Origin of the sequence: uncultured Draconibacterium sp. (assembly GCF_913063105.1) — a bacterium.
Classification (GTDB): domain Bacteria; phylum Bacteroidota; class Bacteroidia; order Bacteroidales; family Prolixibacteraceae; genus Draconibacterium.
The window spans coordinates 230,686-314,583 of the sequence record NZ_CAJXYQ010000006.1 but is presented as its reverse complement, the minus strand read 5'-3'; the positions used below and the strand labels follow the sequence as shown (position 1 = coordinate 314,583).

At 37.5% G+C, this 83,898-nt stretch carries 58 protein-coding genes and 1 pseudogene (1 of these 59 only partly in view); 46 read left to right on the top strand and 13 right to left on the bottom strand.

The window, feature by feature from the left end:
* The 4 genes and pseudogenes from QZ574_RS08615 to QZ574_RS08600 all read left to right on the top strand — a co-directional run.
* A pseudogene (locus QZ574_RS08615) lies at positions 1-665 on the top strand (peptidase S41); the annotation flags it as partial.
* A 170-nt stretch (positions 666-835) separates the two neighbouring features.
* Entirely contained in the window at positions 836-1,249 is a 414-nt protein-coding gene (locus QZ574_RS08610) for a nucleoside 2-deoxyribosyltransferase (RefSeq protein WP_297088844.1), read from the top strand.
* 95 nt (positions 1,250-1,344) lie between these two features.
* Positions 1,345-5,814, top strand: a complete 4,470-nt coding sequence (locus QZ574_RS08605; protein WP_297088843.1) for a lamin tail domain-containing protein — start codon at positions 1,345-1,347, stop codon at positions 5,812-5,814.
* A 45-nt stretch (positions 5,815-5,859) separates the two neighbouring features.
* Entirely contained in the window at positions 5,860-8,583 is a 2,724-nt protein-coding gene (locus QZ574_RS08600; RefSeq protein WP_297088841.1) for an endo-1,4-beta-xylanase, read from the top strand.
* Positions 8,584-8,643: 60 nt separating this feature from the next.
* On the opposite strand, the gene QZ574_RS08595 is transcribed toward QZ574_RS08600, so the two are convergent.
* From QZ574_RS08595 to QZ574_RS08585, 3 genes are all read right to left on the bottom strand, one after another.
* Positions 8,644-8,892 carry a hypothetical protein gene (locus QZ574_RS08595; RefSeq protein ID WP_297088839.1) on the bottom strand — a complete coding sequence of 83 codons (249 nt, stop codon included), beginning with the start codon at positions 8,890-8,892 and terminating at the stop codon, positions 8,644-8,646.
* 60 nt (positions 8,893-8,952) lie between these two features.
* Positions 8,953-10,122 carry an FAD-dependent oxidoreductase gene (locus tag QZ574_RS08590; RefSeq protein WP_297088837.1) on the bottom strand — a complete coding sequence of 390 codons (1,170 nt, stop codon included), beginning with the start codon at positions 10,120-10,122 and terminating at the stop codon, positions 8,953-8,955.
* Between the two features lie 98 nt (positions 10,123-10,220).
* Positions 10,221-12,224 carry an FAD-dependent oxidoreductase gene (locus QZ574_RS08585; RefSeq protein ID WP_297088835.1) on the bottom strand — a complete coding sequence of 668 codons (2,004 nt, stop codon included), beginning with the start codon at positions 12,222-12,224 and terminating at the stop codon, positions 10,221-10,223.
* Positions 12,225-12,556: 332 nt separating this feature from the next.
* Here QZ574_RS08585 and QZ574_RS08580 point away from each other — a divergent pair, with 332 nt between their 5' ends.
* From QZ574_RS08580 to QZ574_RS08570, 3 genes are read left to right on the top strand one after another with little or no spacing between them, the layout of a single operon-like run.
* Complete coding sequence (locus QZ574_RS08580; RefSeq protein WP_297088846.1) at positions 12,557-13,183, top strand: protein-L-isoaspartate(D-aspartate) O-methyltransferase; 627 nt, start codon at positions 12,557-12,559, stop codon at positions 13,181-13,183.
* A 55-nt stretch (positions 13,184-13,238) separates the two neighbouring features.
* The gene (locus tag QZ574_RS08575; RefSeq protein WP_297088834.1) at positions 13,239-14,240 is read left to right on the top strand and encodes a hypothetical protein; all 1,002 of its coding nucleotides are present in this window, start codon (positions 13,239-13,241) and stop codon (positions 14,238-14,240) included.
* 1 nt (position 14,241) lies between these two features.
* Positions 14,242-15,171 carry a HEAT repeat domain-containing protein gene (locus tag QZ574_RS08570; RefSeq protein ID WP_297088831.1) on the top strand — a complete coding sequence of 310 codons (930 nt, stop codon included), beginning with the start codon at positions 14,242-14,244 and terminating at the stop codon, positions 15,169-15,171.
* Between the two features lie 14 nt (positions 15,172-15,185).
* Here QZ574_RS08570 and QZ574_RS08565 read toward each other — a convergent pair whose 3' ends face one another.
* Positions 15,186-16,502: an AmpG family muropeptide MFS transporter gene (locus tag QZ574_RS08565; protein WP_297088829.1), complete on the bottom strand. Its 1,317-nt coding sequence runs from the start codon at positions 16,500-16,502 to the stop codon at positions 15,186-15,188.
* A 127-nt stretch (positions 16,503-16,629) separates the two neighbouring features.
* On the opposite strand from QZ574_RS08565, the gene QZ574_RS08560 reads away from it, so the two are divergent.
* The 7 genes from QZ574_RS08560 to QZ574_RS08530 all read left to right on the top strand — a co-directional run bounded on the left by QZ574_RS08560 (position 16,630) and on the right by QZ574_RS08530 (position 25,219).
* Positions 16,630-17,982, top strand: coding sequence for a PQQ-binding-like beta-propeller repeat protein (locus QZ574_RS08560; protein ID WP_297088827.1), 1,353 nt, complete (start codon positions 16,630-16,632; stop codon positions 17,980-17,982).
* A gap of 256 nt (positions 17,983-18,238) precedes the next feature.
* The gene (locus QZ574_RS08555) at positions 18,239-20,533 is read left to right on the top strand and encodes an efflux RND transporter permease subunit (RefSeq protein WP_297088825.1); all 2,295 of its coding nucleotides are present in this window, start codon (positions 18,239-18,241) and stop codon (positions 20,531-20,533) included.
* Between the two features lie 2 nt (positions 20,534-20,535).
* On the top strand, positions 20,536-21,519 hold the full coding sequence (locus tag QZ574_RS08550) for a polyprenyl synthetase family protein (protein ID WP_297088824.1): 984 nt from the start codon (positions 20,536-20,538) through the stop codon (positions 21,517-21,519).
* A gap of 111 nt (positions 21,520-21,630) precedes the next feature.
* A complete protein-coding gene (gene atpD, locus QZ574_RS08545) occupies positions 21,631-23,136 on the top strand; it encodes a F0F1 ATP synthase subunit beta (RefSeq protein ID WP_297088823.1) in 1,506 nt (501 codons plus the stop codon).
* Positions 23,137-23,151: 15 nt separating this feature from the next.
* Positions 23,152-23,394, top strand: a complete 243-nt coding sequence (atpC, locus tag QZ574_RS08540) for an ATP synthase F1 subunit epsilon (RefSeq protein WP_297088822.1) — start codon at positions 23,152-23,154, stop codon at positions 23,392-23,394.
* 191 nt (positions 23,395-23,585) lie between these two features.
* Entirely contained in the window at positions 23,586-24,446 is an 861-nt protein-coding gene (locus QZ574_RS08535) for a glycosyltransferase family 9 protein (RefSeq protein WP_297088820.1), read from the top strand.
* A 131-nt stretch (positions 24,447-24,577) separates the two neighbouring features.
* A complete protein-coding gene (locus QZ574_RS08530; RefSeq protein WP_297088818.1) occupies positions 24,578-25,219 on the top strand; it encodes a hypothetical protein in 642 nt (213 codons plus the stop codon).
* 6 nt (positions 25,220-25,225) lie between these two features.
* On the opposite strand, the gene QZ574_RS08525 is transcribed toward QZ574_RS08530, so the two are convergent.
* Positions 25,226-26,395 carry a PatB family C-S lyase gene (locus tag QZ574_RS08525; RefSeq protein ID WP_297088816.1) on the bottom strand — a complete coding sequence of 390 codons (1,170 nt, stop codon included), beginning with the start codon at positions 26,393-26,395 and terminating at the stop codon, positions 25,226-25,228.
* Positions 26,396-26,402: 7 nt separating this feature from the next.
* Positions 26,403-27,092: a 2-phosphosulfolactate phosphatase gene (locus tag QZ574_RS08520; RefSeq protein ID WP_297088814.1), complete on the bottom strand. Its 690-nt coding sequence runs from the start codon at positions 27,090-27,092 to the stop codon at positions 26,403-26,405.
* A gap of 317 nt (positions 27,093-27,409) precedes the next feature.
* On the opposite strand from QZ574_RS08520, the gene QZ574_RS08515 reads away from it, so the two are divergent.
* The 17 genes from QZ574_RS08515 (at position 27,410) to QZ574_RS08435 (ending at position 57,571) form a co-directional block, all read left to right on the top strand.
* Positions 27,410-27,994 (top strand): hypothetical protein, encoded by a 585-nt coding sequence (locus QZ574_RS08515; protein WP_297088812.1) that lies wholly within the window; start codon positions 27,410-27,412, stop codon positions 27,992-27,994.
* Positions 27,995-28,268: 274 nt separating this feature from the next.
* Positions 28,269-29,162: an ABC transporter ATP-binding protein gene (locus QZ574_RS08510; RefSeq protein WP_297088811.1), complete on the top strand. Its 894-nt coding sequence runs from the start codon at positions 28,269-28,271 to the stop codon at positions 29,160-29,162.
* A 17-nt stretch (positions 29,163-29,179) separates the two neighbouring features.
* Complete coding sequence (locus QZ574_RS08505; protein WP_297088809.1) at positions 29,180-32,521, top strand: hypothetical protein; 3,342 nt, start codon at positions 29,180-29,182, stop codon at positions 32,519-32,521.
* 35 nt (positions 32,522-32,556) lie between these two features.
* Complete coding sequence (locus tag QZ574_RS08500; protein WP_297088807.1) at positions 32,557-34,047, top strand: TolC family protein; 1,491 nt, start codon at positions 32,557-32,559, stop codon at positions 34,045-34,047.
* Between the two features lie 5 nt (positions 34,048-34,052).
* Positions 34,053-35,114: an efflux RND transporter periplasmic adaptor subunit gene (locus QZ574_RS08495; protein ID WP_297088805.1), complete on the top strand. Its 1,062-nt coding sequence runs from the start codon at positions 34,053-34,055 to the stop codon at positions 35,112-35,114.
* A 70-nt stretch (positions 35,115-35,184) separates the two neighbouring features.
* Positions 35,185-38,274: an efflux RND transporter permease subunit gene (locus QZ574_RS08490; RefSeq protein ID WP_297088804.1), complete on the top strand. Its 3,090-nt coding sequence runs from the start codon at positions 35,185-35,187 to the stop codon at positions 38,272-38,274.
* Positions 38,275-38,366: 92 nt separating this feature from the next.
* Positions 38,367-43,097, top strand: coding sequence for an efflux RND transporter permease subunit (locus tag QZ574_RS08485; RefSeq protein WP_297088802.1), 4,731 nt, complete (start codon positions 38,367-38,369; stop codon positions 43,095-43,097).
* The gene (locus tag QZ574_RS08480) at positions 43,090-43,809 is read left to right on the top strand and encodes a hypothetical protein (protein WP_297088800.1); all 720 of its coding nucleotides are present in this window, start codon (positions 43,090-43,092) and stop codon (positions 43,807-43,809) included. Before QZ574_RS08485 ends, QZ574_RS08480 begins: the two co-directional genes overlap by 8 nt.
* A 267-nt stretch (positions 43,810-44,076) precedes the next feature.
* Positions 44,077-45,336 carry a U32 family peptidase gene (locus tag QZ574_RS08475; RefSeq protein ID WP_297088798.1) on the top strand — a complete coding sequence of 420 codons (1,260 nt, stop codon included), beginning with the start codon at positions 44,077-44,079 and terminating at the stop codon, positions 45,334-45,336.
* An 89-nt stretch (positions 45,337-45,425) separates the two neighbouring features.
* The gene (locus QZ574_RS08470) at positions 45,426-46,154 is read left to right on the top strand and encodes a GntR family transcriptional regulator (RefSeq protein ID WP_297088796.1); all 729 of its coding nucleotides are present in this window, start codon (positions 45,426-45,428) and stop codon (positions 46,152-46,154) included.
* Position 46,155: 1 nt separating this feature from the next.
* On the top strand, positions 46,156-47,094 hold the full coding sequence (locus QZ574_RS08465; RefSeq protein ID WP_297088793.1) for an ROK family protein: 939 nt from the start codon (positions 46,156-46,158) through the stop codon (positions 47,092-47,094).
* A gap of 19 nt (positions 47,095-47,113) precedes the next feature.
* Positions 47,114-49,543 (top strand): GH92 family glycosyl hydrolase, encoded by a 2,430-nt coding sequence (locus QZ574_RS08460; RefSeq protein WP_297088791.1) that lies wholly within the window; start codon positions 47,114-47,116, stop codon positions 49,541-49,543.
* Between the two features lie 61 nt (positions 49,544-49,604).
* Entirely contained in the window at positions 49,605-49,907 is a 303-nt protein-coding gene (locus tag QZ574_RS08455; RefSeq protein WP_297088789.1) for a GIY-YIG nuclease family protein, read from the top strand.
* Between the two features lie 68 nt (positions 49,908-49,975).
* Positions 49,976-51,283 (top strand): hypothetical protein, encoded by a 1,308-nt coding sequence (locus QZ574_RS08450; protein ID WP_297088787.1) that lies wholly within the window; start codon positions 49,976-49,978, stop codon positions 51,281-51,283.
* A complete protein-coding gene (locus QZ574_RS08445; RefSeq protein ID WP_297088786.1) occupies positions 51,280-53,049 on the top strand; it encodes a class I mannose-6-phosphate isomerase in 1,770 nt (589 codons plus the stop codon). The genes QZ574_RS08450 and QZ574_RS08445 overlap by 4 nt, the downstream gene beginning before the upstream one ends.
* A gap of 78 nt (positions 53,050-53,127) precedes the next feature.
* Positions 53,128-54,435 carry a hypothetical protein gene (locus QZ574_RS08440; RefSeq protein WP_297088783.1) on the top strand — a complete coding sequence of 436 codons (1,308 nt, stop codon included), beginning with the start codon at positions 53,128-53,130 and terminating at the stop codon, positions 54,433-54,435.
* A 1-nt stretch (position 54,436) separates the two neighbouring features.
* Positions 54,437-57,571 (top strand): GH92 family glycosyl hydrolase, encoded by a 3,135-nt coding sequence (locus tag QZ574_RS08435; protein ID WP_297088780.1) that lies wholly within the window; start codon positions 54,437-54,439, stop codon positions 57,569-57,571.
* A 75-nt stretch (positions 57,572-57,646) separates the two neighbouring features.
* Here the strand turns inward: QZ574_RS08435 and QZ574_RS08430 are convergent, their stop codons facing one another.
* A complete protein-coding gene (locus tag QZ574_RS08430) occupies positions 57,647-57,790 on the bottom strand; it encodes a hypothetical protein (RefSeq protein WP_297088778.1) in 144 nt (47 codons plus the stop codon).
* A gap of 192 nt (positions 57,791-57,982) precedes the next feature.
* Here QZ574_RS08430 and QZ574_RS08425 point away from each other — a divergent pair, with 192 nt between their 5' ends.
* Together QZ574_RS08425 and QZ574_RS08420 are read left to right on the top strand one after the other, a co-directional pair.
* Entirely contained in the window at positions 57,983-61,018 is a 3,036-nt protein-coding gene (locus tag QZ574_RS08425) for a GEVED domain-containing protein (protein WP_297088776.1), read from the top strand.
* A 10-nt stretch (positions 61,019-61,028) separates the two neighbouring features.
* Positions 61,029-61,211: a hypothetical protein gene (locus QZ574_RS08420; RefSeq protein ID WP_297088775.1), complete on the top strand. Its 183-nt coding sequence runs from the start codon at positions 61,029-61,031 to the stop codon at positions 61,209-61,211.
* A 652-nt stretch (positions 61,212-61,863) separates the two neighbouring features.
* Here the strand turns inward: QZ574_RS08420 and QZ574_RS08415 are convergent.
* Positions 61,864-62,988, bottom strand: a complete 1,125-nt coding sequence (locus QZ574_RS08415) for a DUF5009 domain-containing protein (RefSeq protein WP_297088773.1) — start codon at positions 62,986-62,988, stop codon at positions 61,864-61,866.
* A 133-nt stretch (positions 62,989-63,121) separates the two neighbouring features.
* On the opposite strand from QZ574_RS08415, the gene QZ574_RS08410 reads away from it, so the two are divergent.
* A complete protein-coding gene (locus tag QZ574_RS08410) occupies positions 63,122-63,937 on the top strand; it encodes a mechanosensitive ion channel domain-containing protein (RefSeq protein WP_297088771.1) in 816 nt (271 codons plus the stop codon).
* 113 nt (positions 63,938-64,050) lie between these two features.
* On the opposite strand, the gene QZ574_RS08405 is transcribed toward QZ574_RS08410, so the two are convergent.
* Positions 64,051-65,691: an AMP-binding protein gene (locus QZ574_RS08405; protein WP_297088769.1), complete on the bottom strand. Its 1,641-nt coding sequence runs from the start codon at positions 65,689-65,691 to the stop codon at positions 64,051-64,053.
* A gap of 212 nt (positions 65,692-65,903) precedes the next feature.
* Here QZ574_RS08405 and QZ574_RS08400 point away from each other — a divergent pair, with 212 nt between their 5' ends.
* Positions 65,904-66,452 (top strand): peroxiredoxin family protein, encoded by a 549-nt coding sequence (locus QZ574_RS08400; RefSeq protein ID WP_297088767.1) that lies wholly within the window; start codon positions 65,904-65,906, stop codon positions 66,450-66,452.
* A 359-nt stretch (positions 66,453-66,811) separates the two neighbouring features.
* Entirely contained in the window at positions 66,812-67,402 is a 591-nt protein-coding gene (locus tag QZ574_RS08395) for a hypothetical protein (RefSeq protein WP_297088765.1), read from the top strand.
* Positions 67,403-67,846: 444 nt separating this feature from the next.
* Here QZ574_RS08395 and scpA read toward each other — a convergent pair whose 3' ends face one another.
* Complete coding sequence (gene scpA / locus QZ574_RS08390) at positions 67,847-70,003, bottom strand: methylmalonyl-CoA mutase (RefSeq protein ID WP_297088763.1); 2,157 nt, start codon at positions 70,001-70,003, stop codon at positions 67,847-67,849.
* Positions 70,004-70,071: 68 nt separating this feature from the next.
* On the bottom strand, positions 70,072-71,934 hold the full coding sequence (locus QZ574_RS08385) for a methylmalonyl-CoA mutase family protein (RefSeq protein WP_297088761.1): 1,863 nt from the start codon (positions 71,932-71,934) through the stop codon (positions 70,072-70,074).
* Positions 71,935-72,418: 484 nt separating this feature from the next.
* Here QZ574_RS08385 and QZ574_RS08380 point away from each other — a divergent pair, with 484 nt between their 5' ends.
* The 3 genes from QZ574_RS08380 to QZ574_RS08370 all read left to right on the top strand — a co-directional run bounded on the left by QZ574_RS08380 (position 72,419) and on the right by QZ574_RS08370 (position 75,499).
* Positions 72,419-74,209 (top strand): fasciclin domain-containing protein, encoded by a 1,791-nt coding sequence (locus QZ574_RS08380; RefSeq protein WP_297088759.1) that lies wholly within the window; start codon positions 72,419-72,421, stop codon positions 74,207-74,209.
* Between the two features lie 88 nt (positions 74,210-74,297).
* On the top strand, positions 74,298-74,822 hold the full coding sequence (locus QZ574_RS08375) for a fasciclin domain-containing protein (RefSeq protein ID WP_297088758.1): 525 nt from the start codon (positions 74,298-74,300) through the stop codon (positions 74,820-74,822).
* 176 nt (positions 74,823-74,998) lie between these two features.
* Positions 74,999-75,499, top strand: a complete 501-nt coding sequence (locus QZ574_RS08370; RefSeq protein WP_297088756.1) for a hypothetical protein — start codon at positions 74,999-75,001, stop codon at positions 75,497-75,499.
* Between the two features lie 138 nt (positions 75,500-75,637).
* Here QZ574_RS08370 and metG read toward each other — a convergent pair whose 3' ends face one another.
* Positions 75,638-77,671: a methionine--tRNA ligase gene (gene metG, locus QZ574_RS08365; protein ID WP_297088754.1), complete on the bottom strand. Its 2,034-nt coding sequence runs from the start codon at positions 77,669-77,671 to the stop codon at positions 75,638-75,640.
* A gap of 92 nt (positions 77,672-77,763) precedes the next feature.
* Between metG and QZ574_RS08360 the strand changes: the two genes are divergently transcribed.
* The 7 genes from QZ574_RS08360 (at position 77,764) to QZ574_RS08330 (ending at position 82,943) form a co-directional block, all read left to right on the top strand.
* Positions 77,764-78,417 carry an HAD hydrolase-like protein gene (locus QZ574_RS08360; RefSeq protein ID WP_297088752.1) on the top strand — a complete coding sequence of 218 codons (654 nt, stop codon included), beginning with the start codon at positions 77,764-77,766 and terminating at the stop codon, positions 78,415-78,417.
* Between the two features lie 36 nt (positions 78,418-78,453).
* Positions 78,454-79,665 (top strand): hypothetical protein, encoded by a 1,212-nt coding sequence (locus QZ574_RS08355; protein WP_297088750.1) that lies wholly within the window; start codon positions 78,454-78,456, stop codon positions 79,663-79,665.
* A gap of 10 nt (positions 79,666-79,675) precedes the next feature.
* Entirely contained in the window at positions 79,676-80,581 is a 906-nt protein-coding gene (locus QZ574_RS08350) for an LD-carboxypeptidase (RefSeq protein ID WP_297088748.1), read from the top strand.
* Positions 80,582-80,756: 175 nt separating this feature from the next.
* A complete protein-coding gene (locus QZ574_RS08345; RefSeq protein WP_297088746.1) occupies positions 80,757-81,119 on the top strand; it encodes a YraN family protein in 363 nt (120 codons plus the stop codon).
* 183 nt (positions 81,120-81,302) lie between these two features.
* Complete coding sequence (locus QZ574_RS08340) at positions 81,303-81,653, top strand: MmcQ/YjbR family DNA-binding protein (RefSeq protein ID WP_297088744.1); 351 nt, start codon at positions 81,303-81,305, stop codon at positions 81,651-81,653.
* Positions 81,654-81,657: 4 nt separating this feature from the next.
* Positions 81,658-82,737, top strand: coding sequence for a C1 family peptidase (locus QZ574_RS08335; protein ID WP_297088742.1), 1,080 nt, complete (start codon positions 81,658-81,660; stop codon positions 82,735-82,737).
* Positions 82,737-82,943 carry an RNA-binding S4 domain-containing protein gene (locus tag QZ574_RS08330; protein ID WP_297088740.1) on the top strand — a complete coding sequence of 69 codons (207 nt, stop codon included), beginning with the start codon at positions 82,737-82,739 and terminating at the stop codon, positions 82,941-82,943. Before QZ574_RS08335 ends, QZ574_RS08330 begins: the two co-directional genes overlap by 1 nt.
* 2 nt (positions 82,944-82,945) lie before the next feature.
* Here the strand turns inward: QZ574_RS08330 and QZ574_RS08325 are convergent, their stop codons facing one another.
* Positions 82,946-83,898, bottom strand: the 3' portion of a protein-coding gene (locus QZ574_RS08325; RefSeq protein WP_297088738.1) for a hypothetical protein. 1,240 nt of this gene lie beyond the right edge of the window; 953 of the gene's 2,193 nt are visible here — the last part of the coding sequence; the start codon falls outside the window, past its right edge — the gene reads right to left on this strand; the stop codon is at positions 82,946-82,948.

Here is an 83,898-nt window from a genome sequence, read left to right as displayed (position 1 = left end):
CAGCAAAATATTATATTCCAAGTGGAAGATGTATACAGGCGCTGGATTATTCTCATCGTAATGAAGATGGTAGTGTCGGAGCGATTCCGGATTCATTAATTTCTGAGTTTACGACAAAAAAAGGCCGTAAGGTTTATGATGGAGGAGGGGTTTCACCGGATGTGCAAATCGATCAGGAAACGCTGAGTAGTCTGAGTATCGGTTTGGTAACAAAATTTTTGATCTTTGATTTTGCTACAAAATTTCATTCTGAAAATGAGTCGATTGCCTCACCTGAAGATTTTGAAATAACAGATGAAATGTACAATCAATTCATAGCATATGTAAAAGAAAATGATTTTGACTATGAATCTGAATCTGAAAAAGAGTTGGATGATTTGATTAATCATGCCAAAAAAGATAAATATTACGGTTTGGCAGAAAAAGAGTTTGAAGCTTTAAAGGCAAAACTTGCTCCTGATTTCGACAAGGATTCAAAAGAATTTAGTGGAGAAATAAAAGAGTTGCTGCAAGATGAAATTGTTTCAAGATATTATTATCAGAAAGGCTCAATTCGTGCTGCTATTAACGACGATAAAGGAATTAAAAAAGCTATTAGAGAATTAAATTCGGAAACAGCTTATGCGGCCTATTTTAAAGGCGGGATTGTGATAAATGCAAATTAGAGTATAATAGTCTAATCAATTTCTCGGAAAACTTTGTATAATTTTTGATTCTTAAGCTGCACGAAGTAACTCAGAGATATACAAAGGTGATATTTAGTTAATAGCCAAAACTATTATAAAAAATATTAATAGATTTCTGTTAGCATTTTGTTAAATAAAAAAACCATTCCATGAAAATTTATTTTGCCGGTTCAATTCGTGGAGGAAGGAAAGATGCTGAATTGTATCTTCAGATAATTGAATATTTGAAAAAATTTGGTGAGGTCCTGACAGAGCATGTGGGTGATCAGGAGTTAACCGAAGCAGGAGATGATGGCCCCACAGATGAATATATTCATGACCGTGATTTGGATTGGTTAAAATCTTCGGAAATATTAGTAGCAGAAGTTACACAGGTTTCCATGGGTGTGGGTTACGAAATAGGACGGGCAGTTGAAATGGGTAAAAGGATTTTATGTCTCTATCGTCCCGGAATTGGTAAAAATATTTCTGCGATGATTTCCGGTTGTCCTGATTTGAATCTTGTAGAGTATAATTCTTTAAAAGAAGTAAAAGTGAGCATCGATAATTTCCTGAATTATTGAATCTAATTTTTGATTTTTACGTTTTCAAAATCGTATAATTTATTTTTTGCATTTAACAGAATATTGATTTCTTTGTTCCATGATTGAAGATGGTGATGAAAAGAAATTTATCAATAGTATTTGTTATAAGTATACTTTTGTTTTTCCCGGTACAGGGGAAAGCTCAGATTTATATTAACGAATTTTTAGCTTCTAATTCTGACGTAATTACCGATCCGGATTTTAACGAAAGTGCCGATTGGCTTGAGTTATATAATGCTGAAAACGTTCCTGTAAATGTAGGCGGCTATTTTATAAGCGACAACTTCGATAACAAAGACAAATGGCAAATACCGGAAAATACGTGGATTGGAGCCGGAAGTTTTCTGATTATCTGGGCAGACAGTCGCGATCAAGGGCTACATGCAAGTTTTAATATTTCTGCATCTGGCGAAGAATTGGCGATTTTTTCGAAAGATGGAAGTTTGGTCGACTCGGTATCTTTTGGGATTCAGAATTCGGATATTTCGATGGGACGTATCCCCGATGGTGGAAAAAGTTGGGGTTATTTTGCAGAACCTACTCCGGAGGCTGAAAATAATACAGAAGTTTTTGAAGGAACTACCAACAATACCCCGCATTTTACTCCGCTTGGCGGGATCTATCAAAACGCAGTAACGGTTAATATTTCAAACACATTTGGGGGTGAAATTCGATATACCCTTGATGGCTCGGAGCCTTTAAAAACTTCGGCACTTTATAATTCGTCAATTCAAATCGATAGCACGACCCTTTTACGAGCCCGTATTTTTCAGCCCGGAAATATTCCCGGAAGGATAATTACACATTCCTATTTTATTGATTCTGAAAATGAAATTGGCTCTTTACCGGTAGTTTCCATTGCCACAAATCCTGAAAATTTTTGGGATAGTATTCAGGGAATTTATGTACAGGATTTTAAACCGGACTGGGAAGTTCCAATCAACATAGAACTTTTCGAAAATGATGGTAGCGACCGGGCGGCTTTTAACCTGCAGGCAGGAACAAAAATTAACGGTCTTTATTCATGGCAACTGCCACAAAAAATGCTGGGGGTATATTTCAGAAAAAAATATGGTGAGGGGAAACTTGATTATCCTATACTATTTGACAAAGAAAGGAACTCGTATCAATCTTTTGCGTTGCGGGCTTCAGGAAGTGATTGGGCCTACTCTCTTTTCCGCGATGGAATGACACAATCCCTGACTGCCGAAAACATGGATGTTGATTACCAGAGTTACCGTCCTGCCGTACTCTTTGTTAATGGAAAGTATATGGGTATCAATAACATCAGGGCTAAGGTTGATGACGATTTAATTATTCAGTCGCATAATTTATTGGAGAATGAGTTTGATATGGTTGAAAACGAGAATTATGCAGAGGCTGGCTCGCTTGACCAGTATGTAGGATTTGACTCTTTATATCACCGTGATTTGTCCGTTCAGGCAAATTTTGATACGGTTGCTACATTAATGGATATTGAGAATTTTACTGATTTTGTAATTACTGAAATTTATTCCCAAAACACCTCAGTCGACCATAATATTATGGCATGGAAGCCCAAAATTGGAGGGAAATGGAAATGGATTCTGAATGATTTAGACAGAGGATTTTTTAATCCAGATGAGAACCTTATCGATTTTTATGCTGGTAAAGATGTAATCCCTTTGAATCATTTGTTAAATAATGAAGGCTACAAGAAATATTTTGGGAAACGACTTGCAGATCATTTATTTACTACTTTCGATCCATTGCATGTCAAAAAAACGATTGAGCTTTACAAAAACAGGATTGAAAATGAAGTGCCAAAACACATTATCCGGTGGCAGGGAACATCGTCAAAATATGGTGATCCGATTTATTCGTATGATTATTGGGAATCTCAAATTAACAGGTTAAAAAGATTTGCAGATGAACGGCCAAATTATTTGTTAAACGATTTGATAAATTACGGTTTCGAACAAAGTACCCCACTTACTTTAAACATATATCCTGCAAATTCAGGAATTGTAGATTTTAACAGTATTAAAATTACTCAGAAAACCAGTAATGGAGCATATCCCGAAAAAGAAGAAATTGTGCTTTATGCACAAGCAAAATCAGGGTACGAATTTAAAGGATGGAAACTTGCTAAAGGTGAGGCCCTTATTTCAAAAGAGGAAAACTGGAAATTCTTTGATAAGGGATTTGAACCGGATTCAAACTGGCAAAAACCTGATTTTGATGATTCTTCATGGATTGAAGGCAAAGCAGCACTGGGGGATGGTGATGACGATGAAAATACTGTTGTAAGTTTTGGTGAAGACAGAAGAAACAAACATATAACAACTTATTTCAGAAAATCAGTTTCTGTTGAAAACATTGAAAACATAACTGAACTTTTAATCAATTTGAAATGTGATGACGGAGCCGTGGTTTATATAAACGGATTAGAGGTATTCAGACTGAATATGCCCGATGGTGAGATCAATTTTGAAACTACTTCAAACAGAAGTATTGCAGGATCAGATGAAGATAAATTCACCTTATTTGAATTAAGCAGGAATATATTGTTGCCGGGGAATAATGTTGTTGCCGTTGAAGTTCATCAGGACGACCCAAGAAGTAGTGATATAAGTTTTGATTTGGAGATGGTAGTCAAAAACGATAATGAAATTGAATTTTATTCCAAAGCTTCGTTGTTAAATTATATTCATTCGGGAAATGTAAGCATTACTGCTGTTTTCGAAAGTGATGGATCCTGTATTCTTCCGGAATTGATAAGCGAGGATATTACATTATCAAAAGATTGTTCACCTTATCGTGTTCCAAACAACGTTTTGGTTGCCGATTCCGTGAGTTTAACTATTAAGCCGGGAGTAGAGTTGTGGTTTTCCGATGATGTTACGATGACAGTTAACGGGAAATTAAATGTAAAAGGAACATATTCAGAACCGGTTGTATTTACAGGTAATCCCGAGAGTGAAATTCAGAAATGGGGTATTTTGAATTTTGTAAATGCTGATACTTCAATTTTAAAAAACATGATTATTGAAGGGGCGTCTAAAGGCAAGCATCCTTTGAGGGAAAATGCAGCGGTTTCGGTTTTTAATTCTGTACTGAAAATCGACAGTCTTGTGATCGATAATGTTCATGAAAATCCGGTTTTAGGAAGATATGCTGATATTTCAATGACAAATACAAAACTGCATTCAAAAGTAACGGGCGATTTGATTAATGTAAAATATGGAAAAGCATTTATCGACAATTGTACTTTTAGAGGAAACACGATGCCAGATACTGATGCAATAGATTACGACGATGTAAAAGATGGCATCATCAAAAATAGTGTGATTTACGATTTTTACGGATTTAATAGTGATGGAATCGATATTGGCGAAAAAGCAAAAAATGTTTCTGTCGAAAATGTTCTGGTTTATAATATAAGCGACAAAGGTATTTCTGTAGGGCAGCAATCAACAGTAAAAATATCAAATTCGATATTTGTTAACTGTAATTTGGGCGCCGGGATTAAAGATTCAAGTCGTGTTTATATTGACCATTGCACCTACTATGGAAATGGTACTCCGATTGCAGTATATGAAAAAAATATTGGCGATGCCGGAGGAAATGTTGTCGTTTCCAATTCAATTTTGTCCAATGCTTATGATGCCACAGTATCTGCCGATGATAAATCAACATTAGAAGTTTCTTATTCTGCATCGGATAACGATATCTTATCTTCCGGAAATAATCTTTTTACAGATCCGGAGTTTAAGAATCCAAACCTGTTTGATTTTGAACTTGAGGCGACATCGGCATGTTTGGGAACGGCGTCTGATGGAAATATGGGGGCTGGATTAAACCCAACCATAAAATTCAGCCAACTGTTTATAAGTGCAGTAGCGTATAGCTCTGATGCAAATTCAGAAGTAAACGAGTTTATTGAATTAACAAACCCGGGGAGTATAGAATTAGATATTGCAGGGTATGAGTTTACCAAAGGTATAAGCTATAAATTCCCTGAAAAAACTATAATCGAAGCCGGAGAAAAAATTTATGTAACATATAATGCCGGTGCCGGATTCTGGTTAAAATCCGAAGAAAGGGTTTTTCAGTGGGAAAGCGGAAGATTGGCCGATGAAGGGGAAACTGTTCAACTTCAATCTCCATATGGAATCGTTATCGATAAAATACATTATAAAGCAGATGATTCATGGCCGGAAGTATCTGATAATGAAGGCATAAAACTGGCAGCAAATAATCTTGACAATCATTTTGGTAAAAACTGGATAAGCACTTCTTTAAATACAATTGTCAACGTAAATGAAGATTTATTGACAGACAAAATCACGGGTATTTATCCAAATCCGACAACAGGGATATTGTACATTTCAAATTTGAAAAATAAAGACACTTTGGTGGAAGTATTCAATTTACATGGTGTTCTGATAAAATCTGAAATGTTAAATGCCAGCCATTCACAAATCAATATTTCAGAACAGGAAGCCGGAATTTATATTGTTCGTGCATTCAATTCGACTCGTCGCATAGTATTGTTGAAATAGAATTTCTATTTTAGCGGAAATTAAACTAACTATTTATTCCGTAACATGGACAATTCTTCTAAAATCAATCCAGGGAAATTATATTTTGTATTTGTATTCGCTGTCTTAAGTTTTACTTCATTTTCACAGGATAACCTGCTTACCAATGGTGATTTTGAAAATGGAACTGTTGGATGGCAGGTGTGGGGAGCTAAAATGGAAATTACTTCCGATGCGCATCAGGGTAATAATGCGGTTTTAATTTCTAACCGTAAAAATCCCTGGGATGCGCTGACCAGGGATGTTAAAAGTTTGTTAGAAAATGGAGAAACTTATACCATCAGCGCCTGGGTGAAAATTCCGGATGCAGCAAAAAACTTCAGAATTACGCTGGGATTAAAAGTGGATGGGGTAAATTCTTATACTTCCCTGTGTCGAACTGATTCTCCCAAAATTGGTGATTATGAATTTTATACCCAGAATTTTACGGTCGAATGGCAAGGCAATCTTCAAAGCGCAAATATTTATATCGAAACCGAAAGTGTTAACGGAGTTTATTCCGATTATCTGGCCGACGATATTATGCTGTCGAAATTTGTTCCTGAACCGGAAGCCGAAATCACCGCTCCGGGATTTAAGGATATGACAGGCTTATTGCTGTTTGGTGGTGTTATCGGTGGAGAAAAAAATTATTTTAATAATGAAACTGCCAAGGCTCAGGTGCTTAATGATTGTAATACAATTCAGATTACCTGTTACCCTGCCTGGGGCCGCTGGGACGAAAGTAAAAAACATGTTTATTATGTCGATGAGTTTTCAACCAGGATAAAAGAAATGAAAAGCCAGAATCTCACAACAACAGCTCATATGTTGATGGGCTGGGACAAATATTATCCTGAGTGGTTCCGCAAAGGTGATTTCCCGGCTGATACCCTGGATGCCATAATGAAAAGCTGGCTGGAAGCAATCATTTCTTCGAATGGTAATGATACCTTAGTTGATAACTGGAATGTAGTAAACGAAGCGATTAGTTGGGATGGACATGGTGGTTACTGGCCACTTTTTAATGCCAATTATGAAGGTGCCTGCGAATTCCAGAGAATGGGATTCGAAGCCGATGCATCAGGTTTAACAGGGGAGCAGTTTGTAAATGCAGAACATCCGGTTTACATCCGTAAAGCATTTGAATATGCCAGAACCTTAACCGACAAAAAACTGGAACTTCGTGATTCGGGATTTGAATTTCCGGGAAGCCATAAATACAATGCATTTTATCAATTGGCAAAACATTTAAAAGAGGTAGGTGCTCCGGTTGATGTTATTGGATTTCAAACGCATTTGGATATTGATAAAACTTACGATTGGGAAGGTTATGCTAACAACATTAAACGTTATATCGAATTAGGTTACGAAGTAATTGTTGCGGAAGTTGATATAGGCGATACTGAAAAAGACTGGAATGAAGAAAAAGCTGAGTTGCAAAAGAAACAGTATTATAATTTGATAAATGCAGCGATTAAAGGCGGTGCTACCGAATTTCACACCTGGGGATTTATCGATAACAACGAAACCGGATGGAGATATGGAGAAAGTGCATTTCCGTATGCCAATAACTTTGAAAAAAAGCCTGCCTGGTTTGGAATAAAAAAGGCATTAATTGATATGAGTTCTGTTCTTTACTGGGAAATGGAAGAAAATATAAAGGACACCATGCCCGATGTAATGAAGTATAACAATTTTGGAGTGATAAAAAATAATATTCAACCCGAATTTGTTAAAGGATATTTAACAAATGCAATGCAGTTTGACGGTGTTGATGATTTTATTATTACCGAAAACCTGTCTCACGTAATAAGAGAAGATTTAACCTTTTCATGTTTCGTAAAAACAACTTCCCAAAATACGTCTGTGCTGACATCATTTTTATCCGGTGATGAAGATGATTTAAAAATTGGTATTGGTCCTGAAGGAAAAGTATACGTAGAAGGCATGGGAATTGGAAGCGGGGAGTTGGTAAGTCAGGATTTAATCAATGATGGAATCTGGCATTTTATTGCTGTTCAACGCGACAGCAATATTTATCGATTGTATGTGGATAATAAAGAACCGGTTGCCATTACACAGGGGCAAATTCAGGAAATTAAAAAACTGACTGTTGCTGCAAATTTAAATGGAAATGAAAATTTTAAGGGAGTGATCGATGAGGTTAAACTCTTTGATTCTGCAATAGAAGAAGCCAGTTTTGAAAGAAATTATCTGATTGAAAATGAAATCACTCTTGAATTCAAGTTTAGCCGAATGAGAGTAAAACTAACCTGGAATGACAATGGTAATGAGGAGATTGGATATGTAATTGACAGAAAAACAGGGGAAGGCGATTGGGAAGTAGCCGGGGAAGTAAATGCGGGAGTTGATTATTTTATTGAAACCGTTGATTTATACGATACAGTTTACACTTACCGTGTACGTTCTGCAGAAAGATTTGCCAATGCCGGTGCTTCAAACGAAGTTGAGGTTCAAACACCAAACGATCCCAATACATCAGCACTTAATTATAAGGAAGATTTTGAATTTAGTGTTTATCCCAATCCGGCAGAAAATAAATTTACCTTTAAATCTTTGGGATATGCCGATGTTAAGATTTTTAATGTTCAGGGAAAATTAATGTTGGAAAAAGTAAATATTCCGGGTTCTTTTGATTTTAATATTTCCGATTTCCAAAGTGGTATATATTTTATTCAGGCGATAAAAAAGGGGAGAACGGAAGTATTAAAATTGGTAAAAAAGTAGTAAAAAAATGAAGGCTTCATTTTGAGTGAAACCCTCATTGACTATATCTTAATCTATGTTTTAACACTGGTTCCTGGCACAGGGACTGTTGGTAATAAAAAATCCAAAAAAGGCACCCACCAAAGCACTTTGAACCAATTCGCCTGTTCCGAATTCAGCAAGGGTTTTGTCGGCTGTAAAAACCGTAAATAATACTCCGGCCACAGCTCCCAGTAAAATGTAGATCAATGTTTTTCTTAAATGGGGAGATTTCAAATTTCGCGTTAACCAGTTGCCTTCGGGTGTAACATCCAAAGTTTTGAATTCCATTTTAAAGTCCTGTTTTTTATCGGTTTCGGTGCTCATATTTAATTTTCTAAAATCTTGAAATTACATTCCCGGAATACGGGGTATATTTTTCAGTTTGGAGTTTTTATAGTAAAATCCCCATCCTTTTTTCAGCCAGTGCCCCACAATCGGCAGCATCATCATGGTTTCCTTTTTTGCTGTTCTTTCTACCCATGCAGCACCATCCCCTGAATCCATCACACAAATGATGCTTACTTTATCTACGTAACTTTTTGTTTTTCCCGTGCCTTTAATTTGCTGGTCTGCATTATAAGCGGCAACGTCCGCCATAATTTCAGCCATATGGCCTTGTTTTGCACCCCAGGCCGGACCCAGTAGTTCTGCAGAGTCGCCAATTGCATAAACCTCAGGAAATCCTTCCACCTGGCAGGTAGGTAATGTTTTTACAAAACCGGCTTCTGAAAGTGGCAATCCTGAATCTTTTAAAACAGAATGACCACTGCCACCTGCGATAAAAACAATCAGGTCACTTTCCAGTTTTTTACCACCTTCAAACTCTATTTCATTTTTTGTAAAACCTGTGATTTTGGTTCCCACATGTTCTTTTATTCCATAATGTTTATAGAATTTTTTCATGTTTTGAACTGCTTTCGCGCCCATTCTTTTGCCTGGTTCAGGCATGGGTGCAAAAAAGTTGAGTTCAAAATTATTCAGCAAGTCTTTTTTCTTTAAATAGGTGCTGATGTTGAACAACAATTCAAATGCAGGCCCACCTCTTACAGCAGAACCTTTGCTGTCTTTTGGATTGCCGCCAAAACCCACAGCAATTTTTCCTTTTCCGGCCTGAACAAGTTTTTCCAGCTCGTTGCCAATACTTACCGCCTGTTCCGGTTGGCCACAAATCGACAAGGTATTTTCAGCACCTTTTGCATTTACTTTGTGCATTCCCAAAGCAATAAAAAGGTAGTCGTAACTTAGCTCACCACCAGCAAGTTTAACTGTTTTACTGTTAACATCAATGCTTTTTACACTGTCAATGACCAATCCGAAACCATGTTTTTTCTGAAGCCGGGCCAGTGGCATTTTACTGTCTTCAAAACTGATTCCCTTAACAGGAATCCAGATTGAGATGGGGTATATAAACAAGTAATCCCGGTCGGAGACCAGGGTTACTTTATATCCTTTTTTTTGCAGTTTGATTGCGGCTTCAACACCGGCAAATCCACCGCCCAAAACTAAAAAATGTTTCATGTGTTTAAAATTGTTTATTTATTAAGGTAACACATGGAATTCGCATGATTTTTAATTATTTTCGATTGGTGTGAATCAATAATCATGCTCATTTCATTTTAATATCTTGACATCATTGCTGAAATACCACCACCATTAGTTACATTGGTGTATCCACGTTGTTTTAACACCTGTTGTGCATAAGCAGAACGGGCACCAGAAGCACAGTAAACAATAATTTCCCGGTCTTTATTTTCTCCGATATCCATATTTCCCGACATCATATCATCAAGCGGAATATTTAACGCATTTGGAAAAGCGCCGCTCATAAATTCACCTTTTGTACGAACATCAATAACCAATCTTTCCAGTTCTTCAGTACTTACATTTTGATTGGTTTCAGTTTCTTCAACCGTATTTTCCTGTAAGCTTTTTTTCTCAACAGGAAGTGGAATCATGCTAAAATTCTTAAATCCAACAGCCGCAGCATGATGTTGCAAGGAAGTATGACCTCCGGAGATGTTTATAACTTCATTACATCCGGCGCCAATTAAGGTGCGCAATGCCTGATGTCCTTTTTTTCCTGTTTCATCATAAATCAGGATAGGAACATCTTTTGGTATTCTTTGCAGGTTTTCCTGCAGCATTTCAAGAGGTAAATGGTAAGCCCCGTTCAAGTTGCTTTTTTGGTGAGCAAAAACATCTCGCACGTCTAACACAATTACCTGTTCTTTGGTTTCCAGATAATCATCCAACTCGGAAACCATTAAACTCGGACTATAACCCGACATTTTGTTTTCAGCGGCGTAGGCGGCCATATTCATTGCATCGTTGGCTGTACCAATCGGTGGCGAATAAGCAAAATCAATGTCTGCAATTTCGCTGACAGGAAGTTTAGCTGCTGTTGCTGTTGCAATAACATCCAAACGTTTGTCAGCGCCTTTGTACCCGGCAGTTTGTCCACCAAGTACTACTCCTGTTTTTTTATCGAAAACAAGAAGAACACTTACAGTTTCAGCACCCGGGTAATATGATGTATGATGCTCTTTGTGAACCACAACTGCATCAGCATCAATTCCTAAAGCACGGGCTTGTTTTAACGACAAACCGGTTGTTCCGGCCACAGCATCAAAAACCCTTACTACCGAAGTTCCGATTGCACCTTTGTAACTATGGTTTCCCCCAAGTGCATTTTCTGCAGCTATTCTACCCTGACGGTTTGCTGGTCCTGCTAAAGGTATACGTACTTTTTTGCCGTTTACACGATGTTCAATTTCCACCATGTCGCCTGCAGCATAAATATCTTCATCTGAAGTCTGTAGTTTATCGTCTACCAACAAACCTCCGGCTTCACCAATTTCAAGTCCGGCTTCTTTTGCAAGTTGCAATGTCGGGCGAACACCAATTGACAGCAGAACCATATCTGCATTCAAAACTTTTCCATTATCCAATTCTACCGAGTTCCTGTTGATTCTTGAAACAGCTGTTTCGGTATGTATTCCTACATTAAAAGCACGAAGCTCCCGGGTTATAAAACCTGCAGTTTCTGCTTCCAAAATCGACATTACATGAGGCATTTTTTCAACCACATGAACTTTTAAACCTCTTTTAACAAGCGCTTCAACCATTTCAAGTCCAATAAAACCTCCTCCAACTACAACAGCTGTTTCAGGATCTTTGGTCTTTAAATGATTGTCGATTTTATCCATGTCATCCAATGTCCATAAACTAAAAACATGGTCATCTTCGGCACCCGGTAAATCGGGTTGTATTGGTCGTCCTCCCTGGGCTAAGATCAGTTTTGTATATTCAAATGATTTTTTCTCATTATTCTTACTGTTTAAAGTCGATACAGTATGTGCTTCTTTATCAATGGCTGTTACAGCTGTATTGGTGTAAACAGTAACGTTGTATTGCTCTTTAAAACTTTCAGGACTTTGTAAAATCAATTTCGATCTGCTATCGATATCTCCTGCAATATAATAAGGTAATCCACAGTTTGCGAAAGAAACGTCAGGTCCCGCTTCGAGCATGGTAATCTGGGCATCCGGAGATAAACGTCTCGCTTTTGCCGCTGCAGTAGCTCCTGCTGCTACTCCTCCTATGATTAATATTTTCTCCATTGTGTAATTATTTTTCTGCTTTCAAATATTTAATTATCTAAATATGTCGATACAAAAATAGATATTTTTTCCAATACTGATATAAAATGGGCTTTTATGTTAACTTATTATTTACTGATTGGATAAAATTTTTTAAAAAATTTTAAAACATATCAAAATTCGACTTTCCCAGAAACCTTATCAATTTGAGATTCGTTGAAAACTAAAAACGAGGAAGTGTGTATTTTAAAACAAGAATAAAAATATTTCAGCAAGTAAGAGCTATTTATTTGTCATGTATAATTCTTATTAGCAGTTTATTGTCATGTGCTCAAAATTTCAATTTTGAAAAAATGCGTCAAAATATGGTAGAAACGCAAATTGAGGCCCGTGGAATTTCCAGTCCAAAAATATTAAAAGCATTTATGAATGTTGAAAGACATCGTTTTGTTTTACCCCGTTATATTTCCAAAGCATATGATGATAATCCATTGCCTATAGATGAGGGGCAGACCATTTCGCAGCCATATATTGTGGCCTTTATGACTCAGTCGTTAAATTTAAAGCAAAAAGACAAGGTACTTGAAATAGGTACAGGTTCCGGATACCAGGCAGCCATTTTAGGACAACTTTGTGATTCGGTTTATACCGTTGAAATCTTTCCTAAACTTGGCAAAAAAGCAAATGATTTATTTATTGAACTGGGATATAGTAATATCTACAGTAAAGTTGGCGATGGTTATGAGGGTTGGTCTGAACATGCTCCTTTTGATGCAATTATTGTAACCTGCTCACCTACCCATATCCCACAGCCTTTAAAAGATCAATTGGCAGAAGGCGGAAGAATGGTTATTCCTGTTGGTTCCTATCCTTTTCAAAACCTGGTATTGCTTGAAAAAAGAAAAGGCATTATCAGGGAAAAGAAAATATTACCGGTCAGGTTTGTACCAATGCTTGATAAAGAAGGGGACAGGTATTGAATTAATTAATTGTATCTCAACGGCTTTATTTGTAAATTTAATAAAGCCAATTATCATGTATAAACTGTACTTTATTCTGATATTCGTTTTGTTGTGCGCCTGTGTCAACAACAGATACAAAAATACACTTCCGAAAGTTAAAACAGAAAAACTTAAATTATTGCCTGAGTTTTATTTTGAAAAACCCACTTTAAACTCACCATCTGTTAATGAAAATAGTCGCGAATTGATTTTGCTGAAGTCAAAGGATGGAAAGTTTTTTTGGATGGATGGGACAGTTGAGAACGGAGAACCTTTTAATCTGAAAAAACAGTTATTTGGAAAAGGAAATCAGTTTACTGCCGATGATAAAGATTTTCCGACTTTTGCAAAAACAGGAATCCATTCTACCAAAGAATTAATAAATACGAAAATAATTACAGGGAAATCGGTTTCTCAAATTACCGTCGATGGCAGGCCATGGGCTTCTTCAGGAGTTGGATTTCTGGCTGAGGACGAAACCATAATGTCCGTTATTTATGCCGATAATATTACGGTTGATAAAATTAATCTTACTCATGCAGACATTGCCAGGCCACTTTTTCACTTTTGGAATGTAGCGCGTAATTTTGACAATTTAAATCCGGATTTAAATGCCAACAAAACACCAGAAATAGAAGCATTGATTTATAACGGGAACGAAGTGAAATTTAAAATTCAGGGTAGCAGGGGATGGCAGGAGTCAATTTTTAATGACGAAATATTAGGTACCGGACATTTGGAATTTTGGAGAGAACTTAATCCGGATGAGTTAGACTTTCTCCAGAGCAAGTATTCAAATCTTTCTCCACAACAGTTTCAGTTTTTGACAAACAAATTATCACACATTCATACCGGTGAAATGGTTTTTTTCTACATCAACCGTTATGGGTTTTACGAGGGTCATAATGAGTACCGACCCGATCCAATTTCGGTTGTAATAATATTTGGTTTAACCACAATTGAAAAAGTACATAAGGCGGTAGGAGGAGATCTATACAGCTACTTTAACAAGCATTTTACTCAAAATCCAAACTGATATGAATAATAAGGCAGGCATATTTCTTCTTCTTACTTTGATTTTCTATGGTAGTACGATTGCAGCTCAGAATTTGAGTAAAGACATTGATTCTTTGGTAAATGAATTGAAAACCGCAGGACGCAACTGGAACGATTTTTCAGTTCCGTTAATAAAAATTGGGGAGCCTGCAGTTCCTGCTTTAATTAAAAATGCTGAAGATAAAAATCTTCCGGTCTGGAACAGGAGGATTTCGATAATAACATTAAATAATATTCATTCTCCAAAATGGAAAAAACCGGCGTTAAGAATTTTATTTGATGAGGAAGAGGACCCCGGAATCAGAAATCATGCTACTGCGGGTTTAACAGGATTTGATCTCAGCAGTGAAAAAGAAAAGTTGTGGGATTTGTATCAAAAAACAGAAAATCAGTTTTATAAATCAAATCTTGCAGGATTATTGGTTAATGCCGATACCGTTTATGCTTATCAGGCATATCACGAACTTTATACGACTCAGGATGGTCATATACAGAGAAATGCTTTGTTGAACCTGGCAAAATTAAAACCCGGTGAGGCAATATACTGGTATTTAAATGCCATTCAAAATGGAAGCTGGATGACAGCAAATCTTGCAAGCGATAGCCTGATTTCATCCAATAATTTTAATGCACGTGAATTAATCAATGTATACAGTCAGGCTGAAAATAATGAAAAAATACAATGGCGAATCGTCTATATTTTAGGGCAAAGGAAAGAGCCTGATTTGTTGCCCTTTTTATTGGAAGCGTTAAAAAACAAAAGCTGGTTAGTTCATAATGAAGCAGCTGTTGCAATTAGCAGATATGAATCCGGCCTTGTTTTACCCATGTTGCAAGAACTTAAAAAAGATTCGCTGGATTTTGTACGACAAAATGCAAAATGGTTGATGAGTAATATAAAATTGGATTAATACCGGTTTTGATTTTACGACTTTTTCAAACCAAAATCCCTATCCACTTTAATTAATGCAGCCATAATAAATCCGGGGATAGTGCAAATCATTACCCAGATAAAAAAGTGTTGATAACCCAGAAATTCCTGTAACCACCCTGAAATCATTCCGGGTAACATCATTCCCAAAGCCATTATTCCTGTACTAAAGGCATAATGAGCAGTTTTGTATTTTCCGGCTGAAACATATAGCATATATAAAGTGTATGCTGTAAATCCAAAACCGTAACCCAATTGCTCAACAGCAACTGCACTTACAACTATCCAGTATTGCCCGGGCTGTACATAGGAAAGAAATACATATACCAGATTGGGCAGATTGATAGAAAAAACAAAAGCCCATAGCAATCTTTTAAATCCATATTTTGAGGCGAGCCAACCCCCTGCTATTCCACCAATTGTTAATGCAATAATTCCAATTGTTCCGTAAGCAATTCCTACTTCCTGGGTTGTTAATGCCAAACCACCGGTATCAGTTGAATCCAGCAAAAAAGGAGATGCCATCTTTACCAGTTGTGATTCTCCCAGTCTGTACAAAAGCAAAAAACCAAGAATAGTCCAGATTTCTTTTTTCCGGAAGTAGGCGTTAATTGTTTCTCCGAAACCTTCAAATACCTGCTTTATATTTTTTGTGGCTTTTTCCAAATCATCTTTCGGGAAAGGCAAAAATATTTTGTGATACACGCTAAACAGTAAAAATGCAATGGCCATAACAATAAAGGTAATTGCCCATGCAATTGGAATATTATTTCCGTTTTCAGGATTTCCCAGTATCGTAGAATTCTCAAGAAATCCTGCCAAAACCACTAAAAGTCCTTGTCCGGTTACCATTGCTATTCGGTAAAACGTATTTCTGATCCCAACAAAAAATGCCTGTTGGTTTTCATTTAACCCCATCATATAAAAACCATCGGCAGCAATATCGTGCGTTGCAGAGCTAAATGCCAGCAGCCATAAAAAGGCCAGTGAAGCTTTGAAAAAAAATGATGTTGGTAAAGTTAACGCCACTCCTGCCAATCCGGCACCAATAAACAATTGCATTATTACAATCCACCAGCGTTTTGTTTTAAATAATTCAACCAAAGGGCTCCAAAACGGTTTTATTACCCATGGCAGGTAAAGCCAGCTGGTGTAAAAAGCAATCTCAGTATTCGATATATCCAGCCTTTTGTACATGATTACCGAAACTGTCATAACTATAATATAAGGCAGTCCTTCAGCAAAATACAGTGAAGGAATCCAATACCACGGATTCCGGTTTTTGTTTCGATTTGGTTTTTTAACGTTCATATAACGCACTTGTTAAAACTTGGGTAAAAATTGGAAAAATTATTCAAAATCATGTATTTTCAGATTTTTATCTTTTATGTCAATCAATAAAATAATTAATTTGGCATCAAACCAAAAATCTTCTGTCATGTCTCGAATCAATCTTTCTCTTTTATTGGTAGTTTTAATTTTACACAATATATCATTTGCACAAACCAATGCACACTGTCAATGGCCAATGTATCGTGGTTTTTATGCAAGTGGTGTGCTGGATGATGCCAATCTACCAGAGTCCTGGAATGTTGAAGAAGATATAAATATTGCATGGAAAACCCCAATGCCCGGTCTGGGGCATTCCTGTCCGATAGTTTGGAATGAAAAAGTTTTTGTTACTACTGCTGTGAGTGATGAAGATAAAGGCGAGGTAAAAGCGGGAGTTTATGGCTCGATTCAACCCGTGCCGGATTCATCAATGCACAGGTGGATTTTATATTGTATCGATAAAAATACAGGTAAGATTAAATGGGAGCAAACGGCATACGAAGGGATTCCAAAACAAAAAAGACACCCCATGTCGTCACATGCCAATTGTACTCCGGCAACCAACGGGAAATATGTAGTAGCATTTTTTGGCTCAGAAGGATTGTATTGTTATGACATGAATGGCAATTTACAGTGGTCGAAAGATTTTGGTGTATTAATTTCAAATTTCTTTTTGGTTGAGGATGCCGAGTGGGAATTTGCAAGTTCACCCTTGATTCACGAAAATGTGGTAATTATCCAGGCAGATGTTTATAAAAATTCTTTTTTAGCCGCTTATGATTTGGCAACAGGGAAAGAACTCTGGAAACAGGAAAGAGATGAGTATCCGGGATGGTGTACTCCAAATATTTACAAAGATGGTGATAAAACAAGAGTTGTTGTAAACGGTTACAAACACCGGGGGGGATACGATTTTTTTACGGGAGAAGAAATCTGGCGGATGTCGGGAGGTGGTGATATTCAGGTGCCAACCCCAATTGTAGCAAATAACCTGGTTTATTTTAACAGTGCACACGGGAAATTCTCTCCGGTAATGGCAGTAAAAACTGATGCCACAGGAGACATTACTTTAGAGGAAAAAGAAACTTCCAATAAAGGGATTCAATGGTATCATCCACGTGGTGGATCATACATGGGAACCATGCTGGTTTACGGAGATTATTTATACAATGCAGCATGGAACGGCAAACTAACCTGCTACAATGCTTTGACGGGAGAGGTGATTTATTCCGAAAAAGCAGGCAAAGGGAATAGTTATACTGCATCACCTGTTGCGGCTGATGGAGTAATATATATTGGTGATAATGACGGGAATATTTATTCAATTCAGGCCGGACCGAAATATAAATTATTACAAACCAACAAACTGGGAGAAACCTTAATGTCAACTCCGGCAATTGCTGAAGATTATTTGTTTTTTAAAACTATAGGGCATCTGGTGGCGGTTTCCGGGAAATGAAGAATCAAGGTTTTTTAAGTCCCGGCAAAAATGCGGTTTGAATCCTTAGATAACAGGTATGGCATAGTTAAAATTATTTTATTCGAACTATTGGTCTTTTCTAAATTCGCATATTTGTCTTATTTTCGCACACTAATTAATAATCAGGTTTATGTGGATTAGGGTTTCCGGATTTGTCCTTAGGAACAGAATCCTTTTACTCATCATTTTAGCATTAATAACGGTATTTTTTGCTTTTCAGGCCAGAAAAGTGGAAATGTCGTATGAGTATGCTGCAATGCTTCCGCAAAAAGACAAAGCCTACCAGGATAATCTGAAGTTTAAGGAGATATTTGGCGAAGAAGGAAATATCATTACCATAGGAATTCAGGATTCAACATTCTTTGAGTTAAAGAAATTTCAACAATGGCGAAAACTTTGCACCGATATTTCCGCAGTGGAAGGAGTCGAAAACCTGCTGTCAGTATCAAACTCCTACAATCTGATTAAAAACAAAGAAAAAAAACAATTCGAAATACAGATGGTATTTCCCGATACCATTTCAAATCAAGCAGAACTCGACCGGTCTGAGGAAATCTTCAGAAAATTACCATTTTACAGAAAGCTGCTTTACAACGACGACAACAACGTTTTTTTGTTGGTAGTAACTGTAAACAAAGATAAAATGCTCTCGGTTGAACGCGAGAAAATGATTAAAGCGATTCAGGATTTGGGGGCAGAGTTTGAGAAAGATCAAAATGTAAAACTCCGCTATTCAGGATTGCCATATATCAGGGTGGTAACTTCGATTATTATAAAGCGCGAAACCTATTTGTTTAGTGCGCTGGCACTGGCCATTTGTATTATTGTTTTGTTTCTTTTTTTCCGGTCATTTAAAGCTGTCTTTTTCCCGGTTTTGGTGGTTCTTACAGGCGTGGTTTGGTCATTGGGTACGCTTAGTCTTATGGGCTATAAAATTACAGTTCTTACCGGAATGGTGCCATCACTTTTAATTGTAATAGGCATACCTAACAGTATCTATATGATGAATAAATTTCATCATGAGTTTGTATCACATGGAAACAAAATAAAGGCACTGCAAAGGGTTATTGTAAAAATCGGAAATGCCACATTCTTAACCAACTTAACTACAGCATTGGGATTTGCAACTTTCACGATTGTTGAAAGTGATATTCTCAGGCAGTTTGGGATTGTTACTTCATTAAATATTCTTGGACTGTTTATACTTTCATTAATTCTGATTCCTGTAATTTTTAGTTTTATCAGTCCGCCAAAACCAAGACATGTTAAACATCTTGAATACAAGTTTGTTTCCCGCATAATCGACAGGTTTATTGTAATTACTCAAAAACATCGTGCCTGGGTTTACACATTTACCGCAATCATTTTGGCAATGGGATTTTACGGCATCTCGATCATGAAAACTTCGGGTTATGTGGTAGATGATATTCCGAAAGACAATCCGATATATCTGGATTTGAAATTTTTTGAAGAGAATTTCGACGGAATTATGCCTCTTGAAATAATGATCGATACAAAAAAGCCCGGGGGGGCAATGCAGCTTTCCACTTTTAAAAAAATCGATCAACTTGAAAAAGAATTAGAAAAATACAATGAACTTTCATCCGCAACCTCTGTTTTGAATCTCTTAAAGTTTTCAAAACAAGCATTCTATAATGGGAGAGAGAAATATTACAGTCTTCCTAATAACCGGGAGAAAAACTTTGTACTTCAATATGCATCTGCAGGAGAGAGCAGATCCGAATTGCTTTATTCTTTTATGGATAGCACACGACAGTTTACCAGGGTAAGTGTTCGTGTAAAAGATGTGGGTGTAAAAAGAATGGAAGAACTTTACAATGGCTTTTACAACGATGTCGATTCCATATTTAATCCTGAAGATTACGATGTAACTCTTACCGGCACAAGTATTACTGTTTTTAAGGGAACAAATTATCTGTTGAAAAATTTATTTACAAGTCTGGCACTGGCAATCGGGTTAATTTCAATTATAATGGCATTGATGTTTTCATCATGGAAAATGGTGGTCATGTCGTTGACTCCTAATATTATACCGTTAATTTTTACAGCTGCAGTAATGGGTTTTGCAGATATCCCGATTAAATCTTCAACTATTCTTGTTTTCAGCATTGCCTTTGGTATTTCAGTAGACAATACAATACATTTTTTAGCCAAGTACCGTCAGGAACTAGAAGTAACCAACTGGGATATTAAAAAATCCGTTTTGCTTGCTTTGAAAGAAACCGGAGTAAGTATGTTGTACACTTCTGTTGTCCTGTTTTTGGGATTTGGAATCTTCTCGGTATCCAGTTTTGGAGGAACACGTGCCATGGGAATTTTGGTTTCCTTAACATTGGTGGTAGCAGTTTTGTCGAATCTTGTACTATTGCCAACCTTGTTGTTTAGTCTTGACAGAATTATAACTACCCGTGCATTTAAAGAACCTATGCTGCATATATACGACGAAGAGATTGATATTGAGCTGGAGGATTTGGAAATAGTAAAAATTGATAACAAAGAGGAGGACTGAAATTGTATACAATTACCGAACTTCAGAAATTGATAAATGAAGAACTGAAAGTCAGGTCAACGGAGTTAAAAAAAACTAATCCGGTAGACTTATACAGCCCGGTTAATTATTCGCTCGATATGGGTGGCAAACGATTACGTCCGGTATTGGTTTTGCTGTCTTATAATATGTTTTCTGAAACAGTCAGGGAAGCACTACCGGCTGCAATTGCCATAGAAGTATTTCATAATTTCACCTTACTGCACGATGATATTATGGATAATGCTGATGTAAGACGGAACAGGCCTACCGTGCATAAAAAATTTAGTGAAAACAGCGCCATTCTTTCTGGAGACGTAATGGCATTTATAGCGTATCGTTATCTGTATGAATGCAAAGCTGAACAATTAAATGAAGTCTGTAATTTGTTTACAAATACTGCAATTGAGGTATGCGAAGGTCAGCAATACGACATGGAGTTTGAAAACAGAATGGATGTTACAGAAGAAGAGTATCTTGAAATGATTAGATTAAAAACTGCGGTATTGTTGGCATGCAGTCTAAAATCAGGTGCACTTCTGGTGAATGCGGATAAAAAGATCACCGGGCAACTTTATGATTTTGGTATAAATCTGGGTTTGGCATTTCAGTTACAGGATGATCTTTTGGATAGTTTTGGAGATCCTGATTCTTTTGGTAAAAAAATTGGTGGAGATATCCTGGCAAATAAAAAAACTTTTCTTTCAATTAATGCTTTACAACAGGCTACCGGAGAAACCAAAAATGAACTGTTAAACTGGTTCAGTAACACTGAATTGAATCCGGAAGAAAAAATAAAATCAGTTTTGGAGATTTATAAGAAACTGAATATTAGAAGTTTTACTGAGCAAAAAATAGAACTCTATTTTAATAAGTGTAATCAGATTTTGGATGAAATAGAAATTGATTATGAAAGAAAATCTCAATTAAAAGAGATAAGTAAGCTAATGTTAAAACGTGTAAGTTAGGAATAGAAATGTTCCAAAAGTTGAAGAATTTATTGGACAATCTAAAAACAATACTAAATTTGTTTGTGTTAATACAAAGTATTTAACCAAACTTAAAATTCTGAGTATTTTATGGCAAAAAATATAGGCGAAATTATACAGGTAATCGGACCTGTTGTTGATGTTAGTTTTGAGCAAGAAAATATCGATTTTCCGGCAATTAATGATGCATTGGAAGTAGAAAGAGAAGGGCTTGATAATTTGATTATTGAGTGTCAGCAGCATTTAGGAGAGAATACGATTCGATGTATAGCGATGGATGCAACCGACGGATTACGTAGGGGTATGAAAGTTAAAGCTCTTGGATCTCCTATAGTAATGCCTAAAGGAGAAGAAGCTTTAGGCCGGCTTTTAAACGTAGTTGGGAATTCGATTGACGGTATGGAGCAATTACCTAAAGAAGGATTGAACATTCATAATGAGCCACCAAAATATGAAGAACTGACTACTGAAACAGAAGTTCTTTACACAGGGATTAAAGTTATAGATTTGATTGAGCCTTATGCCAAAGGAGGTAAAATAGGTTTATTCGGTGGTGCAGGTGTTGGAAAAACTGTTTTGATTCAGGAATTGATTAATAATATTGCATTGGCACACAGTGGCCTGTCAGTGTTTGCAGGAGTTGGTGAACGTACGCGTGAAGGAAACGATCTTTTGCGGGAAATGATTGAAGCAAACATTGTAGATTATGGTGAGGATTTCAAAAAATCGATGGAGGAAGGGACATGGGATCTTTCTAAAGTGGATAAAAACAAACTAAAAGAATCGAAACTGGCCATGGTTTTTGGCCAGATGAATGAACCTCCCGGAGCACGTGCCAGGGTTGCTTTATCCGGATTAACAATTGCCGAAAGTTTACGTGACGGAGATAGTTCATCGGACAAAGGTCGTGATATACTTTTTTTCGTGGATAATGTATTCCGGTTTACACAAGCAGGTTCTGAAGTTTCAGCACTTCTTGGTAGGATGCCTTCTGCTGTAGGTTACCAGCCTACGTTGGCTACAGAAATGGGAATTATGCAGGAACGTATTACTTCAACCAAAAAAGGATCAATTACATCGGTGCAGGCGGTTTATGTGCCTGCGGATGACCTTACCGACCCTGCCCCCGCAACTACATTCTCTCACCTCGATGCAACAACTGTGCTTAGTCGTAAGATTTCTGAGCTTGGTATTTATCCGGCAGTGGATCCGCTGGATTCAACATCCCGGATTTTAACTCCTGAAATTGTAGGTGATGAGCATTATAACTGTGCACAGGATGTGATTCAGCTATTACAACGTTACATTGAACTTCAGGATATTATTGCAATTCTGGGAATGGATGAACTTTCTGAAGAAGATAAACTTGTAGTTCACAGGGCTCGTCGTGTTCAACGTTTCCTTTCGCAGCCGTTCTTTGTCGCTTCTCAGTTTACCGGTCTTGAAGGAAAACTGGTATCTATTGAAGATACAATTAAAGGATTCAGAATGATTATGAATGGCGAAGTTGATCAATATCCTGAAGCTGCCTTTAACCTTGTTGGAACTATTGAGGAAGCCATTGCGAAAGGAGAAAAATTATTGTCTGAAAACTAATAGAAACCATATTTCATGTATTTGGAAATAATTACACCCGATAAAAAGGTTTTTGAAGGAGAAGTAAATTCGGTTCAGGTACCCGGCAGTAAAGGAGCTTTTACTATTCTGAAAAACCACGCACCTATTATTTCCACCCTTGAAAAGGGTAAAATAACTGTTAAGGAAAAAGAAGGGAAAGAACACCAGTTTAATGTAAGTGGAGGAGTAATAGAAAATCTGAAGAATAAAATCATCATTTTGGTTGAATCAGTTTAGGCAGAAAAAATTCTCAAAAAATGTTAATCACAAAAAACAGTGATTTTTATTGAATGAAAATTAAAATTCTGATAATAAGGTTAAGTTCAATCGGGGACATAGTGTTGACATCACTGGTTGTTCGATGTCTTAAAACTCAGTTGAAAAATGCCGAAATACATTTTATTTCTAAAAAGAAGTTTGCATGTATCGTGGAGTCGAATCCCCATATTGATAAAGTACATGTTTTCGAAGATAATTTAAGCGAACTTATTCAAAACCTTATTCCCGAGAAATTTGATTATATTATTGATTTACATAATAATTTCAGAAGTGCTCGTTTAAAAAGAAAAATAAAGGCAAAAGCATTTTCCGTAAACAAACTGAATTGGCAAAAAATGCTGTTAATTCAATTTAAAATTAACAGGCTGCCCAAAAAGCATATTGTTGATCGCTACCTCGAAACTACAGCCGCTCTTGAAATAAAAAATGATGGCAAGGGTCTCGATTATTTTATTCCCAAAAATGAGGTTTTCCCATTAAAAGATTTACCCAAACCTTTTCAGAAGGGATTTGTTGGATTTGTAATTGCCGGAACTTATTACACTAAAAAATTACCCGTAGAAAAGGTATCGGAGATTTGTCAGAAAATTGATTACCCGGTTATACTGTTGGGAGGTAAAAAGGAGTTTAGTGAAGGAGAAAAAGTATTATCTCAGTCTAAAGGGAATGTATTAAACTATGCCGGTAAAATAAGCTTAAACCGGTCAGCATCTTTGGTGCGTGAGGCAAAGTTAATTTTGTCAAACGATACAGGTTTAATGCATATTGCTGCTGCCTTTAATAAAAAAATTCTTTCGTTTTGGGGAAATACTGTTCCTGATTTTGGAATGGTGCCCTATCAACCTGATCCAAATTCTGAAATTTTACAAGTTGATGGATTAAAATGTCGTCCATGTTCAAAATTAGGATATCAGAAATGTCCTAAAAAACATTTTAAATGTATGTCGGAAATCGATGTGAAAGAAGTGGTAGGATGGATCAATAAGAATTTCCAGCATCCAAAATTTTAAAATTCTGAATGTTAGTTCTTATTTCAATATTTTCACAGTTTTTATCAATTATTTTCCAACTCTTAAGAAGTATTTCTGTCAGTTTATAGTGAAACGTTTTTCGATTATTAAAGAATAATTTAGTTTTTAAAATGAAAAATCAGAAAGTTCAGATAGTATTGATTTTGTTTTTAGCATGTTTTTTCTTTCAAAATTCAAATGCAGCATCAAATTTCGTTACAACTGACAAAAGTTGGGAACTTGTAAAAAATGAAAAAGATATTTTGATTTATTATCGATGGATTGAATTTGAAAATGGGGGGAAAACACGTGAAATGAAAGCAGAATTTACCATCGATGCAGAAATTTCAAAAATAGTAAAGCAATTTTCTGCTTCTGAAAACTATTTAAAATGGGCGGTTGGCATAAAATCGTGCGATATATATCAAACCAGTGATACCTTGTGGTACACTCATACAATTATGAATTATCCCTGGCCTTATAATAAGAAGGATTTAGTTACCCGGCATTATCTTAAAGATATAAATAATGGTGTTGTTATAAACATCAATGCAGATCCTGATTTTATTGCGGTAAATGATAAAATTGAAAGAATGAAAAACTATAAAGGATTTTGGGAAATATCAGTTTTGGAAAGTAATAAGTCGAAAATCAGATATCAGGTCATATCGTACGAAAAGCCAATAGTTCCAAGGTTTATACAGGATCCCATAATTCAGAATCAATTGATCAAATCTTTTGTAAAATTGAAAAAGTTGGCAGAAGAAGAATAAAAAACTTTACCCAAAGGCTGTTGCCAAACGTTCCAAAGCTTTTTCTAAAATACTTCTTGGACAGCCGATATTTATTCTTAACCAACCATCCCCGCCTGTGCCAAATCTTCCACCATCGTTTAAGCCAACTTTGGCATTGTCAACTGTAAACTTCATCAATTTCTCATTTTTCATTCCATATTCCCTGAAATCCATCCAGATAAGATAGGTTGCTTCCGGTTTCATAACCTTAACTTTTGGAAGTCTGGATTTTGTAAATTCCTCAAGGAAGAGATAATTCTTCCACAGGTAATCAAGCATTTGAGAAAGCCATTCGTCACCAAAACTGTATGCTGTTTCCAATGCAATCGTACCAAATATATTTCCCATGTGCAGGTGACCTACACCAATTGCTCTTTCATAACGAACCAGGTTTGTTTTTTTTGGTATAATTACCAGCGAAGATGAAAAACCGGCAATATTAAATGTTTTACTTGGAGCCATTAAAACCACACAATTATTTGCCACTTCTTCTGAAATGCTGGCGAGCGGAATGTGTTTATGACCACTGTAAATTAAATCAGAATGTATTTCGTCCGAAATAATCATGATTTTATGTTCCAAACAAAATGACGTAAGTTTTTCCAGTTCTTCTTTTGTCCAAACCATTCCTCCCGGATTTTGAGGATTGCACAACAGTAACAACCTGGTTTTTTCGCTAATTTTTGATTCTAAATCTTTAAAATCGAAAGTATAACGATCGTTTTTAATTCTTAACGGATTTTCAATCATTTTTCGTTTTGTTCCTTTTACCGAATCAAAAAACGGGAAATATACCGGAGGTTGAACGACAACCTCATCATTAGGTTTTGAAAAAGTTTCAATGGCAAAAGTTAATCCTGCCACAACTCCCGGGCTAAAAGAAATCCATTCTTTTTGAATATCCCACTTATGTCTTCGTTTCATCCAGTCAATAATAGCCTGGTAATAAGAATCAGGCCTGAATGAGTATCCAAAAATTTCATGTTCGGTTCTTTCTTTTATAGCATCAATAATAAAGTCGGGAGTTTTAAAATCCATATCGGCTACCCAAAGAGGCAATACATTGCTGTCGCCAAAGAATTTTTCCCGGGCATCATATTTTAAACTGTTGGTTCCTTCTCTCGAAATAATTTCATCAAAATTGTAAACTTTCATTTTTGTTTTATACTTCTATTTTTTTCAGGTAGTTTAATTCATTTCGGTTTTCTGCTTTTAAAACAAAATCAAAACGATTGATATCCAAACAAAGTTCAAAGTCTGTTTTTGGAGACCAGGATTGATTTTCAGGTTTAAAAAATCTGGCTCCTGAACCCACCTTCAGTTTCTCAACCATTTTTTCAAAATTACCGGGTCTGTTTTCAAGCTTGTTTTTGATATATTCTGCACAGAAATTATCTTCATCAGTTGGATGAATACATGCGTAACCCATACAAACCAACGAAACTGTTTCAGGCTTTTTCTTTTTTATGTATTGTACAATTGCATCTGCATTTACAAAACTACCTGTAATAATTTCGCTGGCTGATTTTGCATTTGCAATTCCCTGAGTGCCCGAACTCGTTGTATGAACAAGGGTTTTGTTTTTTAAATCAGCAGAAAGAATATGTGATGGTGAATTTCCGAAATCAAATCCTGATATTTTTTTTCCATCGCGTTCACCCACCAATACAAAGTCAGGGTTATTTTTTTTCATTTCCCTCGCTTCATCAATTCCCGCAACCGGAAATATTGTTTCTACACCTTTGTCGAAAGCAAAACAGGCTGTAGAAAATGCCCTGAATACATCTATAATTACGGTTAATCCGCTTGCTTCTTTTGCTCCTTTAAGCAAGTGCAGGACTCTGATCTTCATCCACAAATTTTTTCCGAAAAGTAAATAAAAATCAAGACACATTTAATTGCTTTCGTTTCACTTTCCGGATTTTTTGAAATAAGATTCTTAACGTTCAGAACTAGAGGTGTTTATAAAATTATTTTTCTAATTAATGTATTGAGCGGAATTTTTAGTCGGGTTAAATGTGCCTATAAAATACACGTTTTACGTTTGTCGATAATTTTTGGCTATTTAAATACCTTTTGGTGTTGTTTGTAGAATTAGTTGTGTTTGGCATGTAACTAGTCCGTAAATTTATTGTCGAAAACAATGAAAACAGTTTAAAAATTAAAGCTATGAAAACAAGAATCTGGGTATTTGCTACCCTGGTATTATTTGTTGTAGCAACAACTAATGCCACAAATTTACCAAAGATGAATGTGGAGCCCGTTGCTGATGAAAAGGTAAAAGTGGAATTTGAATCAGTAACTCCATGTCCGGTAGAAATTACAATCTCGCAAAAAAACGGGAAAGTAGTTTACCATACTCAATCAGAAAAGAGAAACTGTGAATACAGCAAAACTTTCGATTTTTCTGATTTACGCGATGGTACGTATAAAATAAGCTTGAATTACGGAAATCAAAGTGTTTCACGCAATGTTCAGGTTGATGATGGCCAGGTAAATATTGGACCTGCCCGCCGCTATTTCGAACCCTATTATAAAATGGAAGATGGAAAGCTAAATGTTTCATTTTTAAATGTTTCAGGCAAAAATGTCTATTTGCGTCTGTATAAAGATGGTGCATTTATAAGCGGAGCAAATCTGGGTAAAGAAATGTGTATTCAAAAAAGAATGGATTTTAGTGGATTGGAAAAAGGAAAATATAATGTTGTCCTTGCCGAAGAACTGGATACGCACACCTATGCTATTGAATTATAATTGTTGCTTATGCAACTTTTGTTAAACAGAAAAGATTCTGACATAATTTGAAAGTTAACTTCAACTTTAAAAATATAATTTAAGTGTTAAGAATTGCCAATGAATAAAGCTTCGTTAAAGCGGAGCTTTTTTTATTGATAATTCTGATGTAAATTGTTTTAATTTCATTTTCGGGTGAGGATACAGTTGCTGAAATTTATTGAATTTCTGATTAAACCATTTTAACCTTAATAAGTCAAAGTTGCTATTTTAACACTATACATTACTATATATTGTGCATATAAAAATTGAAAACCTGAATAAAGTTTATAAAGGTGGCAGTTATGCTATTAATAACTTGAATCTTGAAATTCCCAACGGAATGTTCGGTTTGTTAGGACCAAACGGTGCGGGTAAATCTACTTTAATGCGCATACTTGTAACTCTAATGAAACCAAGTAGCGGCAAAGTATTAATTAATGATATGGATTTGGCCAAACATCGTCGCGAAATCAGGTCAATGTTGGGTTACTTACCACAGGATTTCAGTTTCTTCTCGAAATTAAAAACATACGAATTTCTGGATTATACAGCCCGTCTGGCCGGGATGAAAAACGGCACAAAAAGACGTACTGCTGTTGAGCAAATGCTTGAAGAAGTTGGACTTTTTGAAGCCCGTGACAGAAATGCCAATAAACTTTCGGGAGGTATGAAAAGAAGGTTGGGAATTGCACAGGCCTTAATCAACGATCCTAAAATTATAATTGTTGATGAACCAACTACGGGTCTTGATCCCGAGGAACGTATCCGGTTCAGAAACCTTCTATCCACAATAAGTACCCGCGATGTAATTATTATTCTTTCCACGCACATAGTAGGGGATATATCGAGCACATGCGATAATATGGCACTGCTAAACAAAGGTAAACTGGCATTCTCAGGCTCCCCCGAACAACTGGTAAAAGAAGCCGAAGGATTTGTGTGGCAAATACAGGCAACCGAGCAGGAGTATTTGGAAATCAATGAAAAATACCCTGTGATTTCAACCATTCCGGTTGATGGTGGTTGGGAAGTCCAGGTAGTAACGGGTGAAATAAACGGTTATTATGGAGAACAGATTACTCCGAACCTGGAACATGCCTATGTTCATTTTATGGAGAATAAATTAAACCAATGGAGTAACGCATAATCTAAAAAGAGCATTAAATGATTTCTTTACATAACATATTATCGATTGCCAAATACGAACGCAAAACACTGCTTCGAAGCTGGTTCTTCCGAATTTTTAGTATTCTTTCACTATTCGTTCTTTTTGGAATGAATTTCGGAATGGTGATCGAAGGCGGGGGAAGTGAAGGATGGGCAATTCGTTCCATTCCCAGTGCAATACCATATTTTAACCTGTTGATTTTAAATGTTACGCAAGCGATTATTGCTGTTTTTCTTGCATCCGACTTTTTAAAACGCGATAAAAAACTCGACACAACGGAAGTAATTTACATGCGCTCAATGACCAATGGGGAATATGTTATTGGGAAAACATGGGGAAACCTGCAGGTTTTTATGATATTAAATGTTCTGGTTGTAATTCTTGCTTTAATTTTTAACCTGGTTGCAAAAGGTACAGCGGTTGCATGGGAATCGTATGCCATTTACCTCCTCGCCATAAGTATACCAACCCTGATTTTTATAATGGGGCTTGCATTTTTGTTGATGAGCATAATCCGAAACCAGGCGATTACATTTGTACTTATTTTGGGATATATAGGTATTACCCTTTTTCTTCTTCAGGCTAAATACTATTACATTTTCGATTACATGGCATTCAATATTCCAATGTTGAATTCCGATATAATTGGATTTGGAAATCTGGAAACAATTATTATTCACCGCGGTATTTACCTTTCTCTGGGGCTTGGTTTTATTTTTGGAACTATCTTTCTCTTAAAACGATTGCCACAATCCGAATTAGCAACTTACTTTTCTCTGGTTCTGAGCATAATATTAATTTCAACAGGCGGGTATCTGGCATATACGCATATCAATAATTTTAAACAAACCGAAAATTTCAGGTCCGAAGTAATAGAGCTAAACAATAAATATGTATCGGTTAAAACCCCTTCTACGATATCTCAAAAAATTTCTTTGGAGCATCATCCACAATCTGTTTCTGTTACCTCAGAACTTACACTTAAAAACGAATCAAACGAACCAATAAATAAACTTGTATTTAGTTTAAATGACGGGATGGAAATCGCTCAACTTAAAATTAACGGGAAAGAATCTCCGTTTTTACGAGAGAAACATTTGGTAATTGTTTCGGATAACATAGAACTCAATCCTGATGAAGAAGTAAAAGCTGAGTTTTCGTACAAAGGGAAAATAAACGAAGCGCTTTGCTATCTCGATATTGATAAAGAAGTTTTGCAGCAGAAGTATGGGAAATTTGTAATCAATGTTGACAAAAGGTATGCATTTATCACCCCCGAATATTTGTTGTTGACACCCGAAGCCAACTGGTATCCTAGAACAGGAGTTACTTATAGCACAAAAAGTGTGAGCTGGTATCAGCCTCAATTTATAAATTTCAATCTTGAAGTGAAAACAAAAGAAGGGTTAACTGCAATTTCGCAAGGTGAAATCAATGAAGTTTCTGCCGGTCATTTCAAGTTTGAAAACAATCATGCCTTAACACAGATTACTCTGGCTATAGGAAAATACGAGCAAAAATCTGTTCAGACTGAGAATACAGAATTTGGTGTCTGGTACCTTGAAGGGCATGACTATTTTACCGGATCGTTTAAAGAAGTTCAGGATACACTTGTTGAGGTAATTACTGAAAGATTTGAGGATTTCAAACGTACCTACAAGTTGGATTATGTCAGCGACAAATTGTTTATTGTAGAGGTTCCCGCACAATTTAAAACTTATCCCAGAAGTTTCAAATCGGCACAGGAATATGTGCAACCCGAGCAGGTGTTAATTCCTGAAAAAGGATTTATGCTCCGTAGTGCTGATTTTGAAAATCAGAAAAAAAATATGAAACGTTGGAGCAGGGATGATAATATGACCGATTTAGATTTGGAATTACGTGTTTTGGGCGATTTTGCCAGAACTTTTACGCGTGAAACTGAAACTGAATGGAGAGGAGGCCCCGGGGGAGGAAACAGAATTACAGTGATCAATCCCTATTTTATTTTCCCAATGTTATACAACTTCCAAAACAATATTCAATCCGACCAATGGCCTATTACCAACCGGATATTCGAAGCTTATTTGAAAAATCAGGCAACAGATTTAAGGTCTGTTTTTATGAGCAGGATGGATGGTCAAAGTCCTGATGAACGTGCCAACATTGTTTTGCAGGATAGTACGTTCCAGGAGATTCTTGCAGATCCAAAGCAAAAAGGAATTATCGAAAATGTTATAAAACTAAAAGGAGATGTACTCTTCTCGATGATTGAATGGAAAGCTGGACAGGATGAGTTTCAGGAGTTTCTCAGAAAACTATTGGTAGAGTACACCCATAAGAATATTTCGTTTGAGGTTTTTTCACAAAAAATATATGATGAGTTTAACCTTGAACTTATTCCCATTATGGATGAATGGTTTAAGGCAAAATCTCTTCCCGGATACCTGTTCTCTGCAGTGGAAGCTAAAAAAGTTAAATCAGGGAACCGGATGAAAACCATGGTTTCACTTAAGGCAACAAACTTTTCTGATACTGAAGGATTGGTAAAAGTAACATTTAGAATTGGCGGTGGGCCCGGTGGCAGAGGAAGAGGACCCGGAGGAGGAGAAGAGATGATAAACAAACTGGTTTATCTCGAACCACACCAAACCAAAGATTTAAGTTATCTGCTGGATGCTGACCCCAGAATGGTAATAATAAATACAATGACTTCTAAAAATATTCCACAAACCCTAATGAACTTTTTTAGAGATATTGAAGAAGATACCAAAGCAATACCGGTTGAGAAAGAAGAAATCTCTGATGTTCCTGTTCAAATGGCATTGCCAAACGAAATTATTGTGGATAATGAAGATCCTGAGTTTTCTGTAACAAAAATCGAAAATATTAGTCTGCTTGAAAAATGGATTTTACAGGAGAAAAAAAGCGAAAGTAAATATTCAGGCATGAACTGGTGGAGACCACCATCAAACTGGACATTAATAACCAATACCGATTTTTACGGTGAATATGTTCGTTCAGCTTATTATTTGAAAGGCGGGGCCGGGGATTTAAAAGCCATATGGAATGTGCCTCTCAAAGATCCTGGTTATTATGATGTATATTTCCATGTTTATAAATCACGAAGCAGAAGAAGAGGTGGAGGTGATCAGGACAATAACGGAGAATACAATTTTACAATTCATGGCGATGAAGGGGCTGAAGAGTCGACACTTAGTGGTAAAAATGCCGAAACAGGATGGAACCTTTTAGGCACATATTATTTTACAAGTGATACAGCTATGATTGAGCTTTCAAATAAATCAGATGCTAAAAAACTGCTTTTTGCCGATGCAGTGAAATTAGTAAAACAGTAGTATTGAAAACATTAATCGAATTAAATTATATACCAATGCAGAAATTACTTATTCTTGGGGTTTTAGCCTTCTTTTGTTGTACAGGGCTTCAGGCACAGGAAGTTTTGACGCTTGATAAAGCTTTGCAAATCTCACAGACCGGTAGTCCCGATTTGCAACTTTCTTTGCTTAACCTTGAACGTTCACAAAAGAATCTTGAAGCACAACGGGCAGCATTAAAATCAAGGCTTTCATTAGATGTTACTCCGCTGAATTACAGCAACCAGAGAAGATTTGATACAAGGGTGTCGGAATGGTACACCAATGAAAACCTTACAACAAATGCTCGATTTTTAATTTCACAACCCATTCTTCCTACCGATGGAACTATTTCCTTATCAAATGAATTCGGATGGCAAAGCAGTAATTCAGATGCTGCTGCATCTCAGGGAGAAAGCCAAAGGTTTTATAACAATCTTTATTTAACCTTAAGCCAACCGGTTTTTACCTACAACAGGTTAAAACTTCAGTTAAGAGAGCTTGAACTTAGTTTGGAAAATGCCAATATCAGTTATGCCATTCAGCGATTAAATCTCGAACGGAATGTTACTGAGTTTTTCTACAATGTTTATATGACTCAGAAAAACCTTGAAATTGCAAAGGAAGAATTAGTAAATACACAGAGAAGCTACGACATTATCAAAAATAAAGTTGATGCCGGGTTGGCTGCTAGAGAAGAATTGTATCAGGCTGAATTAAACCTTTCAACAGCAAATTCATCACTACAAAACAGCCAGGTAACTTATGAGAATGCGAAAGACCAGCTAAAACTTTACCTTGGTATGGATTTGTATGAGGATATTGTAGTATTGGCAGATATTGCTTCCAATCCGGTTCAGGTTGATATGGATTTGGCAATTAACAATGGATTAAATTCAAGGATGGAATTAAGACAACGTGAAATTGATATTGAAAGCGGTCAGTTTGATTTAATTCGTACCAAATCTTTGAATGAATTTAGAGGAGACATTAATTTGCGATTAGGGATAACTGGCGATGATCCAAATTTAGGTCAGGTATACAATAATCCCACACGAAGTCCATCTGTAAACGTGAGTTTTAATATCCCTATTTTCGATTGGGGCGAAAAGAAAGCCCGGATTGCGGCACAGGAAGCCACTATCAAATCACAGGAAATTAATCTTTCCGAAGAAAAGAAACAAATTATTATCGGAATCAGGCAGGTGTACAGAAATTTGCAGAATCAGTTAAACCAGATAGAAATTGCAGAACAAAATGAAACCAATGCTCAGTTAACCTATGAGATTAATCTGGAAAGATATGAAAACGGAGACTTAACAGGTATGGATTTAAATCTCTTCCAGACTCAGCTCTCAACAAAGAAACTGGAATTGGCCCAATCATTAATAAATTATAAGATTGAACTGCTTAACCTAAAAATTCAGTCCTTATACGATTTTGAAAAAGGTGAAGCAATTTTACCAAACGAACTGTATTTAAACGAAGAAACCGAATCAGAAAAATAATCAAAATGAAGAATATAAAAAATCTATTATTTGTGTTTGCAATGGCTCTGGCTGCCGTTGCTTGTAACAACAGACCAGAATCAGAAACTACAGAACTAGCTGTCCCTGTGTCAGTTCAGAATGTAAAGAAAGGGAGTATCAGCCAATTTATAAATACAACTGGCACAGCAAAATCGTTGTATGAAACCAATCTTGTTTCAGAAGTTGCGGGTGAATATTTGTTACAAACAAATCCTGCAACAGGGAGGCCATTCAAATTGGGAGACAAAGTTAAAAAAGGACAGGTAATTGTTGTTTTTGAAGACGATGAATATGTAAACGGCCTGGCCATTGAATCAAAGAAACTAAATCTTGAAATTTCGGAAGATGAATACGAGAAACAAAAATCGCTTTACGAAAAGGGCGGAGTTACATTGCGCGAATTGAGGAACTCTGAAGTTTCAAAAACAAATGCCAGGTACGATTACGAAAGTGCCGAAATCAGACTGGCAAAAATGAGTGTTGTAGCCCCGTTCTCAGGCGTTATTGTTGAATTACCGTATTATACTCAGGGAACAAGAATAACTACCGGACAGCCTATTGTCAGCCTGATGAGTTATGATAAAATGTATATTGAAATTAATCTCCCGGAGAAAAATATCTCAGAAGTAAAAATAGGTCAGGAAGTTCTGATTACCAACTATACAATTTCTGAGGATACATTGATTGGAAAGGTAAGTGAACTTTCACCAATGATTAGTTCTGAAACCAGAACATTTAGCGGGAAATTGCAAATCAATAATCCGGATCTAAAATTACGTCCGGGAATGTTTGTTAAAGCAGATATTATTACAGATAAAAAGGACAGTGTTCTTGTGATCCCTAAAAACGTGATATTAACCGGTAATCGTGGTAAATACGTCTTTGTAGTTGAAAGAAACAGTGCCGCCGATGACAGAAGAATAACAACAGGAATTGAAAATAAAGATTTTGTAGAAATCGTCGAAGGCCTGAAAGAAAACGACAGACTAATTATCAAAGGATTTGAAACGTTACGCGACAATTCTAAAGTAAAAATAATTTTATAATTCGTGAAGCACAACGCAATATTTTCAAAAAATCTTCGCGCTTCGTGCTTCCGACTTCGAACTTTCTTTTATGAAAAAATTAACACAGTTTTCTGTCAATTACCCGGTAACAATTTCAATGATAGTTCTTGGAGTAATACTCCTTGGATTTATATCGTTTAACAGGCTGGGGGTTGATCTTTTCCCCGATTTAAATTCGCCACGTATTTTTGTGGAGATAAAATCAGGAGAGCGGCCACCCGAGGAAATGGAAAAACAGTATGTCGAGAATATCGAAGCACTTTCCATGCGACAGTCAGGAGTGGTTCAGGTAACATCAGTGTCGAAAGTCGGGTCGGCACAAATAACGGTAGAGTATGCCTGGGACAAAGACATGGATGAAGCTTTTCTCGATTTGCAAAAAGCATTAAATGACCTGACTCAGAATTCAGACATAGAAGAAATTCAAATAACCCAACACGATCCTAATACTTCACCGGTAATGGTTATTGGTTTAACCCACTCCGAAATTAACGACATGAACGAAATCAGGAAAGTTGGTGAAAGTTACATTCGCAACGAATTGGTTCGTCTGGAAGGAGTGGCTGAAGTCGAGTTGGCTGGTCAGGAAGAGAGTGAAGTAATCATTGAAACTGATATTTACAGGCTTGAAGCTCAGAATCTTTCTCTTGATGAAGTTAGTACCAGAATTCAGAATTTTAACAGAAATGTCTCTGGAGGAAGGATAAGTGAATTAGGCCTGCAGTATATCGTAAAAGGAGTAAGTCTGCTAAGAGACAAGGAGGATTTCGAAAACCTGATTGTTGGATACAAAGCAACCCGGAGTGAAACTACTGGAGAAACTACCGCTGAATGGGCTCCTGTTTTTTTGAAAGATATTGCCACTGTGCGTTATGGAAATAAAGAACCCTATAACATTGTACATATTAATGGTGAACGTTGTGTAGGGCTCTCGATTTATAAAGAAACAAAATATAACACTGTAAAATCTGTTGAGCAAATCGAGGAGGCAATGATTCAAATCGAAAAAGCATTGCCTGGATATCAGCTTACAAAAGTTACCAACCAGGGAAAATTTATCAGCAGCGCTATTAATGAAGTTCAGGATACCGCACTTTTTGGGATTTTACTTGCGGTTGTTATTCTGTTCCTGTTTTTACGAAGATTGGGTGTTACATTAATTGTAAGTGTTGCTATACCGATTTCAGTAATTGCAACCTTTAACCTGATGTATTTTAATAATCTGACCATTAATATAATGACTTTGGGAGGATTGGCATTGGGAGCAGGCATGCTGGTCGATAATGCCATTGTGGTAATGGAAAACATTTTCAGAAATCATGAAAGCGGACTGAGTGTCAAAGATTCAGCGGTTAAAGGAACCGCAGAAGTAGGAGGAGCCATAACTGCTTCAACACTAACTACAATTGTAGTATTTCTGCCAATTGTTTATTTACATGGCGCTTCCGGAGAATTATTTAAAGATCAGGCCTGGACTGTTGCTTTCTCTTTGGTATCATCATTGTTTGTTGCAATTTTTCTGATTCCGATGTTGTATCACCGGATTTATAAAAACAAGAAAACCATTAATAAAAGTAAATCTATCAAGGTCGGAAGTTATGGTCGGTTTTTAGAAAAAGTCTTAAATGTAAAATGGTTGGTTGTTATTGTTTCAGTAATTGTATTAGCAGCTTCAGCATTATTGGTTCCATATCTGGGTGCCGAATTTATGCCAAAAACTGAATCAAAAGAATTTACCATTGAAATGAAGTTGCAGGAAGGAACAGAACTCTCGCGAACCGAAGGAATGGTAAGAAATATTGAAAACATTTTAAAAGATTATCTCGGTGAAAACCTGGAGGCCTTATACGCTCAGGCAGGCCCTTCATCTGGTATTTCAGGAGATGCCAGTTCGGTTTTCGAGGGTGAAAATACCGCAAAGATATTAGTAATACTTAAACAGGATTCAGAAATTCAGGCAGAATCTGTCATTGCTTCAATAGATAAATTAACATCCAATATACCAGGGCTTGAGGTTGTTTTTAAACAGGAACAAAGTTCCTTAAGTTCTATATTAGGGACAAGTGAAGCGCCGGTAATTGTTGAAGTTCGGGGTGAAGATTTGGATGAAATAGAATCGGTTGTAAACCAGGTCAGAGATTCAATGCTGACTATGAACCAACTTTTTAATGTACAAACTTCGATAGAAAATGGAGCTCCGGAAGTGGAAGTTAAAGTTGACAGGATGCGGGCAGGAATGTACAATATCGATATTAATTCCATTGTAAGCCAATTGCAGGATCAGCTTGAAGGAAAAAATGCCGGACAGCTGGAAAGAGATGGAGAAATGCGTGACATTACCCTGAAAGTTCCTAAAAAATCATTAAATGAAATCAATGAAATAATGATTACCTCGGGAACTCAGGTATTCAGATTAAATGAAATTGCAGAAATCTCGATGGATGTTTCTCCAAAAGAAATTATCAGACGAAACCAAAACCGAATTGGAAAAGTTACAGCACAAATTCAAAAGGGCGTAGCATTGGATAAAGTGGCAGAAGAAATAAGACAATCTACCTCAACAATAGATTTGCTGCCCAATTACAGGATTCAGGTTACCGGAGAGGAGGAAAAACGTCAGGAATCGATGAACAGTCTGGGTTTTGCTTTACTGCTTTCAGTGGTTCTTGTGTATATGGTTCTGGCTTCCCAATTCGAATCGCTGGTGCATCCTTTCACCATTCTGTTAACTATTCCGTTAGCACTTGTTGGTACAATTTTTACTTTCTTCTTAATGGGTAAAACACTAAATATAATGGCGATTATAGGAATAATTATGTTGGTTGGAATTGCCGTTAATAATTCTATCATTCTGGTCGATCGCATTAATCAGTTAATTCATGATGGCCTTGACAGAAAAACGGCAATAGTTCAGGCCGGGCAACAACGAATCAGGCCAATCATAATGACCAGTTTAACCACTATACTTGCTTTGTTTCCATTAACTCTCGGGTTTGGAGAAAGTGCTGCACTCAGGTCACCTATGGCATTAGCCGTTATTGGAGGATTAGTAACTTCCACCTTACTGACCTTAGTAGTGATTCCATGTGTTTACGACTTATTAGACAGGTTTAGATTATTGTTTGTTAAAACAAAATAAAGGAGATGGTAGGTTTTAAGTTTGTTAATCTAAAAATTTTGAAAGAGAAACTTCGGTCTTCAGTCTCCTGGCTTCCGACTATTGTTTAAACTATGAAATTCATTATACATAGAAAAATATTCATAAGTATGCTTTTCCTGGGGCTCACAGTCCTTGGTTATGTTTCATACAATCGTCTTTCTGTTGAATTGATTCCGAATGCAGAATTGCCAATGCTTTTTGTTCAGGTTCAGTCAACTATTGAAGTCGATCCAAAATACATGGAAAATCAGGCAGTGATTCCTATTGAAGGAGCTATCGGAACCATGGAAGGCATCGAGAGTATCGAATCAAATTTAAATAACCGCTCGGCAACCATTCAGGTTAATTTCGAACAGAATGTCGATACAAAATATACTTTTCTGAAATTACAGGAAAAGATTGAGCAGGTAACTGATGGCCTTGATGATAATTTTTTTGTAAGGGTAACAAAGGTTGATATCCAGCAACTCACCAACCAGTTTATGGAGTTGCAGATTCGTGGGGAAGGAGGTACTGACAGGCTACGGAATATTGTAGATACGGAAATTTTACAATCTATTGAAAATGTTAATGGAATTGCTTCAGTAACCGTTTTTGGAGGAAATGAGAAATCTATTGAAGTAACCTACGATTTAGCAGCTTGTGAAGCGTATGGAATTACTCCCTCACAAATCAGAAATGCAATTAACCAGAATTCACGAAACAGGGTATTTGCAGGGTATCTTCACGATTCTAAAAAACAATATTTTGTTCATGTAACAGCTGAATATGATAATGTTACCGATATCGAAAATATCCAGGTAGCTGAAGGGCCGGTGTATTTGAAAGATATAGCCGACGTTTATTTTGGTGTAAAAGAAGAAGAAACCATAAGCCGTGTGAATGGACTCGATGCGGTATCAATGACATTGGTCAGCGATTCCCAGGCTAATAAAATTGACCTTTCTCATAAGGTTCAGGAATTGCTGGACGAATTAAATAAAAAGTTGGAATCAAAGGGAGTAGAAATTGTGGTTCAAACCAACCAGGCCGAGGTGATGGAGAAAAATATCACCCAGATGATTGATTTGGCTCTGGTGGGCGGTTTACTTGCAATTTTTGTATTATGGATGTTTCTGAAAAATTTCAGAATAGTTTCTTTTATGGCACTGGGAATTCCGGTTTCGGTGTTTACTGCCTTTAATCTTTTTTATGCTGCAAATATTTCAGTAAATAGTTTAACACTGGTAGGACTGGTACTGGCGATCGGAATGCTTCTGGATAACAGTGTTGTTGTTCTTGAAAATATATACAGACTAGCCGGTAAAAGATTTGATGCAGACCTTGCAGTTACGCAGGGCACAACGGAAGTAATGCGTTCGATTATTGCATCTACACTAACCACCATAATTGTTTTCCTACCTTTTGTTTTCTCATCAGAATTTATGATCAAACTGCTGGGGGACAATATTGGCGTATCGGTTATCTCAACCATGATAATTTCTCTGTTTGTTGCTCTTTTACTGGTGCCGATTGGTGCACATATCCTGTTAAAAGGAAAGCGGGCAGGTAATATCTTTTACGAAAAAGTTACCACCAACAACCGGATAATTCAGATTTATATCGTGTTGTTAAAAGCAAGCATGCGCAATCCGGCGCGTACCATTATTGGTGCCCTGGTACTTTTCTTTGTAACCATCTTTAGTATTCTGGCAGTTAGTGTAAACAGCCTTTCGGAAGTTGAGGAAACACAGTTTTCAATTTATGTTACCATGCCCACCGGCTCAACACTTGAAAGTACCGATTTGGTAGTAGCCGATGTTGAAACCCGTTTGGAAGATATTGCAGAGAAAAAAGATTTGATTTCAAGAATTCAGCAGGAAGAGGCCATTTTAACTTTTGTGTTTAAGGAAGATTACAAGGATATCGATGGCAGGACCATTGCAGAAGTAAAGGCAGATGTAGAAGGAAAAGTAAATAATGTTGCCAATGCCGAAATCAGTTTGACACCTCCTGAATCGAGTGCAAGTTTTCGTGGCGGAAGCAGATCCGGAACGGAAGGCTTCAGTAATTTTATGGGTATAGGTACCAACAGCGAAAGAGTGGTAATAAAAGGTGAAAATTTTGATGTGATGAAAGGAGTTGCTGAAGACCTTGAATATTATATCGAAGATTTGGAATCTATACGAAGTGCAAATGTGAGTGTTGCCAGCAACCGGCCTGAGATTCATATTTATTTCAACCAGATTTTAATGACAGAATACGGTATCAATCTCCAGAACATTGCATCGGAACTTACCACATTTACCTCAGAATTTACTTCTGGTGTGAATTTTAAACAAGGAACAGAAGAATATGAGATCATAATAAAAGAAAGGAAAATTAATCCTGAAGATGAGGATAAAACAGAAAAAACTATAGAAGATTTACAACGACTTCAAATCAGTAATTCGCAAGGAGCAACTTACGATTTGCAGGATATTGCAGAATTGATTTATGCCAGCGGAACATCGAGTATTACTCGTATTAACCAGGAAAAACAAATTGAACTTACTTACAGATTTGTAGCTGAAGCAGAATCTTCAAAGGACCTTCTGGAAGCTTATCGCCTGGAGATTGATGATATTGTTAGTTCTTACAAACTTCCCCCGGGAGTGGCGGTTGAAGTTATTCATGAAGAAGATCAATACAGGGAATTTTACTTTTTAATCGGTGCTGCATTTATCCTCATTTTTATGGTTCTTTCTGCAGTATTTGAATCTGCAATTACTCCGTTTGTGTTGTTGTTCTCGGTGCCGTTTGCAGCGATTGGTTCTTTTATCGGCCTTATTATTACCAATAACAGTTTGTTTAATGCCAATACTTTAATGGGTTTTATTATCCTTCTGGGAGTCGTTGTAAACAATGGTATCATTCTGATTGACTACACCAACATTTTACGAAAACGGGGGCATCGAAAATCGCGGGCATTAATTACCTCCGGATTATCTCGGGTAAGACCGATTCTGATTACAGCAATTACAACCATAGTTGCATTATTCCCCCTGGCAATGGGACAATCGGAGTACGTTGGAGCAATTGGGGCACCTTTTGCTATTACCGTTATCGGAGGCTTGTCGTTAAGCACAATACTGACTTTAGTATTTATTCCAACCTTATATGCCGGACTGGAAAATGCAATTGACTGGATTAAATCGCTTAACTGGATACTAAAAGCTGGGATGTTAATTGTTTTTGTGATTGGTGCGATTTATATCTATTTCGAGGTTGATGCATTTATCTGGCAGATGCTCGATTTTATTTTGTTAATCGTTTTGGTACCGGGAATAGTGGCTTTTGTAAAAACAAGCCTCAGAAAGGCAAGTACCAATGTAATTGGCGAAAATGATGCAATTACGATTACCGTAAGAAAACTGGTAAAAGTTTATGACCGCGACAGCCGTTTTATGCGCGAATGGAAATCAGGAATTAAAATAAGGGAAAGAGCAGGGCTGTTAAAAGACTACAAAAAACTGCGCGATTTTAATGATTTACTTTGGCAGATTCCACTGTTTGGATTCCTTATCTATTTCACCTTTTTTTATATGGAAAGTAATTTCTGGATGTGGGTGATGTCTCACTTTGTATTTTTCTTTTTGTTTGTTTTAAGGGTTCCGATAAATCAGGTTTTAATCAACAAAAATGAAAAATCCGGAAAAAAGATTTACCTGAAAATAAATAGGATTATTTATAATCTCTTTTACTGGTTTGTGCCACTTGTATTTTTAGGCATATTTTATTTTGAATGGGATAATCTGGGTATGTTAATTTTTATAGGAGTTATCTGGTATTTGCTTCTTACATTTTACAGTTCAGGAGAATATATTCATAAAAAAGATGTAAATATTGCCAGAATAACAGGTCGATTTGCAGGTTTGCGCAGAGGCTACTTTAATATGGTTCGCCAGATTCCGGTTGTTGGAAAACGTAAAACTCCGTTCCGTGCTTTAAATGGTGTTTCTCTCGAAATAAAAACCGGAATGTTTGGATTGCTTGGTCCGAACGGAGCAGGAAAATCAACCATGATGCGGATTATTTGCGGAATACTGGAGCAAAGTTATGGGAAGATTTGGATAAATGGACTGGATACACAAAACTATCGCGAAGAGTTACAGGGACTGATTGGTTATTTACCGCAGGCCTTTGGTACCTACGAAAATATGTCTGCGTGGGAATTCCTGGATTATCAGGCCATTCTGAAAGGAATTAATGATACAAAAACCAGGGAAGAAAGATTGGAATATGTGCTGAAAAGCGTGCATATGTACGACCGTAGAACTGATAAAATCGGGGCCTTCTCAGGAGGTATGAAACAACGAATCGGGATTGCGCAAATCCTGTTAAACCTTCCTCGAATATTAGTGGTGGATGAACCCACTGCAGGTTTGGATCCGCGTGAAAGAATCAGGTTTCGAAACTTGCTTGTGGAATTAAGTCGTGAGCGGATTGTAATTTTCTCCACCCATATTATTGAGGATATTTCAAGTTCGTGCAACCAGGTGGCAGTAATCAACCGGGGAGACCTGAAATACTTTGGAACACCAACTGATATGGTAAACATGGGCGAGGGTTTTGTCTGGCAGTTTAGCATCCCGGCAAAAGAGTTCGATAATATTGCCGATAAAAAACTGATTGTGCATCACATGCGCGATGGCGAAAATATCAGGGTGCGTTGCCTCGCTAAAGAAAAGCCTTCGGAAAATGCGGTACAGGTTTCACCTCACCTTGAAGATGCATATCTATGCTTATTAAAAGATTTTAAAAAACAGGAAATAAATGAGTAGTTCGTTAAATATAAAAAACCGGCTGATTATCCTGTTCCGGATGGTCAGGTACAACCTTAAAATAATTTTTGCAAACAAGTTTGTGTGGTTCCTGATTTCAGCATTTGCTTTTTTTCTGTTTTTTGCCATTCAAACCGTTGTAAACAGAAATACAATTGTTGATGGAACAATTTATAATCTGCTGATATTTCCCGGGATTCTTTTAATATTTTATCCTTCAGCATTTGGCATTCAAAACGATGATGATTCAAGGATGCTGGAAATCCTTTTTGGAATACCGAATTACAGATACAAAGTGTGGCTTGTGCGACTGGTAATGATTTATGTAATCATATTTATCATTATAATGTTATTTGCCGGAATAGCATCTCTTATTCTTTATAAAATAAACATATTAGAAATGGCCTACCAGTTAATGTATCCGATTGTGTTTTTGGGTTCCATGGCCTTTATGTTTTCAACCCTGATAAAAAACGGAAACGGAACTGCAGTGGTAATGGTGTTAATTGGTGTCTTCCTGTTAATTATGGCCGATGCACTGGAACGCACTCAATGGAATGTGTTTTTAAATCCGTTTGATATCCCTGATAGTATGAATCAGATTATCTGGCAGGGGATAATTTCTAAAAACAGGATTTTCCTTGGTGTGGGGATGTTGGTGTTTATCCTTTACGGTTTATTCAATTTGCAGAAACGGGAGAAGTTTGTGTAACCCAGGGTGAGGCGAATTCCGATTCGCCGATTTGATTTTTACTTCTCGCCCGATTAAATAAAAACAGAACCGTTCCCTCTGTGTTTTCAACTCAGAAGGAACGGTTCTTTAAAACAAACAGCGGGAGCCGGACTTTCCCAAGTCCGGTATATTATCTTTGACTTTGGAAAGTCAAAGTCCCAAATCATATCTGTCATCAGCGTTCCATCCCTTCAATATTCCAATTTCCAACAAATCGATTAACTTTGCCGCCTGAAATTAGATAGAATGGAGAGAAGAGATGTAGAAATAATGGCGCCGGTTGGATCATACGAATCGTTGATGGCTGCTATTCAAGGGGGAGCAGGATCGGTGTATTTTGGGGTGGAGCATTTAAATATGCGTTCCCGATCCTCCAGTAATTTCTCTTTGGAAGATTTGAAAAAGATTGTAGAAATCTCTTCCTCAAATAAGGTAAAAACCTATCTAACTTTAAATGTTGAGATTTTTGATGGCGAAATCGATTTAATGCATGAAGTAATTCGAGCTGCCAAAAATGCAGGAGTTTCAGCGGTGATTGCAGCCGATGTTTCTGTAATACAGTTTGCACGTTCCATCGGGCTCGAGGTTCATATTTCAACACAGGTAAATATTACCAATATAGAAGCGGTTAAATTTTACTCCCTGTTTGCCGATGTTGTGGTTTTGGCACGTGAGATGAATCTGGGGAGGGTGACAGAAATCAGTAAACAAATTGAAAGTGAGCAGATAAAAGGGCCATCAGGAGAATTGGTTCGTCTTGAAATGTTTGTGCATGGAGCACTTTGTATGGCGATAAGCGGAAAGTGTTATTTAAGTCTTCATGAAATGAATTCATCAGCCAACCGCGGTGCATGTTTGCAAACCTGCAGACGTGCTTACACGGTTACCGATAAAGAAACCGGTGCTGAAATCGTTATTGATAACGAATATATCATGTCGCCAAAAGATCTAAAAACAGTTCATTTTCTAAATAAAATCCTGGATGCCGGCGTTTCTGTTTTAAAAATCGAAGGGCGTGCCCGATCTGCTGAATATGTAAAAACAACCGTTCAATGTTACCGGGAAGCTGTGGATGCATATTTCGATAATAGTTTTACTGACGAGAAAATAGAAGATTGGAACAAGCGCCTGGCAAAAGTTTTTAACCGCGGTTTTTGGGATGGATATTATTTGGGGCAACGTTTGGGTGAGTGGAGCAAAAATTACGGCTCACTGGCGACAAAAAGAAAACTGTATATTGGAAAATGCACCAATTACTTTACAAAAATTAAGGTGGCAGAATTTAAACTCGAAACCAATAATCTGAAAGTAGGTGATGAAATTATTATCTCGGGCCCAACTACCGGAGTAGTGGAAACTATTGTAGAAGAAATCCGGGTTGATTTAGAACCTGTTCAGGAGGCAAAAAAAGGTGAGCGTGTGTCAGTTAAAATTGATACTAAACTTCGTCGCGCTGATAAACTTTACAAATTGATTGATGCCAAAGAAGTTAAGGGAAGGCGTTAACCTTCTTTTAAAATCATAAATCACGTAAAATTCAAAAATACATCGCTTTATTTTTATACATTTGTAAATGTATGAACATTTGAACAAATATGACTTTTGAAATTGATCATCACAGTAAAATTCCTTTGCATTTTCAGGTTGAAGAACTGTTAAGAAAACTAATTGAGCAGCCACAATATCAGAATGGTGAATTTCTTCCACCCGAAGTTGAAATGGCCAAAACCCTGGGAGTTAGTCGGAATACAATCCGGCAAGCTACCAATAAACTGGAATACGAAGGATTAATCATTCGGAAAAAGGGTTACGGAACAAAGGTTGCAGAAAACACACTTACGACACAACTCAACAGCTGGCATTCTTTTACCCAGGAAATGAATGACAAAGGGATTTCATTTAAAAACTACCAGAACAAAGCTGAATGGGTAGAAGCTGACAATAAAGTATCTACTTTTTTTAATATTCCTGAAAAAACAAAAATATTAAGAGTAACACGATTAAGAGGCGACAGTTTAGCTCCTTTTGTATATTTCGAAAGTTATTTGCACCCTCGACTGGGAGTTCGACAATACGAAGATTTTAGCCAACCTTTGTACGAATTACTGGAAACAAAATATAAAACCCCTGTGGCAATCTCGTATGAAAGAATTAAAGCCCGGATTGCTTCAAAAATTACCGCCAACCGTTTACAAATAAAAACAGGTGAGCCTGTTTTAATCCGGGAACGTAGGGTGAGCGATCCCGGGAATCGGCCTGTAGAATACAATATTGGATTTTACGTTGCAGAAAAATTTACCTACTCCATTGAAATAAGAAGATAATATGGATAAAAAACTGGCCATAGGTGTTGATATTGGCGGGAGCCATGTAAGTTGTGTAGCATACAATCTGGAAAGCAAAACATTACTAAAAAAAACACATGCTGAAAATGACTTAGATAATCATGGACAACCGGATGAAATAATTAATACCTGGGGAAGAACTATCAGAAAAACCATGGAACTGGCAGGTTTTGATAAAGTTTCAGGAATTGGATTTGCCATGCCCGGTCCGTTTGATTATGTCAAAGGTATTCCACTTTTTACGGGAGAAAACGGGAAATACGAAAATATTTACGGAGTTAATGTTCCTGATTTGTTAAAAAACTATCTGGAATTACCCGGCGATTTTAAAATCAGATTTATAAACGATGCAACAGCTTTTGCTATCGGGGAAGACCAGGTTGGAAAAGCCAGTGATTGCAGTCAATCTTTGTCGGTTACACTTGGAACAGGGTTTGGTTCCGCTTTTATCAGAAACGAACTCCCGGTTGTTGATGGTGACGAAGTTCCCGAAAACGGATGTTTATGGCATTTGCCTTTTGAAAATGGAATTGCTGATGATTACTTTTCAACACGAGGACTAATATCTCGTTTTGAAATGCTTGCCGGAGAAAAACTTTCGGGGGTGAAACAATTGGCAGAATTAGCAGGTAAGAATAAAATAGCACAAGATTTATTTGATGATTTTGGGATAAAAATGGGAATGTTTTTACATCCATGGATTGAAAAATTTGGTATTGAAGTCTTTGTTATAGGTGGGAATATTTCAAGAGCATATCATCTTTTTGGAAATAGCCTTAACAAGTATCTTGAAAAGAGGGGCTTAAAGATGGAAATCTCTGTTTCGGAATTAAAAGAAGCTGCCGCGTTTATTGGCGCAGCAACGCTTGTAGATAATAATTTTTATAAAAGGATAATTCCCGCACTCAGTAAAATGTAACAGTTCAAAATAAATTACAATGAGGACAAGGATAATACAGTTTCAAATAAAGAAAATTGGACAATTATTTGGGTATAAAATCTTAAAAGGCTTGTTTGCAATTACACTTTTGAATGTGATAGCTTGTCAACCTGAATCAGATATTCAACCAACATATAATGCTGTGCAATATGTAGATCCGCAAATAGGTTCCGTGCATGCCCGCTGGTTTTTTTATACCCCTGCAGCATTACCTTTTGGAATGGTCAAACTGGCTCCGCACACCAATGCCTACGAAAGTATTGGCAGTTGGCTCCCCGGTGGTTATGATGACCGGCATAATTCAATTGAAGGATTTGGCCATTTTCACGAATTTCAGATTGGTGGAGTAGTGGTTATGCCAACAACAGGAAATCTTAAAATTGTGCCGGGTACACTGGAAAATCCTGATGATGGTTATCGCTCGCGTTTCGACAAAAAGGACGAACACGCTGAGCCGGGTTATTATTCCGTTTTCTTAAAAGATTATGGAATTAAAACCGAAATAACAGCTACCGAAAGAGTCGGTTTTCATCGATATACTTTTCCTGAATCAAAAGAAGCACGTTTAATATTTGACATTGGCCATAAACAGGGCGAAAGCAGTGATGTAACTAAAGCATATGCACGATTGGTAAACGAAAGTGAGGTGGAAGGATATGTTGAAACTAATCCGGAATATGTAAAATTCTGTGATCCCGGGAACAGGGTAAAAATGTATTTTGTGGCTAGGCTAAATAAAATTCCTGAAAGTGTAGGAACCTTTGTGGAGTCAATTATTGCAGAGAGCAGCACTGAAACCAAAGGAGTTAAAAACGGCCTATTTCTGAATTTCAATACCTCGGCCAACGAGGTAATCGAAATGCAGGTGGGTTTGTCCTATTGCAGCATTGAAAATGCGAGGTTAAACCTGGAAACAGAAGCAACAAATGTCACATTTGATGAAGTTCATAAAATGGCTACAAATAAATGGAATAAGATGTTGGGAAGAATTCAGGTAGATGACGAAAATGCGATCAACAAAACCAAATTTTATACCGGTCTTTACCATGCTCTTTTAGGTCGGGGCCTGGCAAGTGATGTGAATGGACAGTACAAATTAAATGGTGATGGAACAGGTCAAATTCCTTTGGATAAAAATGGAAAGCCCAAATACAATCACTTTAATACAGACGGAATGTGGGGTGGTTTCTGGAATTTAAGTCAATTGTGGTTCCTGGTTTATCCCGGTTATTTTCAACAATATCTACAATCCAATATCGATTTTTATAAAGAAACAGGATGGTTACATGACGGAGTTGCAGCCGGAGCATATACCAATGGTGTACAAACCAATTTTCAGGGATTGCTGATAGCAGGAGCATACAATTGCGGATTTCGGGATTTTGACTGGGAAACCGGCTACCGGGCTGCCCATAAAAATGAGACTGAGTATCGCGGTAGAAATTTAGGAAACGGTAAATACGATATGCATCGTTTTATCAACCTGGGATACGTTCCATACGAAGATACGATAATATCAAATGGCTGGTCTTTCAATTTCGGAGCATCCCATACCCTGGAATATTGTTTCAGTTCCTATGCCGTTGCACAAATGGCGAAACAATTGGGTAAAAAAGAAGATTTTGAGAAGCTGATGAATCAAGCAAACTATTGGAAGAATATTTTTGATCAGGAAACAAAATTTATCAGGCCAAAACTACCGGACGGTGAGTTTATCAAAGATTTTGATCCACTAAAGGCATGGGACGGATTTCAGGAAGGAAATGCATACCAGTTTACATGGTTTATTCCCCATGATCCTGCAGGACTGATTAATAAAATGGGATTGGATTTATTCAACGAAAGACTGGAAACTACTTTTGAGGAAAGCCGGAAATCTTTATTCGGTGGAGGTAAAGAGATTGATAGTTTCTCGGGAGTTCAAACTTTATACAATCAGGGAAATCAACCTTGTTTGCATCAATCGTGGTTGTTTAATTATTCGGGCAAACCCTGGCTAACACAAAAATGGACCCGAACCATTTGTGATGAATTTTATGGAACGGAGTCGTTACATGGCTATGGTTACGGGCAGGATGAAGATCAGGGACAATTAGGTGCCTGGTTTGTGATGAATGCACTTGGTTTGTTTGATGTGCAGGGGCATGCCAATGCTAATCCTACCTTTCAGTTTGGAAGTCCTTTGTTTAAAAAAGTTACCATTCGGTTGGAGAATAGTCCTGAAAAAACTTTGGTAATTCAAACAGAAAATAATTCATCAGAAAATAGATATGTTCAGGATGTGCAGTTCAACAAAAGCAACATAGAATTATGCTGGATTAAACGATCTGAACTTTTAAAAGGAGGAACATTAAAATTTACGATGGGTGCAGCACCCAATAAGAACTGGGGAGTAGAAACTCCTCCTCCTTCAATGAGTGACCATTAGATTTAATGATGTATTGTCATTTCGAAGAAGGAACGACTGAGAAATCTTCAACATTATTAGGATGAGAGACCATAATTACTTCGTGTATATCGTAACTATCAAAAATAAAACAGTTCTCTATATTGGAGTTACCAACGATTTACGAAGAAGGACTTATGAGCATGAGTACAGCTTAATACCGGGATTCACTCAGAAATATAATTGCAACTTCTTAATTTATTATGAACATTTTCAAGACATAGAAGATGCAATAAAAAGAGAAAAACAAATAAAAAAATGGAGACGAGAGAAAAAGGAAAAGCTGATAAAAGAATTCAATCCTAATTTAGAATTTCTGAATGAAAGAATTTATGATACATTATAGAAACAGATTTCTCCTCGCCAACTCGTCGAAATGACACCATAAATTATAACATTGAAAATAATAATAAGATGAAACTAACAACATTATTAATCATCATTCTATATTTGGCAGCCTGCACAAACAAAACTCCCAAAAAGGAACAATCACCCGACTTAAAAGACCAAATCAAAGCCAACGAATATTTTGCATTCACCAAAACCAAAGCATTGGAAATTGTTAAAACGGGTTTTAATGCGGGCGATGGTTATGGTGAGGTTTGGATTCGGGATTACAATACTTTTATTGAATTATCAGCAGAAGTTTATCCCAAAGAAACTCTAAAGGAAAACCTGCGTGTATTCTTTCGTTTGCAAAGAGAAGACGGTAATATAATAGATGGTTTTATTCCCAGGGAAAAAGCAAAACAATCCGAGGGTGGATACCAATATATTTTTACCGACCTGGAACCAAACTATGCAGGGCATAAAAATACAGTTGAAACAGATCATGAAACATCATTGGTTCAGGCGGTTTACAAGTATGTAAAAAAGACCGGAGATACAGAATTTCTGGGAGAAGATATAGGAGATAAAACTGTTGCTGAAAGAATGGAATGGTCGATGGAATTTTTATTAAACCATCGTTGGAGTGAAGAATATGGTTTGATTTGGGGAGCTACCACGGCTGACTGGGGCGATGTTCAGCATAGTCATCCATGGGGAGTTTTTATAACGGATGACAGTAAATTCTGTTTGGATATTTACGACAATGCAATGCTTATAATTGCTCTTGACAATATGATGGAAATAATTCCTGCAACAAAAGAAAAATGGGAACCTGTTCGTAATAAGATTGCAAAAAATACCATGAAATATTTGTGGGACGATAAAAACAACAAGTTTATTCCTCATGTTTATTTAGATGGTTCGCCCTATCCGGATGATTTTAACGAAAACGAAATTTACTACCATGGCGGGACAGCCGTTGCCATTGAAGCCGGATTGCTTTCATCGGAACAAATAAAAATATCGCTGGAAAAAATGGTAGCGAATGTTAAAGCATCGGGAGCGGGTTCGATTGGATTGACGATGTATCCCCCATACCCCGAATGGGCCTTCGAGAACAAAGGTATGTATCCTTATGGTTACCAAAATGGTGGCGACTGGACCTGGTTTGGAGGGCGTATGATTCAGCAACTAATCAAAAATGGATTTGTGGAAGAGGCTTATGATCATATTCAGCCCATGGTAAAACGAGTGAAGGATAACGATGGATTTTATGAGTGGTACACAGTTCAAAATGAACCTGAAGGTTCGGGGACTTTTCGGGGATCGGCAGGAGTACTTTATAAGGCCATTTTAATGTTCGAGAAATTTGCTGAAGAAAACAAACAATGATAAAAACGGATTGGAGAAATTCGAGCCAGTTTTTAATGCCGGCTCAAAAGGAAAAAGAAATTGTTGGAGAATATGGATTATACCCAACTTACTCATTAGGTGAAGGGAAAATTCATACAGGATTTGAAAAGCTTGCAGCAAAACTTTCGAATTACAAAACAGTGCTTATTGATGGATACCAGGGAGTATTTTATGAAAACATTCGGGAAAAGTTAGAATTTGAATTCAGAATAAAAGGAATAAACACCAACTGGATAAATATTGCTAAAACTTTAAAACCGGAATCTGAAATTGATAGTATAATTGAACCATTTTTAGGAGGAGACGATCCTATTTTTGGGACACGAACAACCTTGGATTTAGTTGATTTTTTTCAAATCAAAAAATTGAAAGAGATTAGCCTGAGCAAAAAATCAGATTTAAACATCATTTATGGAGTAGGTGCAAGCCTAACAGGAATTCAAGGTTTTTTGGTTTATATTGATTTACCCAAAAATGAATTGCAATTTAGAGCAAGGGCAAAATCGCTTACAAATATTGGTGCTGTAAAACCGGATGAAATAAAACCCATGTACAAGCGCTTTTATTTTGTCGATTGGATATTAATGAACAAGCAAAAGCAACAACTTTTACCAAAAGTAGATATTGTTATTGATGAACAACGGCCCGATGAAATAAGCTGGTTAAAAGGCGACGATTTAAGAAATGGATTAAAAGAAATCAGTGAGAATGTTTTTCGTGTTCGACCATGGTTTGAACCAGGTGCCTGGGGCGGAAAATGGAGCATCGACAAAATCAAAGGTTTAAATAAAAATGTCCCAAATTACGCCTGGTCGTTCGAGCTGATAGTCCCTGAAAATGGTTTGCTTTTTGAAAGCTCAGGCAAAGTTGCAGAGGTGTCGTTTGATACGCTGATGTTTCAGGAAGCAGAAAATGTTTTGGGTGAAGCTTTTCAGGAATATGGTGTGGAATTCCCGATTCGTTTTGATTTTCTGGATACCTTCGATGGTGGAAATCTTTCCATTCAGTGTCACCCTCACAAAGCATACACAAAAAAGCATTTTAACGAGGATTTTACGCAGGAAGAAACCTATTATATTCTGGATACAAAGAACGATGCGGATGTTTATTTGGGCTTTCAGGATAATATTGAGCCAAAGGAATTTAGGAAGGCTTTAACTGAAAGTTATCAGAATAAAACTGAATTGGAAGTAGGCAAATATGTACAAAAGCATACTGCAAAAAAACACGATTTATTTCTGATTCCACCGGGAACAATTCATGGTTCGGGAATCAATAACCTCGTGCTGGAAATCAGTTCAACACCCTATATTTTTACTTTTAAATTATACGATTGGCTTCGTTTGGATTTGGATGGTAAACCACGCCCGATTAATATTGAAAGAGGTATGGAAAATCTGTGTTTTGAAAGAAAAGGAGAATATGTAAAAAAGAACCTGATTTCAAAACCAAAACTTATTGAACGAGGAGATGGATGGGAACTTTTTCACTTGCCAACACACAAAAAACATTTATACGATGTGCACCGCATTCATGTCAATACCAATGTTAAGATTCAAACAAAAAACAAATGCCATGTACTTAGTTTGGTAGAAGGTACAAGTATTATAATTGAAACGAAAAACGGGGCAAAACAACGATTTAATTATGCCGAAACTTTTGTCGTTCCGGCAGCCGCAGGTTCGTATGAAATTATAAATGAATCGGATAATGTAGCCATGATAGTGAAAGCTTTTGTCAAATAAATTGATTAACAAGGCTTATAAAAATGGATTTAAAAAATGTCGTCAAACTGCCAGAAGCAAAACAATAAAAATTCAGAAATGAGGATAATAAATATTCTTATGATATCCATCGTATTTTTTTTGATTGCCTGTTCATCGGAGCAAAAAACCAATAAAAAACTGGCTGCAAAAATACTTGCAGACAAGACTATGGTAAAAGTAGACAGTATGGCCAGGAATTTAATGAGAAGGGGATTTTATGCAGGCACTGGTTATCAAATGGTATGGGCCCGGGATTTAAATACCTTTATAGAACTTTCGTGCCAGGAATATGATACTAATATAATAAGGGAAAACCTGTTGATGTTTTTCCATTTTCAGCAGGAAAATGGTGAGCTGTTAGATGGTTTTGTCCCGAAGGAAGGTTTTACGTGGAATGATCCAAATCCCTATTATTCAAAAACCGCCCCCGGTCATGTCGGCTTTAAAAATACAGTGGAAACCGACCAGGAAACTTCTTTAATTCAGGCCATTTATAAGTACATTCAAAAAACCGGTGACAGAAGTATTCTTGAAGAGGAGGTTGCCGGAATCACCGTTTGGGACAGAATTTTCAAAGCTTATGTTTTTCTTATCGAAGAAAGATATTCTTCGATTCATGGTCTGTTAATTGGTGCAACAACGTTTGACTGGGGAGATGTTCAGGTTGAGGGTGGTGCTGTTGTAGATGTTGATAGTCTAACTCATTGGAGTATGGATGTTTATGACAATGCAATGTTTGTGATAGCGTTAAAAAACCTCGCTGAATTAGCAAATAAACAGGACGAAAAGGAAGCTTTAGAACATATGGCTAATGAATCCTTACATAAAATTAGGATGCATCTTTGGGATTCACAAAACAAAAAATTTATTCCACACAGATACATCAATGGAAATTCTCCATTTCCCGATTCTTTTGATGAAAATAAAATTCACTTTCATGGAGGAACAGCAGTGGCCATTGAAGCAGGAGTTCTGAATAAAGAAGAAATTTTAATTGTGCTGGAACAAATGAAAAAGAATGTAAAATTATCGGGAGCACCTTCAATCGGATTAACACTTTATCCACCCTATCCTGAAGAGGTGTTGGCGGAAAATATTTCAAAACCATATGAGTATCAAAATGGAGGAGATTGGACCTGGTTTGGTGGACGAATGATTCAACAATTAATTGCTAACGGTTATGTTGAAGAGGCTTATGAGTTGGCACAACCGATGTTTAATCGTGTCGTAGTAAACAATGGTTTTTACGAATGGTATAAAATTGATGGAACTCCTGCAGGCTCTTCCGATTTTAAAGGTTCAGCAGGAGTTTTGGCAAAATCCATTGAAATGTTTTATGACTGGGCAAACGAAAACAGTAAGTAAAATGAAATACAAATTTTTATTTCTACTAATATTATCCGGATTAATCTGGCAGGGTTGTCAGACTGAAAATACAGTTATCTGGCAAATAGGGGCAGCAGATAACAGTTGTGCTGAATTTGCTTTGGCACCTGATAATTATGCCAATTTTATTGAAAATGATTTTGGATGGGAGGACAAATTCTATTTGATCGGAGCATCGAAAGAGAAATCGGATTTTCCATATGTTCTGCCCGGCCCACTTGACCAGTGGGGTGGAACATGGTCTACTTCAGGCTGGCGAACCCACACTTTAAATATTCTTTTTGGAATTGAAAAATTGCCAAAAAACAAAGAGTGGAAACTGGTAGTCGACCTGTATGAAATCAACTCAGAGGAGGCTCCTGTTTTTAAGATAACTGTGAACCAAAAACAGTTTAATTTTCATTTACCAAAAGGCTCCGGGATAAATACCCTTGAAGATAATTCAGGAGAAGGGCAGGAGTATTTAATTGAACATCCAATTCCTTCTGATTTGTTAAAAACCGGCGGAAACCAAATATCACTAACTACTATTCAAGGCTCATGGCTTTTATTCGACCAGGTGAGAATAGAGGGGCCGGCAAATGTGCAACTCAGCGATAACCGGGATGTATTTTTGAGAAATGTAAAATCAGCTGAATATGAATTAAAAACTGAGTATGGGAATTTTCAGCCACTGTTGGTTGATGTTGAACACATCAACGGCTTACCCAAACTAAAAGTTTTGGTTGACGGTGATCAAATTTTTGAAGAGACAATCGAAAAAGGGCGCTATATTTTTGAAGCGCCCATGCCTGCTGTTTCGAAAAAAGTAAAAAGTAAATACGAAATCAGTTTGAACGGTGAAATCATACAATCGGGTAAAATAGTACGGGAGCCCAAAAAAATACAATCAGCAGCAGGTTATGTGAATACAAAAATTGGAACAGCCCATTCGCGTTGGATGATTGCTCCCGGACCATGGATGCCTTTTAGTATGGTAAAACTAAGTCCCGATAACCAGGATGCAGGTTGGCAAGCCGGTTACGATCCTATTTTTGAAACAGTTGGAACATTTAGCCATATTCACGAGTGGACTATGGCTGGCCTTGGATTTATGCCAACAAACGGCGAACTACAAATCCAAATGGGAGACCAGTACAATCCGGATGAAGGATACCGTTCGCGGTTAAATAAAGAAACCGAAGAGGCACCACTTGGTTATTACAAAGCAGATTTAACCGATTATGATATTACTGCTGAACTGACCTCAACTACCCGCTGTGGATTTCAGCGTTATACTTTTCCAAAAAACAGGGAAGGTTCACGGGTGATGATTGACTTGAAAATTCCAGCTGAATACAGTTACATGATTAAAAGCTTTAAAATAGAGAAAATCGGGGAAAATCAGGTTGTGGGTTACAGCAGGCACCATTCTCCCAATACCTGGGCAGGAGGAATAAACCAGGATTATATTGTACATTTTGTTGCCGAGTTTGACCAACCAATTAAAGAAATAGGCTTCTGGACAGAGGACGGTATTGTGAGAGGTAAAACCAGATTGGAAATGGAAACTGTTGAAGATGCAGGTGCTTTTGTTGAATTCGAAACAAAAGAAAATAATGTGGTACAGGTTCGAACTGGTTTGTCGTATGTAAGTATTGAAAATGCGATAGAAAATCTGTCCACCGAAATCAGTGACCCGTTTCAATGGGATTTTGAAGCGGTAAGGGAAAACCATGTGGCTGTATGGAATGACCTGTTGGAACGGGTTAAAATAAAAAGCAACGACGCCCGCGAGAAAATGCGTTTTTATAACAATATGTACCGCTCTTTATGTAGCCGAAATATTTTTAGTGATGTTAACGGTCAATGGATCGGTCCCGATGAAAACTTGCAGGAATTGGAGAATCCTGATTCACCGGCATTGGGTTGTGATGCTTTTTGGAATACCTTCTGGAACCTGAACCAGTTTTGGAACCTTGTAACCCCTGAATGGAGCAACCGATGGGTAAACTCACAACTGGCAATGTATAAAACCAATGGTTGGCTGGCAAAAGGACCTGCCGGGATGGAATATATTCCAGTGATGGTTGCAGAGCATGAAATTCCTTTAATTGTAGGAGCTTACCAAATGGGAATTCGCGACTATGACGTTGAATTGGCATATGAAGCCTGTAAAAAAATGCAGACAACAAAGGCTAGTAATGTAGGTGGTGGATTCGCCGGGAACCGTGATTTGGAGCATTATCTGAAATACAAATATGTACCCTATGACAAAGGACGCTTTTCAAATACACTCGAATATTCTTTTGATGATTGGACGGTGTCGCAATTTGCCAAGGCATTGGGGAAAGAAAATGATTACAAAACATTTCTAAAACGTGGTTATTATTGGAAGAATGTAATTGACAGAGAAAGTGGCTATGCCCGATTAAAAGACTCAAGGGGAAAATGGATGACAGATTTTGATCCTTATAAATCAGGTGCAAATCATCATTATGTAGAAGGGAATGCCTGGCAGCTTACTTATTTTGTTCCGCAAGATGTACCGGCATTGGCACAAGCTATTGGCAAAGAACGTTTTATTGAACGATTAAACTGGGGCTTTGCCGAAAGTGATATAACACGCTACAATGGTAAAAACGACCAGTACTGGAATTATCCGGTAATACAGGGGAACCAGCAAAGCATGCATTTTTCATATTTATTTAACTGGGTTGGCAAACCGTGGCTAACACAAAAATGGAGTCGCTCGATTATTGACCGTTATTATGGATATGGACTGGCAAATGCTTATTTGGGTGACGAGGACCAGGGACAGATGAGTGCCTGGTTTATAATGGTTTCTTTGGGGCTGTTTCAAACCGATGGAGGTTGCCGTGTTCAACCTGTTTATGAGATTGGAAGTCCTCTGTTTGAAAAGGTAGAAATTAACCTTGGGCAACAGTATAACAGGGGCGAAAAGTTTACCATTGAAGCCAAAAATGTATCACGTAAAAATATATATGTGCAAAGCGCAATGTTAAATGGAAAAGTATTAAATACTTTTTCTTTTCCGGCCAGTGAGCTATTAAAAGGAGGTGAACTATTATTGGAAATGGGGTCGGAACCAAATAGGTTATGGGGAGTAGAATAGCCTAATGATGTAAAAGGCAAGAAATAACAGAACTAATTCCTAAATGTACATATAGGAATCATCAAACAAATATACTTAGTAAAACAGTAATTTTTTTGAAAAATTTGGAATAAAATATTTAAGCGCAATTAATACTTGAGACTCAGTTAAGATAATACATTTGTCTTGAATTGGGATTGCAGTTCCCAAAACCACACATTCTGTTTTTTCATTTTTCATTTTTTCATTATTTTAATATATTCGCACGATAGCGCTGATTTACAGCTGTATAGGTAAAATTAGTGTAAATTTATTGTTAACTGTGTGTTAATTGATTCCATGTTTTTAACATGAAATAGGATTGGATTGATTTGCACATAGTTTCAAAAACTTATGTAATTAAATTAATGTTTTTGATCTAACTAACTGTTTATGAGAAATTTTGTTTGGAGATTTCGATCTGTATATTTTTTAAAATATTATATTCTTATTTCTTTTACATTTTTATACAGTTCTGTAACTTCAAAAATTTATAGCCAACCAATTGCATCATGGAATTATTCAATCCAAACGGGAAATATTGGTACAAATTACAACTGGATTGATTGCACATCAGGAATTTCTATAGTTTCAGGAGATGATGTTGAAGGTAGTTTTACGTGGCCCTTCGCTTTTAAGTATTACGATAATATCTACACTACTGCAAACCGATTAAGTGTTACTACCAATGGATTTATAAGATTTGACGGTGTCGCATCTGTAGATGATGCTTCAGCAAGTGATTATAATCTAACCAGTACTTCAATTAGTTTAGGTCAAATTCTTGCACTGGCAGTTTACGATAACAAAGTTGGGGATAATGGTGGATTTTGCAAATATCTGGTTACAGGTGCTGAACCAAACCGCATATTAACTTTGGAATTCAATAATATTGAAATAGACTTTAAGGCAAACAGATATGCAACAGTACAAGTAAGTTTTTACGAAACATCAAATAAAATTGTAATAAAGTTTGGGACCGAAAATATAAACAAGAAAGGAGTTGACATAGGTTTGCATAGTGGTGTTTCAGGTTATTTTAATAAATGGGGAGAAGTAAAAGGATTTGCAGGTAATACATGGATAGAATATACACCCTTGGCTTCACTTATTGTATCGCCTTCAGTTCTTGCTTTTGGTTTTGTCGATGATGGTGGTATTTCGTCAGAACAAATATTCACCGTTACCGGAATTGATTTGGGTTTAGCACCAGGATATATTACGGTTAATGCACCTGCAAATTTTGAGGTTTCGTTATCATCTGGAAGTGGATTTGGAAAATTTGTTGATATCCCGTATTCCTCTTCCGGCTTGGCTACGATAAATGTTTACGTTCGTTTTACACCTACCTCAACTGACGTAGATTACAGTCAGGAAATTACGGTTTCAGGGGGTGGTGCCAATACACAAATTGTTACTGCAACCGGAACTTCAATACCTCCTGGTTATTGTACTTTTACTTTTAATACCGTTAAAACAATCACCGGAGTTGAGTTCAGCACTTTAAATAATACTAATAACTCAACAAATAGTTATGAAGATTTTACAACAACGGTAAGTCCCGGAATGATATTTACAGGAGGAACCTATAGCATAACGATTCAAGGTGAAGCTGATACATGGGAAACTTTGTATTATTCTGTTTTTTTTGATTGGAATCATGATGGGGATTTTACAGATGCCGGAGAATCATTCCCGATTGGAACAATTTCTGATTCCAACGGAAATGATGGAAAATATACTGATGCTCAAATAAATGTGCCAACGTCAGGAATCGCATTGGGAAATACAAGAATGAGAATTATTGGAGATAACGAAGGTTATTCAACAAATCCTTGCTCCAGGGTGAAAAATAAAAGTAATGGTCAAATTCATGATTATACTGTTCTTGTTTCAAAACCTGCTTTTGTTTGGCAAGGTACAGTAGATTCAGACTGGGAAAATTCGAGTAACTGGAGTCATGGTGTTGTCCCCGGTTCAAATGATGAAGTGACAATTCCTGATATGGTTTCAAGTGGTAACTGGCCTGTAATTACCGAGGCCGTTGGTACAATAAAAAATTTGAACTTAGAGTCTACTGCATCAGGTACAGGAAGTGTAATAATTAACGGTGGATCTTTAATCGTTTCGGGAAATGTACAAGTAGGAGAATTTGTTCCAAGTGATGATTGGCACATAATATCTTCACCGGTATCCGGTCAAGAATTAGGTAGTTTTGCAGCAAGTAATAATCTGGGTTTTTATGATGGAGCATATGACATAGCCCCATATTCTGAAATCAATGGAGATTGGGGACCTTTTGATGTGGTCTCAGCGACATCAACTCAATTTGGCAGTGGTAATGCTTACTTGTCCAGATTACCTGTAAGTGATGGAAACAGAGTGATTTATTTTCAGGGAATTTCAATTCATTCCGGAACTATCACCCGATCAATATCTTATTCAACTGCTCCATCAGCAAACGGATGGAACAGTATCGGTAATCCATACACATCATCATTAAAGGCTACAGGAACAGGAAGCTTTTTGGAAGCAAATGTTGGCAATATACATCCTGATTTTGCGGGAATTTATGTTTGGAATAAAGACATTTGGGATTACGATACTTATTCTGCTGTTACCCCGATGGATATTTCATTAGGACAAGGATTCGTAATCAAATCGAAAACCGGAGGCGGTACAATTCAATTTACTCCTTCAATGCAAATTCATTCAAATGTAGCTTTGAAATCTACAGAAAAACCACAATCAAAAATAAAATTAAAAATCTGGTCAACTGAAGCTGAAAATAGTACGATAATTTATTTTGGTGACAACATGACTAAAGGATTTGATAAAATGTATGATATCAGTAAGTTAAAGGGCAATCCCGATATTGCACTTTACACAAAGCTTCCTGAAGATAATATGTATGAACTTGCAATACAGGCACTTCCTAATTCAGCAATGGACGAAACAATCATTCCGGTTGGAGTTGATTGTTGGCTGGGTGGTGAATACGAATTTATGGCTGATTGTGAGGGAATACCAGGTTCTGTTGATATAGTTTTTGAAGATAGAAAGGAGAAAAAAAGTACTATTTTAAATACAAGGAAAAGTCATTATTATACAATTTTAGAGGAAGGAGAAACCGGAGCCGAACGTTTTTTTCTGATTATTAAAAGTAGTACAACAAATGTCAAATCTGAAATCAATCAAAAACCATTTAAAGTTTTTACCAGTGAGAAGGTGATTTTTATTAATGGACCTTTTGATAATTCCACTACTTTGTGCCTGTATAGTGCAGATGGCAAATTATGGAAAAATAAAAAAGCGGAGGATTTGTCAAGAAATAAAATCGATGCTTCATATTTTCCGGCAGGAATTTACTTTCTAAAAATAGACCAAAGTGGAAGACAGCAAACAGAAAAGTTGATATTAATGAGATAGGTTGAGAAGTATGAGTAAAAAGGATTTTCAAAAGTCAGAAAAAGGATTAAGAAAAAAAATAAGTCGAAAAAAGGCGATAAAAAAAATAGGGATTACAGCATTAACTGCTTCATCTGTAATGTTTTTGGAGACTAAAGCGGCAGCTGCAGACTCTTATGCTTCACCTGCAAGAGCACCTAAAAGAGGAAGATAATGAATCTAAAAACTTAACACCAAACCTGTAAAAACAGTGGGAAGTCTAACTATTAAAAACAAGAAAGCGGCGAAGAATCACCGCTTTTCCTTTAAAAACCAAACAATTAATTACTTGTTTAACTCTGCACTTACTGATAACCAATCAATCCACTAAGTACTTGCGGAGTTAGTTAAAGTGTATTAGAAATCTACGCATGTAGTTTTAATTTTGTTTCGTTAATTAGAAATTTAATCTTCTTTAACAATTCAAAATATTTCCTTTTAAAATACGATTTTAATAAAAAAGTTACAATTTTGATTTAATTTGACTATTTGATTTTTTGTGGATTTGAGAAGTAATTGGTTTGATAATAAGTCATTTATACAGTGCAGAAATTTAATCAAAGTGTTGCAAATACTTTTCCCAAAATTTTTTATTTGCAACTTCACCCTTTTTTTTGAAATTTCACTTTCACTGATTTCAGGACCAAAATAATCTTTTATAACCGACTTACTATTTCACTGCTTCAATTTTGTCAATATCTTTTATTAATGGTGATTTTTGGTAACTGCTTTTACCTTTTTTATGATAATATATTAACTCCTGCTGTAACAATTGAGTTTTAAGAATTTCCTCGCTAGAATTATGTATGAATTATTTTATTGTTGATTTAAATTCTGAAGAAAATTCTTTTTTTGTACAAATAATAACACAAGTAGCCTTCCAATCCTAAAATGGTAATTGATGTTATTGTTGCAATAAGGAATGCAGATGCATTTAACCAAAGGAGAATTCCATTTGTAAATATAAAAACAAAGTCGTTCAGCCACTGCATTCCAATAGTATTGAAAAAGAGATAGATAAATATCGAATTGGTGCCAAAAATCACAAATGGCATAATCAAGCCGTTTATTTTTTTTATGTCGATAATCCAATAACTAAAGGCGAGTACTATCAGCGCCCATCCTCCTGATGCCATTACAAATGATGAGGTTGATATACGTTTAATAATTGGAGTAATCGAAGTTCGGTCGAGCAAATATCCGACAAAAAGAATTATAAAGCCTGATAACAAAAGTATTTTGAATTTATTGATTTGAGGTTTGTTGGACAATAATAACTGACCAGCAACAACTCCCCAGATTGTATGAGCTGATGTGGGGATACAATTTATGGCTACCCAGCCACCGCCATTGTTTATTTTTCCCATCAAAATTAAATCCATCCAACTTCCAAAATTCTGGTCTTTTACAAATGGCTGATTAAATCCTTCAACAGGGAAATATCGATACGCAATTTCCGTAACAATCAGCAGAACAAAAGAAGCAACAATTTGAATTGTCCAGTTGAATCTCATAAGGAAATAGGCAATTAAAATTGTAACTGATAATTGAGAAAGTACATTCCAGAGTTCCCAAACAAGTTTTTTGTTATAGCCACAATGCAAACCTACTCCAAAGGCCAGCAAAATTATACAGCGTTGAATTATATGTCTGGTTATTTGCTTTTTCGAATCTCCACGTTTTAATCTTTTAACATAAGAAAATGGCATGGCAACACCTACAATAAACATAAAAAATGGTTGTATTAAATCCCAAAATCTCAATCCGTTCCATGGGTGATGATGAAACTGCTGAAAAAAAGGCTCCAGAAAAGTTCCGGCTATGGGCTCTTTTACTAAAACCGACCAAAGCGCTGTGCCTTCCGCAACCAGCAAAAACATTGTTATTCCTCGGAAAAAATCCAATGATAACAATCTTGAATTTGAACCGGTGATTTGGTTATTTTCAGTCATAGGTTAAGGATAAATTCTAATCTCAAATTTAAAAAAAATGGAGAACATATTGTTTATTTCTGACTATGGTAAACAATAAGGTTGCAGTACTGTTTCTATTTCAGTAAATTAAATAAAAAATAAAACAACTAACATGGAAGAAAAATTGCAAGGTTATTTAGAGATGGCTTACGAATTAATCGTGGCCCACGGTATGAAAGTAGTGATGGCCATTGTCGTTCTTATCATAGGACTTTGGATAATCAGCCGCATCGTAAAAGTACTTGACAAGGTAATGGAAAAACGGGAAGTTAATGTTTCATTGCGTGGATTTTTCAGGCCCTTGGTAAGTATTTTGTTAAAAGTAATGCTTTTTATAAGTATTGCCAGTATGATAGGTATAGAAACAACATCGTTTATTGCTGTTTTGGGTGCCGCCGGTTTGGCAATTGGTTTGGCATTGCAGGGAACATTGGCAAACTTTGCAGGAGGTGTTATGATACTGCTGTTCAAGCCTTTTAAGATTGGAGACTTAATTGAGTCACAAGGCCATAAGGGAACAGTTAAGGAAATTCATATTTTTGTAACTGTATTGCTAACTTTTGATAATAAGACAGTTATAATTCCAAATGCTGCTGTGTCCAACAATGACATTGTAAACTACACCACTCAGGGAATTTTAAGGGTAGATATGACCTTTGGAATATCCTATGATTCAAATATTAAAGAAGCCAAAGATGTATTGATGAATATTGTTAAGAATCATCCAAAAGTATTAAAAGATCCTACTCCTTTTGTTGGAGTTGCAGAGTTGGCAGATAGTTCTGTTAATCTGGTAGTTCGTCCTTATGCAAAAGTTCCGGATTACTGGGCAGTTTACTTCGATGTTTACGAAGGAGGAAAAGTAGCGCTTGATAAAGCCGGTATTACAATTCCATTCCCTCAAATGGATGTTCATTTGGATAAATAAAATTATTTATGACGCCCAAAGACAGGAGTTTGAAATTGAGGTAATTATAACTTGTTTACATATCCAGAATAAATTATTACAGAAATTCCCGGGTTGATCTCCCGGGGAATTTTTTATACATATTTGTAGCGTTTAATATTCTTTTTAGGTGTTTTTTCAAACTCTTCCTTTACTATTTCGATGCTGCTTACCTGTTCATATTTTGGCAGTTCAGCATTGGCTTTCTTTCTGTTTTCCTCCATGATGTTTTCAATCTCTGTATCCGGTATTTTTTCCAGTTTCAGCGATTCAAAATCTGGATAAACCAAAGCAACTAATTTTCCATCTCTGTCTGTTACAACACATTCAGCAACATGATTCTGGTTGCAAATTTTGGCTTCAATTTCTTCCGGGTAGATATTTTGTCCTGACGGACCCAATAACATGTTTTTCGAACGTCCCCTGATATATACGTAGTTGCTTTTATCTATAATTCCCAGGTCGCCGGTTTTGAGCCAGCCATCTTCAGTAAATGTTTCTTTTGTTGCTTCTTCATTTTTGTAATATCCCAACATAATATTTTCACCCTTAACCTGTATCTCTCCTACTATATTATAGGGATCTTCCGAATCAATCCTGATTTCCATCCTGTCAACCAATTTCCCTGCAGAGGAAGACATTGAAGTTTTCCAGCCATCGTAACTTATAAGTGGCCCGCATTCAGTCATTCCATATCCGATGGTAAAACGGAAATTAATTCGTTTAAAGAATTTTTCAACATCAGCACTTAACGGTGCTCCACCGATAACAATTTCCAGGAAATTTCCTCCAAATGTTTCTTCAAGTTTGGTTTTAATTTTATTGAGTAGAATATTTGATATACCGGGGATGGCCAGTAAAAACTTAATGACGGGTTTTTGTAATGTTGGAAGCAATCGTTTTTTATAAATTTTTTCGATCACCAACGGAACAGATAAAATCAGACGAGGTTTAACCATTCCAAATACTTTCGTGATTATTGCAGGAGTAGGGATTTTGCTTAAAAAAGTAATATGGCATCCGATACTTGCAGGAAACAAAAACTCAAACAATAAACCATAAACATGGGCCATGGGTAAAAAAGATACTATTTTATCGCCTCTTTTAACAGGAATGTGTTCTTGCGCATAAATAATATTGGAAACCAGACTTCTTTCCGGAATCATCACTCCCTTTGTAAAACCCGATGTGCCCGAGGTGTACGAAATTATACACATTTCATCCTCCTGCCACTTTTCAAAAACAAATCCTTGCGGCTCAAGTTTGTTTTCTTTGTAATAATTGAAAGCATCGTTTAGTTTGTATTGAATATTCTCATCTTTTGCCTGATGAAGAGAAAAGTTTTCTAAAACCAAAATTGCCTGAAGATTAGCAGATTTCTCCAGATCAACTTTTTCCAAAAGCGACTCGGCACCGATAACAATTTTCGATTCAGAGTGATTGATAATATGATTCGTATCACTTTCATTAAAATCGGGGAGTACAGGAACAACAACTAATCCGGCGGAAATTGCCGATAAAAAAGTTGCCCCCCAATGTGCTGAATTTCTGCCTACTACGGCAATTTTATCCCCCTTTTGAATGCCAATAAGTTGATAAAACAAATGGAGCGATTTTATAATTTCTGCAATTTCTGAGTATTTAAAATCTTTTCCCTCGTAATCGGAAAACGCGAGATTATTCCAGTTTTTTTGAAAGGAATTGGTGTATAGTTCTGCCAGATTATAATCTTTCATATTTTGAAATTTTAAAATTTAAATGGAAATTGGTAATGTCCGAATAAAAGTCCGGGTATTCCGTGTTGCAAAAAACTACTAATGTGATTTGAAAAATTCACTTTTGTTTTATTGGTACCAGCTAATGTTATTATCAAATTTATGAAAAAATGCGGACTTAAAAACTTTTGCAGAAACTACCTGTTATATAAGCAATAAAAATAGGATAGATCATGAAGGGTTTTGTTGTAGTTCTTTTGGTTTTGATTTTTGGAATAGCGCAGGCACAGAATTTTGAACATCTCGCTGTTGGAAATGAAGCCATTGATTTTAGTTTAAAAACAATGGAAGGAAGAGAAGTACAGTTGAGTAACTTATATGAAGATAATCTGGTGGTACTTGTTGTTTTAAGAGGTTTCCCTGAGTATCAGTGTCCTATTTGCTCCCGACAGGTGGGTAGTTTACTTGCTGAAGCTGAAGGATTCTCGGAAGCAGGAGCAACAGTATTGATGGTATACCCCGGAAAAGCAAATAACCTGGATGAACATGCCGATGAATTCACTACTGATTTTGATTTTCCTGAAAATTTTCATTTTACCACAGATCCTGATTATTCGATGATTAACAAATATGGTTTACGCTGGGATGCTCCAAAAGAAATTTCGTATCCATCTACTTTTGTCATCGATAATAATGGAATTATTAAATATTCAAAAATTAGCACAAAACATGGTGGAAGAGCAAAAACCAGAGATGTTCTGGAAGTTCTTAAAAACCTGTAGGTAGTGGTTTAAATTCTGTATTCTTTCATAACAAGGCTACAATCAATTTTTTCTCTTTAAATCCGTTCCTCTATCATTTGAAGGCAGCAACCCTTTTCGTTAATAATTTTTTAGATGAATTTGTTGGTTGAGTAAACCCGCCAGCATGTTTTTTGTGAACTATTAAACTTAAGTTTTTGTAAAATCATGTTCCCAAAATCGCAAATCGCAAAGATTAACATAAATTAACATATTCTAAAAGGTGCTTATTTATAGGTATTATATGAATTTGTAGTTTAAATGTTTATTTAAATAAATGAAAAAGTAAACAAAAATGTTTTTTAAGGTTTATATATGGTAAACGTCTAAAATTAAAAACAATGAAAACAATGAAAAATTTTGCAGTATTATTAGTATTGGTGATGTTAGCGAATGTCGCTTTAGCATCAGGGAACTTAAAAGTTAATTTATTAGAAAATGATGTGGATTATGCAGTGATGGAAATCTCAAACGCCGACATGAGTTTGGTTGAGATTGATGTTAAAAACGCGTATGGTGATGAGCTTTACTCATTAGAAACTACAGTCCCTGTAAATGAGTTTAAAAAACGTTACAATTTTTCAGAATTGGAGGATGGATTGTATTTTTATTCAGTTAAAATCGATGATGAAAAAGTAGTAAAGGAATTGGAAATTGTTGATGGAAAAGTAGAAGTAGTTGATGTTAGAAAATCGGTTGACCCGTATTTTGTTCAGGAAAATGACATGTTAAAATTCTCGTTTCTTAATTTTCAGAAAGAAAACGTAACATTGTATGTTTATGAAGATTCAAAACTATTGACGGAATCAAAACTTGGCAACAGTTTTACTATTAACAAAGCAGTAGATCTAAAAGATTTGAAGAAAGGGAATTATGAAGTAGTTATTACCAATGAAGAGGATGTATTTTCACACAACTTTGTAATTCAATGAATGTAAAGTTTAAGATAATGGTTAAAAGTGCGTTTCTTTTTGAATCGCACTTTTTTATTACAGTTATTTTTTTCTGCATTTCCATGCAGTCTCCATTGTTAGAAATACTAAATATTCAATGCTTGGTAAATTGCAACCTGGAAAATATTAAATAATTAAAATTTCTAAGATTTGATTTTAACAACAAAATATGACATGAAAAGCTATAAGTAATTGAAGGCAGGATAATACTATAAATACCAATTCAGAAATTAATAAGCTAAATTAAAAACCAGTTATTTTCAAAACCGGCATTAAGATCTTATTGAGTCTGACGAATTCCGATTTGGAAACCACGAGACCTGACCTGACATTCTTTGGACAAATAAAAACCGGCTTATCGTGAAACCGGCTCTTTATCTATTCGTCAATTTTTTGACTTTTAACTTTACCCTTTTGCCTTGATTAATCTTCCTTATAAGCTTCAATCAAAACCTCAAGAATTTTTTTACCTGCAGCTGCAACACTGGTACCAGGACCAAAAATGGCAACTGCACCTGCATCATACAGGTATTGGTAATCTTGTGCTGGGATTACACCACCACAGATAACCATAATATCATCGCGACCCAGATTTTTCAATTCTTCAATAATAGCAGGAACCAGTGTTTTGTGACCTGCAGCCAATGATGAAACACCTACCACATGCACGTCGTTTTCAACGGCTTGTTTAGCACTTTCTTCCGGAGTCTGGAACAATGGCCCCATGTCCACGTCGAAACCAAGGTCGGCATATCCTGTTGCAACAACTTTTGCACCACGGTCGTGTCCGTCCTGACCCATTTTGGCAATCATAATACGTGGCTGACGACCTTCCATTTCAGCGAATTTTTTCGCTAAAGCCTGAGCTTCCTGGAATTCAGACTTGTCTTGAGCTTCTGCTTTATACACGCCTTCAATAGTTCTGATTACTGCTTTATAACGTCCTGCAATTTTTTCGCAAGCATCTGAAATTTCACCTAACGAAGCACGTTTTTTAGCGGCTTCAACCGACAAGGCCAACAAGTTACCTTTGCCAGTTTCGGCAGCTTTTGTAATTGCTGCCAATGCTTTCTGTACATCTTCTTCGTTACGCTCGGCACGCAGTTTTTCCAATCTTTCGATTTGCGATTTTCGAACTGCAGTGTTGTCGATATCCAGAATGTCGATCGGATCTTCTTTTTCTAAACGGTATTTGTTGATACCTACAATTGTTTGTGACCCACCGTCGATACGTCCCTGTGCACGTGCTGCAGCTTCTTCGATACGCATTTTTGGTACGCCGGTTTCAATGGCTTTGGCCATACCGCCCAGTTTTTCAACCTCTTCGATAAGCGCCCATGCTTTTTGTGCCAGTTCGTGTGTTAATGCTTCCACATAGTACGAACCTGCCCATGGATCGGCAGAACGACAAATTTCAGTTTCCTGCTGGATGTACAACTGCGTGTTACGCGCAATACGTGCAGAGAAGTCGGTTGGTAATGCAATCGCTTCGTCAAGTGCGTTGGTGTGCAAACTTTGAGTTCCGCCCAATGTTGAAGCCATTGCCTCAATTGCAGTACGACCAACGTTGTTGAATGGATCCTGCTCGGTTAACGACCAACCCGAAGTTTGCGAGTGTGTACGCAATGCCATTGATTTTGGGTTTTTCGGGTTAAATTGTTTAACCAGTTTTGCCCAAATCATACGAGCAGCACGCATTTTTGCAATCTCCATAAAGTGGTTCATGCCAATTGCCCAAAAGAACGACAAACGTGGAGCAAAAGCATCGATATCCAAACCGGCTTTTACACCTGTGCGTAAGTAATCCAAACCGTCGGCAAGGGTGTAAGCCATTTCAATGTCGGCAGTTGCACCTGCTTCCTGCATGTGGTAACCCGAAATTGAGATGGAGTTGAATTTCGGCATGTTTTGAGAAGTGTACTCAAAAATGTCGGCAATAATCTTCATCGAGAACTCAGGTGGGTAAATGTAAGTGTTACGCACCATAAATTCTTTCAGAATATCGTTCTGAATTGTTCCTGAAAGTTGATCTAAAGTAGCGCCTTGTTCCAAACCTGTAACAATGTAAAATGCCAATACAGGAAGAACAGCGCCGTTCATGGTCATCGATACCGACATTTTATCCAAAGGAATCTGATCGAAAAGGATTTTCATATCCAGGATTGAGTCGATTGCCACACCAGCTTTACCAACGTCACCAATCACCCGTTCGTGATCAGAGTCGTATCCGCGGTGTGTAGCAAGGTCGAATGCCACAGACAAACCTTTCTGACCTGCCGCAAGGTTACGACGGTAGAAGGCGTTTGATTCTTCGGCTGTAGAGAACCCAGCGTACTGACGGATGGTCCATGGACGCATAGCGTACATTGCCGAGTATGGTCCGCGAAGGTAAGGTGCCAAACCTGCTGCATAGTTCAGGTGCTCCATTCCTTCAAGGTCTTCTTTGGTGTAAACCGGTTTTACAGGAATCTGCTCCGGTGTTAACCAGTCTTTTTTGATGTTATTTTTTGCAGCCCAGTCAGATGCTTTCGCCTGCTCGGTAGCTGCTTTTATGTTTATATCTTTAAAATTCGGTTTCATAATTTTTTTGTTTTAACCGCAAAGGCGCAAAGACGCTAAGTTTTCTTTGAGTCTTCGTGACTTTGTGTTTAAATTCCCAATTTTGATTGATATGCTTTTAACTCTTCAAGTATATTGCTTTTAACATGAATGAAATTGGTGATACCTTTTGCTTTCAACTCGTCTGCACAAGCAGGAGCTCCGGCAACAACCAGAATTTCTTCACCCAATTGCTCAGCTACTGCAGGAACAATCTCAGCATACTCATCATCCGAACTACAAACTACAACAATGTCGGCGCCTGCTGCTTTTGCTGCGGCAACACCTTCTTCAACTGTTGTAAATCCGTTATTGTCTTGTACGTCGAAACCGGCAACTGCAAAGAAATTACAGCTGAATTGTGCACGTGCTTTGCGGAAAGCTAGATTACCCATGGTAAGCATAAATGCCAATGGGCGTTTGTTTTCGCGCGCGTACATATCTGTAGTGTAGCGCAATGTTTCAAATGGTTGAGCACCGCGGTAAGGTTTTAGTGTTTCCACTTCAGCTCCTTCTGCAGTTAAGTCAACAGCCTCAAACAACGATCCATCGAAATCAGCTTTCATCTCTTCAGTGAAATTAGGGAACTGGTTAGTTCCTAACAGGTTTTCACGACGCTGAGCGATTTTTTTATCACGGTCAGCAGCCATTGCTTTAACCTCAGCCTGAATAAATCCTTCTTTAAAAGCAGCAATAAAACCACCCAAGTCCTGAACAGCAAGGAAAAGCTCCCATGCCTGATCGGCCAAGGATTCAGTAAGTGTTTCAATGTAGTACGAACCTGCTGAAGGATCGGCAATCTTATCAAAGTGCGATTCTTCTTTTAACAGGATCTGCTGGTTACGTGCGATACGCTCCGAGAACGGAGTAGTTTCTTCGTAAATAGCGTTAAAAGGAAGTACGGTAACCGAGTGTGCGCCACCTAAGGTGGCCGACATTGCTTCGGTTTGAGTACGCAACATGTTTACATACGGATCGTAAACGGTTTTGTTAAAACGGTTGGTTTCGCTGTGAACGATCATTTTTGCCGAACATTTGCATTCCGGTCCGTAAGCTTCAACAATTTTCGACCATAAAAGTCGGCCGGCACGCAACTTGGCTATTTCCATAAAATAGTTGTTGCTGATACCCATGTTGAATTTAATTGCTTTGGCTGCATCGTCAACACTAACACCGGCTTCGGTTAATTGTGTTAAGTACTCAGCCCCTTGAGCCAGTGAAAACGCCAACTCCTGAGCGATTGATGACCCGCTGTTTGCGAAGAATTTTCCGTGAACGCCAATTACGCGGAAATTTTTAACAGCTTTTGCAGCCTCAACAGACGGAACAAGTTTTTTTACTGCATCTTCTTCCAGTTTTCCTTTTAAAACAAAAGTTCCGATTGGGTCGAGCGATGCCGAAGCAATCACATTATCGTTATCCCATTTTCCTTCTGCCACATAAGCTGCAAAAGTTTCAGCACAATTGTTATTATCGCAAGAACAAACCAGGTTTACTTCGGCTGCTTCCAGACAAATGTCTTTTAGCAACACTCCCAGGCTTTCTTTGGTAACCGAACCACAATCGCTGAAAAGGAATCCAAGCGAGGTAATGCCTTTTCCAAGCACTTCCAGCGCTTTTTTGTTTGCTTCTTCAAAATCGGTAACAAAAATGTTTTGACGAATGAACCAATCGTTGTTGGTTTTATTGTTTCCCCGCACATACGGAAATTCTCCCGGTAAACTCTCCAGGTAGTCTTTTCCTGCAAGGTTTTCCTGACGGTAATACGGACGCACATTGAATCCTTCGTAAGTTTTCCAAACCAATGCACGTTCGTAGTCTTTGCCTTTTAAGTCGGCATTAATTTTTGCTTCCCACTCCTCTGTGGTGATGGGTGCAAAATCGGTGAACAGTTTTTGCTCTTTATCTGACATACTATTAGTAGTTTTTGAAAATCGAACGGCAAAATTAGAGCTTTTAACCATTTGAACCTCAATATCGCAATGCTTTTTGATGAATGTTAACAAAAATCATATTAATCAGGGGTTTGAATTAAGGTTGTGGTAAAACTTAAATGGCAATTCAATTAAAAGGCTGTATTAAATACTAACTGGATGAATATAAAAATTGCCCAAATCATGCGAGTAAATTCAGCTTGAGTGATTCGCTATTTATTCTTAATAGGTATTAATATTTATATGGCTCTCGATAAATTAACAAAAATTAACAAAACAATAAAAAACCCTAATAATAAAGGGGTGAAAGAGCAATAAGTGGTTTCGTTGTTTAATAAAAAACACAAAAAAATAAACAAAAAATGTTTAAGATTGTATCAGTAATCGTTAAACAAAACGAAAACAAGAAAACAATTTCAGAAAACGAAAACAGAAAAAATTGTAATCACTTAAAATCAGAATCATGAAAACGAAAAACATCTTTGAAAAAATGAAATCAGTATTTAATCTGACAACTGTATTGTTGTTAACTGTTGGGCTTTTTACATTAAGCTCGTGCAACGACGATGACGATGAGCCAATGCCCGAACAACCTATGGAAAAATCGATTGTTGACGTAGCGGCTGAAGCCGGTTCGTTTAATGTGTTACTGCAGGCTGCCCAAAAAGCAGGTTTGGCAGACTTTTTAAGCACCGAGCAAAACATTACCGTATTTGCACCAACCGATGCTGCATTTGCCGCTTTATTAACCGACTTGGGCGCAAGTAGTCTGGATGATTTGGATGCTGCAACACTTGCATCCGTTTTAACTTACCATGTTGTTGGCGATTTGGCCTATTCCAATAACCTTGAATCGGGAGCAGTGCCAACTTTAAACACCGGTTCGCCTGATAATACGGCGCTTTCGTTACTTGTGAAAGTTGACAATGGTGTAATGATTAATAATGCCAATGTTACCACTGCCGATGTAATGGCTTCAAATGGAGTTATTCATATTATTGATAAAGTTTTACTTCCACCTTCGGTTGTAGATATCGCCACATATTCCGATGATTTTTCATCGCTTGTGAGTGCTGTAGTGAAGGCCGACCTGGTTGAGACCTTAAGTAGTGAAGGGCCATTTACCGTATTCGCACCAACCAACGATGCATTTGCTGCGTTGTTTGCCGCACTTCAAATAACAAGTCTTGATGAAGTAGGAAATGAAGATCTTGCATCAATTTTAACTTACCATGTTGTTGGCGACAATGTATTGTCAACCGAACTTTCGGCTGGTGAAGTAGAAGCTGTGTCGGGACAAAAATTTAATGTTTCCATTGACAATGAGGTAATGCTGAATGGAACCATAAAAGTAATTGCAACAGATATACAGGGGACGAACGGTGTTGTACATGTTATTGATGCCGTGTTGGTTCCTGAAATGCAAAAATCGAATACCATAGCCGATATTGCTGTGGCCAATTCGGAGTTTTCAATTCTGGTTGAGGCGCTGATGAAAGCTGACCTGGTAGGAGCTGTAGCGGATGATGAGGCAGAACTTACAGTATTTGCACCAACCAACGATGCTTTTGCGGCGCTTCTTTCAGATTTAGGAGCCAGTTCATTAGACGATATACCGGTTGAAACCTTAACCGATATTCTGCTCTACCATGTTATAGGAAGCAAAGCAATGTCAACTGATCTTTCATCGGGTTATTTCCCTACTCTTTCCACCTTTAGTGGTAACAATGTGTCAATGTACATTACGGTTGATAACGGGGTTTATATTAACAAAAACACCATGGTTACAGCGCCCGATATTGCGGCCGACAATGGAGTAATCCACGTGGTGGACAAAGTAATCCTGCCACCATCAGTAGTTAACATTGCTATTGACAACGATAACTTTACTACACTGGTTAGCGCAGTTGTTAAAGCAGGTTTGGTAGATGCCTTAAGCGGAGCAGGACCATTTACGGTGTTCGCACCAACCAACGATGCGTTTGCTGACTTGTTTGCTGCACTCGAAATTTCGGAAATTGAAGACCTTACCGCAGAGCAATTAACACCAATTCTTACTTATCATGTGGTACAAGGTAATGTATTGTCGACCGACCTAAGTGCCGGAACTGTAGGTACACTAAATGCCGAAAAAAGCATTTCGATTGACCTGAGTTCAGGTGTAAAAATTAACGACAGCAATGTAATAGCTGCCGATATTCAGGCTGCAAACGGCGTAGTACATGTAATCGACAAAGTATTAATTCCGGAATAAAAATAGAATAATGTGGTCGGGGTGGTTGCTTAAAGCAGCATCCTGACCCCAACAAACAAATAAATTGTAAACCTTTAATAAAAAGAAAATGAAAACAGTAAAACAATTTTTCTCGATTGTATTGGTAGCAGTGCTAACCGTTGGCTTCGCATTCAACTCAGAAGCTAAAAAGAGTGGCGATACTTCGTCGTCAACCGTAGTAGAAATAGCTGTTTCAAACCCTGATTTTTCAATCCTGGTTGAAGCAGTAACCAAAGCCGATTTGGCCGGAGCTTTAAGTGCCGATGGTCCTTTTACCGTATTTGCACCAACAAACGATGCTTTTAGCTCGTTGTTTAAAGAGCTTGGAGTAAACGGAGTGAGTGATTTAACAGCAGAGCAGTTAACACCTATTCTTACTTACCATGTAGTTTCAGGCAAAGTAATGTCGAGCGATTTATCAAACACATCGGTTGAAACCTTAAACGGAAAAAAAATTAAGGTAGACCTGAACGAAGGGGTAAAAATAAACGACAGTAAAGTTGTAGCAGCCGATATTGCCGGTAAAAACGGAGTGATTCACGTTATAGATAAAGTCTTGGTTCCTGCCGGGAAATCAGGTGGTTGCAACTAAGATTTGCCAAAACGCCATGGCATATTAAATGATTGACCATAATAAAAAACCGACTTCTGATGGAGTCGGTTTTTTTACGTTAAAGAATCTAAAATTAGAATGAAGCTGTTTTTTTCCTGGAATTTTTCCTCTTAATTTTCATAAATTGCATTTTTCAAAAAAAGAAGTTATTCTATATGGAGAAGCTAAAGTGGAGTAAGCAAATATTTGGGTCGAAGCTTGAAATCATGCAGGGTGACGAGCAGATTGGAAAAATCGATTGGGAGAATATGCTTAGCTCAAAAGCACAGGCCATAATAAATGGCAGGTATTTTACCCTTAACCGCGAGTTTTTCTTATCGAAGCTTGAAATTTTTGACGGCAATAGCATGGCTCTTCTGGCTACGGTAATGGTTAATGTTTTTAATCCGCGCAGCGATGTGGTGATAAACGGAAAACGTTTCGAGCTGGAGGTGAAAAATTTTTGGCAGTCGAGGTGGAGCTGGAAATATAATGGGGCTGAAATTGTCACTTTTAATTCGCACGAGTTTGTTTCAAAAGACAAAGGAACAATTGAGCTGGCGACCCCCATAAACGAGGAGGTGGAAATTCTTATTCTACTTGGTTTGTTTGTTCGCAACCAATTTATTCTTTTTATTCTCTTGCTTTTAGCAGTGTTGTTTTTTGTGATTGTTTGATTAGTAAGCTACGGTTTATAAAAAAAAACCGCCCTTGCGTACAAAAGCGGTTATATATGTTGAGTAAGTTTTCTACCCGCCTGTGCGGCAAGAAACCTTACGGAAAAGCGCCAACGCTATGTTGGCACTTATTATCTTTTATCGTATTTCTGATCCGTTTTTAACAGCCTTATCCGGCGAAACGATCGACAATGTTCCATCAGCATTTTCAGCACATAGTATCATTCCCTGCGATTCTATTCCGCGCAACTTTTTTGGTGCCAGGTTTACTAAAATAGAAACCTGTTTCCCGATCAAATCTTCCGGCTTATAATATTCGGCAATGCCCGAAACAACAGTGCGTTGGTCAATTCCCGTGTCAATTCTTAATTTCAGCAGCTTTTTGGTTTTGGCCACTTTTTCGCATTCGATAACTGTACCGGCCCGAACGTCCATTTTTACAAAGTCGTCGAACTCGATATTTTCTTTTGCAGGTGCTGCTGTTGCTTCAGCCATTTCGTTGGCTTTTTTGGTGTCGGCCAGTTTTTGCAGCTGTGCTTCAATTACTTTGTCTTCAATTTTTTCGAAAAGCAACTCCGGCTTGTTTACTTGGTGGCCACTTGGCAACAATTCGGTATCTCCCAGTTTTTCCCAATCCATTTTTTCAAGGTTCAGAAAACCGCGTAGTTTTTCCATGCTAAATGGTAGGAAGGGCTCAAGGCAAATAGTAAGATTGGCGGTAATTTGCAAGCAGATATTCATGATGGTTTCAACACGTTTGGCATCGGCTTTAACCACTTTCCATGGCTCTTGATCGGCTAAATATTTGTTCCCCAAACGGGCCAAATCCATGGCATTTTTCAACGATTCGCGAATACGGAAACTGTCGATACTTTTTTCAACCTCGCCTTTAATATTTGCAATTTCTGCCAGGGCTTCTTTGTCGTAGTCGCTTAACTCACCGCGCTCCGGTACAATTCCGTTGTAATATTTTTGCGTAAGCACCAGGGCCCGGTTTACAAAGTTTCCGAGAACAGCTACCAATTCATTGTTGTTGCGGTTCTGAAAATCTTTCCAGGTAAAATCGTTGTCTTTTGTTTCCGGCGCATTGGCAGTTAAAACATATTTTAGTACATCCTCTTTCCCCGGGAATTCTTCCAGGTACTCGTGCAGCCAAACGGCCCAGTTTCTTGAGGTTGAAATTTTATCATTTTCAAGGTTCAAAAACTCGTTTGCCGGTACGTTCTCCGGCAAGTTGAATGTTCCTTCAGCTTTCAACATGCTCGGGAAAATAATACAGTGGAAAACAATATTGTCTTTCCCTATGAAATGCAGCATGCGGGTTTCCGGATCTTTCCAATAGGTTTCCCAGTCTTCGGTTAGTTCTTTTGTTGCCGAAATGTAACCGATGGGCGCATCGAACCAAACGTAAAGCACTTTACCTTCAACTCCTTCAACCGGAACGGGTACACCCCAGTCGAGGTCGCGGGTAACGGCACGAGGCATCAAACCACTGTCAATCCACGATTTACACTGCCCGTAAACATTGGTCTTCCATTCTTTGTGACCTTCCAGAATCCATTCTTTTAACCAGGGTTCGTATTGGTCGAGTGGCAGGTACCAGTGCGTGGTTTCTTTCAAAACCGGCTGGTTTCCGCTAATGGTTGAAGTTGGATTAATTAATTCGGTTGGGCTTAACGACGTTCCACAGCTTTCGCATTGGTCGCCATAAGCTTTTTCGAAACTGCATTTTGGGCAGGTACCTATAATGTAGCGGTCGGCAAGAAATTGGTTATTAGCCTCGTCGTAATACTGTTCTGAGGTTTTTTCAACGAATTTTCCTTCGTCGTAAAGTTTCTTAAAAAATTCCGAAGCTGTTTCGTGATGAACAGGTGCACTGGTGCGTGAGTAAACGTCAAACGAAATGCCAAATTTTTCAAACGAATCTTTAATTATTCCATGAAATTTATCAACCACATCCTGCGGTGTAATTCCTTCGTTTTTGGCTTTTAAAGTAATAGGCACGCCGTGTTCATCAGATCCGCCAATCATTATTACATCCTCCTTTTTCAGGCGAAGGTAACGCGCATAAATATCAGCAGGAACATAAACTCCGGCAAGGTGGCCAATATGAATTGGGCCGTTGGCATAAGGTAGTGCTGTTGTTATCAGCGTACGTTTGAACTTACTCATTGTTCTAATTTCAAATGATTTTTAGGGCTGCAAAGATAACAAAATTAAGGGAGCAATTTTAAAACTATTACCTTCGCATAAATTTTAAATAAATGGGAATCTTTTCACACATAATTTTTGATCTCGACGGTACACTTACCGATAACACTCAGGGTATAAAAAACTCGTTAAAATATGCTTTGCAGCAAATGCATGTTGATGGTTACGATGAAAATATTCTTGAACGATTTATTGGCCCTCCGCTGCAATGGGGTTTTCAAACACATTTTGGGCTAAGCGAGCGCGATACCAAACTGGCAGTTGAATATTTTAGGGAGTTTTACGGAGAAAATGGTTGGCACCAGAACGATCCGTATGATGGAATTATGGAATTGCTGGCCGAGCTGGATGCACAAGGTAAAAAGATGTATGTGGCAACGGCCAAGCTCGAAAAATTTGCCAATAAAATTATCCGGCATTTTGAAATGGACCGCTACATTATTCAGCTAAAAGGTGCCGATTACCATGCTAAAAAGGCATCAAAAGATGTAATAATCGAGGAAGTGCTTTCGATGCAACAGTTGGTACCATCAAAAGAAATAATAATGGTTGGCGATACTGTTTATGATATTGACGGCGGTAGAAAAAACGCCATTTCAACACTTGCTGTTGGTTATGGTTTCGGAAATGAGGAGGAGCTGCGAGCTGCCAATCCTGATTATTTTGCCGAAGATGTGGATGAACTTTACGAGATTTTAACGGCATAACTCAATTATTCAAAAATGATAGTAAAAAGAAAATCAATGAAAGCTTTTTTTTTATTGGCGGTTGTAATTGCCTTCTTAGGTTGTAATAGTAAATCGCCTGAAGATTCAGAACAAATTCAGTCGTTAAGAATATTCTTAACAGAAAACCCTGAAAATATTACCGGACTACATGAGGCCATATCGGTAGGGGAGAGTGAACTGGCGGCTCAACTTATTAGTGCATACCTCAGTAATGAATTAAAAGAAAAGTACAGAGCAGAATGGGAAACCGAAACGTTGGTTTTAGACGATTATCAGCTTCAGTTTAAATATAAAAAATTTGGTAAAAAACCGCCCCAAGGTTGGAGCCTTTATATTTCGATGCACGGAGGTGGTAATGCTCCGCCAGCACTTAACGACCAGCAGTGGGCGAATCAGAAAAAACTGTACGAGCCAGCCGAGGGAATTTATATGGCACCACGAGCTCCAACTAACACCTGGAACCTCTGGCATCAGGAGCATATCGATTTATTTTTTGAGCGTTTTATTCAGTTGGCCAATGCCTATGAAAATATAAATACCAACCGGGTATATCTTACCGGGTACTCAGCCGGCGGAGACGGAACCTATCAGCTGGCACCACGAATGGCCGATTGGCTGGCTGGTGCTGCAATGATGGCCGGACACCCAAATGACGCATCGCCACTTGGATTAAGAAACCTGCCTTTTGCCATTCAGATGGGTGCTGAGGACAGTGCTTATAATCGAAATACGATTGCTGCCGAATGGGGCGAAAAATTAGATGAATTGCAAAAAAATGACCCGGAAGGCTATGTGCATAAAGTAGATGTTTATGAAGGAATGGGGCATTGGATGGAGCGAAAAGATACCGCTGCATTTAATTGGATGGGTCAGTTTAGCCGAAAGGCCTATCCCCAAAAAGTAGTGTGGAAACAAAGTGGCGTAACACACCATCGTTTTTACTGGTTGGCAGTGCCTGCAAATGAGGCAGTAAAAGATGCCGAGCTTGTGGCGGTAATTAACGGACAAACAATACGTATTGAACAAGCGGAATTGGTTAACCATGTCGTTGTTCGTTTAAACGATTTGATGCTGGACCTCGATAAAAAAATTACAGTTGAATATAAGGGTGAAGTTGTTTTTAACGGAAAAGTAAAAAGATCGGTTTCTACTGTTTGGAAAACGTTGAATGAACGCAACGACCTGAATCAGTATTTTTCTGCTGAAATTGAACTAACTTTAGACTAAAAGAATTGCCATGATAACACCTTTACCATTGCACGCCGGCGCAACCATTCGCATTGTTTCCCCGGCCGGAAAAATTAAAGAAGAACATGTTTTACCGGCGGCAAAGTGGTTGCAGGAACAGGGATATGTGGTAAAGCTGGGTAAAAATGTTTTTGCGCAACATTACCAGTTTGCAGGCACCGATGAGCAACGTTTACACGATGTGCAGGAGGCCCTCGACGACCCGCATTGCGCAGCTATTATTTGCTCGCGAGGAGGTTACGGAACAGTTCGTATCATAAACCGGATTGATTTTACCCAATTTGTGGCAAAACCCAAATGGCTGGTGGGATTTAGCGATATTACCATTTTACATGCATGTTTAAACAACCTGGGTGTGCCAACCCTGCATGGAGTAATGCCCCGCTATTTTTTCACCAAAGACAACGAACCCGGCGATAGCCTTATTTCGATGATGAAATTGATTAGAAGTGAAGGAATTGAGTACCAACTCGAGGGTAGTAATTTTAATAAAACCGGACGCGCTAAAGCACCGCTCGTTGGCGGTAATTTATCAATAATCACCAGCTTGCAAGGCACAAAATACGACATCGATACCGATGGCAAAATACTTTTTCTCGAAGATATTGATGAGTTTTTGTACCATACTGACCGTATGGTGCATCAGCTTAAATTAAGTGGGAAACTGGAAAATCTGTCTGGGTTGGTATTGGGCGATTTTACCGATATGAAAGACAATGAATCGCCTTTCGGACAAACGGTTCACGAAATAATAAACGAAGCCGTAAAAGATAAGGATTATCCGGTTTGTTACGGATTTCCGGGGGGACATGATAAAAAAAATCTGGCGCTGGCCTTTGGTTGCGAATGGGAACTGGAAGCTGCTGAAAGCGGAGCAAAACTGAGGTTGGTGTAAATTAAAGATAGCTTGAGGGCTGCATTGGTGAGCTGAGAATGGATGTTTAAACGGATAAATTGTAAAATTGCTTCGGTCTTCAAGACTTTACCGGAAATTATAAAGTACAAACTTTGCCTTTCCACTTTTTACTTTTACCTTGTTTAAACTTTTCCTTAATAAACGCTGAACAAACATGGTATCAACACGCGAATTGGGCGAAATAGCAGAGGGACTGGCACAGGATTACCTTCGTAACCAGGGCTACCAAATAAAAGCTACCAATTGGTATTATGGCCATTTAGAGCTTGATATTGTTGCCCAGGATGGCGAAGAGCTGGTGATTGTTGAAGTAAAAGCCCGCTCAGGATTACGTTACGAACACCCGTCGGAAGCGGTTACCAATACCAAAATAAAGCGCATAGTTGAAGCCGCCGATGCTTACATTGTTGAACACAACAGTGAATTAGATACGCGCTTTGATGTAATTACCGTCATCTTTTTTCAGCAAGGCCACGAGCTCGAACATTTTAAAGATGCATTTTACCCCACTATTTAAAAAGAAAAGTAACTTTTATTCGTTCCAAAATCATAGCAAGTGATAGCTGCATCTCCCTTTGTGCGGAGTATTTAAGGGGGGATCCTGAGAGTTGGTGTTGGCGTTCTTTTTCAATATTAAAACACTACATCATTTTTATTTCAGTCTGTTTCTTCTATTTTTAGGCTTTCCAAATTGGGAGGTATGAATATTGAAGAAATAAGAGAATATTGTTTGCAGAAAAAAGGAGTAACTGAGAGTTTTCCGTTTGATGAAACAACACTGGTTTTTAAGGTAATGAATAAGATGTTTTGCCTGCTGGGACTCGATGATATGCGGGTGAGTTTAAAAAACGACCCGGATAAAAACATCGAACTAAGGGCGCATTACCCGGCTATTTACGGAGGCTACCACTTAAATAAACAGCACTGGAATACCATTGAACTGGATGGCAGTGTACCTTCGAAATTATTGGCCGAAATGATTGACGATTCATACGACTTGATTGTTGCCAGCCTGACAAAGAAATTAAAAGAAGAATTAAAAAATTTATAAAAGCATGAAGATTGTGGGTTTATTTGCGGCATTGCTGATGATAGTTTCAGTGGGCTTTGCCGAGGGGGAGAAGGAGACGTTTACCATTGAAAAGGAAGTAAAGCATACTCCGGTTATCAGCCAGGGACGAACAGGTACCTGCTGGAGTTTTGCAACCACCAGTTTTCTGGAGTCGGAAATTATGCGAATGGGGAAGCCCGAAACCAACCTCTCTGAAATGTTTTTTGTGTATTACAACTACCAGAACAAGGCTTTCCAGTATTTGCTTTACCATGGGAAAAATAATTTTGGAGAAGGCAGTTTGTCGCACGATGTGCTAAAAGTAGTTGCCGACCAGGGTGTAATGCTTTACGATGCCTATCCGGGAGTATTAACCGAAGGCAAATACAACCACTCGGCTTTGGTAAAAGGCATACGCAGCGAGGCCGATGCGATGAACAAGAAAAAGAAAGGAAAAGCCGATGTTTCGGATGTAAAAGGTTACAAGTCGGTGTTGAAAAAAGAGCTCGGAAAACTGCCCGAAAAAATGGATACGGAATATGGGAAAGTAGATCCACAAAAACTGCGCGATAAGCTGGGAATAAACCCCGATGATTATGTGGAGCTAACCTCGTTTAGCCACCATCCGTTTTATGCCGCCTGCGTGCTGGAAGTCCCCGACAACTGGGCACACGCTTCTTATTATAATCTTCCGCTAAACGATTTAATGGACGTGATGTTTTTTGCTTTAAACAATGGCTTTTCGATAGCCTGGGATGGTGATACCAGCGAAAAAACATTTGTACACAAAAACGGAAAGGCCGATGTGCCTGAAAAGTTGCAGGGGAAAGTTGACCAGGAAAAGCGTCAGCAAGGCTTTTACAACAGAACAACTACTGACGACCATTTGATGCACCTGGTAGGCCTTTCGAAAGATGCTGACGGGACAAACTGTTTTTATACAAAAAACTCGTGGGGAGCCGATAGCAACGAATATGGAGGCTATTTGCACATGACCGAAGACTACGTGCGCCTGAAAACCATTGGCATTATGGTACACAAAGATGCGATTCCGAAAAAAATAAAATCAAAACTAAAATTGTAATGCGCGAATTTCAGCTGAGTACCGACTTTATTGAATTGGTAAAATTGTTAAAACTCCTGCGAATTGCTCAAACCGGAGGCCATGCAAAAATTATTGTTGAAGATGGCGAGGTAATACGCAATGGCGAACCCGAGTTCAGGAAAAGAGCGAAACTGGTTAAGGGCGATGTGCTGGAAATTATGGGCGAAACAATCCGGATTGTGTGATATTAATTCACCCATTTATTTGTTATTGATTTCAAGTCGTCCTCAACATTGGCTTTTATATGTTTTTTAATTTCTGAAAATGATGAGCCCTGAAGTTGAGTAGAAAGATCTTTAAAATAGTCATCAATTGCTTTTTCAAATTTATCCGTTTCAGTTTTGGCAATTTCTTTTGCTTTATCGCCCACCATAAAGAGGCCCGAGTCTTGCAAAAGTTTATATTTCATTCCGCCATCCTGGCTAACACAAAATCCAACAATACAGGTTGCTGTTTTCGACTCTACACTGCTTTCGGCTACGCCATTTCCTTTGGCTTTGCATTTTAAAAATGCAGTGGCATCAATGGTTGCCGTTACTTTTGTTGGGTGCGTGGCAGAAACTGTAACCGATGCTTTTTTTTCTTTGGCTTCTTTTAGATAGGTTCCTTTGGTTTCAATTTCGGTAGGTTTTAATTCAAGCAATTCTTTTATTTTTAAGTGACGATTTATTTTTGCTACCCGGCGCACCCAGCTTCGTTTTTTAATTGGTTGGGTATTTTCGTTTACTGTTACCAGGTACTTACTTTCAGCCGATGCATACAAATTGGCATCGGTGGTTACTCTGCGTTCCATTCGGGCTGTACCGCCCGAAAGATCCATTCCTGTATAAATTAACAACTGACAGATGTCGTCGATTAATTTGGCAGATGTACCGGCTGTAGCAATACTGAAAATTGTAAAGCCAAGTTCGGCTGTTCGTTTTCCGCGTCCGAATTCTTTCATAAGTTTTCGTTCAAACTCAACCGGATCTATAGCCTTGGCATTTGTTGCAGTACTTACTGAGGCAACGCCAACTACATACGACCATTCGTTTGCAGCCGGTTTTATTTCGATATAATGATTGCCTTTCGCTTTTGCTTTGGTGGCAATGTAGTCGGTTTCAAAATTCATGCTGTGGGCTTTGTAGTCTTCCACTTCTT

What these genes read in the sequence shown, in the direction of transcription:
- QZ574_RS08445 (WP_297088786.1), top strand. Translation starts at nt 51,280, where the DNA reads ATGATAAAAACGGATTGGAGAAATTCGAGCCAGTTTTTAATGCCGGCT.
- QZ574_RS08585 (WP_297088835.1), bottom strand. Translation starts at nt 12,224, where the DNA reads ATGGAGAAAATATTAATCATAGGAGGAGTAGCAGCAGGAGCTACTGCA.
- QZ574_RS08570 (WP_297088831.1), top strand. Translation starts at nt 14,242, where the DNA reads ATGAATAATAAGGCAGGCATATTTCTTCTTCTTACTTTGATTTTCTAT.
- QZ574_RS08465 (WP_297088793.1), top strand. Translation starts at nt 46,156, where the DNA reads ATGGATAAAAAACTGGCCATAGGTGTTGATATTGGCGGGAGCCATGTA.
- QZ574_RS08385 (WP_297088761.1), bottom strand. Translation starts at nt 71,934, where the DNA reads ATGTCAGATAAAGAGCAAAAACTGTTCACCGATTTTGCACCCATCACC.
- QZ574_RS08475 (WP_297088798.1), top strand. Translation starts at nt 44,077, where the DNA reads ATGGAGAGAAGAGATGTAGAAATAATGGCGCCGGTTGGATCATACGAA.
- QZ574_RS08470 (WP_297088796.1), top strand. Translation starts at nt 45,426, where the DNA reads ATGACTTTTGAAATTGATCATCACAGTAAAATTCCTTTGCATTTTCAG.
- QZ574_RS08375 (WP_297088758.1), top strand. Translation starts at nt 74,298, where the DNA reads ATGAAAACAGTAAAACAATTTTTCTCGATTGTATTGGTAGCAGTGCTA.
- QZ574_RS08360 (WP_297088752.1), top strand. Translation starts at nt 77,764, where the DNA reads ATGGGAATCTTTTCACACATAATTTTTGATCTCGACGGTACACTTACC.
- QZ574_RS08330 (WP_297088740.1), top strand. Translation starts at nt 82,737, where the DNA reads ATGCGCGAATTTCAGCTGAGTACCGACTTTATTGAATTGGTAAAATTG.
- atpD (WP_297088823.1), top strand. Translation starts at nt 21,631, where the DNA reads ATGGCAAAAAATATAGGCGAAATTATACAGGTAATCGGACCTGTTGTT.
- QZ574_RS08400 (WP_297088767.1), top strand. Translation starts at nt 65,904, where the DNA reads ATGAAGGGTTTTGTTGTAGTTCTTTTGGTTTTGATTTTTGGAATAGCG.
- QZ574_RS08530 (WP_297088818.1), top strand. Translation starts at nt 24,578, where the DNA reads ATGAAAAATCAGAAAGTTCAGATAGTATTGATTTTGTTTTTAGCATGT.
- QZ574_RS08575 (WP_297088834.1), top strand. Translation starts at nt 13,239, where the DNA reads ATGTATAAACTGTACTTTATTCTGATATTCGTTTTGTTGTGCGCCTGT.
- QZ574_RS08525 (WP_297088816.1), bottom strand. Translation starts at nt 26,395, where the DNA reads ATGAAAGTTTACAATTTTGATGAAATTATTTCGAGAGAAGGAACCAAC.
- QZ574_RS08565 (WP_297088829.1), bottom strand. Translation starts at nt 16,502, where the DNA reads ATGAACGTTAAAAAACCAAATCGAAACAAAAACCGGAATCCGTGGTAT.
- QZ574_RS08495 (WP_297088805.1), top strand. Translation starts at nt 34,053, where the DNA reads ATGAAGAATATAAAAAATCTATTATTTGTGTTTGCAATGGCTCTGGCT.
- QZ574_RS08350 (WP_297088748.1), top strand. Translation starts at nt 79,676, where the DNA reads ATGATAACACCTTTACCATTGCACGCCGGCGCAACCATTCGCATTGTT.
- QZ574_RS08450 (WP_297088787.1), top strand. Translation starts at nt 49,976, where the DNA reads ATGAAACTAACAACATTATTAATCATCATTCTATATTTGGCAGCCTGC.
- metG (WP_297088754.1), bottom strand. Translation starts at nt 77,671, where the DNA reads ATGAGTAAGTTCAAACGTACGCTGATAACAACAGCACTACCTTATGCC.
- QZ574_RS08485 (WP_297088802.1), top strand. Translation starts at nt 38,367, where the DNA reads ATGAAATTCATTATACATAGAAAAATATTCATAAGTATGCTTTTCCTG.
- QZ574_RS08580 (WP_297088846.1), top strand. Translation starts at nt 12,557, where the DNA reads ATGCGTCAAAATATGGTAGAAACGCAAATTGAGGCCCGTGGAATTTCC.
- QZ574_RS08410 (WP_297088771.1), top strand. Translation starts at nt 63,122, where the DNA reads ATGGAAGAAAAATTGCAAGGTTATTTAGAGATGGCTTACGAATTAATC.
- QZ574_RS08460 (WP_297088791.1), top strand. Translation starts at nt 47,114, where the DNA reads ATGAGGACAAGGATAATACAGTTTCAAATAAAGAAAATTGGACAATTA.
- QZ574_RS08595 (WP_297088839.1), bottom strand. Translation starts at nt 8,892, where the DNA reads ATGGAATTCAAAACTTTGGATGTTACACCCGAAGGCAACTGGTTAACG.
- QZ574_RS08600 (WP_297088841.1), top strand. Translation starts at nt 5,860, where the DNA reads ATGGACAATTCTTCTAAAATCAATCCAGGGAAATTATATTTTGTATTT.
- QZ574_RS08355 (WP_297088750.1), top strand. Translation starts at nt 78,454, where the DNA reads ATGAAAGCTTTTTTTTTATTGGCGGTTGTAATTGCCTTCTTAGGTTGT.
- atpC (WP_297088822.1), top strand. Translation starts at nt 23,152, where the DNA reads ATGTATTTGGAAATAATTACACCCGATAAAAAGGTTTTTGAAGGAGAA.
- QZ574_RS08440 (WP_297088783.1), top strand. Translation starts at nt 53,128, where the DNA reads ATGAGGATAATAAATATTCTTATGATATCCATCGTATTTTTTTTGATT.
- QZ574_RS08405 (WP_297088769.1), bottom strand. Translation starts at nt 65,691, where the DNA reads ATGAAAGATTATAATCTGGCAGAACTATACACCAATTCCTTTCAAAAA.
- QZ574_RS08590 (WP_297088837.1), bottom strand. Translation starts at nt 10,122, where the DNA reads ATGAAACATTTTTTAGTTTTGGGCGGTGGATTTGCCGGTGTTGAAGCC.
- QZ574_RS08555 (WP_297088825.1), top strand. Translation starts at nt 18,239, where the DNA reads ATGTCGTATGAGTATGCTGCAATGCTTCCGCAAAAAGACAAAGCCTAC.
- QZ574_RS08520 (WP_297088814.1), bottom strand. Translation starts at nt 27,092, where the DNA reads ATGAAGATCAGAGTCCTGCACTTGCTTAAAGGAGCAAAAGAAGCAAGC.
- QZ574_RS08505 (WP_297088809.1), top strand. Translation starts at nt 29,180, where the DNA reads ATGATTTCTTTACATAACATATTATCGATTGCCAAATACGAACGCAAA.
- QZ574_RS08425 (WP_297088776.1), top strand. Translation starts at nt 57,983, where the DNA reads ATGAGAAATTTTGTTTGGAGATTTCGATCTGTATATTTTTTAAAATAT.
- QZ574_RS08430 (WP_297088778.1), bottom strand. Translation starts at nt 57,790, where the DNA reads ATGAAAAATGAAAAAACAGAATGTGTGGTTTTGGGAACTGCAATCCCA.
- QZ574_RS08380 (WP_297088759.1), top strand. Translation starts at nt 72,419, where the DNA reads ATGAAAACGAAAAACATCTTTGAAAAAATGAAATCAGTATTTAATCTG.
- QZ574_RS08515 (WP_297088812.1), top strand. Translation starts at nt 27,410, where the DNA reads ATGAAAACAAGAATCTGGGTATTTGCTACCCTGGTATTATTTGTTGTA.
- QZ574_RS08610 (WP_297088844.1), top strand. Translation starts at nt 836, where the DNA reads ATGAAAATTTATTTTGCCGGTTCAATTCGTGGAGGAAGGAAAGATGCT.
- scpA (WP_297088763.1), bottom strand. Translation starts at nt 70,003, where the DNA reads ATGAAACCGAATTTTAAAGATATAAACATAAAAGCAGCTACCGAGCAG.
- QZ574_RS08345 (WP_297088746.1), top strand. Translation starts at nt 80,757, where the DNA reads ATGGTATCAACACGCGAATTGGGCGAAATAGCAGAGGGACTGGCACAG.
- QZ574_RS08435 (WP_297088780.1), top strand. Translation starts at nt 54,437, where the DNA reads ATGAAATACAAATTTTTATTTCTACTAATATTATCCGGATTAATCTGG.
- QZ574_RS08480 (WP_297088800.1), top strand. Translation starts at nt 43,090, where the DNA reads ATGAGTAGTTCGTTAAATATAAAAAACCGGCTGATTATCCTGTTCCGG.
- QZ574_RS08370 (WP_297088756.1), top strand. Translation starts at nt 74,999, where the DNA reads ATGGAGAAGCTAAAGTGGAGTAAGCAAATATTTGGGTCGAAGCTTGAA.
- QZ574_RS08500 (WP_297088807.1), top strand. Translation starts at nt 32,557, where the DNA reads ATGCAGAAATTACTTATTCTTGGGGTTTTAGCCTTCTTTTGTTGTACA.
- QZ574_RS08420 (WP_297088775.1), top strand. Translation starts at nt 61,029, where the DNA reads ATGAGTAAAAAGGATTTTCAAAAGTCAGAAAAAGGATTAAGAAAAAAA.
- QZ574_RS08340 (WP_297088744.1), top strand. Translation starts at nt 81,303, where the DNA reads ATGAATATTGAAGAAATAAGAGAATATTGTTTGCAGAAAAAAGGAGTA.
- QZ574_RS08415 (WP_297088773.1), bottom strand. Translation starts at nt 62,988, where the DNA reads ATGACTGAAAATAACCAAATCACCGGTTCAAATTCAAGATTGTTATCA.
- QZ574_RS08605 (WP_297088843.1), top strand. Translation starts at nt 1,345, where the DNA reads ATGAAAAGAAATTTATCAATAGTATTTGTTATAAGTATACTTTTGTTT.
- QZ574_RS08560 (WP_297088827.1), top strand. Translation starts at nt 16,630, where the DNA reads ATGTCTCGAATCAATCTTTCTCTTTTATTGGTAGTTTTAATTTTACAC.
- QZ574_RS08335 (WP_297088742.1), top strand. Translation starts at nt 81,658, where the DNA reads ATGAAGATTGTGGGTTTATTTGCGGCATTGCTGATGATAGTTTCAGTG.
- QZ574_RS08490 (WP_297088804.1), top strand. Translation starts at nt 35,185, where the DNA reads ATGAAAAAATTAACACAGTTTTCTGTCAATTACCCGGTAACAATTTCA.
- QZ574_RS08455 (WP_297088789.1), top strand. Translation starts at nt 49,605, where the DNA reads ATGAGAGACCATAATTACTTCGTGTATATCGTAACTATCAAAAATAAA.
- QZ574_RS08395 (WP_297088765.1), top strand. Translation starts at nt 66,812, where the DNA reads ATGAAAACAATGAAAAATTTTGCAGTATTATTAGTATTGGTGATGTTA.